The organism is Pseudomonas sp. Root569 (genome assembly GCF_001427465.1).
Classification (GTDB): domain Bacteria; phylum Pseudomonadota; class Gammaproteobacteria; order Pseudomonadales; family Pseudomonadaceae; genus Aquipseudomonas; species Aquipseudomonas synxantha.
The window spans coordinates 1-115,343 of sequence record NZ_LMGQ01000026.1; the positions used below are offsets into that span (position 1 = coordinate 1).

At 60.7% G+C, this 115,343-nt stretch carries 96 protein-coding genes and 3 pseudogenes (1 of these 99 running past the window's edge); 52 read left to right on the forward strand and 47 right to left on the reverse strand.

From position 1 onward, the window contains the following. Positions 1–158: 158 nt before the first annotated feature. Both rpmG and rpmB read right to left on the reverse strand, forming a co-directional pair. On the reverse strand, positions 159–314 hold the full coding sequence (gene rpmG, locus ASD70_RS22230; protein ID WP_003176906.1) for a 50S ribosomal protein L33: 156 nt from the start codon (positions 312–314) through the stop codon (positions 159–161). Between the two features lie 11 nt (positions 315–325). Beyond that, positions 326–559 carry a 50S ribosomal protein L28 gene (gene rpmB / locus ASD70_RS22235; RefSeq protein WP_003176907.1) on the reverse strand — a complete coding sequence of 78 codons (234 nt, stop codon included), beginning with the start codon at positions 557–559 and terminating at the stop codon, positions 326–328. Positions 560–1,017: 458 nt separating this feature from the next. Between rpmB and ASD70_RS22240 the strand changes: the two genes are divergently transcribed. Further along, complete coding sequence (locus ASD70_RS22240) at positions 1,018–2,610, forward strand: ABC transporter substrate-binding protein (protein ID WP_056847470.1); 1,593 nt, start codon at positions 1,018–1,020, stop codon at positions 2,608–2,610. Positions 2,611–2,739: 129 nt separating this feature from the next. On the opposite strand, the gene radC is transcribed toward ASD70_RS22240, so the two are convergent. Next, positions 2,740–3,414 carry a RadC family protein gene (gene radC / locus ASD70_RS22245; protein WP_046070087.1) on the reverse strand — a complete coding sequence of 225 codons (675 nt, stop codon included), beginning with the start codon at positions 3,412–3,414 and terminating at the stop codon, positions 2,740–2,742. Between the two features lie 143 nt (positions 3,415–3,557). Here radC and coaBC point away from each other — a divergent pair, with 143 nt between their 5' ends. From coaBC to argB, 4 genes and pseudogenes are all read left to right on the forward strand, one after another. Next, positions 3,558–4,766, forward strand: a complete 1,209-nt coding sequence (gene coaBC, locus ASD70_RS22250; RefSeq protein ID WP_056847471.1) for a bifunctional phosphopantothenoylcysteine decarboxylase/phosphopantothenate--cysteine ligase CoaBC — start codon at positions 3,558–3,560, stop codon at positions 4,764–4,766. Positions 4,767–4,771: 5 nt separating this feature from the next. Next, entirely contained in the window at positions 4,772–5,227 is a 456-nt protein-coding gene (gene dut / locus ASD70_RS22255) for a dUTP diphosphatase (RefSeq protein WP_046070088.1), read from the forward strand. Between the two features lie 254 nt (positions 5,228–5,481). Then, positions 5,482–6,888: pseudogene (locus tag ASD70_RS22260) on the forward strand (phosphomannomutase/phosphoglucomutase); the annotation flags it as partial. A gap of 20 nt (positions 6,889–6,908) precedes the next feature. Further along, positions 6,909–7,814, forward strand: a complete 906-nt coding sequence (gene argB, locus ASD70_RS22265; protein ID WP_043048062.1) for an acetylglutamate kinase — start codon at positions 6,909–6,911, stop codon at positions 7,812–7,814. Positions 7,815–7,929: 115 nt separating this feature from the next. On the opposite strand, the gene pyrE is transcribed toward argB, so the two are convergent. Continuing rightward, positions 7,930–8,574: an orotate phosphoribosyltransferase gene (gene pyrE / locus ASD70_RS22270; protein WP_003195489.1), complete on the reverse strand. Its 645-nt coding sequence runs from the start codon at positions 8,572–8,574 to the stop codon at positions 7,930–7,932. A gap of 82 nt (positions 8,575–8,656) precedes the next feature. Here pyrE and ASD70_RS22275 point away from each other — a divergent pair, with 82 nt between their 5' ends. Then, entirely contained in the window at positions 8,657–9,436 is a 780-nt protein-coding gene (locus ASD70_RS22275) for an exodeoxyribonuclease III (RefSeq protein WP_003195493.1), read from the forward strand. Between the two features lie 59 nt (positions 9,437–9,495). Here the strand turns inward: ASD70_RS22275 and ASD70_RS22280 are convergent, their stop codons facing one another. Beyond that, positions 9,496–9,864 (reverse strand): DUF4870 domain-containing protein, encoded by a 369-nt coding sequence (locus ASD70_RS22280; protein ID WP_043048064.1) that lies wholly within the window; start codon positions 9,862–9,864, stop codon positions 9,496–9,498. 22 nt (positions 9,865–9,886) lie between these two features. Further along, complete coding sequence (gene rph, locus ASD70_RS22285) at positions 9,887–10,609, reverse strand: ribonuclease PH (protein WP_043048066.1); 723 nt, start codon at positions 10,607–10,609, stop codon at positions 9,887–9,889. 286 nt (positions 10,610–10,895) lie between these two features. Between rph and ASD70_RS22290 the strand changes: the two genes are divergently transcribed. From ASD70_RS22290 to ASD70_RS22315, 6 genes are all read left to right on the forward strand, one after another. Beyond that, positions 10,896–11,759 (forward strand): YicC/YloC family endoribonuclease, encoded by an 864-nt coding sequence (locus ASD70_RS22290; RefSeq protein WP_056847473.1) that lies wholly within the window; start codon positions 10,896–10,898, stop codon positions 11,757–11,759. A 10-nt stretch (positions 11,760–11,769) separates the two neighbouring features. Then, a complete protein-coding gene (gene gmk, locus ASD70_RS22295; RefSeq protein WP_046070092.1) occupies positions 11,770–12,390 on the forward strand; it encodes a guanylate kinase in 621 nt (206 codons plus the stop codon). 167 nt (positions 12,391–12,557) lie between these two features. Next, a complete protein-coding gene (gene rpoZ, locus ASD70_RS22300; protein ID WP_003195508.1) occupies positions 12,558–12,821 on the forward strand; it encodes a DNA-directed RNA polymerase subunit omega in 264 nt (87 codons plus the stop codon). A 60-nt stretch (positions 12,822–12,881) separates the two neighbouring features. Continuing rightward, complete coding sequence (gene spoT, locus ASD70_RS22305; RefSeq protein ID WP_015886535.1) at positions 12,882–14,987, forward strand: bifunctional GTP diphosphokinase/guanosine-3',5'-bis pyrophosphate 3'-pyrophosphohydrolase; 2,106 nt, start codon at positions 12,882–12,884, stop codon at positions 14,985–14,987. A 24-nt stretch (positions 14,988–15,011) separates the two neighbouring features. Continuing rightward, positions 15,012–15,392, forward strand: a complete 381-nt coding sequence (locus ASD70_RS22310) for a RidA family protein (RefSeq protein WP_003176922.1) — start codon at positions 15,012–15,014, stop codon at positions 15,390–15,392. 55 nt (positions 15,393–15,447) lie between these two features. Continuing rightward, entirely contained in the window at positions 15,448–16,188 is a 741-nt protein-coding gene (locus ASD70_RS22315) for a hypothetical protein (RefSeq protein ID WP_046070093.1), read from the forward strand. Positions 16,189–16,314: 126 nt separating this feature from the next. Here the strand turns inward: ASD70_RS22315 and ASD70_RS22320 are convergent, their stop codons facing one another. Beyond that, positions 16,315–17,166, reverse strand: coding sequence for an SDR family oxidoreductase (locus ASD70_RS22320; RefSeq protein WP_046070094.1), 852 nt, complete (start codon positions 17,164–17,166; stop codon positions 16,315–16,317). 187 nt (positions 17,167–17,353) lie between these two features. Here ASD70_RS22320 and exbB point away from each other — a divergent pair, with 187 nt between their 5' ends. The 6 genes from exbB (at position 17,354) to ASD70_RS22350 (ending at position 24,164) form a co-directional block, all read left to right on the forward strand. Then, on the forward strand, positions 17,354–18,340 hold the full coding sequence (gene exbB, locus ASD70_RS22325) for a tonB-system energizer ExbB (RefSeq protein WP_056847474.1): 987 nt from the start codon (positions 17,354–17,356) through the stop codon (positions 18,338–18,340). Positions 18,341–18,346: 6 nt separating this feature from the next. Continuing rightward, positions 18,347–18,772 carry a TonB system transport protein ExbD gene (gene exbD / locus ASD70_RS22330; RefSeq protein WP_003176926.1) on the forward strand — a complete coding sequence of 142 codons (426 nt, stop codon included), beginning with the start codon at positions 18,347–18,349 and terminating at the stop codon, positions 18,770–18,772. After that, positions 18,769–19,518, forward strand: coding sequence for an energy transducer TonB family protein (locus tag ASD70_RS22335; protein ID WP_043048079.1), 750 nt, complete (start codon positions 18,769–18,771; stop codon positions 19,516–19,518). Before exbD ends, ASD70_RS22335 begins: the two co-directional genes overlap by 4 nt. A gap of 163 nt (positions 19,519–19,681) precedes the next feature. After that, positions 19,682–20,602: a hydrogen peroxide-inducible genes activator gene (locus ASD70_RS22340; RefSeq protein ID WP_046070096.1), complete on the forward strand. Its 921-nt coding sequence runs from the start codon at positions 19,682–19,684 to the stop codon at positions 20,600–20,602. A gap of 8 nt (positions 20,603–20,610) precedes the next feature. After that, complete coding sequence (gene recG, locus ASD70_RS22345; RefSeq protein WP_046072605.1) at positions 20,611–22,686, forward strand: ATP-dependent DNA helicase RecG; 2,076 nt, start codon at positions 20,611–20,613, stop codon at positions 22,684–22,686. Positions 22,687–22,763: 77 nt separating this feature from the next. Then, positions 22,764–24,164 carry an aminoacyl-tRNA deacylase and HDOD domain-containing protein gene (locus tag ASD70_RS22350; RefSeq protein WP_046070097.1) on the forward strand — a complete coding sequence of 467 codons (1,401 nt, stop codon included), beginning with the start codon at positions 22,764–22,766 and terminating at the stop codon, positions 24,162–24,164. 131 nt (positions 24,165–24,295) lie between these two features. Here ASD70_RS22350 and ASD70_RS22355 read toward each other — a convergent pair. The 4 genes and pseudogenes from ASD70_RS22355 to ASD70_RS22370 form a co-directional block, all read right to left on the reverse strand. Beyond that, positions 24,296–24,505 (reverse strand): annotated as a pseudogene (locus tag ASD70_RS22355) (helicase); the annotation flags it as partial. 63 nt (positions 24,506–24,568) lie between these two features. After that, on the reverse strand, positions 24,569–25,045 hold the full coding sequence (locus tag ASD70_RS22360; protein ID WP_046070099.1) for a DUF6392 family protein: 477 nt from the start codon (positions 25,043–25,045) through the stop codon (positions 24,569–24,571). Beyond that, on the reverse strand, positions 25,045–26,511 hold the full coding sequence (locus ASD70_RS22365; protein WP_046070100.1) for an S-type pyocin domain-containing protein: 1,467 nt from the start codon (positions 26,509–26,511) through the stop codon (positions 25,045–25,047). The genes ASD70_RS22360 and ASD70_RS22365 overlap by 1 nt, the downstream gene beginning before the upstream one ends. Beyond that, positions 26,508–26,801: a PAAR domain-containing protein gene (locus tag ASD70_RS22370; RefSeq protein ID WP_082561462.1), complete on the reverse strand. Its 294-nt coding sequence runs from the start codon at positions 26,799–26,801 to the stop codon at positions 26,508–26,510. The genes ASD70_RS22365 and ASD70_RS22370 overlap by 4 nt, the downstream gene beginning before the upstream one ends. 524 nt (positions 26,802–27,325) lie before the next feature. Here ASD70_RS22370 and ASD70_RS22375 point away from each other — a divergent pair. After that, positions 27,326–27,568, forward strand: coding sequence for a DUF6124 family protein (locus tag ASD70_RS22375; RefSeq protein WP_046070102.1), 243 nt, complete (start codon positions 27,326–27,328; stop codon positions 27,566–27,568). Between the two features lie 124 nt (positions 27,569–27,692). Here ASD70_RS22375 and ASD70_RS22380 read toward each other — a convergent pair. The 13 genes and pseudogenes from ASD70_RS22380 to tagH form a co-directional block, all read right to left on the reverse strand. After that, positions 27,693–27,958 (reverse strand): annotated as a pseudogene (locus tag ASD70_RS22380) (helicase). Between the two features lie 124 nt (positions 27,959–28,082). Continuing rightward, complete coding sequence (tagQ, locus tag ASD70_RS22385) at positions 28,083–29,009, reverse strand: type VI secretion system-associated lipoprotein TagQ (protein ID WP_046070104.1); 927 nt, start codon at positions 29,007–29,009, stop codon at positions 28,083–28,085. 84 nt (positions 29,010–29,093) lie between these two features. Continuing rightward, on the reverse strand, positions 29,094–30,806 hold the full coding sequence (locus tag ASD70_RS22390; protein ID WP_046070105.1) for a formylglycine-generating enzyme family protein: 1,713 nt from the start codon (positions 30,804–30,806) through the stop codon (positions 29,094–29,096). Next, positions 30,799–31,983: an FtsX-like permease family protein gene (locus ASD70_RS22395; protein WP_056847476.1), complete on the reverse strand. Its 1,185-nt coding sequence runs from the start codon at positions 31,981–31,983 to the stop codon at positions 30,799–30,801. The genes ASD70_RS22390 and ASD70_RS22395 overlap by 8 nt, the downstream gene beginning before the upstream one ends. After that, positions 31,983–32,687, reverse strand: coding sequence for an ABC transporter ATP-binding protein (locus tag ASD70_RS22400; RefSeq protein ID WP_046070107.1), 705 nt, complete (start codon positions 32,685–32,687; stop codon positions 31,983–31,985). Before ASD70_RS22400 ends, ASD70_RS22395 begins: the two co-directional genes overlap by 1 nt. Beyond that, positions 32,687–35,665: a serine/threonine-protein kinase gene (locus ASD70_RS22405; RefSeq protein WP_056847477.1), complete on the reverse strand. Its 2,979-nt coding sequence runs from the start codon at positions 35,663–35,665 to the stop codon at positions 32,687–32,689. Before ASD70_RS22405 ends, ASD70_RS22400 begins: the two co-directional genes overlap by 1 nt. Continuing rightward, positions 35,662–36,381 (reverse strand): PP2C family protein-serine/threonine phosphatase, encoded by a 720-nt coding sequence (locus ASD70_RS22410; protein WP_046070109.1) that lies wholly within the window; start codon positions 36,379–36,381, stop codon positions 35,662–35,664. Before ASD70_RS22410 ends, ASD70_RS22405 begins: the two co-directional genes overlap by 4 nt. Next, positions 36,382–37,035 (reverse strand): type VI secretion system-associated protein TagF, encoded by a 654-nt coding sequence (gene tagF / locus ASD70_RS22415; RefSeq protein WP_046070110.1) that lies wholly within the window; start codon positions 37,033–37,035, stop codon positions 36,382–36,384. It lies immediately after the preceding gene. Next, a complete protein-coding gene (gene tssM, locus ASD70_RS22420) occupies positions 37,032–40,532 on the reverse strand; it encodes a type VI secretion system membrane subunit TssM (RefSeq protein WP_046070111.1) in 3,501 nt (1,166 codons plus the stop codon). Before tssM ends, tagF begins: the two co-directional genes overlap by 4 nt. Then, positions 40,529–41,818, reverse strand: coding sequence for a DotU family type VI secretion system protein (locus ASD70_RS22425; protein WP_046070112.1), 1,290 nt, complete (start codon positions 41,816–41,818; stop codon positions 40,529–40,531). Before ASD70_RS22425 ends, tssM begins: the two co-directional genes overlap by 4 nt. A 6-nt stretch (positions 41,819–41,824) precedes the next feature. Continuing rightward, a complete protein-coding gene (gene tssK / locus ASD70_RS22430; protein ID WP_046070113.1) occupies positions 41,825–43,159 on the reverse strand; it encodes a type VI secretion system baseplate subunit TssK in 1,335 nt (444 codons plus the stop codon). 18 nt (positions 43,160–43,177) lie between these two features. Next, positions 43,178–43,687 (reverse strand): type VI secretion system lipoprotein TssJ, encoded by a 510-nt coding sequence (tssJ, locus tag ASD70_RS22435; RefSeq protein WP_046070114.1) that lies wholly within the window; start codon positions 43,685–43,687, stop codon positions 43,178–43,180. 57 nt (positions 43,688–43,744) lie between these two features. Continuing rightward, the gene (tagH, locus tag ASD70_RS22440; protein ID WP_056847478.1) at positions 43,745–45,079 is read right to left on the reverse strand and encodes a type VI secretion system-associated FHA domain protein TagH; all 1,335 of its coding nucleotides are present in this window, start codon (positions 45,077–45,079) and stop codon (positions 43,745–43,747) included. Positions 45,080–45,476: 397 nt separating this feature from the next. Here tagH and tssA point away from each other — a divergent pair, with 397 nt between their 5' ends. From tssA to ASD70_RS22500, 12 genes are all read left to right on the forward strand, one after another. Continuing rightward, positions 45,477–46,496, forward strand: coding sequence for a type VI secretion system protein TssA (gene tssA / locus ASD70_RS22445; protein ID WP_056847479.1), 1,020 nt, complete (start codon positions 45,477–45,479; stop codon positions 46,494–46,496). Positions 46,497–46,550: 54 nt separating this feature from the next. Then, a complete protein-coding gene (gene tssB / locus ASD70_RS22450; RefSeq protein ID WP_016969965.1) occupies positions 46,551–47,057 on the forward strand; it encodes a type VI secretion system contractile sheath small subunit in 507 nt (168 codons plus the stop codon). Positions 47,058–47,059: 2 nt separating this feature from the next. Next, positions 47,060–48,556: a type VI secretion system contractile sheath large subunit gene (tssC, locus tag ASD70_RS22455; protein WP_043048103.1), complete on the forward strand. Its 1,497-nt coding sequence runs from the start codon at positions 47,060–47,062 to the stop codon at positions 48,554–48,556. A 174-nt stretch (positions 48,557–48,730) separates the two neighbouring features. Further along, positions 48,731–49,219 carry an Hcp family type VI secretion system effector gene (locus ASD70_RS22460; RefSeq protein ID WP_005792512.1) on the forward strand — a complete coding sequence of 163 codons (489 nt, stop codon included), beginning with the start codon at positions 48,731–48,733 and terminating at the stop codon, positions 49,217–49,219. Between the two features lie 78 nt (positions 49,220–49,297). Next, on the forward strand, positions 49,298–49,813 hold the full coding sequence (tssE, locus tag ASD70_RS22465) for a type VI secretion system baseplate subunit TssE (protein ID WP_005792513.1): 516 nt from the start codon (positions 49,298–49,300) through the stop codon (positions 49,811–49,813). After that, complete coding sequence (tssF, locus tag ASD70_RS22470) at positions 49,810–51,669, forward strand: type VI secretion system baseplate subunit TssF (RefSeq protein WP_056847480.1); 1,860 nt, start codon at positions 49,810–49,812, stop codon at positions 51,667–51,669. Before tssE ends, tssF begins: the two co-directional genes overlap by 4 nt. Further along, positions 51,633–52,676: a type VI secretion system baseplate subunit TssG gene (gene tssG / locus ASD70_RS22475; RefSeq protein WP_046070118.1), complete on the forward strand. Its 1,044-nt coding sequence runs from the start codon at positions 51,633–51,635 to the stop codon at positions 52,674–52,676. Before tssF ends, tssG begins: the two co-directional genes overlap by 37 nt. Then, the gene (gene tssH / locus ASD70_RS22480; RefSeq protein ID WP_046070119.1) at positions 52,669–55,326 is read left to right on the forward strand and encodes a type VI secretion system ATPase TssH; all 2,658 of its coding nucleotides are present in this window, start codon (positions 52,669–52,671) and stop codon (positions 55,324–55,326) included. Before tssG ends, tssH begins: the two co-directional genes overlap by 8 nt. A 156-nt stretch (positions 55,327–55,482) precedes the next feature. After that, positions 55,483–57,429: a type VI secretion system Vgr family protein gene (locus ASD70_RS22485; protein WP_046070120.1), complete on the forward strand. Its 1,947-nt coding sequence runs from the start codon at positions 55,483–55,485 to the stop codon at positions 57,427–57,429. 15 nt (positions 57,430–57,444) lie between these two features. After that, a complete protein-coding gene (locus tag ASD70_RS22490) occupies positions 57,445–57,879 on the forward strand; it encodes a DcrB-related protein (RefSeq protein WP_046070121.1) in 435 nt (144 codons plus the stop codon). 14 nt (positions 57,880–57,893) lie between these two features. After that, the gene (locus ASD70_RS22495) at positions 57,894–62,276 is read left to right on the forward strand and encodes an RHS repeat-associated core domain-containing protein (RefSeq protein WP_056847481.1); all 4,383 of its coding nucleotides are present in this window, start codon (positions 57,894–57,896) and stop codon (positions 62,274–62,276) included. Then, on the forward strand, positions 62,273–63,034 hold the full coding sequence (locus tag ASD70_RS22500) for a pentapeptide repeat-containing protein (protein ID WP_173664465.1): 762 nt from the start codon (positions 62,273–62,275) through the stop codon (positions 63,032–63,034). The genes ASD70_RS22495 and ASD70_RS22500 overlap by 4 nt, the downstream gene beginning before the upstream one ends. A gap of 229 nt (positions 63,035–63,263) precedes the next feature. Here ASD70_RS22500 and ASD70_RS29620 read toward each other — a convergent pair whose 3' ends face one another. The 4 genes from ASD70_RS29620 to ASD70_RS22520 all read right to left on the reverse strand — a co-directional run bounded on the left by ASD70_RS29620 (position 63,264) and on the right by ASD70_RS22520 (position 66,492). Further along, complete coding sequence (locus ASD70_RS29620; protein ID WP_082561463.1) at positions 63,264–64,397, reverse strand: hypothetical protein; 1,134 nt, start codon at positions 64,395–64,397, stop codon at positions 63,264–63,266. A gap of 277 nt (positions 64,398–64,674) precedes the next feature. Then, positions 64,675–64,950, reverse strand: a complete 276-nt coding sequence (locus ASD70_RS22510; RefSeq protein WP_003195589.1) for an HU family DNA-binding protein — start codon at positions 64,948–64,950, stop codon at positions 64,675–64,677. 189 nt (positions 64,951–65,139) lie between these two features. Further along, positions 65,140–66,288 carry an NAD(P)/FAD-dependent oxidoreductase gene (locus ASD70_RS22515; RefSeq protein ID WP_056847483.1) on the reverse strand — a complete coding sequence of 383 codons (1,149 nt, stop codon included), beginning with the start codon at positions 66,286–66,288 and terminating at the stop codon, positions 65,140–65,142. Between the two features lie 36 nt (positions 66,289–66,324). Continuing rightward, entirely contained in the window at positions 66,325–66,492 is a 168-nt protein-coding gene (locus ASD70_RS22520) for a rubredoxin (RefSeq protein WP_003213373.1), read from the reverse strand. Positions 66,493–66,687: 195 nt separating this feature from the next. Here ASD70_RS22520 and ASD70_RS22525 point away from each other — a divergent pair, with 195 nt between their 5' ends. Continuing rightward, positions 66,688–67,251 carry a chorismate--pyruvate lyase family protein gene (locus ASD70_RS22525; RefSeq protein ID WP_046070126.1) on the forward strand — a complete coding sequence of 188 codons (564 nt, stop codon included), beginning with the start codon at positions 66,688–66,690 and terminating at the stop codon, positions 67,249–67,251. Further along, positions 67,251–68,141 (forward strand): 4-hydroxybenzoate octaprenyltransferase, encoded by an 891-nt coding sequence (gene ubiA / locus ASD70_RS22530; RefSeq protein ID WP_046070127.1) that lies wholly within the window; start codon positions 67,251–67,253, stop codon positions 68,139–68,141. The genes ASD70_RS22525 and ubiA overlap by 1 nt, the downstream gene beginning before the upstream one ends. Before the next feature lie 108 nt (positions 68,142–68,249). Here ubiA and ASD70_RS22535 read toward each other — a convergent pair whose 3' ends face one another. After that, positions 68,250–68,627 carry a COG4315 family predicted lipoprotein gene (locus tag ASD70_RS22535; protein WP_046070128.1) on the reverse strand — a complete coding sequence of 126 codons (378 nt, stop codon included), beginning with the start codon at positions 68,625–68,627 and terminating at the stop codon, positions 68,250–68,252. Between the two features lie 154 nt (positions 68,628–68,781). Here ASD70_RS22535 and phoB point away from each other — a divergent pair, with 154 nt between their 5' ends. From phoB to ASD70_RS22550, 3 genes are all read left to right on the forward strand, one after another. After that, positions 68,782–69,471, forward strand: a complete 690-nt coding sequence (gene phoB / locus ASD70_RS22540; protein WP_003176964.1) for a phosphate regulon transcriptional regulator PhoB — start codon at positions 68,782–68,784, stop codon at positions 69,469–69,471. A gap of 82 nt (positions 69,472–69,553) precedes the next feature. Then, a complete protein-coding gene (gene phoR, locus ASD70_RS22545) occupies positions 69,554–70,840 on the forward strand; it encodes a phosphate regulon sensor histidine kinase PhoR (protein WP_233518737.1) in 1,287 nt (428 codons plus the stop codon). 180 nt (positions 70,841–71,020) lie between these two features. Continuing rightward, positions 71,021–72,361, forward strand: a complete 1,341-nt coding sequence (locus tag ASD70_RS22550; RefSeq protein WP_043048122.1) for a hemolysin family protein — start codon at positions 71,021–71,023, stop codon at positions 72,359–72,361. Positions 72,362–72,424: 63 nt separating this feature from the next. Here the strand turns inward: ASD70_RS22550 and ASD70_RS22555 are convergent, their stop codons facing one another. From ASD70_RS22555 to ASD70_RS22595, 9 genes are all read right to left on the reverse strand, one after another. Then, entirely contained in the window at positions 72,425–72,724 is a 300-nt protein-coding gene (locus ASD70_RS22555) for a helix-turn-helix domain-containing protein (RefSeq protein ID WP_056847484.1), read from the reverse strand. A 4-nt stretch (positions 72,725–72,728) separates the two neighbouring features. Continuing rightward, entirely contained in the window at positions 72,729–73,052 is a 324-nt protein-coding gene (locus tag ASD70_RS22560; protein WP_056847485.1) for a type II toxin-antitoxin system RelE/ParE family toxin, read from the reverse strand. 187 nt (positions 73,053–73,239) lie between these two features. Beyond that, complete coding sequence (locus ASD70_RS22565; protein ID WP_046070131.1) at positions 73,240–74,142, reverse strand: response regulator; 903 nt, start codon at positions 74,140–74,142, stop codon at positions 73,240–73,242. A 181-nt stretch (positions 74,143–74,323) separates the two neighbouring features. Next, entirely contained in the window at positions 74,324–75,085 is a 762-nt protein-coding gene (gene phoU, locus ASD70_RS22570; protein WP_046070132.1) for a phosphate signaling complex protein PhoU, read from the reverse strand. A gap of 73 nt (positions 75,086–75,158) precedes the next feature. Continuing rightward, positions 75,159–75,992: a phosphate ABC transporter ATP-binding protein PstB gene (gene pstB, locus ASD70_RS22575; protein ID WP_034116465.1), complete on the reverse strand. Its 834-nt coding sequence runs from the start codon at positions 75,990–75,992 to the stop codon at positions 75,159–75,161. 128 nt (positions 75,993–76,120) lie between these two features. Further along, complete coding sequence (pstA, locus tag ASD70_RS22580; protein ID WP_046070133.1) at positions 76,121–77,791, reverse strand: phosphate ABC transporter permease PstA; 1,671 nt, start codon at positions 77,789–77,791, stop codon at positions 76,121–76,123. 15 nt (positions 77,792–77,806) lie between these two features. Then, positions 77,807–79,840, reverse strand: coding sequence for an ABC transporter permease subunit (locus tag ASD70_RS22585; protein ID WP_177342331.1), 2,034 nt, complete (start codon positions 79,838–79,840; stop codon positions 77,807–77,809). Between the two features lie 383 nt (positions 79,841–80,223). Then, positions 80,224–81,210, reverse strand: coding sequence for a phosphate ABC transporter substrate-binding protein PstS (locus tag ASD70_RS22590; RefSeq protein WP_043048135.1), 987 nt, complete (start codon positions 81,208–81,210; stop codon positions 80,224–80,226). A gap of 172 nt (positions 81,211–81,382) precedes the next feature. Further along, positions 81,383–82,672, reverse strand: a complete 1,290-nt coding sequence (locus ASD70_RS22595) for an MFS transporter (RefSeq protein WP_005792537.1) — start codon at positions 82,670–82,672, stop codon at positions 81,383–81,385. 447 nt (positions 82,673–83,119) lie between these two features. On the opposite strand from ASD70_RS22595, the gene ASD70_RS22600 reads away from it, so the two are divergent. After that, entirely contained in the window at positions 83,120–83,524 is a 405-nt protein-coding gene (locus ASD70_RS22600) for an acyl-CoA thioesterase (RefSeq protein ID WP_003176975.1), read from the forward strand. 58 nt (positions 83,525–83,582) lie between these two features. Then, positions 83,583–84,482: a D-hexose-6-phosphate mutarotase gene (locus tag ASD70_RS22605; protein ID WP_056847487.1), complete on the forward strand. Its 900-nt coding sequence runs from the start codon at positions 83,583–83,585 to the stop codon at positions 84,480–84,482. A gap of 119 nt (positions 84,483–84,601) precedes the next feature. On the opposite strand, the gene ASD70_RS22610 is transcribed toward ASD70_RS22605, so the two are convergent. The 5 genes from ASD70_RS22610 to ASD70_RS22630 all read right to left on the reverse strand — a co-directional run bounded on the left by ASD70_RS22610 (position 84,602) and on the right by ASD70_RS22630 (position 88,317). Next, positions 84,602–85,138 carry a DUF3299 domain-containing protein gene (locus ASD70_RS22610; protein WP_056847488.1) on the reverse strand — a complete coding sequence of 179 codons (537 nt, stop codon included), beginning with the start codon at positions 85,136–85,138 and terminating at the stop codon, positions 84,602–84,604. A gap of 77 nt (positions 85,139–85,215) precedes the next feature. Further along, on the reverse strand, positions 85,216–85,461 hold the full coding sequence (locus tag ASD70_RS22615) for a GlsB/YeaQ/YmgE family stress response membrane protein (protein ID WP_005792540.1): 246 nt from the start codon (positions 85,459–85,461) through the stop codon (positions 85,216–85,218). A 106-nt stretch (positions 85,462–85,567) separates the two neighbouring features. Continuing rightward, a complete protein-coding gene (locus tag ASD70_RS22620) occupies positions 85,568–86,653 on the reverse strand; it encodes a 5-(carboxyamino)imidazole ribonucleotide synthase (RefSeq protein ID WP_056847489.1) in 1,086 nt (361 codons plus the stop codon). Positions 86,654–86,664: 11 nt separating this feature from the next. Further along, complete coding sequence (gene purE / locus ASD70_RS22625; protein WP_003195648.1) at positions 86,665–87,156, reverse strand: 5-(carboxyamino)imidazole ribonucleotide mutase; 492 nt, start codon at positions 87,154–87,156, stop codon at positions 86,665–86,667. A 252-nt stretch (positions 87,157–87,408) separates the two neighbouring features. Further along, on the reverse strand, positions 87,409–88,317 hold the full coding sequence (locus ASD70_RS22630; protein WP_046070139.1) for a LysR substrate-binding domain-containing protein: 909 nt from the start codon (positions 88,315–88,317) through the stop codon (positions 87,409–87,411). 182 nt (positions 88,318–88,499) lie between these two features. Between ASD70_RS22630 and aspA the strand changes: the two genes are divergently transcribed. The 8 genes from aspA to ASD70_RS22670 all read left to right on the forward strand — a co-directional run bounded on the left by aspA (position 88,500) and on the right by ASD70_RS22670 (position 105,560). After that, the gene (gene aspA, locus ASD70_RS22635) at positions 88,500–89,924 is read left to right on the forward strand and encodes an aspartate ammonia-lyase (protein WP_046070140.1); all 1,425 of its coding nucleotides are present in this window, start codon (positions 88,500–88,502) and stop codon (positions 89,922–89,924) included. Positions 89,925–90,316: 392 nt separating this feature from the next. Then, complete coding sequence (locus ASD70_RS22640) at positions 90,317–91,768, forward strand: alanine/glycine:cation symporter family protein (protein ID WP_046072607.1); 1,452 nt, start codon at positions 90,317–90,319, stop codon at positions 91,766–91,768. Positions 91,769–91,845: 77 nt separating this feature from the next. After that, complete coding sequence (locus ASD70_RS22645) at positions 91,846–92,829, forward strand: asparaginase (protein WP_046070144.1); 984 nt, start codon at positions 91,846–91,848, stop codon at positions 92,827–92,829. Positions 92,830–92,922: 93 nt separating this feature from the next. Then, positions 92,923–97,515: a hypothetical protein gene (locus ASD70_RS22650; RefSeq protein ID WP_056847490.1), complete on the forward strand. Its 4,593-nt coding sequence runs from the start codon at positions 92,923–92,925 to the stop codon at positions 97,513–97,515. A 54-nt stretch (positions 97,516–97,569) separates the two neighbouring features. Beyond that, positions 97,570–98,562 carry an AraC family transcriptional regulator gene (locus ASD70_RS22655; protein WP_056847491.1) on the forward strand — a complete coding sequence of 331 codons (993 nt, stop codon included), beginning with the start codon at positions 97,570–97,572 and terminating at the stop codon, positions 98,560–98,562. A gap of 129 nt (positions 98,563–98,691) precedes the next feature. Continuing rightward, a complete protein-coding gene (locus ASD70_RS22660; RefSeq protein ID WP_056847492.1) occupies positions 98,692–99,726 on the forward strand; it encodes a histone deacetylase family protein in 1,035 nt (344 codons plus the stop codon). Further along, complete coding sequence (locus ASD70_RS22665; protein ID WP_056847493.1) at positions 99,723–100,814, forward strand: polyamine ABC transporter substrate-binding protein; 1,092 nt, start codon at positions 99,723–99,725, stop codon at positions 100,812–100,814. The genes ASD70_RS22660 and ASD70_RS22665 overlap by 4 nt, the downstream gene beginning before the upstream one ends. A gap of 126 nt (positions 100,815–100,940) precedes the next feature. After that, positions 100,941–105,560: a dermonecrotic toxin domain-containing protein gene (locus ASD70_RS22670; RefSeq protein WP_056847494.1), complete on the forward strand. Its 4,620-nt coding sequence runs from the start codon at positions 100,941–100,943 to the stop codon at positions 105,558–105,560. A 2-nt stretch (positions 105,561–105,562) separates the two neighbouring features. Here the strand turns inward: ASD70_RS22670 and pdxR are convergent, their stop codons facing one another. Continuing rightward, positions 105,563–107,101 carry a MocR-like pyridoxine biosynthesis transcription factor PdxR gene (gene pdxR / locus ASD70_RS22675; RefSeq protein ID WP_056847495.1) on the reverse strand — a complete coding sequence of 513 codons (1,539 nt, stop codon included), beginning with the start codon at positions 107,099–107,101 and terminating at the stop codon, positions 105,563–105,565. 87 nt (positions 107,102–107,188) lie between these two features. Between pdxR and ASD70_RS22680 the strand changes: the two genes are divergently transcribed. From ASD70_RS22680 to ASD70_RS22690, 3 genes are read left to right on the forward strand one after another with little or no spacing between them, the layout of a single operon-like run. Then, entirely contained in the window at positions 107,189–107,827 is a 639-nt protein-coding gene (locus ASD70_RS22680) for an FMN-binding negative transcriptional regulator (protein WP_056847496.1), read from the forward strand. Then, positions 107,824–108,270: a GNAT family N-acetyltransferase gene (locus ASD70_RS22685; protein ID WP_056847497.1), complete on the forward strand. Its 447-nt coding sequence runs from the start codon at positions 107,824–107,826 to the stop codon at positions 108,268–108,270. Before ASD70_RS22680 ends, ASD70_RS22685 begins: the two co-directional genes overlap by 4 nt. 10 nt (positions 108,271–108,280) lie before the next feature. Beyond that, positions 108,281–108,952 (forward strand): GNAT family N-acetyltransferase, encoded by a 672-nt coding sequence (locus ASD70_RS22690; RefSeq protein WP_056847498.1) that lies wholly within the window; start codon positions 108,281–108,283, stop codon positions 108,950–108,952. Between the two features lie 68 nt (positions 108,953–109,020). On the opposite strand, the gene ASD70_RS22695 is transcribed toward ASD70_RS22690, so the two are convergent. Then, positions 109,021–109,923 carry a homocysteine S-methyltransferase family protein gene (locus tag ASD70_RS22695; RefSeq protein WP_046070154.1) on the reverse strand — a complete coding sequence of 301 codons (903 nt, stop codon included), beginning with the start codon at positions 109,921–109,923 and terminating at the stop codon, positions 109,021–109,023. A gap of 114 nt (positions 109,924–110,037) precedes the next feature. Between ASD70_RS22695 and ASD70_RS22700 the strand changes: the two genes are divergently transcribed. From ASD70_RS22700 to ASD70_RS22710, 3 genes are all read left to right on the forward strand, one after another. Further along, entirely contained in the window at positions 110,038–110,859 is an 822-nt protein-coding gene (locus ASD70_RS22700) for an ABC transporter substrate-binding protein (RefSeq protein ID WP_056847499.1), read from the forward strand. After that, positions 110,856–111,626 (forward strand): amino acid ABC transporter permease, encoded by a 771-nt coding sequence (locus tag ASD70_RS22705; RefSeq protein ID WP_046070156.1) that lies wholly within the window; start codon positions 110,856–110,858, stop codon positions 111,624–111,626. Before ASD70_RS22700 ends, ASD70_RS22705 begins: the two co-directional genes overlap by 4 nt. Positions 111,627–111,818: 192 nt before the next feature. Further along, positions 111,819–113,108, forward strand: a complete 1,290-nt coding sequence (locus ASD70_RS22710; protein WP_056847500.1) for an autotransporter outer membrane beta-barrel domain-containing protein — start codon at positions 111,819–111,821, stop codon at positions 113,106–113,108. 83 nt (positions 113,109–113,191) lie between these two features. On the opposite strand, the gene oadA is transcribed toward ASD70_RS22710, so the two are convergent. After that, on the reverse strand, positions 113,192–115,000 hold the full coding sequence (gene oadA / locus ASD70_RS22715; protein WP_046070158.1) for a sodium-extruding oxaloacetate decarboxylase subunit alpha: 1,809 nt from the start codon (positions 114,998–115,000) through the stop codon (positions 113,192–113,194). 11 nt (positions 115,001–115,011) lie between these two features. Continuing rightward, a protein-coding gene (locus tag ASD70_RS22720) for an acetyl-CoA carboxylase biotin carboxylase subunit (protein WP_003195732.1) crosses the window boundary here: on the reverse strand, positions 115,012–115,343 show its end. Its footprint extends 1,084 nt past the window's final position; the window shows 332 of its 1,416 coding nt (coding positions 1,085–1,416); its start codon lies beyond the right edge, outside the window — the gene reads right to left on this strand; it ends in the stop codon at positions 115,012–115,014.

Sequence of the window (115,343 nt, forward strand, 5' to 3'; positions counted from 1 at the left end):
CCTAGCGTGTAGTCACGCTGGCTCCGCCTTTTGCCCGAATCCATTGACTCCTCCTGAAGATAGGTCAGAAGGCGTAAACCTTATTCAGGACGGGACAACAGACAAAAAAAAGCCCGCATCGTGAGATACGGGCTTTTTTTCACAAGGAAGAAAATCAATTACTTGATTTTGCCTTCTTTGTAGATCACGTGCTTGCGAACGCGCGGGTCGAACATTTTCTTTTCGAGCTTGTCCGGGGTAGTACGCTTGTTCTTGTCGGTAGTGTAGAAGTGACCAGTACCGGCGCTAGAGATCATTCGAATCAATTCACGCATGATAGAGCTCCTTAGATCTTGCCAGCGGCGCGGATTTCGGCCAGCACGACAGTGATGCCGCGCTTGTCGATGATACGCATGCCTTTGGCAGATACACGCAGGCGAACAAAACGTTTCTCTTCTTCAACCCAGAAGCGGTGATGCTGCAGGTTCGGCAGGAAACGACGACGGGTTTTGTTATTTGCGTGGGAAATGTTATTCCCAGTCACCGGACCCTTACCGGTAACTTGACAGACTCTCGACATGCCTCAGCCCTCTAAAACCACATGCCCAACCCGGCATGGGTTGGCCGCTTAATCTCTCAGTCATTTGGCGCCAGGCGCCGCGTTTCTTTAGGGTCTTACCGGCTACACCTACAAGCGAAGGAACCGGGCCCCTAGAAAAGAGCGCTGCTTTATACCAGAAAGACCCCAGTGCAACAACAGCCCGTGTGTTTTTACCACCGTAAATCTTAGTGGCAGACGCCTGAACCACTGCCAGGAGGGGCCGCTGTGACAGCCGACCGCTCGTCGCACAGAATGATTTACAGCGCCCACAGGCACGGGGAAGTACACGGCGAAACGCGCTGAGGCGCCATCAAAACAGCATTTGGGCCAAAAGCACAGGCAAAAATGGGCTAGTCATTTATCAATCAGACCTCTACGGTAGGCTTTTTCCAGACTGCACTCGCAGATGGGCCTTCGATCTGCACAGGAAACCGAATATGCGCCTCGCTGCCCTACCGCTATTGCTTGCTCCTCTCTTTATCGCGCCGACGGCTATCGCGGCCACCAACCTGAGCGTCTGCACCGAGGCCAGCCCCGAGGGGTTCGATGTGGTGCAGTACAACTCGCTGACTACCACCAATGCCTCAGCAGACGTGCTGATGAACCGCCTGGTGGACTTCGACGCAGCCAGCGGCAAACTGGTACCGAGCCTGGCGGACAGTTGGGAAGTCTCATCCGATGGCCTGACCTACACCTTCAAGCTGCACCCGGGCGTGAAATTCCACCGCACAAACTATTTCAACCCCAGCCGTACGTTGACCGCCGAAGACGTACGTTTCAGCTTCGAGCGCATGCTTGATCCGGCCAACCCGTGGCACAAGATCGCCCAGAGCGGCTTCCCCCACGCCCAATCCCTGCAGTTGCCGGCACTGGTCAAGAAGATTGACGCCGTTGACCCGTTGACCGTGCGTTTCACCCTCGACCACGCCGACTCCACCTTCCTTGCGTCGCTGAGCATGGGCTTTGCCTCGATCTACCCGGCTGAATATGCCGACAAACTGCTCAAGGCCGGCACTCCCGAGAAGCTCAACAGCCAGCCAATCGGCACCGGCCCGTTCGTTTTTGTGCGTTTTCAGAAAGATGCCGTGGTGCGCTACAAGGCCAACCCGGACTACTTCGCCGGCAAGCCGGCGGTGGATAACTTGATCTTCGCCATTACTCCGGATGCCAACGTACGCCTGCAGAAGCTGCACCGCGATGAATGCCAGATCGCACTTTCGCCCAAGCCATTGGATGTGGGCGAGGCCGAAAAAGACCCAGCCTTGAAGGTGGAAAAAACCGCCGCGTTCATGACCGCATTCGTCGCCATCAACAGCCAGCACCCACCGTTGGACAAGCCCGAGGTGCGCCAGGCGATCAACTTGGCCTTTGACAAGAACAGCTACCTCAAGGCCGTATTCGAAGGCACTGGCGAAGCAGCCAATGGTGTCTACCCGCCGAACACCTGGAGCTATGCCCAGGATTTGCCGGGCTATCCACAAGATCTCGCCAAAGCCAAGGCGCTGCTCGACCGTGCCGGGCTCAAGGACGGCTTCAAGACCACGATATGGACTCGCCCTACCGGTAGCCTGCTGAACCCCAACCCGAATCTTGGCGCACAGCTGTTGCAGGCCGACCTGGCCAAGGTCGGCATCCAGGCCGAAATCCGTGTGATCGAATGGGGCGAGTTGATTCGCCGCGCCAAGGCCGGCGAGCATGACCTGCTGTTCATGGGCTGGGCTGGCGACAACGGCGACCCGGATAACTTCCTGACCCCGCAGTTCTCCTGCGCCGCAGTGAAGTCCGGCACCAACTTCGCCCGCTATTGCGACCCCGCGCTGGATAAGTTGATCCGCGCCGGCAAGACCACCAGCGAGCAAGGCGTGCGTACCAAGCTGTATCAACAGGCCCAGGCGCAGATCCAGCAGCAGGCCCTGTGGCTGCCGCTGGCACATCCGACAGCGTTTGCCCTGGCCCGCAAGAATGTCGAGGGCTATCAGGTGAGCCCGTTCGGGCGTCAGGATTATTCGAAAGTCAGCGTCAAGCCGTAAGGCGCAACACCTTGCACTGTAAGAGCGAGTTTGCTCGCGAAGATCGTTAACGATAATGCGAAAACCCTGATGCCCCGCGAGATCATCAGGTTTTCGCGAGCAAGCTCGCTCCTACAGATACGGGTGTCGTTATATCCACCCGTATTCAGCCATCGACAGCGGGTCACCATCTCCAACAATGATGTGATCCAGCACGCGCACATCCACCGCCTCCAACGCCTTTTGCAGCAACTTGGTCAATTTTCGATCAGCTGCACTGGGCTCTACACTCCCGGACGGATGGTTGTGACACAGGATCAACGCCGCCGCGTTGTACGCCAGCGCACGCTTTACCACTTGTCGCGGATAAACAATCGCGGTGTCGATGGTGCCCTGAAACATTGCCTCAAACCCCAACACCCGGTGTCTTGAATCAAGGAACAGGCAGCCAAAAATCTCATGGGGTTCATGGCGCAGTAGTGCCTTGAGGTACTCGCGCACGGCCAGCGGGCTCTCCAGCACCGAATCAGCGCGTAAGCGCTCGGCCATGTGGCGCCGGGACATTTCCAGCACCGCCTGCAGCTGGGCAAACTTTGCCGGCCCCAGCCCCAGATGCTGGCTGAACAGCGTCTGGCTGGCCTCCAGCAGTGGGCGCAAGCCACCGAATTGCGCCAATAGATGGCGCGCCAGATCGACCGCACTTCTACCGGAAACCCCTGTACGCAGGAAGATCGCCAACAACTCGGCATCGGACAGGCTCGCCGCGCCGCCTTCCAACAACTTCTCCCGCGGGCGCTCCGCCACGGGCCAATCACGAATACTCATCCTACCTCCGTGTGTACCTGCTCCGCTGTTGCCCAGCGGGCGCTGTGTTATCGTAGGCGCTCTTTTTTGCATGCGATTTCACCTGGGGAGGGGTCATCGCAGGCGTCACTGAACTGGCATCACTGAACTGGAAAGGCAAACCAATGCAGCGTCTGTATCGGAAACGCATCGTTCTCGGCGTCGGCGGCGGCATTGCCGCCTACAAGAGCGCAGAGCTGGTTCGCAGGCTCCTGGACCAGGGCGCCGAAGTGCGCGTGGTCATGACCCGTGGCGGCAGTGAGTTCATCACCCCGCTGACTATGCAGGCCCTGTCCGGCCACCCGGTTCATCTGGACCTGCTCGACCCGGCGGCCGAAGCCGCCATGGGCCATATCGAGCTGGCCAAATGGGCCGACCTGGTACTGATCGCCCCGGCCACCGCCGATCTGATCGCCCGCCTGGCCCAGGGCATTGCCGATGACCTGCTGACCACGCTGGTACTGGCCACCGACGCCACCGTCGCCATCGCCCCGGCCATGAACCAGGCCATGTGGCGCGACCCGGCTACCCAGGCCAATACCCAGCTCCTGCAAAGCCGCGGCGTCAAGGTGTTCGGCCCCGCTTCCGGCAGCCAAGCCTGCGGCGATGTCGGCATGGGCCGCATGCTCGAAGCCACCGACCTGGCACAGTGCGCCGCCGAGTGCTTCCAGCACCTGGCCCTGACCGGCAAGCACGTGCTGATCACCGCCGGCCCGACCCAGGAAAACATCGACCCGGTGCGCTACATCACCAACCATAGCTCAGGAAAAATGGGCTTCGCGTTGGCAGAAGCAGCGGTCGAGGCAGGCGCACGGGTCACCCTGATCACTGGCCCGGTGCATCTGCCCACCCCTGACCGCGTCACGCGAATCGACGTAGTCAGCGCCCGGGACATGCTGGCAGCCTGTGAAGCGGCCATTCCCTGCGACCTGTTCATCGCCTCGGCAGCGGTTGCGGATTACCGCCCGGAAGTCGTCGCCCCGCAAAAGCTCAAGAAAGACCCCACAAGCGGTGACGGCCTGCTCCTGCAAATGGTGCGCAACCCGGACATCCTGGCCACCATCGCCACTCGTCCGGATCGCCCGTTCAGTGTAGGTTTTGCTGCCGAAACCGAACACCTGCTGGACTACGCCGCACGCAAACTGAAAGACAAAAACCTCGACCTGATCGTTGCCAATGATGTCGCCAACCCGAGCATCGGCTTCAACAGCGAGGAAAATGCCTGCAGCGTGATCGACCGCGAGCTGCACGCCACCCTTTTCGCCCAGACCAGCAAGGGCAAGATTGCCCGCCAACTGATCTCTTTTATCGCCCAACGGCTGAACCAGGTTTAATTTCCATGCACGCTTTGCAAGCCAAGATCCTCGATCCCCGCATCGGCAACGAATTCCCTCTGCCGGCCTACGCCACTCCAGGCTCCGCCGGCCTGGACCTGCGCGCCATGCTCAAGCAAGACACCGTCCTTGAACCGGGCCAGACCATCCTGATCCCCACCGGCTTGTCGATTTATGTTGGCGACCCTGGCCTGGCGGCGCTGATCCTGCCGCGCTCCGGCCTGGGCCATAAACACGGGATCGTGCTGGGCAACCTGGTCGGCCTGATCGACTCCGACTACCAGGGCGAGCTGATGGTGTCGTGCTGGAACCGTGGCCAGACCGCGTTCAACATCGCAATCGGCGAACGCATCGCCCAGCTGGTGTTGGTGCCCGTGGTACAAGCGCACTTCGAACTGGTAGAAGAGTTCGACGAAACCCAGCGCGGCGCAGGCGGTTTTGGGCATTCCGGCAGTCACTGACTAAGCTGAATCAGGTCGGACACCCTGGTCCGGCCCGATGCCACCGCCCGGCGTTTCAGGATGAAGAATGCGCGGAGCTCAAGAACGAGATTTATCCAGCAAAATCAATGCATTACTTGACCGTACGGGCAAGCCAAAAGCCCCGATGGCACTTTTACACCACGAACTCTCTGCCGAAAACGCCGTCATACCCTTCAGTTTGAGCCTGCCGGCCAGCCCCATTCAGGCCAGCCCCGCCCCTTTCAGATGGAGTTTCCCCCGCGATGAGTACTGCAGCCCGCGTAGCCCCGACCTTCCCCGACAGCATTTTTCGCGCCTATGACATTCGGGGCGTGGTACCCAAGACCCTGACCGCCGAAACCGCCTACTGGATTGGCCGCGCCATCGGCTCCCAGAGCCTGGCCCAGGACGAACCCAACGTATCAGTGGGGCGTGACGGCCGCTTGTCCGGCCCGGAGCTGGTCGAGCAACTGATCCAGGGCCTGGCCGACAGCGGCTGCCACGTCAGCGACGTCGGCCTGGTGCCAACACCCGCGCTGTATTACGCCGCCAATGTCCTGGCCGGCAAATCCGGGGTAATGCTCACCGGCAGTCACAACCCCTCGGACTACAACGGCTTCAAGATCGTCATCGCGGGCGACACCCTGGCCAACGAACAGATCCAGGCCCTGCACAAGCGCCTCAAAACCAACGACCTGACCAGTGGCCAGGGCACCGTCACCAAAGTCGACATCCTGCAGCGCTACTCTGACGAAATCACCCGCGACGTCAAACTCGCGCGCCGCCTCAAAGTGGTGGTCGATTGCGGCAACGGTGCGGCCGGCGTGATCGCCCCGCAGCTGCTCGAAGCCCTGAACTGCGAGGTGATCCCGCTGTTCTGCGACGTCGACGGCAACTTCCCCAACCATCACCCAGACCCAGGCAAGCCAGAAAACCTGGTAGACCTGATTGCCAAGGTCAAGGAAGTGGGTGCCGACGTAGGCCTGGCCTTCGATGGCGACGGCGACCGCGTGGGCGTGGTGACTGAAACCGGCGAGATTGTGTTTCCGGACCGCCTGCTGATGCTGTTTGCCCGTGACGTGGTAGCGCGCAATGCCAACGCCGAGATCATTTTCGACGTGAAGTGCACCCGCCGCCTGACGCCACTGATCAAGGAATATGGCGGCCGCCCGCTAATGTGGAAGACTGGCCACTCGTTGATCAAAAAGAAAATGAAGGAAACTGGCGCGCTGTTGGCCGGTGAAATGAGCGGCCATGTATTCTTCAAGGAACGCTGGTTCGGGTTTGACGACGGCATTTACAGTGCCGCTCGCCTGCTGGAGATCCTCAGCAAGGAGAAATCCACGGCCGAAGAGCTGTTTCAGACCTTCCCGAATGATATTTCTACGCCAGAGATCAATATCCATGTGACCGAGGAGAGCAAATTCAGCATCATTGACGCATTGCACGATGCGCAATGGGGTGAAGGCGCCGACCTGACTACCATTGATGGTGTGCGAGTCGATTACGCCAAAGGCTGGGGCCTGGTTCGCGCGTCCAACACCACACCGGTGCTGGTCCTGCGTTTCGAGGCGGATACCGAGGCTGAGCTGCAGCGCATCAAGGACGTGTTCCATGCCCAGCTGAAACGTGTTGCCCCTGATCTCCAATTACCGTTCTGATTTATTGCCCGGAGCCCTGAATGACCCTCGAACGCGAAGCCGCTGCCAACACCGCCAAGGTCCTGTCCGAAGCGTTACCTTACATTCGACGCTACGTCGGCAAGACGCTGGTGATCAAGTACGGTGGCAATGCCATGGAAAGCGACGAGCTGAAAACCGGCTTTGCCCGCGACATCGTGCTGATGAAGGCCGTAGGGATCAACCCGGTGGTGGTGCACGGCGGCGGCCCGCAGATCGGCGACCTGCTCAAGCGCCTGTCGATCGAGAGTCACTTCATCGATGGCATGCGCGTCACTGACGCGCAGACCATGGACGTGGTGGAAATGGTCCTCGGCGGCCAGGTCAACAAAGACATTGTCAACCTGATCAACCGCCACGGCGGCAGCGCCATCGGCCTGACCGGCAAGGATGCGGAGCTGATCCGTGCGAAGAAACTCACGGTTACCCGCAAGACTCCTGAGATGACCCAGCCGGAAATCATCGATATCGGCCAGGTCGGCGAAGTGATCGGCATCAACACCGATCTGCTGAACCTGCTGGTCAAGAGCGACTTCATCCCAGTGATCGCACCTATCGGTGTGGGAGCCAATGGCGAGTCCTACAACATCAATGCTGACCTGGTAGCGGGCAAGGTGGCTGAAGCACTGCAGGCTGAAAAGCTGATGCTGCTGACCAACATTGCCGGCCTGATGGACAAGGAAGGCAAGGTACTGACTGGCCTGTCCACCCAGCAAGTGGACGAGTTGATCGCCGACGGCACCATCTACGGCGGCATGCTGCCCAAGATCGGTTGCGCACTGGGCGCGGTACAGGGCGGCGTGGGTAGCGCGCTGATCCTGGATGGCCGTGTACCGAATGCGGTGCTGTTGGAGATCTTCACGGATACCGGCATGGGTACGCTGATCAGCAACCGCAAGCGTCCTTAAAACGCTGCAAATAAAAGGCCCCGCTCAATCCGATTGAGCGGGGCCTTTTTGTATAGAGCGAGAGGACAATGGAGATCCCCCTCCCACACAAACCCATTTCAACAAAAAGTCGGTATCAGACGCCAAACTGCTCGCGATACGCCCGCACTGCCGGCAAATGCTGCTTGAGCTGCGGATCATCTTCCAGGAACTGCAACACCTGGTTCAACGACACGATACTCACCACCGGAATGCCGAAATCACGCTCAACTTCCTGGATAGCCGACAACTCACCGTTGCCGCGCTCCTGGCGGTTCAAGGCGATCAGCACACCGGCGGCCTTGGCGCCGTCCTGTGACGCGATGATCTGCATCACTTCACGGATCGCGGTGCCGGCGGTGATCACGTCATCGATGATCAGCACATCGCCGGTCAGCGGAGCGCCGACCAGGCTACCGCCTTCACCATGGGCCTTGGCTTCCTTGCGGTTGAAACACCATGGCAGATCCTGCCCATGATGCTCCGCCAGGGCCACCGCTGTAGCCGCAGCCAGGGGAATACCCTTGTAGGCCGGGCCAAAGAGCACGTCGAAGGAAATACCGCTTTCAACAATGGCTGCCGCGTAGAAACGACCCAGCTGAGCCAGGGCCGAACCCGAGTTGAACAGGCCCGCATTGAAGAAGTACGGGCTGGTGCGCCCGGACTTGAGAGTGAACTCACCGAAGCGTAGAACGCCGCGATCGATGGCAAAACGAATGAAATCGCGTTGATACGCCTGCATGAAAAAAGCCTCAGATACCACGGATTTAGCTAATTAGGTGGACGGCGTGTATCATACACGCACGCGATTTTTGGGGCCATTTATGCGGATCATCAGTGTGAACGTTAATGGTATTCAGGCTGCAGTCGAGCGTGGTTTGCTCAGTTGGCTGCAAGCACAGAATGCCGACGTCATCTGCCTGCAGGACACCCGCGCCTCCGCCTTTGAACTGGACGACCCAGCCTTCCAACTGGATGGCTACTTCCTTTATGCCTGCGATGCCGAAGTGCCCACCCAAGGTGGCGTGGCTTTGTACTCGCGGTTGCAACCCAAGGCGGTCATCAGCGGCCTCGGCTTCGAGACAGCCGACCGCTACGGGCGCTACCTGCAAGCCGATTTCGACAAGGTCAGCATCGCGACCTTGCTGCTTCCTTCGGGGCAGAACGGCGATGAAGACTTGAACCAGAAGTTCAAGCTAATGGACGACTTCGCCCGTTATCTGGATAAACAGCGACGCAAACGTCGCGAGTACATTTATTGTGGCTCGCTGTACGTGGCGCAACAGAAGCTGGATATCAAGAACTGGCGCGACAGCCAGCAGTCCCCGGGCTTTCTGGCGCCGGAACGGGCCTGGATGGACGAGATTGTCGGCAACATGGGCTATGTCGATGCCCTGCGTGAAGTCAGCCGTGAAGGCGACCAGTACAGCTGGTGGCCGGACAACGAACAGGCCGAGATGCTCAACCTGGGTTGGCGCTTCGACTACCAGTTGCTGACCCCAGGTCTGCGTCGGTTCGTGCGCAGTGCACGCTTGCCGCGCCAGCCGCGCTTTTCGCAGCACGCGCCATTGATTGTGGACTACGACTGGACATTGACCATCTGAGGTCGATCTCCAGGCACAAAAAAACCGACAGCGATGTCGGTTTTTTTGTGGCCGGTCGGTTACTTGACCAGGCGCCAGGTCCACGGATAGCGGTAAGCAACGCCTTTGTTGGCCTGGATCCCGGCGATGATCGTCAGTATCAGCGCCCCGATCACCAGCACGGTCATCAGCAAAAAGCCGATGACGACAAAGCCCAGCACCAGGCACACCAGCCAGGCGATCGCCACGGTAATCTGGAAATTCAGCGCTTCCTTGCCCTGATCATCGATAAGCGGGTCCACGTCCTTCTTGAACTGCCACAGGATCAGCGGCCCCAACAAGCTGCCGAAGGGAAATACCAACCCCGCAAACGCCGCGAAGTGACACAACATTGCCAACTGGCGTACTTCCTTGGACGGTGCCGGAACCGGCAACTGGCTGTCACTCATGGCGTTTCTCCTTGGCACCGGCTCAGTCGGCCAGCGCGGCGTTCTGCAGTTGGAAAATTTCGGTCATGCCTTTCTGGGCCAAGGCCAGCATCGCGTTCAGCTCAGCCGGCTGGAATGGCGCGCCTTCAGCGGTGCCCTGCACTTCGATGAAACCACCGGTGCTGGTCATGACCACGTTCAGGTCAGTCTCGGCGGCCGAATCCTCCAGGTAGTCCAGGTCCAGCACAGGCTCACCCTGGTACATGCCGACCGATACCGCGGCGATCATCTGCTTGAGCGGGTCACCGGCCTTGAGGCCGCCGCGCTTCTTGATCACTTTCAGCGCGTCGACCAGGGCCACCATGGCACCGGTGATGGAGGCAGTACGGGTACCGCCATCAGCCTGGATCACGTCGCAGTCGACGTACAGGGTCACGTCGCCCAGCTTGGACATGTCCAGGGCGGCGCGCAGGGAACGGCCGATCAGGCGCTGGATCTCCAGGGTGCGCCCGCCTTGCTTGCCACGGCTGGCTTCACGCTGGTTACGCTCGCCAGTGGCGCGCGGCAGCATGCCGTATTCAGCGGTCAACCAACCCTGGCCCTGGCCCTTGAGGAAACGCGGCACGCCGTTTTCGACGCTGACGGTGCAGATCACCTTGGTATCGCCAAACTCGACCAGTACGGATCCCTCGGCGTGTTTGGTGTAGTTGCGGGTGATGCGGATCGAGCGGAGCTGATCGGCAGCGCGACCACTTGGACGTTTCATAGGGGATACCTGTACGAAGGACGAAAAACTGCCGAGCATTATAGAGCCGCCAGCCGATTCGGGGCACTTCTAAAAATTCGGTTACGAATGCGCATGTTTGGGCGCCTCCTGCGCACTGCGCTACAATCCTGCGCCTCTCGACTGTAGGAGCGAGCTTGCTCGCGAAAAACACTAACGATAACGGGGGTCTCCTGATTCAGCGCGACGCCCTTGCGTTCTTCGCGAGCAAGCTCGCTCCTACAGGTCGGCCTGGCCAATCTCTATTTATCCAACACGAGGTACCTCCATGGTGCACAGCATGACCGCCTTCGCCCGTGTCGAAAAAGCCGGGGCCCAAGGCACCCTCAGCTGGGAATTGCGCTCGGTCAACAGCCGTTACCTGGAGCCGCACCTGCGCCTGCCGGAGTCGTTCCGCGACCTCGAAGGCGCGGTCCGTGAAGCACTGCGCCAGGGCATCTCCCGTGGCAAGCTGGAATGCACCCTGCGCTTTACCGAAGAAACTACCGGCAAGCCACTACAGGTCGACCGCGACCGCGCCGCGCAACTGGTGGCCGCCGCCGAAACCATTGCCGGCCTGATCAAGCAACCGGCCGCACTGAACCCTTTGGAAGTGCTGGCCTGGCCCGGCGTGTTGGTGGCCGACGCAACTGACCCGCAAGCCTTGAATGCAGAAGCCCTAGCCCTCTTCAACCAGGGCCTGAAGGAACTCAAGGCCGGTCGCGAGCGCGAAGGCGCCGAACTGGCGCGCCTGATCAACGAGCGTCTGACCTCGATCGAAGCAGATGTAGTCACGCTGCGCGAAATGGTGCCGCAGATGCTCGCCACCCAACGCCAGAAGGTTCTCGACCGCTTCACCGACATGAAGGCCGACCTTGACCCGACTCGCCTGGAACAGGAAATGGTCCTGCTCGCACAGAAGAGCGATGTGGCCGAAGAGCTCGACCGCCTGAGTACCCACATCCTTGAAGTGCGCCGCGTCCTCAAGTCTGGCGGTGCCGCCGGTCGGCGCCTGGACTTCCTGATGCAGGAACTCAACCGCGAAGCCAATACACTGGGCTCCAAGGCGTTCGATCCGCGCAGTACCACGGCCGCGGTCAACCTCAAAGTGTTGATCGAGCAGATGCGCGAACAAGTACAGAATATTGAGTAAGGCAACCTCCATGACCCACAGCACCGGCACCCTTTACATCATTTCCGCCCCTTCGGGCGCGGGCAAGAGCAGCCTGGTCAAGGCCTTGACCGACGCTGACGAGCAGATCCGCATCTCGGTGTCCCACACCACCCGCGCCATGCGCCCGGGCGAGGTCAATGGCGTGCACTATCACTTCGTCGAGCGTACCGAGTTCGTCAAGATGATCGAACATGGCGATTTCCTCGAACGTGCCGAAGTCTTCGGCAACCTCTACGGCACCTCCCAAAGTCACTTGCAACAAACTCTGGACGAAGGCCACGACCTGATCCTGGAAATCGATTGGCAGGGCGCCGAACAAGTGCGCCAGCTGATGCCCAAGGCTCGCTCGATCTTCATCCTGCCGCCGTCGCTGGAAGCCTTGCACCAACGCCTGACCAACCGCGGCCAGGACAGCGATGCGATCATCGAAGGCCGCATGCGCGAGGCCGTCAGCGAAATGAGTCACTACGTCGACTACGACTACCTGATCATCAATGACGATTTCGCCCAGGCCCTGGACGATTTGAAGGCGATTTTCCGCGCCAACCAGCTCCAGCAAAAGCGTCAACAGCAACGTTTTGGCAAATTACTTGCCGAACTGCTCGGCTGATTGGCTCTTCCCAAAACTGCTGCAAGGGCCTTACATTGGCACTTGCAGCGGTTTTGCGAGGGTCTGCGAAAAATCAGCGCTTCCCTAAACGCTGGTGTTTTTTTAAACTGCTCAGTCCGCTCGCCCAACCGGGCAGCGCGCATCTTGCATTCGCTCCGAGGAATACCATGGCCCGCGTAACCGTTGAAGACTGCCTAGAACACGTGGATAACCGCTTTGAGCTGGTCATGCTCTCTACCAAGCGTGCCCGTCAACTGGCCACTGGCGGCAAAGAGCCCTTGGTCCAGTGGGAAAACGACAAGCCTACCGTTGTAGCCCTGCGTGAAATCGCTGAGGGCCTGATGAGCTATGAGTTCATCGCCAACGCCGAAATCGTTGAAGACGAACCGCTGTTTGCAGCGTTCGAAGGCGAGTCCAACGAGGACGTCTAAGCCTATGCCTGGTCGACGTAGCACGGCGCGGGGTCACAGCCATCGGCAGGAGTTCACACTTTGCCGAGCATAGACGCCCTCGCCGATCGCTTATCGACCTACCTCGGCCCAGACCAGGTCAACCTGGTCCGCCGAGCGTATTTCTACGCCGAACAAGCCCACGACGGCCAACGCCGCCGCAGTGGCGAGGCGTATGTCACCCATCCTCTTGCGGTGGCAAATATTCTTGCCGACATGCACATGGACCATCAGAGCCTGATGGCTGCGATGCTGCATGACGTGATCGAAGACACCGGCATCGCCAAGGAAGCGCTCAGTGCGCAGTTTGGCGAAACCGTGGCCGAACTGGTCGACGGGGTCAGCAAACTGACCCAGATGAACTTCGAGACCAAGGCCGAAGCCCAGGCGGAAAACTTCCAGAAGATGGCCATGGCCATGGCCCGGGATATCCGGGTGATCCTGGTCAAGCTGGCCGACCGGCTGCACAACATGCGCACGCTGGAAGTGCTGTCCGGTGAAAAACGCCGGCGCATCGCCAAGGAAACCCTGGAAATCTACGCGCCCATCGCCAACCGGCTGGGCATGCACGCCATTCGCATCGAATTCGAAGACCTCGGCTTCAAGGCCATGCACCCGATGCGTTCGGCGCGCATCTACCAGGCGGTCAAGCGCGCCCGGGGCAACCGCAAGGAAATCGTCAACAAGATCGAAGAGTCCCTGAGCCATTGCCTGGCGATCGACGAAATCGAGGGCGAGGTCAGCGGCCGGCAGAAGCACATCTACGGCATTTACAAGAAGATGCGTGGCAAGCGCCGGGCCTTCAACGAGATCATGGACGTGTATGCGTTCCGGATCATCGTCGACAAGGTCGATACCTGCTACCGCGTGCTGGGCGCTGTACATAATTTGTACAAACCCCTGCCGGGGCGATTCAAGGACTACATCGCCATTCCCAAGGCCAACGGCTACCAGTCCCTGCACACCACGCTGTTCGGCATGCATGGCGTGCCCATCGAAATCCAGATCCGTACCCGCGAAATGGAAGAGATGGCCAACAACGGCATCGCCGCCCATTGGCTGTACAAGTCCAGCGGCGACGAGCAGCCCAAAGGCACCCATGCCCGCGCCCGCCAATGGGTCAAGGGCGTGCTGGAAATGCAGCAACGTGCCGGCAACTCCCTGGAATTCATCGAAAGCGTGAAGATCGACCTGTTCCCGGACGAGGTCTACGTGTTCACGCCCAAGGGCCGGATCATGGAGCTGCCAAAAGGCTCCACGGCGGTCGACTTCGCCTATGCGGTGCACACCGACGTCGGCAACAGCTGCATCGCCTGCCGCATCAATCGTCGTCTCGCACCGCTGTCCGAACCGCTGCAAAGCGGCTCCACGGTCGAGATCGTCAGTGCACCAGGCGCACGCCCGAACCCGGCGTGGCTCAACTTCGTGGTCACCGGCAAGGCACGTACGCATATTCGTCATGCCCTGAAACTGCAGCGTCGTTCCGAGTCCATCAGCCTGGGCGAACGCCTGCTGAACAAGGTGCTCAATGGCTTCGACAGCGCCCTGGACAAGATTCCGCAGGAGCGCGTGCAAGCGATGCTCCACGAATACCGCCAGGAAACCATCGAAGACCTGCTGGAAGATATCGGCCTGGGTAACCGCATGGCCTACGTGGTCGCCCGCCGCCTGCTGGGCGAAGGCGAACAGTTGCCAAGCCCTGAAGGCCCCCTGGCGATTCGTGGTACCGAGGGCCTGGTGCTCAGCTACGCCAAATGCTGCACGCCGATCCCTGGCGACCCGATTGTCGGGCACTTGTCTGCGGGAAAAGGCATGGTGGTGCACCTGGACAACTGCCGCAACATCACCGAAATCCGCCACAACCCGGAAAAATGCATCCAGCTCTCGTGGGCCAAGGATGTCACCGGCGAATTCAACGTCGAGCTGCGGGTGGAGCTGGAACACCAGCGCGGACTGATCGCCCTGCTGGCCAGCAGCGTCAACGCCGCCGACGGCAATATCGAGAAAATCAGCATGGACGAACGTGATGGTCGCATCAGCGTGGTCCAACTGGTGGTCAGTGTGCACGACCGCGTGCACCTGGCCCGCGTGATCAAGAAACTGCGCGCCTTGACCGGTGTGATCCGCATCACCCGTATGCGTGCATAACCGATCCATTACAAGGAGTCATTCATGACCAAGACAGTTATCACCAGCGATAAAGCCCCAGCCGCTATCGGCACCTACTCCCAGGCGATCAAGGCGGGCAATACCGTCTACATGTCCGGCCAGATTCCGCTGGACCCAAAGACCATGGAACTGGTTGAAGGCTTCGAAGCCCAGACCGTACAAGTCTTCGAAAACCTCAAGTCCGTGGCTGAAGCTGCCGGTGGTTCGTTCAAGGACATCGTCAAGCTGAACATCTTCCTCACCGACCTGAGCCATTTTGCCAAGGTCAACGAGATCATGGGCAAGTACTTCGAACAACCCTACCCAGCTCGCGCCGCCATCGGCGTTGCCGCCCTGCCAAAGGGCGCACAGGTTGAGATGGACGCCATTCTGGTCATCGAGTAAAACACCCGGCGCAGCCCCAAAGGCTGCGCCGGCTTCGTTTCATAAGGATTTCGTAATGCGCAAAGCGCTTGTAGCCTCTTCGTTGCTCGCACTGTTGCTGGGCGGCTGTGCCAGCAACCCGGCCGACCTGGACGTAAGCGGTACCTGGATCAACCAGGCCGCCATCGACGCGGCAGCCAAGGGCGGCCCTTTGCGTGAAGCCCTGCAATCCTATGGCCCCAACCTTGAGTGGGAGGTCAACACCAAGGCGTTGCAGGCGCGCTACTACAACGGTTTTGAAGTAGCGGAAGGCAAGTTGTCGGGTGAAAAACCCGGCGCGTGGAGCGTGGACTTCTACGGCAGCTCCGCCACCGAACTCAAGCGCAAAGGCAAACAACTGCTGCAAGTGGCCAACGACAATGAGCCAGAGCAGCTGTTCGCCCGCGCCAAAGACCCGGCCCCCGAAGGCGCACCACTGGGTGCCAACTTCGAGCGGGCGCTGTACGCGGCCTACATGGGTGGCGACTGGAAGATCACCGACGGCACAGGCAGCGGCGCCACGGTGCAGTTCCAGGCTGACGGCAAGGTCGCCGGCCTGCCCGGTGTTGACCGCTACTCGCTGTGCCTGGCGGGTGATTGCGCCTCCATGAGCGGCGGCTACGACAGCATCTGGCTGCAACTGAACGGCCAGGGCACCCCATGGATCTTCACGCGCAAGGGTGAACAACTGGAAATCTTCCAGGCGATCAATACCGCGCAGGCGGATGAAGTGCCTCAGTTCACCCCAGGCCCACGCCAGTGGCTGCTTGAAAAGTAATAACAGCATCACCTGAATCTAAATGTGGGAGGGGGCTTGCCCCCGATAGCATCACACCAGTCAATATTTCCTTGGCTGACTCACCGCTATCGGGAGCAAGCCCCCTCCCACATTTTTGACCGGGTTTCATCCTTTCAGGATGGAGGTATAGCCTTCCCGGTAAGTCGGGTATGTTGGCGCCCAGCCCAGCGCCTTGATGCGCGCATTGCTACATTGCTTACTGCCCGCACGCCGCACACTGGCGTCATCAGCCCATTCGGTCACACCCAGGTACTCGCGCAACCAGCCCACCACCTCGGCCAATGGCGCCGGCGCATCGTCGACACCGATGTAGACTTTGTCCAATGTACCGCCCTGCTCTACGTGCCGCAGTAAAAACGCCAGCAGCCCGGCCGCATCATCAGCGTGAATCCGGTTGCCATATAAAGGCGGGTCAATCGCTACCCGATAGCCTTGGCGCACCTGGGTCAACAGCCATTCGCGCCCCGGACCGTAAATTCCGGTCAGCCGCACGACACTGGCGGGGATGCCGCTGTCGAGCGCCACTTGCTCTGCCTCCAGCATCACCTGCCCGGAGTAACCCTTCGCTTGCGTCTCTGACGTTTCGTCGACCCATTCGCCGTTCTGCTGCCCATACACGCTGCTGCTGGATACGAACAACAGATGTTTCGGCTCCTGGCCGTAGTCCTTCAACCACTCCAGCACATGTTGCAGCCCCTGCACGTAAGCGGCGCGATAGCCGGCTTCGTCATGGTCGGTGGCAGCGGCGCAATACACCAGGTAATCCACCCCGCCGATAGGCCAGGTGTCAGGGCAATCCTTGTCGAACAGGTCGCCGGCGATGCCAATCACCCCGTCGGGCAGGCGCGAAATATCGCGGCGCAAGCCATGAACCTCCCATTCCGAGGCCAGCAATTGGCTAGCCAGCCGACTACCCACATCGCCGCAACCGGCAATCACAACAGAAGGCACAGACATCACAAAACTCCGTTCTTAAAGGTGCAGATTAGCCGCCAGGCATGACCAGCGGCCAGAAAAAGCACAAATAAAGTTACTGTATTACTTCTGTTAACAAGAATTACTTGCAATAATAACCACCCATTTGTCCTCGACCCCCTGGGTCTGGAAGGACAATCACCCATTTTTTCTCTCAGGTCCGGCCAGCATGACACGTAATACAAACCCCGCTTCGCCAACCAAGCCTCACAGCCCATCCCGCGCCTGGCGTGCGATTGCTGCGATGCTGTTCAGCGTACTGCTGGCACCGACCGCCGCATTCGCTGATGCCACCGCCCCCGCCGCTCCGGCTGCCACTGAGCAAAATGCTGCTACCCCGGCGGCCGTTCCAGCTCCGGCGCCAGCCGCTACCGATCCGGCCCAGGCTGCGGGCGACGCTGCACCTGCCGACGAAACCGGCGTAGTGCTGGAAGAAGACAACACCCTGGGCATGGCCCACGACCTGTCGCCATGGGGCATGTACCAGAACGCCGACGTGGTGGTGAAGGCCGTGATGATCGGCCTGGCCATCGCCTCGATCATCACCTGGACCATCTGGATTGCCAAAGGCTTCGAGCTGCTGGGCGCCAAGCGTCGTCTGCGTGCTGAAATCGTCCACCTGAAAAAAGCCACCACCCTCAAGGAAGCGAGCGAAACCGCGACCAGGAAGGGCACTCTGGCCAACACCCTGGTGCACGACGCCCTGGAAGAAATGCGCCTGTCGGCCAATACCCGCGAAAAAGAAGGTATCAAGGAGCGCGTGGCTTTCCGTCTCGAGCGCCTGGTTGCGGCCTGCGGCCGCAACATGAGCAGCGGCACCGGCGTACTCGCCACTATCGGCTCCACCGCACCGTTCGTCGGCCTTTTCGGCACCGTATGGGGCATCATGAACAGCTTCATCGGCATCGCCAAGACCCAGACCACCAACCTCGCCGTTGTTGCCCCCGGCATCGCCGAAGCCCTTCTGGCTACCGCCCTGGGCCTGGTTGCCGCGATTCCTGCGGTGGTGATCTACAACGTCTTCGCCCGTTCGATTGCCGGCTACAAGGCCCAGGTTTCGGATGCATCGGCAGAAGTCCTGTTGCTGGTCAGCCGTGACCTCGATCACCTGCCTACCGAGCGCAGCTCGCAACCGCACATGGTGAAAGTGGGGTAATCGGCCATGGGCCTGCATTTGAATCAAGGCGACGACGAGCTCGTCGAGAACCACGAAATCAACGTCACACCGTTTATCGACGTGATGCTGGTGCTGCTGATCATCTTCATGGTGGCGGCACCGCTGGCCACCGTGGACATCAAGGTGGACCTGCCAGCATCCAGCGCCAAGCCGGCGCCGCGGCCGGAGAAACCGATCTTCCTCAGTGTCAAGGCAGACCAACGCCTGTTCCTGGGCGAAGAAGAAGTCAAGACTGAAAGCCTGGGCCCGGTGCTCGATGCCAAGACCCAGGGTAAGAAAGACACGACGATCTTCTTCCAGGCCGACAAAGGCGTGGACTACGGCGACCTGATGAGCGTGATGGATGCCCTGCGGGCAGCCGGCTACCTCAAGGTGGGCCTGGTCGGACTTGAGACGGCAGCCAAGAAATGATCACGACGCGCCACAAACTGACGCGTTATGGCACCAGCCTCGCCGTCGTGCTGGGCGTGCATGCCGTCGCGATCATCATCGCGCTCCAATGGTCCGCGCCGCAGGTGATCCAGTTACCACCCGCCGCCATGGTCATCGACCTGGCGCCGATGCCAGCGCCGCCGCCTCCGGCACCGCCCAAGGTGGTGACGCCGCCGCAGCCACCTGCCCCGGTGGAAGAGCTGCCTCTGCCAAAAATGGCCGAGGCGCCCAAGCCAACGATCCAGGTACCCAAGCCGGTCAAGCCCAAGCCTAAACCGAAACCGCCCAAGCCCGTGGAGAAGAAGCCCGAGCCACCCAAGGAAAAACCTTCCGAGGAGCCACCGAGCGAAACTCCACCGACCAATACACCGGCGGAAAAATCGGCCCAGCCCGCACCAGGCCCATCGGCACAGCAGATAGCGGCCCAGGCGTCCTGGCAAAGCACCCTGCTGGCGCACCTGCAGAAGTACAAGAAGTACCCACCCGCCGCCCAACAGCGCGGCAAGGAAGGTATGAACCGCTTGCGCTTCGTGGTCGATGCCGAAGGCAACGTATTGTCCTACGAGTTGGAAGGCCGCTCCGGCAATGCCGACCTGGACCGTGCGACCCTGGAGATGATCCGCAAGGCCCAGCCGCTGCCCAAGCCACCAGCCGACCTGCTGAAAAATGGCAGCGTCGAACTCGTTGCGCCGTTCGTCTACAACATCGACAAACGTCGCCGCTAGATCCATCTACACAGCTATGCGGGAGATATTTTCTCCCGCATGCGCTGGCGCCACATCAGCAAAATTTCCGACATTCCTCACTTAATCCCCAGCAAAGTTCTGATAACGTGCGTCTATCGATTGCAGCCGGTATGCTTGGCCTGCAACCTCATGGACGCCCGCTATGACTCTTACAGAATTACGCTACATCGTGACCCTCGCCCAGGAACAGCACTTCGGCCACGCGGCCGAGCGTTGCCATGTCAGCCAGCCGACGCTGTCGGTGGGCGTGAAAAAGCTTGAAGATGAACTCGGTGTGCTGATTTTCGAGCGCAGCAAGAGCGCCGTGCGCCTCACTCCGGTAGGCGAAGGCATCGTGGCCCAGGCCCAGAAGGTCCTGGAACAAGCGCAAAGCATTCGCGAACTGGCCCAGGCCGGCAAAAACCAGCTCACCGCACCGCTCAAGGTCGGCGCGATCTACACCGTTGGCCCTTACCTGTTCCCGCACCTGATCCCGCAACTGCACCGCGTCGCACCGCAGATGCCGCTGTATATCGAAGAAAACTTCACCCATGTGCTGCGCGACAAACTGCGCAACGGCGAGTTGGACGCGATCATTATCGCCCTGCCGTTCAACGAGGCGGACGTACTCACGCTACCGCTCTACGACGAGCCGTTCTACGTGTTGATGCCGGCGTCCCACCCGTGGACCAAGAAGGACACCATCGACGCCGCCCTGCTCAACGACAAGAGCCTGCTGCTGCTCGGCGAAGGCCACTGCTTCCGCGACCAGGTATTGGAAGCCTGCCCGACCCTGACCAAGGGCAGCGACGGCGCCAAGCACACCACGGTGGAATCCAGCTCACTGGAAACCATTCGCCATATGGTCGCTTCCGGCCTGGGCATCTCGATCCTGCCGCTGTCAGCCGTAGACAGCCATCACTACGCCCAGGGCGTGATCGAAGTGCGCCCACTCACCCCTCCGGTGCCGTTCCGTACCGTGGCGATCGCCTGGCGCGCCAGCTTCCCACGCCCCAAAGCGATTGAGATCCTCGCCGATTCGATCCGCCTGTGCTCGGTGGCCAAGCCGCCCGTCGCGAGCTAAGCAACCGTATGACTGAGCTGTCGCAGGTGCCGGTGACGGCACTCAAGGGTGTCGGTGAGGCCATGGCCGAGAAGCTGGCCAAGGTCGGCCTGGAAAACCTCCAGGACGTGCTGTTCCATTTGCCCCTGCGCTACCAGGATCGCACCCGCGTGGTGCCCATCGGCCACTTGCGCCCCGGGCAGGACGCGGTGATCGAAGGCACCGTCAGCGGCGCCGACGTGGTGATGGGCAAGCGCCGCAGCCTAGTGGTGCGCCTGCAGGATGGCACCGGCGGCTTGAGTTTGCGCTTCTACCATTTCAGCAACGCGCAGAAAGAGGGCCTAAAGCGTGGTACCCGCGTGCGCTGCTACGGCGAGGCGCGCCCTGGCGCTTCGGGCCTGGAAATCTACCACCCGGAATACCGCGCCATTACCGGCGACGAGCCCCCACCGGTAGATACCACGCTCACACCGATCTACCCGCTGACCGAAGGCCTGACCCAGCAACGCCTGCGCCAGCTGTGCATGCAGACCCTGACCATGCTCGGCCCGCAAAGCCTGCCCGACTGGCTGCCCCTGGAGCTGGCCCGCGACTATCAACTGGCGCCCCTGGCTGATGCGATCCGCTACCTGCACCACCCACCCGCCGACGCCGATGTGGACGAACTGGCCCTGGGGCATCACTGGGCCCAGCATCGCCTGGCCTTCGAAGAACTGCTGACCCATCAGCTGTCCCAGCAGCGCCTGCGCGAGAGCATGCGCTCCTTGCGTGCGCCAGCGTTGCCCAAGGCCACGCGACTGCCCGCGCAATACCTGGCCAACCTCGGCTTTGCGCCGACCGGAGCGCAACAGCGCGTAGGTAATGAAATTGCCTACGACTTGAGCCAGCAGGAACCCATGCTGCGCCTGATCCAAGGCGATGTGGGCGCGGGCAAGACCGTGGTCGCCGCCCTCGCCGCCCTGCAGGCGCTGGAAGCCGGTTACCAAGTGGCGCTGATGGCGCCGACGGAAATCCTCGCCGAACAACATTTCATTACTTTCAAACGTTGGCTAGAGCCCTTGGGCCTGGAAGTCGCGTGGCTGGCAGGCAAGCTCAAGGGCAAGAACCGCGCCAGCGCCCTGGAGCAAATCGCCGCCGGCGCACCGATGGTGGTGGGTACCCATGCATTGTTCCAGGACGAAGTTCAGTTCAAGAACCTTGCCTTGGTCATCATTGACGAACAGCACCGCTTCGGCGTGCAACAGCGCCTGGCCCTGCGCCAGAAAGGCGTGGGCGGGCGCATGAACCCGCACCAGTTGATCATGACCGCCACCCCGATTCCGCGCACCCTGGCCATGAGCGCCTACGCCGACCTCGACACCTCGATCCTCGACGAACTGCCGCCCGGGCGTACCCCGGTCAATACCGTGCTGGTCACCGACACCCGGCGCGTCGAAGTGATAGAGCGCGTGCGCGGCGCCTGTGCCGAAGGCCGTCAGGCGTACTGGGTGTGCACCTTGATCGAAGAGTCTGAAGAGCTGACCTGCCAGGCCGCCGAGACCACCTACGAAGACCTCACCAGCGCCTTGGGCGAGCTCAAGGTCGGGCTGATCCATGGGCGCATGAAACCTGCGGAAAAAGCCGCGGTGATGGCCGAGTTCAAGGCCGGCAACCTGCAATTGCTGGTGGCGACCACGGTGATCGAAGTGGGCGTGGACGTGCCCAACGCCAGCCTGATGATCATCGAAAACCCTGAGCGCCTGGGACTGGCGCAACTGCACCAACTGCGCGGCCGGGTCGGCCGGGGCAGTGCTGCCAGCCACTGCGTGTTGCTGTATCACCCGCCGCTGTCGCAGATCGGTCGTCAGCGCCTGGGTATCATGCGCGAAACCAATGACGGTTTTGTCATCGCCGAAAAAGACCTCGAACTGCGCGGTCCGGGTGAAATGCTCGGCACGCGCCAGACCGGCCTGCTGCAATTCAAGGTTGCCGACCTGATGCGCGACGCCGATCTGTTGCCTGCAGTGCGCGACGCCGCCCAGGCCCTGCTCGAACGCTGGCCCGATCACGTCAGCCCGTTGCTGGATCGCTGGCTGCGGCACGGGCAGCAATACGGCCAAGTGTGACGCCTGACGCACTTATCCGACCAACACCTGTATCAAGCTGGTTATACTCCAATGAATGTAAGAAATTGGATCAGGCCATGTCAGAAGTTGCCCTCGCCACAGCCCCACTGACCGCCCCGCCGGTCATTCGGGCGCTGCTCGCCAAGCTCGCCATCCCCTACACGGAAGTCATCGAACAACCTGGCATGAACCCTGCTAAAAAGGTCCAGGCGGTGTTGCTTGAAGATGCGGTTGGCGCACTCATGGTGCTGTTCCCCCAAAGCCAGTTGCTTGACCTCAACCGCCTCGCCGAACTCACGGGTCGCCGCCTCACGGCCGTTGCCCCTGAGCGCGTTGAACGCATGCTCGGCAAGCATGCCCTGAGTCTGCTGCCGGGCCTGCCGGCACTCACCAGTTCACCGTGCCTGTATGAAGGCAGCCTGCTCAACGAGCCGAGCCTGCTGGTGCATTCGGGCGAAGCCGGTCTGTTGCTGGAAATCTCCGGCGACGCGTTCAAGGGCATGCTGACCAAGGCCAGCGCCGCGCAGTTCGGTGAACCGCTGAGCAATATCCGCCCAAACCTCGACCGCCCCAATGATGACCGCGAGGAAATCACCCAGGCGATGCAGGCGTTCACCGCCCGCCGTATCCAGCAACGTCTTGAGGCGACCATCGAGATTCCACCGCTGGCCGACACGGCGCAAAAGATCATCAAGCTGCGCGTCGACCCCAACGCCACCATCGATGACATCACCGGAGTGGTGGAAACCGACCCGGCCCTCGCCGCCCAGGTGGTGAGTTGGGCCGCGTCGCCCTACTACGCATCACCGGGCAAGATCCGTTCAGTCGAAGATGCCATCGTGCGCGTACTGGGCTTTGATCTGGTGATCAACCTGGCCCTCGGCCTGGCCCTGGGCAAAACCCTAAGCCTGCCCAAGGACCGCCCGCATCAGTCCACGCCGTACTGGCACCAGTCGATCTACACCGCTGCCGTGATCGAAGGCCTGACCCGTGCCATGCCCCGCGCCCAGCGTCCGGAAGCCGGCCTGACCTACCTGGCCGGCCTGCTTCACAACTTCGGCTACCTGCTGCTGGCCCACGTATTCCCACCGCACTTTTCGCTGATCTGCCGACACCTGGAGGTCAACCCCCACCTGTGCCACAGCTATGTCGAGCAGCACTTGCTAGGTATCACCCGCGAGCAGATCGGTGCCTGGCTGATGCGCTATTGGGACATGCCCGACGAACTGTCCACCGCCCTGCGCTTCCAGCATGACCCGACCTATGATGGGCAATACGCTGAGTATCCGAACCTGGTGTGTTTGGCCGTGCGCTTGTTGCGTAGCCGGGGGATTGGCTCCGGGCCGGATGAAACCATCCCGGACGAGCTGCTTGAGCGCTTGGGTTTGACGCGTGACAAGGCTGAGGAAGTCGTTGGCAAGGTGCTGGATGCCGAGGTGCTGTTGCGTGAGCTGGCTTCCCAGTTCAGCCAGGGCTGAATAGACAGGCGGTGAGGCCGCTATCGGGAGCAAGCCCCCTCCCACATTTGACCGAGTTCCAACTTTGGAATGCGACAAATGTGGGAGGGGGCTTGCTCCCGATGAATCCAACTCGGTTTTACTGAAAAACCTCAGCTCTTCTTTTTCTTCGGTTTCAAATACTTGGTCAACCCCTGGAACCAGATCACCAACGCCGGGTTGCCCTTGATCTGGATCGACTTGTCCTGAATCCCCGTCATGAACGCCAGTTGCTTGTTCTTCGCCTGCATGGTGGCGAAGCCATAGGCGGCTTTGACAATGAAGTGACGGGCAACCTTGCCGTCGAGGGTCTGCAGCTGGAAGGCGGGATTAATCGTTCCCACGCAGAGCGAGGGAACGAGTACTAATTGAGAACGGAGCGCAGATCAGACGTGGCTCTTATCGATTAATGTAAATACCAACGCTTTCACCTGAAAAGTTGAGGAGTACTTGCAAACCAGCTTGATATTGGGATGTGTGCTTGGATCAAGATGATAGGCATCCCATCCTCCAGTCATGCCTCCGGGCTGTGGCATTTTTACAGGAGCACCTGACTCTATAGGGACGCCGAAATGCGACCGAATGTCGGATTTTGTCATCGTAGAAGCGAGCGGTCTGGGCAGCTCGCCCTTATATTCAACCGTTGAGGGAGTACTTTTAAGCAGAGTGATGAATAGCGTTTCCAATCGCTTGGTTTCTGCCCAAAAACTCAAGGAAAGACCTAATGCTGGTTCCAAGTAAAGGCGATCCCGCCCTTCATAAAGTTCCTGTAATGGCTGGTTCGGGATCAACCCTTCGGCAATCAAAACGTCGTAGCGCCTGCCAAGACTCCTGATCCAGCCCTCGATAGTTTTCGCATTCATCAATACCACCCCTGTTCTTTAGCGAGCCTATGCAGCTGCTCTCGAGCCACTTCAATGTCCGCATCGGTGAAGCCTTCTTCAAGAAGGCCGCGTTTAATCGCATTGAAATTGCTGTCCACTGCTGCCCTAAGGTCGGAGGCATCCTGCACCTGCTTTGCTTTGGTACTACGTCCCCCGTAGGTCTCACTGTATTGTTGATGGACTCGGGCAGGAATAGCGATGCTTGGGGCTCGTCGAAGATAATCCCTTATTTCCCGTGGATCCATTTCTCCGTCAAGTTTTAATAAAACGGCTTCAAGCACTTTACGAGCCGGAAGATGATCGATGTCATAACCATCTTTGATGCTGCGACTGCTCAAGTCGTCATATGCCCCAACTTCCAGTGGAGTAACCATTGGCTTGGTAAACACCAAATACAACGGCGGCAGACCCGAATCAGCAGGAAACGAAATGATCGTATCCTGCCAGGTGGCGTTCTCAGCTTCCCGACCTGGGTAGTGACTAATCGCCGAATCTTGCCCCACTGCAACCGGATGAACGAACAAATTATCCAAGCGTTCCGGTGTACCCGGATACGGGCTCGGCACGTTGACCACCGGCCCATGGTTCGGTGTCCACATGATGCTGATGCCATCGAGCACCGCCACCATCGCGCTGTTATCCGTATTCCATCTGGCTTGCGCAACGGGTACACGATCAGCCCCACTCTCAGGCTTGGTATGTATACCGTAAACACGCAGCTCACCTGACTCGTCCTGGCGAAACTGAAAACGCACCCGCGTACTGGCCGAGCGCATACCTGCCAACTGTGCGGGGCTGTACAGCGTTGAGTCACCGATATCTCGCGGCCAAAAAGCCAGAAGTACAACATTGAGTGTTGAACTGGCTGCGGCCAGCCCGCGCACGGCCCAGGCACCAAGGTCGCTGCCGAGTGTTCCAGCGACCCTGCCGACAGCACCTGCAGTACCGGTCGACGCCATAACGGCGGTGGTGCCGAAGTTCTTAGCCTGTTCAGGGCCAGTTCCTGCCGCCGTAGAACCGGCTGGCACCGAAACGCATGATTTGGCGAATACGCATGCATCAGCACCACGATTCACTGCGCCGGGGACGGCGAAGTTGGAAACGGGAGGGTTGGGTGTGTTTAGGCCTGTCCAAGTGAAGGTGTCACGTTGAGGTTGTGTTTCGAACACCTGAGATTTGGACCACTGGCACGCGATCAGCTCCGGTGGCGGATCGCATTTGCATATACACAAATCACCCTCAAGCGCAGCTTGTTTGCCGCCCCATTCTTCGTGCAGATGAGGTCCGGTGAGCGCAATGAAACCTTCAGTGCCGCATGCCGGACAAGCGACCCGGTCACCCTCCCTGGCGATCATTTGGCCGCTAAAGCTGGTACGCGCCATACCGCTGATCACTTCACCACCGGCCGTGGTCTTTGCGCCAGTGGTGATGTTGTAGCGCTTCACATTTGGCTCTCCAGGCGATATCCAGGCTGTAGAAGGCCGGGAATGCCATCGTCGTCCGCGTACTCCACCACCTGAGCCAGATTTTGCAGGCCACCCGTCACGGTGTCGCCGTTGTCGGTAGCACTGCCGACAATTGCGATTGGCAGGCCTTTGTAGGTCGCCGCGAAACCTGCTCCTGAGACAATTTCGCTCTCTTTGCCATCGGGATACCGCACCCGGTCGCCGACGCAAGCGACCCGCAAGTCATGAATTTCAAGGCTGGTGCTTGCAGTAATGACTTCGCCGCCCATGCGCGTTTTGGAGCCAAGTGTCGCATAGTCATAGAGGCTTTGACTGGGCGAGATTGTTGGATTTCAGTATCGGTGTCCTTCATGTCCTTTCCTTTTTTAGGGCGTGCGCGGGGCTCAAACACCGTCGTGGCGTTGAGTCGTGCAAAGGGGATCGCGCCGCTGTGACGCGCAGGAAGATGTTGCTGACTGATGGAAAGCCAGACAACTGACCGTTCGGCTAGGTATTGGTAAAAACCGAAACGTCCGACAAGGTTTTGGGGTTGCCCCTAGGAAATCCGCTCTCTAGTCTCCGTACACCGCTGCGAACTCAGCGGTCGGGCGTCGCGGCCCGGATTGATTAAGTACTGCCTCCTTTCAGTTGACGCTTTTTTATCGTCTACTGTGCTGCGTTATGGTGGCTGTGCGCGGGATACCCTCGGGTATGCCGGTTTCCTTAATCTCCGGTCCGCGAACCTGCGCACAGCTGCCACCCCATCGCATCGCGGCGATCAGTGGCAGCTCCACTTAGATTAAGGGATTTCATAATGATCAAACCCACCCCCAACCCTCCCATCCGCCTGTTCACCGTTGCCGACGGTATCAGCACCGAAGACCTGTTGATCAACCTCAGCGAAACACTTGCTTCGGCCAATGCGCTGAGCTGCGACCTGGCCTTTAACTTAGAAGGTTCACCACGAGAGGAACTGCTGGGCGTTGCGCAACTGATTGAGCTGGCACAGTTGTTGGCTGATCGAGTACTCACTGTCTCAGGACAGGTAAGCCCGTGAGATGACGGACTGACCCCTTTTGCGAGCAAGTCACTTCCCATATTTGACCGAATTCCAGCTATGGAATGCATTCCAAGTGTGGGGCTTGCTCCCGATGAATCCAACTCGGTTTTACTGAAAAACCTCAGCTCTTCTTTTTCTTCGGCTTCAAATACTTGGTAAGCCCCTGAAACCAGATCACCAGCGCCGGGTTGCCCTTGATCTGGATCGACTTGTCCTGAATCCCCGTCATGAACGCCAGTTGCTTGTTCTTCGCCTGCATGGTGGCGAAGCCATAGGCGGCTGGAAGGCCAGGTCTTTGTCACCCAGTTGCTGCTGGAACGCGGGGTTGGTGCGGCTGGCTTTGCCCATCATCAGGCCCAGCACCCACAGGAGAAGACGAAATTTCATGCACACGGCCTCGGTGTATTTATTGGAGTGGCCGCAGCAGTGTAACGATTTGCAAAAAGAACGCCACCGATCTCGCGCTTTAGACGCAGATCGGCGGGCGTTTAACGCTTATAGCAACAAGTGCTTAGACGTTAGGGCAAGGCACTGGTGCCCAGTCGACCAGGTTCGGGTTAGTGCAGTTGAGCTTGAGTTGCGAATCACCCGCGTTGGCCACCTGCTTGCTTTCAGCTTGCTTGGCCTGGGCCGTTTGCAAGGTCTTCTCGGTGGTGACCGCTTCTTTCGGCACGGTTGGCAGCACTGGCTTTTTCGGTGGCTTGGTACCCGTGCCTTTTTTCTTGGTCGGTGTCACAACAGGTGCCGCATCGGCCTGGGCCACGGTGACCACGTCGGCACGCTGTACGCCGACTTGTTGCAGGTCTTTTTCGTAGGCCTGGGTGTAGTTGTTCAGATCTTCGCTGGCTTTGCCGTTGACCGCAACGATCAGGTCATTGGATTCCTTGAGGCCCGCAACGATTTCCGCCAGGCGCTTGCGGCCTTCGGTGTCGTTGACAGTCTTGGCTTTGCGGTCGGCCACCAGCTTGGTGAACGCGCTCTGGTAGCACTGTTGCGAAGCCTTGGCGTAGGCGGTGCTGCGGTCGATGTCGGAGACGCTTTTGTTCACGTCAGCGGCATAGGAGGCAATGCGCTGGTTGTCATCGGCAATCTGCTTCTGACGCTCGGTGTAGTAACCCGCCGCGCCGCCGGCCAGGGCGCCGCCCGCAGCACCGATGGCGGCGTTACGGCCACGCTTTTCCTTGTCGCCGGTCAGGGCGCCCAACAACGCACCGCCGGCCGCGCCGATGGCGGCACCGGTCACCACCGACTTGGTCATGTTCGAATCGGTAGCGCGCAGGTGCTGCACCGGCTCGTAGCAGTTGGGGTAGTACTCGACCTTGGTGCTCGACGCGACCTTGGAGGCTGGCGACGTAGCGCAACCAGTCAACACGGTGCTGAAACCGGCTGCGATCAGCAGCAGGTGACGCTTGGAAACCGCCTTACGGGAAAAAAGCATAGGTGTGATCTCTATTAAGTTTGACTTGCCCAGCACGGCCCACCGCCGCCTGAGTCCTTTCCAAGCTCGCTAGACAGCCAACGATCAAGACCGCTGACCGCTCGCTGCGAGCAATTCCTTCAAGATCGTTGCCGGGTCGGCCCGCTGTTGCTTGCGGTAGTTGCCGACATGGCGAACGAACAGTGTCGCGCGCGTCACCAGGCTCTTGCCGAGCACTGGCTTGCGATCCAACTCTTCCTTGATTCGTTGAAACTGCGCCTGGATCACCGCATCGGTATAGCGCGTGCCGGTGGCCAGGTTGTCGATATAGATCGCCACCGCGCCGTCGAGGGCGCTGCGTCCATTGGTAATGGCCGTGGCGAACAGCTGCGCGCTGGCCTCGTCCTTGCTGTCCAAGGCCTGCTGGCGACTCTTTTGCAGGTTGGCCAGGCGAATGTTGTAGTTGCTGATGGTCTCGGCCACCAACGCCGCCGACTGGATCAGGTTGCCCGCCGCTTCTTCACGTTGCTGGGCAATCAGCGAAACGTTGCGCTTGAGCTCTTCGTTGACCAGGCCCAGCTCGGCTTGCAGCTTGGGGTCGACGCTGGCGGCGATGATGCTGTCCAGGCGCTTGGTCGGGTCCTGGGCGTCGTCGATGGCGTCAGTCAATGAGGCCAGGCGCCCTTCCTTCTGCCATTGGGCAAACAATTCCTTGTAACGCGAACGCGGCGCCGACAGTGCGCCAATCGCCACGCGAAAGCCGGTGGTCTCGTTGCTTTGCTCGGTGCCATCGGCAGCAAACAGCGGATACTCTCGGCGCATGCCGGTAAACAGCGTGCCCTCGCCTTCCAGGTAGTTGCCGCCCTTGACTACAAAGCCGCCATAGGTGCCCTGGCGCCGGCCGGCGTGGACCAACTGGAAGGATTCCTGGACCATTTCCGCAGCGTTGCCGATCACGTCAAACAGACCGATGGGGTTGGGCAACTTGGTGCCGATGGGCATCAGCCGTGCTGCCTGACCAGTGCCGCCGGCCACTTGGTTGAACACCGCGTAGTCGGCCAACGGGCCATCGCTTTCGCTGCCCTCGGCGCGGCGTGGGTACAGGCGCCCTTCCAGGTCCTGGCGGCTGACCGCCTGGCCACCGCGTGCGGCGTATTCCCACTCCACTTCGGTGGGCAGGCGCACAAAGCCCAGGCCGCCGTCTTCGGCTGACGAACCGCGCCCGCTCACCGGCAACAACTCACGGTGGTATTTCATCAGCCAAGCGCTGTACACCGCCGAAAACCGCTCGGCTTCAAAGCGCGACAGTTTCACCTTGGGCAAACGCCCGGCCATGCCGGCAGGCGCGTCACAGGCCGGGGCCGGCTCGCCGCTGGCCAGGGACTGCGCCTGGGCCATCACCTGGGCATACTGGCGCGCGGTCACTTCGTACTTGCCGATGAAGTACAGCATGGGCTTGAGAGGGGTCTTGGCGTCGGTCTTCGGCATCAGCGGCGCGATGACCTTGTTCCAGTCCTTGGGCAAGTCCTTGAGGGTGAACTGGCCATTGATGAAGTCGCGGCGATAGCCGGAAATAAACGACTGCTGGTAACCGGCCTCGCCTTCGGCGAAGGGGTAGCCGAGGCTGATTTCGCGGTCATCCAGGGTGCCCTGGGCCAACACATAGGCGTAGCGGAACACCATGTTGCCGTCGCAGGGCAGCGGTAGGCTGACGTCATCCGGCAACGGCTTGGGGTTGTCGAGCTTATCGCTTGCCTCATCCGCCCAGGCCAGCGAGGCCAGGCTCAGCGCCACACAGGCGCCCAATAACTTATACATCTCTGATTCCCTCAGAAGCCTGGATACGCGCCACCCGCCAACCACCACCGGCAGCCGCCACGGCGCTGACGCCGAACACAGCAGCCAGGGCCAGACCGTAGTGACGCGCCAACAGGTGGCTGGCGTATTCGCCCGGCACCTGCACAAAAAGCTTATTCAGCGCGGCCTCGGCCAGGCCATACAGCCCACCACTGAGCACGGCGGCAAGGCCTGCGCTGTACAGCGCCTGCAGCAGTACAAACAACAAAAGCGCTCCGGTGGAAAACCCCAGCAGACGCAACACCGATAATTCCCGGCGCTTGCGCGCCACCGCCGCCAGGGTTGCGGCGAAGATCGCCGCGAACGCCCCGGCCAGGGCCAACCCGGCGATGATCCAGAACACAATCGACAGGTTGCGACTCAACGACTGCACCTGGGCGATGGTGTTCGCCTGGGTCGACACCAGCAGATTCTGCCCGGCGAAGAACACCCGCAAAGGCTCTACATCGGCGAGGCTGCGCGCATACAAGCGAAACGCCGGGTACACCCGCTGCTCGCTCACCGCCACCGCATCACCTGCCCACCCCAACGCCGCTACTGCACGACCATCGCGGTAATCTTCCGCCGCTTCCAACAAGCCCAGGCCTGCAAACAAACCGTCACGGGCGAACGCTTCGAACGGCAACACGGCCAGCACCTGCAATCGCGTGTGCTGGGCTTGGACCTGCCCGGCCACCTGCCGCGCAAAACTGGTTTCCAACCAGTCGCCAGGCCTGGCCGCGAGCTTTTCAGCAGCGGTATGACTCAGCACGATCTGATCAAGGCCTTGGGGTATCGGCAAACCGGCCAACAACGGATCACCCACGGCGGTCGGCAGCATTTCCAGGGTCAGCGCGCCCACCTGGGCGGTTGCCGCAATCTGCCGTGTACGCGGCAAGGCAAACGCCACATCGCTGCGCTGCCCCAGCTGCTCGATAAACGCCGCACTGAATCGACCACCCCCCAACGGGATGATTTCACGGGTGGCGGGGTCAGTCTCCAAGCGTTCGGTCAAACTGCTGACCAGTCCAAATTTCAGGCCGAATAACACCAGCAACGGCGCGATGACCGCCACCAGCGCCAGCACCGAACAGGCCGACAGCCAGCGATCGTTGCGGTAGTCCTGCCAGGCGAGCGATGTGATCAGGCCGATGCGCATCAGCACACCTCCCCGAGGGTCGCAGTGACGCCGCCGTCAGCATCGCGACGGCAACTGATACGCCGCACCTGCAAGCCACTGGCACGGGCCAGAGGCTCGTCATGGGTGGCGATCACACAGGCAGTGCGGTGCTCGCGGGCCTGGGCCAGCAAAGCCTGCATCACACGCTCGGCGTTGAGCGGGTCGAGGGACGCAGTCGGTTCATCCGCCAGCACCAGTTGCGGCCCATGGGCCAAGGCCCGGGCACAGCTCACACGCTGGCGCTGGCCTACCGACAAGGCCGCCGGCTGCTTGGCCAGTTGGTCGCTGATCTGCAACTGCTCGGCCAGGCGCGCCACGCTGCCGTCGTCTTTCAAGCCCAGCAATTGCCGGGACAAGGCGATATTGCCGCGCACATCGAGAAACCCCAACAAACCACCGGTTTGCGGTACATAGCCCAGGTGCTGGCTGCGCAATGCAGCCAGGTCGGATTGCCGGTCGGCACGCCACAGCGCGCCGATGTCCTGCTGATTGAAGTCAAACTGCTCGGCCTGATCCGGCGCCAAGACCAGCGCCAGCAGGTCCAGCAAGGTACTTTTGCCGCAACCGCTGGGCCCGACAATCGCCAGTTGTTCACCTGCACCAAGACGCAGCGCCGCAATCACCAGGCTATAGCGCTGGCTACCGACACCCCGGCTCTTGTGCACCGCGTTCAGGTTCAGCATTACGGCAGCGTCGACAGTGGCACGCGGTACAACGCATCGCCCGGTTCGGCATCGCCGAAACGGACCCAGTTGGCCACGTCGTTATGGAAGGTTTCATACAGGCGGATCTTCGAATCCAGCTCGTCGATAAAGTCTTCCTGCTCGGCCACGCTCAACGACAACCACAAATCCTGGGTCATGTTCAGCGACTTGCTGCGATACGGCAGGCCCTCCAGATATTCGCCGAGCAAGCCGCCGTCGGACAGGTTGCCGCCCTTGCGCAGGGCTTGCGGGTCGCGGCTCATATAGGCCGAGGCGCTGGCGATTTCCTGGAAGAAATCCTTGGGTGAGCTTTGGGTCTTGCGCGCCGCATCCACGACCAACTTCAGCGACTGCTGCAAGTCGTTGAGTTGCAGCTTGGTCAGCATCACGCACACCTGGAATGCCGGCAGCGCCGGGTTGGTGAGATCGCGGTCGGCGGTCCAGGCGCTGACCAGTTGCGGCGCCTGGCTGGCGGTTTTGCGCCCGAGGAAGTCCATATGCATGGCATAGCCGACTGCGGCGGACTTGTCCGCCAGGCTTGGCGCCGAACCGAGCAGCGGCACCGGTTGTGGCGTGTTACTGCGCACCTGATGCACCAGGTTGGCGAATACCGTGCCGATCTCATCCACACGCTCACCCAGTTTGCGCACATCACCACCCGGCACCGGCGTATAGAGGTCGCCGATCTGCGGGTTGGCGTCGGCGGTAAGGATGCGGTATTGGCTCTCGGCGCCAGCATGGGTTTTCTTGCCGGCGTCGGTGCGCAGGTGCAGCGCATAGATCTTGATCTGCTTGCCCAGCGCCGCCTGGCGAACCTCGGCTTCATTCATCTGGGTGGCGGCGAACGGGTCGTTCTTGCGCAACGCGCCTGCGTCGGTGACCAGCAGGATGATGCGACCTCCGTAGCCCGACCAATCCATGCCGTCCACCGCCTGCATCACCCCGGCAAACGCATCTTCGTTGAAGGAATGGCTGGACACCGTAGAAGCCTTGACCTGGCGCGCCATGTCGAGGAAGCGTTGCGGGTCGCGGCCTTGGTCGAGGCTGATCAGGGTCTTGGCGACATATTCCAGGCCCGGGGTTTTCTTGATGCTGCTGCGGAAACCCACCAGGCCGAAGCTCACACTGTCCAGCTCGCCACGTTCGGCAATGCGGGTTTGCAGTTCGTGAACCACATCGCGCACCTGATCGATATACGGCTGCATCGACACGGTGGTGTCCACCACCAGCACCACGGCGGTGCGGAAGGCGTCGGCGTTGGCGCTGATCACCGGCGTAGCTTGCTTGGCCTGCGCGCTGCTGCCCGGGTCGATGGAGGCGATATTGAGCAACTGCACCGGCTGGCCGTTCTCGTCGAAGCTCTCTTTGGAATCGAAGATTGGCAGCAGGTAGAACTGGTCCTGCGGCACCGCGCTGGCGGTGGGTTCCAGGGCCAGGACTTGCTGGTTGTCTTCACGGTTGTTCTGCGCCTTGGCCAACACGCTTTTCGCGGCGGCGGGATCGGCCAGCAGTTTTTCCACTTCGGCCGATTGGCGCAGGAACATCACTGGCGCGCGGCCCGAGCGTTCGGTGAACTTGAGCACCAGGCTTTGTTTCCAGTCGCTGACCTGGGAGGCCGGCAACCAACCGTCGCTGCGACCATCGGTGGCAGCGCCGACGCGTACCCAAGGGCTGCCATCGACATCCTTGCGTTGGTACACATAGAGCACGGAGAACGCCGGCAAGGCTTTACCGGGCGCACTGCCCGCATCGGTGGACAGCTTGGCGCCGGGCTTGCTCAGCACGCGCTGGAATAGAGTTTTCTTGCCCGCCATCAGCAAGGGTCGCTGGCCGCCGTCCACTTCAGCGGCGGCCACGGGTGGTGTCACCTTCGGCACGACGGCAGCCGGCGGCTGGGCCGGTTCATCGCTGCCACTCAACCACCAGTAGCTGGCTCCCCCAATGGCCAAGGCAACCGCCACCGCAACAGCAGCCAGTGCCAACACCGGTCCACGGCGCTGCTCGGACGGCGCGTTGTGCTGCGTCGGCGTCACCACCGGCTGGCGCACTATCGGCTGCGGCTGTGGTTTATCGGTCGGGATATCGATGGTGACGGGCGTCATGCCCGCCAGGTCGAAACTCAATGGAATCGGCAGCGGCCGCACCAAGGTGGCTTCTGCCGAGTCCGCCGGCAGTTGCTCCAGTGCCTCCAGCAACGCCGCCGCATTCGGGAAGCGCTCCGCCGGGTCCTTGGCCAGCAACTTGCGCAGCACGCCCTGATAACGCCCGTGGTGCACCGGCAGCTCCGGCAACGGCTCGGTCAGGTGCGCCAGTGCGGTAGAGAGCGCATCAGTGCCGCTGTAGGGCAGCTTGCCGACGAGGATTTCGTACAACACCACGCCGAGCGCGTAGAGGTCGGCACGACCATCGATCTCCTGGCCTCGCGCCTGCTCCGGGCTCATGTAGCTTGGCGTGCCCACGGCAAACCCGGCCTGGGTGAATTGGGTGCGGTCGTCCAGTGACTTGGCGATGCCAAAGTCCGAGAGCACTGCGGTGCCGTCAGCACGGAACAGGATGTTCGCCGGCTTGACGTCGCGGTGCACCAGGCCTTGGGCATGGGCATAACCCAGCGCCGAGGCAATCTGGCGGATCAGCGTCACGCCCTGCTCCGGCGTCAGGCCGGCGGCAATGCGCTCCTTGAGCGTGCCGTTGGGCAGGTATTCCATGGCCATGTAATACAGTTCACCGACGTTGCCGATGTCATGGATGGTCACCGTGTGCGGATGCGACAAGCGCGCCAGGGTTTTGCCCTCGCGCAGGAAGCGTTCGCAGAACGTCGGGTCGGCCGCCAGCGCTGCCGCCATCACCTTCAACGCCACCTTGCGCTCCAGCGAACGCTGGGTTGCCAGGTACACGCTGGCCATGGCGCCTTCGCCGATCTCGCCTTCGATGTCATAACCCGGGATGACGATGTTCATGACGAGACCTTCACGACAATGGCGGTGATGTTGTCCGGTGCGCCGCGATTGAGCCCCAGGTGCACCAGGCTGCGCACGATTTCATCCGGCGCGTCATGGCTGAGCACCTCGCGGATTTCATGGTCTTCGACGGTCTTGTTCAGTCCATCGCTGCACAACAGGTAGCTGTCGCCGGGGGCGATCAACAGGTCCACCGAGGCGACATCCAACTGGGCTTCCACGCCAACAGCGCGGGTGACGATATTGGCGCGTGGATGTGTGCGGGCGTCGGCTTCACTGAGCAAGCCGCTGTCTTGCAAATCCTGGACGTAGCTGTGGTCACGGGAAATGCTTTCCAACACACCGTCGCGCAAGCGATACAAACGACTGTCGCCGGCCCACAGGCACACCCCGCGCAAGCCGCGTGCAGCGAACACCACCACGGTGCTGCCCATCATGGTCACGCCACGGTTGGCGGTTTCTTCGCGCACAGTGGTGTTGATGCGCAGCAGATCATTGCGCAGCGCGGCCGAGTATTCATCGAGGGAACGGCCCAGCGGGACACTGCGCAGGCTGTCGACGATCAGGCTGCTGACATAGTCCCCAGCCGCATGCCCGCCCATGCCATCGGCCACTACCCACAGGCGATTTTCCGGCAGGTCCAGGCAGGCATCTTCGTTGACTTGGCGAACCATGCCCACATGGCTTTTGCTCGCGGATTTGTACGTTGCCCCCATCTACACCACACCTTCTTGTCCGAGCAAAAACTGCGCAAAATCGTCGGCAGCAGGCAAACCCTGGCACCGTAATAAACCTGGGGAAATACGCTGCGAACCCCGGCCCCACCACAGGCTCGCGCCCTCGCACGCTTGTTCGGCCAGTGCGGTCATGCGCTGATGGGGCTCGCTGGCTGCCACCCGTTGCAGGCCGGCGAAACGGCTGTCCACTGCACGCGGCTCAGTCGCCGGCACGCCCAGGGTGTCGAGGCCAGCGTTGAAGCTTTCGAAGGTGGCGCCGCTGTCCAAGGTGGCGAGCAATAGCGCTTCGGCCTGCTCGAACCAAGTGTCCGGGCCGCCCACCAGAGAGGCGGGGTTGGTGTCGTGATCCAGCAAGCTGACCACCGTCAACGGAAAATACCGCCCGACCCGGTCAATGCTCGGCATCACCACCCCCGCCGCCGCATCCGGCCCGCACACGCCCGGTGCCAGGACAAAACGCCACAACGGGCTGACCAGGTATACCTTGAGCCAGTCGCCACCCAGGCTGTTCTGGCTGGCGAGCAAACCCGCCGCCAGCCAGCTGTCCCAAGGGCCGATAAAACTCTGGGGCAAGGCGCGGCTGACAAAGTCCCCGCGGCTGGCCACCTTGCCGTAGAAACCCAGGCTGGTCATAGCCGCTCCGGCAGGTTGAAGCCACTGAGTACCCGGCTCTTGAACGGGTTAAAGGCACTGTTGGCGCGCAATTCGTAGGCGATGCTGGCGCCGTCGACCCGCAACCGCAGGTTGAAGCGATCCGGTGAGTTGCCGGCGGTAAGGTCCGATTGCTCCAGCAGGCGGAACCAGGCCCATGGGCCGTCCAGGGTGATGCCGGAGCGACCACTGGCCGACGGTGGCATGATGGAGATGCGCACTACGCCAATACTGCCGGGGTTAGGCCATTGCATCGCCACCGGGCGGCTAGGGCCGTGGTCGTAGCTCAATTGCTGGCCGTCCAGATCGAGCAGGAACTGGGTGATGGTCGGGTCCATCGACACCGGCTTGAGCTCGAAACGCACGATCGGCTGGGTGCCCCCGGATCTGAAAAACGCATCACGGATAGTCGCCGCACGCTGGAAGGTTTGCAGCACGCCCGGGGCAATCCCCAGCTTCTGCGCCGCGCCGGGCTGCCAGCGCCAGGTCTGTGCCGATGTATCCACATAGGGCTGCAGGTATTTGCGGAAGTAGTTATCCATCACTCCGCCCACGCCGAAGAACTGGCCGAAGTCATCCAGGGTGGCGTCCCGCGCACTGCCCGGCGACATCGGATAGCGACCGGCCAACGACTGGCGATACACGTTGACCACCTCGCTGACCCAGGCCGCGTTCAACTGGTTGCGCACCCCGCCCATCATGCTGTTGGTGGTGGAATTGACCACCGACTTGACCATGCCCTGCACCAGCGGCGGCTGGCGCTCGGCATTCAGGCTGACCCGCGTGGCCGCAGCCGCTGCCTGGTTCTTGGCCTCACCGAGCAGCGCATCGCCGCTGGCGCCGACCATGGCGCTGACTTGCACATACAGCGCATTCATGTCCGAGAGCAGGCCGTCGATGGCCGCCGGCTCACCTTCGTTTTTACTGACGATGCTGTTGAGTTCGGCAAAGTGCGCGGTCACTGGATCGTCCGCAGTCACCGGGGCATTGGCGGTGGGTTGTTCTTGACCAAGCAAGCTGCCGAGGCGCTCCTTGAGTTTGTCGACGCCGCCTTCCACCGGCACACCTTTGGCGGCCAATTGGCGTTCTTCGGCTTGCAGGTCGGTTTCCTTGGCCACCGCCACCAACAGCTTTTTCAACGGCGAAGTCGGGCCGGAAATCACCCGTAGCACGTCGGCAGCCTGGGCCACGCTGGTGATCGGCACGAAGTCGATGTCGGCGAGCAGCGCATCCCACTGGCGCTGGTAATCCTGGAAATACAGGCGGCGCACATCGGCGGCCAGGCTCACCACGTTCTGCTGATCGGCCTGTTCTTGGCCCAACACCCACTGTTCCTCAGCCAGGGTGCCGGTTTGGTTCAGGCTGCTCAGCAGGAATGCCTGGCGATAGCCCTTGGCGGTGAAGAAACCACTCAAAGGCTCGCCCAAGGGCTTGCCGCTTTTGCGGCTGAACACCAACGCCGCGTCACGCCCGGCAGCTTCGTTGAGGCGAAAGTCAGGGATGCCTTCGGGCAGCTTCTGGCGCTTGACCCGGTCATACACGCGCTGGGCCACCGGCAGTTGCTGCAACTGGCGACGCAGGTCATCGATCAGGCGTGGGTCAAGGCGGGCGCTCGGCGGGTGCCGCTCGAACAGTGCCTGCAAGTGCCCGGCCAGTGCCTGGCGTTGGTCGGCCGGCAGGTCGCGGGGCAGGTTGCGGTCCCAGTCCAGGGCAATCCAGGCCTTGATAAAGTCCGCGTCATAGTGCTCGGTGTCGGCGAGCATCAGGTAAGCCTTGAGGCCCTCATAGAGGAAGTCAGAGTTACCGCCGCCGTGCAGTTGCTCTTCGATACGCGTCACCAGACGCGGCGCGAAGACGGCGATCAACAGCTTGCGATAGACGCTGGCGGACTCGGCTTCGAGCATATCGCCTTGATACAGCCCAAGCCCTTCGGACCAGCTTGGCGAGTCCCCCGCCAGGTTCTTGACCGCATTGAGCAACGGCAGCACGGCAAGCACTTCCCGTTGTGCCGGGCTCAGGTTCTGCACAGTCTGGCCCAGGGGCGCGACCTTCTGGTCGACCTGGGCGATATACGCTTGGTTGGCGCGATAACTCACCCACCACAAACTGCTGACCACCACGACCAAAGCGACGGTGGCGGCCAGTACGCCACGGGCGATCCACTTGCGGCGCCGTTCGACTTTCGGGTTCACCCCCACCAAGCCACGCTCGGCGAAAGCCACTGCGGTGAAGAGTTTTTCGATGAAGTAACTGCGCCCGGTGCCGCTCTGGCGCGCCAGGTGCTGGCGGTCCAGGTTCATGCTCTGGGCCATGGCGCCGATCAAGCGGTCAATCGGGCTGCCTTCCTGGGTGCCGCTGGTGAAATACACGCCGCGCAGCAACACGCGCTCTTCAAAGGCGTTGGGTTTGAAAACGCCTTCGAGGAAGCTTTGCAGGCAGTCCTTCAACGCGCCGAACTGCTGTGGGAAACCGTAGATCAGATCGCGCCGCGCCGGGTCGCGTTCCTGTTGCAGGCGCTCGACCAAGCGTTCATTGAGGCGCTGTTCCAGCCCGGCGAATTCGCTTTGCAGGTGCGCCAACGGACTGTCGCTGTGCTTGCCGTCATCAAGGGCAAAGGTCATGCCCCATACCTGGGCGCGCTCTTCCTTGCTCAGGTTATCGAAGAACTCCATGAAGCCCGGCACCAGGTCGAGCTTGGTGAGCATCAGGTAGATCGGGAAACGCACGCCCAGTTGGCTGTACAGCTCCTGGATGCGCAGGCGTATCGCGGCGGCATGGGCAGCGCGCTCGGCGTCTGTACCCAATAGCAGATCCGACAGGCTGATGGCGATAAACGCACCGTCAATGGGCCGGCGCGAGCGCTGCTTTTTCAGCAGGTCGAGAAAGCCCAGCCACGCGGCTTTGTCCACCGTGGAGTTGCTGTCTTGGGTGGTGTAGCGACCGGCAGTGTCGAGCAATACCGCTTGATCGGTGAACCACCAGTCACAGTTGCGCGTCCCGCCGACACCGCGCACCGCACCGGCACCCAATTGTGCCGCCAGCGGGAAATGCAGCCCGGAATTGACCAGCGCGGTGGTCTTGCCCGAACCCGGCGGGCCGATGATCACGTACCACGGCAGCTCGTAGAGGTTGCGACGTTCGTCGCCGCCGAGCTTGGCTTTTTTCAGCAGCGTCAGGGCTTCGTCCATACGCTGGCGCAGGGTCGACAATTCTTCGGCAGTGGCGACGCTGTTAGGGTCGGCCGGGGTTTCGGCGGCCAGGCTGCGCATCACTTCGGCGGCCTGGCGGCGGGCCTGGATGATGCGGAACACGCGGTAGGCGATCCACAGCGCAAACACCAGGATGATCAGCGCCCAACGTCGCCCCTCGGGCATCAGCACATCGAGCAACGGCCCGACAAACCAGATGATCAGGCTCAGGGCAATCAGGCCCAGCACGGGGATCACCCAGCGAATCATGAAACTGAAAAACGCCTTCACTCGACGCCCTCCGCCAATACGGTGATTTCAACCCGACGATTGCGGGCACGGCCTTCGGCAGTACTGTTGGTCGCCAACGGCTCGGTGTCGCTGCGGCCTTCGGCGCTGAAGCGATCACCCTGGCCGGTCTTGGCCGCGAGGATCTCCAGCACCGACTTGGCCCGGGCTTCGGACAGCGCCCAGTTCGACGGAAAGCGCAGCGTGGCAATCGGGCGGTTGTCGCTGTGGCCGGTGACGCGTACCTGACCCTTGACCTTGCGAATGGCGTCAGCGATACGCAGCATCAGCGGCTGGTAGTCATCGACGATGCTGGAGCTGGCGGACGCGAACAGTTCATCGCCACGGATGGTCACCACCGAGCGGTCCACCTTGTCTTCCACAGCCACGCGACCGGCCTTGATGTCTTCGGCCAGGAAGCCGGCCAGGCGTGGCCGCTCAATGACTTTTGGCTGCGCCACCGGACGGTCGATGGCCTGCACCGGAATCTCACCCAGGGCATGGATGTTCTTGAATACCGGCTCGGCATCCGAGGCCAGCTTCATGCGCAGGCCGAACAGCAACGCCAGCAATAACGCCAGGCCAATCGCCACAGCAATCCACGGCGGCAGGAATTGCGCCAGGCGATCACGGGCCACGGTCACGCCGCGCCAGTGCGGCGACAGCTCACGCTCGTGTTCGCCACGGGCACTGCGAATCGCTGCGGCGGTGCGCTCGCGCAAGGCCTCCAACTGGCTGCGCCCATCGGTCATCACGCGGTAGCGGCCTTCGAAACCCAGGCACATGCACAGGTACAGCAGCTCCAGCAGGTACAGGCGTTCCCGTGGGCTTTGCAGGCAGTGGTCGAGCAACTGGAAGACCTTTTCACCGCCCCAGGCTTCGTTGTGCACAGTGATCAGCAGGCTTTGTTTACCCCAGTCACTGGTGCTGCCCCACGGCGTACTCAGTACCGCCTCGTCCAATGCAGTGCACAGCGCGTAACGGGCCAGCAGCACTTCATTGCGCGCTACGCCGGCGGCCTCGGCGCGCTCTTCGAACTGGCGCAGGTAGGCCAGCAACTGCGCACGCAGGCTGGCTGGCGCCGGGTGGGCGATGGTGTTGCGCAGCCGCGTCAGCAGTGCCAACAGCGGGCCGGCGGCGCTTTCCAGTGGGTTCAGGCCGTGGCTCTTGCCAGTGAGGATCGGCGCGGCCGGCATCGACAAAGGTGCCGGCTCTGCACGTGCAGGTTCTGGCGCACGGCCCCCGGGGCGCGGCATGAACTGGGTGCGGTCATCATCATTGGGATGCATCGCGTATTATCCTCGGATCGCCCAGAAGGCCAGGTTCAAGCCCGGGAACTGCCCGGCGATATGGAAGGCAAAACCGCCGGAATTGCTCAACTGCTGCCAGTGCTCGCTGCCCCGGTCCAGTTCGTAATAGGTGCTACCGGCGTGGTACGGCAGTTGGCGCGGCGCCACCGGTAACGGCAGCAGGCCAATGCCCGGCAGTTGCAGGTTGACCATGTCGCGGATGTGCTCCACCGAACCGACTTTGCTTTGCTGGCCGAAGCGCGCACGCAGGGTTTCGCCAGGCACATCGGCACGCACCACGAGGATGAAACTGGCGTTGTCGAGCAAGGTCTTGTCGGCCAACATGGCAACGTGGATGCCGTAAGCTTTCTCGACAATCGGGATTGGCGTGGCCTTGCTGTCGATCAGCATCGACAGCGCCTCACGCAAGGCGGCCATGACCGGCGTGAAGCTCAAGGCCAAGTCGTCATGCTGGTATTGCGGGTATTCCTGGGGGCGCCGACCCGAGGTTGAAAAGGTGGAAAACTCACCGGCCAGGCTCACCAATTCACTGAAGAAGCGTTCCGGGTGCAGCGGGCTCAACTGGTTGAAATGCTGGATCAGCGGCTGCGCGCGATTGACCAGTTGCAACAGCATGAAGTCGGCAATCTCCGAGGCCCCGCCAGCGCCGGAGGCCACAACGCGGCCGGCCAAAGCTTCGCCACGCTGGTGCAACAGGCCGAGCAGTTCGCTGCGAAAGGCGGTCAACGGTTTGCTTGCGGCCACATCCAGCACCGGCGGGATATAGGTGTCATCCAGCACCAACGCGCGGTCGGCGCGTTTTTCCTTGATGCGTACCAGGCCGATGGCGGCGTAGTCGCTGATACCGTCCTGCGCCGTCAGCAGGCGTAACGCTCGCGAACCCACGGCCACTGGCGCGCGGTTTTCGAAAGGCGCGTTGTCGTCGCGCACTTCGCGCACCTGGCTCACATAACGTGCGGCTTCCAGGGCTTCGCCCTCATCGACGGTGTCGCGGGCACCCGCACGCTTGAGCGGCAGGGCCAGGTACACCAGGCCGTCGCGCAGATTGTCGTCGATATTCAACGGGCTCGGCGCCAGGTCATCCTGGGGGATATTGAACGGCGTGCCGTCCGGCAACAGGCCACGGGCCGACACAATCGCCAGCTTGCCCTGGGCCAGCAGACCCTGGTCGATCAGCAATTCGGAAAAGCCCCAGGCGCCTGCCGACAACGGGCGGCTGCGGGCGTCGATCAGGTTTTCCAGGTAACGGTCATGCTGCTGGAAGTGCTGCGTTCCGATGAACATGCCTTCCGACCAGACCACGCGATTGTTCCAGGACATGGGGGCTCCGATTGCTTGTTATTGGGCAGGGCTGGATGGGGGAGCCACGACATCGGCGCGCACGGCACGCACATCGAGGCTGATCTGGTATTCACTGGATTGGCGCGGCGGCACGTTGATGACGGTGCGCCATTGCGCACGGTCCAACTCGCGATAGCCCACCAGCACGCCGATCTGGCGCGTGGCCGGGTCAAGGTCGCGCTGGATGCTCAGTTGCTGGCCGGGTTGCACCATCACTTCATCCTGGTCCAGCAGGTCGAGGCCGAGGGTCGATTGCGCACGGTCCGCCAGGGCGAAGTAATCGGAGCGGGAAAAGGTCGCGGCGTTTTTCAATTCGAAAATGCGCACCCGCACCGGCGCGGCTTGGCCATTTGCACCGGGGTTAAGCCCGGCAATGGCGTGAAAGTGCAGCTCGACGGCGGTGGTGTTGGCTTGCGCGTCGGCAACCGCTTCGGGTTTGACCGCGTCGTTGGCACACGCCGTCAGCAGCAGCGCGGTTGCAGCTGCGAGTAAAAACCTGGGAATCATCCTGCGTCCTCAATGACGTACTTAGCTATCCGTTTTATCCATTCGTACAACGCGCTTTTAGCGTCGCTGTCGTGCGCTGTGTTCTTCGTAGGCCCGGCTGAATTCGCGGCCGAACAGGTCTTGGAAATCCTCCTGGGCCTCGCGGGAAATATTGCTGTAGAGCTCGGTGAATTGCTGCCAGTACTGGGCCTGGCGCGAGCCGTTGAAAATACTCGAAAGGCCACCGGGCTTGCCCATGCGCTCTTCCAGCTGCGCCGGTTCAAAGCGCATGAGCAGGTGCTTTATCGCTGCTTCCACCCCAGCCATCACCGCCAATTGGTGGGCGCGCAAGTCGTCGAAGCTGTCACGCACCGCAACATCCGGCGCCATAAACGCCTGGTTGCCGTGACGAAGCAACAGCAGTAAGGCTTCGTCGGCATTCGGGGCGAATTTCAACGGGTTGTTTTCGGCGGGGCGGATCATCGTCTGCTGCATGCGGAACTCGCCCTTGAGGCTGGCCCGGGCGCGCAATACGTCAATCAGGCCCTCGACCATCAGCCGGTAGCTGCGGCCAATGCTTTCCATCTGGGCGCAGGCGTCGGCTTTATCCAGGCGTAGCTGGTCGAGGCCGGCACCGCGCAGGAAGGCTTGCAACAGGTCGGGTTGTGGCTCGGCGCCGGCCACGGGGAGCGCAACAGGCTCGACCACAGGTGGCGGCGGGGCAATAGGGGCAGCAGGCGGCGCAGTATTGACGACCGGCGCGGGAGCGTCGCCAAACAGGTCCCAGTCTTCGGGAATGACCGAGCCTTGCACCTGCGGTTTCTCAGGTATGGGCGCAGGCACAGCGACCGGTGCCGGCGGGCGGAAATCGTGCTGCTCGGACGGTACATGGTCGGCCACGGTGGGCGGCGGCACGGCGGTGGGGCTGAGGAAATCGAACAGATCGGGCAAGGTTTCCATCGACGAGGCGCCGTGGAACTGCGGTGCGATCATCGGCGTTGGCGCAGGCGGGTTAGTCACGGCGCCCATCAGCGCTTCAAAGCTGTTCGGCGAATCACCGGCAAACGGCTGGCTGCCGACGGCCTGCACGTTGAAGTCGATACGCGCCTGGATTTCATAATCGCCAATGCGGATCAGCTCGCCATCTTGCAGCAGCTCGCTATTACCCCTGCGCAAACGAATACCGGCGTTAACCAGTTCAACCCCGTTGGTACTGTTATCAGTTAAGTAATAACGTCCATCTTTGTATTGAATAACGCAATGTTGGGAGGAGACGAGACGTTCAGGGTCAGGCAATACCCAGTCATTCTCTGAACTGCGGCCGATAGCCATCACGCCCTGGTCCATGGACTTCTCGGGGCACTGCCCAGGGGTGATCTTGTGATAACTAGTGATAGTCAAACACAGCGCCATCTTGCCTCCTTGCTGATACATCGCGCGCGGTCTATCCAAAGGGACACGCTTCCCTGAAGACTTGCCCACGGTCGCGCAAAAAAACGACCGCCAAAATCAGCCGTTACCAGCATGATCGCTGATATTAACTGGCTTGCATGACAAAAATCCTCTACGGACACGCCTTTCGACCCGTCAGTCGCGCAGGTTGTTAAACACCGCACATCTGTCACAGAGGGCGAATAGCTTACCTTGACAAGGCATAAGTACTACACCAAAAATGCACAACTTCTTGAACATCAGTGATAGCCCAATAGTGGCACCCTGATGTTATGACCAGGAAAACATGCAAAGTTCATCGCGTAACTCGAGCATGCGTTGCCCGCCGTTCAGCGGGCTGATAAGGAGATCGAATTCAGTGGATGTGCCGTTGCTGCTCACCGCCGTTTCTGCGACTTCGCCTTGTGGCGAAGACATGGAGTATGACGCGCAATTCTTGCAACTGGAGCGTGATGCCAAGGGCCAGCCCGAGCGCAGCATGGGCGACTCGATCCTGCCCGCTGAACCGCCGGAATGGCGCAGCATCCAGCAGCAAAGCCTCGACTTGTTGCAGCGCAGCAAAGACCTGCGCATCACCCACTTCCTGCTGCAAAGCTCCCTCGCCCTCCAGGGTGTGGCCGGGCTGGCCGAAGTCCTTACGCTGATCAACGCCCTGCTGCGCGAATACTGGGCCGACCTGCATCCGCGCCTGGATGCCGACGACGATAACGACCCCACCGTGCGCATCAATGCCCTGTCCGGCTTGACCAGCGACACGACGATTCGCCTGCTGCGCGAGAGTATTCTCACGCGCTCGCGCACCTTCGGCCCCGTGAGTTTGCGCGCCGCGCTTAACGCCAGCGGCCTGCTGAGCTTCCCCGATGAGCAACTGGGCAGCCAGCAGCTCAATGCCGCGTTCCTCGACAGCGACCCCGAACTCCTGCAAGCCACTCGCGACGCCTTGAGCGCAGCGCGCGCGGCGTGCGAAGCCATCGAACAACAGGTCAACGAGCAGGTCGGTTCCGCCCAGGGCGTGGATCTCAGCGCCTTGAAGCAACCGCTCAAGCAGGCCCTGCAAATTCTCAATCAAGCGGTGCCCGGCACCGACAGCGGCAGCGATCCCGAGGCCGTCAGTGACGACAACGCCCCCTCGGTCGATTACGCCACTGCGCCCGCAGCCCCGCGCCCGACGGGCGACATCGCCACGCGGGATGACGTGCTGCGCAGCCTCGACAAAATCCTTGCGTATTACACCCGGCACGAGCCTTCGAGCCCGCTGCCGGTGTTGTTGAACCGAGCGAAGAATCTGGTACACGCCGACTTCGCGGCCATCGTGCGCAATCTGATTCCCGACGGCATGTCCCAATTTGAAAACCTGCGCGGCCCGGACAGCGAGTAAGCCGCCGGACCGTGCAGTAACAACACCGTCGCTCAAGCGACCAGGAGCAGCAACGTGGCGAAGCAAAGTTCTCAGAAATTCATCGCGCGCAACCGTGCGCCTCGAGTGCAGATCGAGTACGACGTCGAGCTTTACGGCGCCGAGAAAAAGGTTCAGCTGCCCTTCGTGATGGGTGTGATGGCCGACCTCGCCGGCAAGCCCGCCGAGCCGCTGGCAGCCGTGGCCGATCGCAAGTTCCTTGAAGTGGACGTCGATAACTTCGACTCGCGCCTCAAGGCCATGCAGCCACGCGTGGCGTTCCACGTACCCAACGAGTTGACCGGCGAAGGCAACCTGAGCCTGGACATCACCTTCGAAAGCATGGACGACTTCAGCCCGGCCGCCGTGGCGCGCAAGGTCGATTCCCTGAACCAGCTGCTCGAAGCCCGCACCCAGTTGGCCAACCTGCTGACCTACATGGACGGCAAGACCGGCGCTGAAGAAATCATCATGAAGGCGATCAAGGACCCGGCACTGCTTCAGGCACTTGCCAGCGCGCCCAAGCCTGCAGGGGAGCAGTAAGCATGACTGACAATACCGTACGCGAAGGCGCATCCAGCCTGGGCGCCACCGAAGAAACCAGCGAGTTCGCCTCGCTGTTGATGCAAGAGTTCAAGCCCAAGACCGAGCGTGCCCGCGAAGCCGTGGAAACCGCGGTGCGCACCCTGGCCGAACAGGCCCTGGCGCAAACCGACCTGGTGTCCAACGACGCAATCAAGTCGATCGAATCGATCATCGCCGCCATCGACGCCAAGCTCACCGCCCAGGTCAACCAGATCATCCACCACCAGGATTTCCAGCAGCTGGAAAGCGCCTGGCGTGGCCTGCACTACCTGGTCAACAACACCGAGAGCGATGAGCAGCTGAAGATTCGCGTGCTCAACATCTCCAAGCCGGACCTGCACAAGACCTTGAAGAAATTCAAGGGCACCGCGTGGGACCAGAGCCCGATCTTCAAGAAGATGTACGAAGAAGAATACGGCCAGTTCGGCGGCGAACCTTATGGTTGCCTGGTAGGCGATTACTACTTCGACCAGTCGCCACCCGATGTGGAACTGCTGGGCGAACTGTCGAAAGTCTGCGCCGCCATGCACTCGCCTTTCATCGCTGCCGCGTCGCCAACCGTGATGGGCATGGGCTCCTGGCAGGAGCTGTCGAACCCGCGTGACCTGACCAAGATCTTCACCACCCCGGAATACGCCGGCTGGCGCTCGCTGCGTGAATCGGAAGACTCGCGCTACATCGGCCTGACCATGCCACGCTTCCTGGCGCGCCTGCCGTATGGCGCCAAGACCGATCCGGTGGAAGCCTTTGCCTTCGAAGAAAACACCGACGGCGCCGACAGCTCCAAGTACACCTGGGCCAACGCCGCGTACGCGATGGCGGTGAACATCAACCGTTCGTTCAAGCACTACGGCTGGTGCTCGCGCATCCGTGGCATCGAGTCCGGCGGTGAAGTGGAAAACCTGCCGGCCCACACCTTCCCGACCGATGACGGCGGCGTGGACATGAAGTGCCCGACCGAAATCGCCATCAGCGACCGCCGTGAAGCGGAACTGGCGAAGAACGGTTTCATGCCGCTGCTGCACAAGAAAAACACCGACTTCGCCGCGTTCATCGGTGCGCAGTCGTTGCAGAAACCGGCCGAATACGACGACCCGGACGCCACCGCCAACGCCAACCTGGCCGCACGCCTGCCGTACCTGTTCGCCACCTGCCGTTTCGCCCACTACCTGAAGTGCATCGTGCGCGACAAGATCGGTTCCTTCAAAGAGAAGGACGAGATGCAGCGCTGGTTGCAGGACTGGATCCTCAACTACGTCGACGGCGACCCGGCACACTCCACCGAAACCACCAAGGCCCAGCACCCGTTGGCGGCTGCCGAAGTGATCGTGGAAGAAGTCGAAGGCAACCCGGGGTACTACAACTCCAAGTTCTACCTGCGCCCGCACTACCAGCTGGAAGGGCTGACAGTGTCGTTGCGTTTGGTATCGAAGCTGCCTTCGGCGAAAAGCGCGTAAAAATCGGGACTGGCTCGCTCCCCGTAGGAGCGAGCTTGCTCGCGAAAAACTTCAAGGCACCGCGTTCATTCAGGATGCCAGCGTCATCGTTAACGACCTTCGCGAGCAAGCTCGCTCCTACAGGGGTCGGTGGCGTTAATACATTCGGTGGCAGAGTCCACACAGGGAGAAAACATGGCTGTTGATATTTTCATCAAGATCGGCGACATCAAGGGCGAGTCCATGGACAAGGCCCACAAGGACGAAATCGACGTATTGAACTGGAGCTGGGGCATGGCCCAGTCCGGCAACATGCACGTCGGCGGTGGCGGCGGTGCGGGCAAGGTGAATATCCAGGACCTGTCGCTGACCAAGTACGTCGACAAGGCTTCGCCCAACCTGATGATGCACTGCGCCAGCGGCAAGCACATCGACAAGGTCAAGCTGACCGTGCGCAAGGCCGGTGGCGAAAGCCAGGTCGAGTACATGGTGATCAACCTGGAAGAAGTGCTGGTCACGTCCCTGAGCACCGGCGGCTCGGGCACCGATGATCGCCTGACCGAGAACGTCACCCTGAACTTCGCCCAAGTAATGGTCGACTACCAGCCGCAGAAAGCCGACGGCACCAAAGATGGCGGCGCGATCAAGTTTGGCTGGAACATCCGCTCCAATACCAAGCGCTGATAGCCCCTGTGGCTGTGGCCTCGCGCCACGGCCACAGATACCTTGTCCCTCTCGCAACCCGTCCGTGGAGCTGCTTTGGTGGTAACTGAAATCGCTTCCCGCGACCGTCTGCAACCGTCCCTGCTGGACCGGTTGACTGATGACGACCCGACCAACCCCAAGGAAAGCGCCGACAAGCGTGTGCTGTCCCTGACCCAATTGAAAGCCTCGGTGCTGCGTGACCTGGCGTGGCTGCTCAACACCACGTCGTTGCTCGATGCCGATGCCACGCTGCACACCCCAGCCGGTACCTCGGTGGTCAATTACGGCCTGCCGGCGCTGGCGGGCAACAGTGTTTCCAGCGTCGATATCAAGGCACTGGAAGCCCTGATCTACCAAGCCATCGCCACCTTCGAGCCGCGCATCCTGCGTCACACCTTGCGGGTCAAAGCCCGAGTCGGCCATGGCGAAATGAACCACAACGCCCTGAGCTTCGAGATCGAAGGCGACCTGTGGGCACAGCCAGTGCCTTTGCGTCTGTTGCTGCAAACCGACCTGGACCTGGAGTCGGGCCATGTACGCGTGGTCAACGCCGACCAGCGGAGGCGCCCATGAACCCGCGCCTGCTGGAGCTGTACAACCAGGAACTGCACCACGTGCGCGAAAGCGCCGCCGAGTTCGCCAAGGAATACCCGAAGATCGCCAGTCGGCTGACCCTGTCCGGCATGGACTGCGCCGACCCCTACGTCGAACGCTTGCTCGAAGGTTTCGCCTACCTGACGGCCCGGGTGCAGCTCAAGCTCGACGCCGAGTACCCGACCTTTACCCACAACCTGCTGGAAATCGCCTACCCGCACTACCTGGCGCCGACGCCGTCGATGACCGTGGTGCAGCTGCAGACCGACCCGGATGAAGGCTCCCTGGCCAGCGGTTTCCCGCTGCCCCGCGACACCGTATTACGTGCTGCCCTGGGCCGCGAAACCCAGACTTGCTGCGAGTACCGCACCGCCCACCCGGTGACGTTGTGGCCGTTGCAGGTCAGCGCCGCCGAATACTTCGGCAACCCCGCCGCCGTGCTCGGGCGCCTGGCCGCCAGCGAGCCGAAAGCCAAGGCGGGTTTGCGCCTGACCTTGCGCACCGGCGCCGAATTGCCATTCAACAGCCTTGAGCTGGATAACCTGCCGCTGTATCTCAGTGGCGCCGATGAGCAACCGTTCCGCCTCTACGAACAGCTGCTGGGCAACGCCTGCGCGGTGTTTGCACGCAAGCCTGGTGGCGATTGGGTCGAGCGCCTGCCCCAGGGCGCGTTGCGCTCGCGGGGTTTCGACGATGCCGACGCAGCCATGCCGGTGGTGGCGCGGGCATTCCAGGGCTATCGCTTGTTGCAGGAATACTTCGCCCTGCCCCATCGCTTCCTGTTCGTCGAGTTCGCCGAACTGAGCCGTGCAGTCAAGCGTTGCGACGGCCAGGAGCTGGAGCTGATCGTGCTGTTTGACCGTCATGAGCCGAGCCTGGAGGGCAGCGTCGGTGCGGCACAGTTCCTGCCGTTCTGCACCCCGGCGATCAACCTGTTTCCCAAGCGCGTGGACCGCATCCACTTGTCCGACCGGGTCAACGAACACCATGTGATCGCCGACCGCACGCGGCCAATGGATTTCGAGATTCACTCATTGAGCGGCATCACTGGCCATGGCACTGGGCCGGAGCAGCCGTTCTTGCCGTTCTACGCGGTGCGTGACCCGTCGCGCTATGGCCGTGACCTGGCTTACTACACCGTGCGCCGCGAGCCACGGGTGTTATCCAGCGACCAGCGCCGCAACGGCCCGCGCTCCACCTATGTGGGCAGCGAAACCTTCGTCAGCCTGGTGGACAGCCGCCAGGCGCCCTACGGCCATGACCTGCGCCAGTTGGGTGTCACCGCGTTGTGCACCAACCGCGACTTGCCGCTGTTCATGAGCGTGGGTAACGGCAAGACCGACTTCACCCTGGCCGACAGCGCCCCGGTGCTGTCTGTGCGCTGCGTCGCCGGGCCAAGCCGGCCGCGCGCCAGCCATGCCCATGACGCAAAGGCCTGGCGCCTGATCAGCCAGTTGTCGCTCAATTATCTGTCGTTGAGCGAACAGGGCCAGGGGGCCGGGGCTTTGCGTGAACTGCTGCGCCTGTACGGCGACAGCAACGATGCCGCCCTGCAATTGCAGATCGAGGGCCTGCGCGAAGTCAGCAGCAAGGCCGTGACCCGACGCCTGCCGATGCCTGGTCCGATTGTGTTTGGCCGTGGCTTGGAAATCACCTTGGAGTTCGATGAAAACGCGTTTCGCGGCACCGGCGTGTTCCTGCTCGGCGCGGTGCTGGAGCGCTTCCTGGCACGTTATGTGTCGATCAACAGTTTTACCGAGACGGTGATCCGTACCACCGAACGCGGCGAGATCATGCGATGGAAAGCCAAGCCCGGACGGCGTCCGACCCTGTGAGTACCCTGGATGCGATGCACCAGGAGCCCTGGGAATATGACTTCTTCCAGGCGCTGCGGCGTATCGAGTGCGAATCGCCGGACCTGCCGCGCCTGGGCCATTCCCTGCGCCTGGCGGATGACCCGTTGCGCCTGGGGCAGCAAGCCGATTGCACCTTCGCCCCGGCCACGCTGGCGTCGGTCGACCCCGGTGGCGACGGCAAGCCGGCGCGGCTCGAGCAATTCTTCTTCGGCCTCGGCGGCCCCAACGGTCCGCTGCCTTTGCACATCACCGAATACGTACGCGAACGCCAGCGCAACAACGCCGACAGCACCAGCAAGCAGTTCCTGGATGTGTTCCACCACCGCTTGCTGAGCCTGTTCTACCGGGCCTGGGCCGAGGCGCGGCCAACGGTCAGCCACGACCGCCCGGATGATGACTACTGGTCTGCACGCCTCGCCGCCTTGAGTGGCCGCGGCATGCCAAGCCTGCAGAATCAGGGGCTTATCCCGGATACCGCCAAGCTGCACTACAGCGGCCACCTGTCGGCGCAGACCCGCTACCCGGACGGCTTGAAAGCCATTCTCAGCGAATACTTCGGCCTGCCGGTGGAGATCGAAGAGTACGTCGGCCAATGGCTGGAGCTGCCCGAACGTAGCCGCGTGGGCGTGAGCGCCAATAGGCTGGGCGTGGACTTTTGCCTGGGCCGCTTTGTGTGGGACCGCCAGCACAAATTCCGTATTCGCCTCGGCCCGCTGAAACTCAATGACTACATGGGCATGCTGCCCGGCCGCCAGCCGTTCAACGAGCTGGTGGCGTGGGTGGCCGAGTACCTGGGCCATGAATTGGACTGGGACTTGAACCTGGTTTTGCAACAACCCGAAGTACCGGCGCTGCACCTCAACGGCCAGTTCCGCCTGGGCTTCAACACCTGGCTCGGCCGCCCTGCGCATGACGCCAACGACCTAATCCTGGCCCGGCATTACGCCGATCACGCCACCACCTCAAGGAATCCAGAGCATGGGTGAAATCAGTCGCGCCGCACTGTTCGGCAAACTCAACAGCGTGGCCTACAAGGCCATCGAAGCCGCCACCGTGTTCTGCAAATTGCGGGGTAATCCGTATGTGGAACTGGCCCACTGGTTTCACCAGTTGCTGCAACTGCAGGACTCGGACTTGCACCGCATCATCCGCCAGTTCAACGTCGAACCGGCGCGCCTGGCCCGAGACCTGACCGAAGCCCTGGACCGCCTGCCACGCGGTTCCACCTCGATCACCGACCTGTCCTCCCATGTGGAAGAAGCCGTGGAGCGCGGCTGGGTGTATGGCAGCCTGATGTTCGGTGAAAGCCAGGTGCGCACCGGCTATCTGGTGCTGGGTATTCTCAAGACGCCGAGCCTGCGCCATGCGCTGCTGGGGTTGTCGGCCGAGTTCGACAAGATCAAGGCCGAAGCCTTGAGCGAGCGCTTTGACGAATATGTCGGTGACTCGCCGGAAAACGCACTGACTGCCAGCGACGGTTTCAATGCCGGCGCCGTGCCGGGCGAAGCCAGTGGCGCGATGGCGCCAAGTGCGATGGGCAAGCAGGAAGCCCTCAAGCGCTTCACTGTCGACCTGACCGAACAGGCCCGCAGCGGCAAGCTCGACCCTATCGTCGGCCGTGACGAAGAGATCCGCCAACTGGTGGATATCCTCATGCGTCGGCGCCAGAACAACCCGATCCTCACCGGTGAAGCCGGGGTAGGCAAGACTGCCGTGGTCGAGGGTTTCGCCCTGCGCATTGTCGCCGGTGACGTACCACCGGCCCTGAAGGATGTAGAACTGCGCAGCCTCGACGTGGGCCTGCTGCAAGCCGGCGCCAGCATGAAAGGCGAGTTCGAACAGCGCCTGCGCCAAGTCATCGAAGACGTGCAGGCGTCGCCCAAGCCGATCATCCTGTTTATCGACGAAGCCCATACCCTGGTGGGTGCCGGTGGTGCTGCCGGTACAGGTGACGCCGCCAACCTGCTCAAGCCCGCCCTCGCCCGTGGCACCTTGCGTACCGTGGCCGCCACCACCTGGGCCGAGTACAAGAAGCACATCGAGAAAGACCCCGCCCTGACCCGCCGCTTCCAGGTGGTGCAGGTTGCCGAGCCGTCGGAAGACAAGGCGCTGCTGATGATGCGCGGCGTGGCCTCGACCATGGAAAAACACCACCAGGTGCAGATCCTCGATGAAGCCCTGGAAGCCTCCGTGAAGCTGTCGCACCGCTACATCCCGGCGCGCCAGTTGCCTGACAAATCCGTGAGCCTGCTGGATACCGCCTGCGCCCGCGTCGCTATCAGCCTGCACGCGGTGCCAGCGGAAGTGGACGACAGCCGTCGCCGTATCGAGGCCCTGGAAACCGAGCTGCAAATCATCGCCCGAGAGCATGCGATCGGCATTGCCATTGGTGCGCGTCAAACCAATAGCGAAGCGCTGCTGAGCGCCGAGCGTGAGCGCCTGTCCACGCTGGAAAGCCGTTGGGGTGAAGAAAAAGCCTTGGTAGATGAATTGCTGGCTACCCGTGCAACCCTGCGCGAAAAAGCCGGCGTGGTGGACAGCGGCAACGATGAATTGCGTGCGCAACTGGTCGATCTGCAACAGCGCCTCACCACCCTGCAAGGTGAAACCCCACTGATCCTGCCGACCGTGGATTACCAGGCGGTGGCCTCGGTGGTCGCCGACTGGACCGGCATCCCGGTGGGCCGCATGGCCCGCAACGAACTGGAGACCGTGCTTAACCTCGACCAGCACCTGAAAAAGCGCATCATCGGCCAGGACCACGCCCTGCAGATGATCGCCAAGCGCATCCAGACTTCCCGCGCCGGCCTCGACAACCCGAGCAAGCCGATTGGCGTGTTCATGCTGGCCGGCACCTCGGGTGTGGGCAAGACCGAAACCGCCCTGGCCCTGGCTGAAGCCATGTACGGCGGCGAGCAGAACGTGATCACCATTAACATGAGCGAATTCCAGGAAGCCCACACCGTGTCCACCCTCAAGGGCGCGCCACCGGGCTATATCGGCTACGGCGAAGGCGGCGTGCTGACCGAAGCGGTACGGCGCAAGCCCTACAGCGTGGTGCTGTTGGACGAGGTGGAAAAAGCCCACCCGGACGTGCACGAGATTTTCTTCCAGGTGTTCGACAAGGGCGTGATGGAAGACGGCGAAGGCCGGGTGATCGACTTCAAGAACACCCTGATCCTGCTGACCACCAACGCCGGGACCGAGCTGATCTCCCAGGTGTGCAAAGACCCGGCGAACATCCCCGAGCCGGAAGAGATCGCCAAGGCCCTGCGCCAGCCGCTGTTGGAGATTTTCCCGCCGGCACTGCTGGGACGTTTGGTGACCATTCCCTACTACCCGCTGAGCGACGAGATGCTCAAGGCGATCACGCGCCTGCAACTGAACCGCATCAAGAAGCGCGTGGAGAGCACCCACAAAGTCGCGTTCGACTACGACGACGCAGTGGTCGACCTGATTGTTTCGCGCTGCACCGAAACCGAAAGCGGTGGGCGCATGATCGACACCATCCTCACCAACAGCCTGCTGCCGGACATGAGCCGCGAGTTCCTCACGCGCATGCTCGAAGGCAAGGCGCTGGCGGGGGTGCGGATCAGCAGTCGGGATAATGAATTGCACTACGACTTCAGCGATTGACCTGACGGAATTCGATAAAAATTGTGGGAGGGGCTTGCTCCCGATAGCGGTGAATCAGTCACCCAATGCATAACTGACACACTGCTATCGGGAGCAAGCCCCCTCCCACATTTGGACTCGGTTTCTTCAGTTATTTAGTCATTTACGGGTTAACCGATGCTATTCAACCAAGCCTCACGCCTGGCCAAGATCACCAGCCCCCTCGGGCCGGATGTGCTGTTGCTCAATGAAATGGGCGGCGGTGAAGAGCTCGGCCGGCTGTTCAACTACGAGCTGCAACTGACGTCCCTGGACGCCAACATCGACCTCAACCAGTTGCTCGGCAAACCCATGAGCGTGGGCCTGCAACTGGCCGACGGCGGCGAGCGGCATTTCCACGGAATCGTCGCCCGTTGCAGCCAGAACATCGACCAGGGCCAGTTCGCCAGTTACCAGGTGACCCTACGCCCATGGCTGTGGTTGCTCAGCCGCACCTCCGACTGCCGGATTTTCCAGAACCTGAGCATCCCGCAGATCATCAAGCAGGTATTCCGCGACCTGGGCTTTTCCGACTTCGAAGATGCCCTGAGCCGACCGTATCGCGAGTGGGAATACTGCGTGCAGTACCGCGAGACCAGTTTCGATTTCGTCAGCCGTCTGATGGAACAGGAAGGCATCTACTACTTCTTCCGCCATGAACAGGACCGCCATGTGCTGGTGCTGGCCGACGCTTACGGCGCCCACACCACCGTACCAGGCTACGCGTCGATCCCTTACTACCCCAAGGACGAGCAGCAGCGCGAACGCGACCATATGCACAACTGGCACCTGGCGCAGGAGGTGCAGCCCGGGTCGCTGGAGCTCAACGACTACGACTTCCAGCGCCCCAGCGCCAGCATCGACGTGCGCTCGGCCATGCCACGCCCGCACACCGCCGGCGACTACCCGCTGTACGACTACCCGGGCACCTATGTGCAAAGCGCAGACGGCGAACACTACGCCCGCACCCGCATCGAAGCGCTGCAAACCCTGCATGAACAGATCGAGTTCGCCGGCAATGCGCGGGGCCTGGGCTCCGGCCATCTGTTCAGCCTCACCGGCTTCAGCCGCCAGGACCAGAACCGCGAATACCTGATCGTCGGCTGCCGCTACTACATCGTCCAGGAAAGCCTGGAAAGCGGCGGTGGCTCGGGCTCGGCGCAGTTCGAAAGCAGCCTGACCTGCATCGACGCCCAACAGAGTTTCCGCCCGCTGGCCAACACCCACCGCCCCATCGTCAAAGGCCCGCAGACCGCCCTGGTGGTCGGCCCCAAGGGCGAAGAAATCTGGACCGACCAATACGGCCGCGTAAAGGTGCACTTCTACTGGGACCGTCACGACCAGTCCAACGAGAACAGCTCCTGCTGGATCCGTGTGTCGCAATCCTGGGCCGGCAAGAACTGGGGTTCGATGCAGATTCCACGGATCGGCCAGGAAGTGATCGTCAGCTTCCTTGAAGGCGACCCCGACCGTCCGATCATCACCGGCCGCGTCTACAACGCCGAGCAGACCGTGCCCTACGATCTGCCGGAAAACGCGACCCAGAGCGGCATGAAAAGCCGCTCGAGCAAAGGCGGCACACCGGCCAACTTCAATGAAATCCGCATGGAGGACAAGAAGGGGCTGGAGCAGTTGTACATCCATGCCGAACGCAACCAGGACATCGTGGTGGAGGTGGATGAAAGCCACTCGGTGGGGCATGACCGCAATAAGAGCATTGGCCACAACGAGACGGTGACCATCGGGAGTAACCGCCTGCGGGTGGTGCGCAACAACGATACCGTGATTGTGGGTGGGGCCAAGTCGGACAGCGCCGCCACCCACTACACCATCGAAGCCGGAGAGTGTCTTCGCCTGGTGTGCGGGGACAGTGTGATCGAGCTCAAGGCAGGCGGGGACATCAACCTGACCTGTGGCTCGTTCAACCTGTTTTCCACCGGCAGCAGCAAGATCCAGACGAAGGGCAAGCTGGATATCAACCTGGGCAGCGACAAGGGCACATCGCCCGGCGCCCAAGGCGTGCAAGACACGATCAAGTCCGCCGTCGAATCAAAATTCCCCGGCAAGCCCGGCGCTGGTCAATAACGAGATTTCTTCACCATGAATTACCTGATCAACGAAGCACAGTTCACCTTGCCGGACACTGAGGTACAAGACACCTCGATCAATATCCTCAAGTTCGCCAAGTTGGGTACTACCCTGGTAGTGAGCCGCAGCCCGTTGGCGGACGGCGAGAGCCTGCAAAGCAATTTCGAAGGCCAGCTGAAAAAACTCGAACAGCAGGTCAAGGACCTTCGCTATTCCCCGGCCCAGGCGGTTAAGGTCGGGCCGGCGCAGGACATCGACGCCTTTGAAGTGCAGAACCGTTTCAACAAGGGCAGCGACAATATTTACCAATATCAATTGGCAATGCAGATACCCGGCACACGCAACCTGGTCGCCCTGAGTTACGTCAAGACCCAGCCCCTGGGGCCTGCCGAGGCGGCGCATTGGGCAACGCTGAAAAACACGCTCACCTTTTGCGCTACGCCTTGAGTCGAGCCTGAGCAATGAGTGATGACCTCTGGGCTGCCCGAGAAGGCGACGCACTGCTGCACACCTCGGTGATGGCCGATATTCTCGGAGGTGTGCTGGAAGTGGCCGCCTATGCGGCGATCACCTACGTGGGCTGTCTTGCCGTCGCGGCGGCGGTTGCCATCACGACCGGCGCAACCATCGCCACCGGCGGCGTTGCCCTGGTGCTGGTGGTCGGTGCTGTCGTCGGTATCACCGCAGGACTCACGGGCGCCGACCTGAAAATATCCAGTTGGTGCGAGTCCGCCGCCAACTGGGTATTTCCGCCAGTGATCGACGCCTTCATCACCAGCGGCTCGGAAAACGTCTTCATCAATGGTAAAAAGGCTGCCCGCGCAGCTGGCAAGATGACCGCTGTTTCAGTTCCGCCCAGCGAACCCTCGGCCCCCAGCTTCCTGGACATGGCCGGCGAGTTTTTCTCGCAGTTGTGGCGCCCGACCGTCGCCTCCCCCGCCCCCGGCACCAAGCCTTGCCCACTGGACACCGTGGCGTGCAACAAGCACCCGCCCATGCCGCTGCAATTCATTGCCGAAGGTTCCAGCTCGGTATTCATCAATGGCCAGCCTGCTGCGCGCAGCGGTGATCGCAGTACCTGCGATGCCAAGATTGGGACGGCCGAGGGCCTGATTTCTCCGGATGTGCGCATTGGTGGCGAGACCATTGTGGTGCAGGAGATTCGGAGTGGGAAAACACCGGGGGTGGGCCTGGCGATTACTGCTTTATTGATGCTGCGCGGCAACGTGAGATGTTTCTGGAGCAAACTACCCTGCCTGTTCGGCAGTGTGCTGGTAGGGGCAGGCGTCTCCTATGGGACCAGCAAGATAACCTCTGCCCTCAAAAACGCCATGAACGGCTCGCCTAACCCGGTGCACAGCGCGACCGGTGCCAAGATTCTAGGCGATGAGGATGAACTGGATTTTGTGCTTGCGGGCCTGCTCCCAATGGATTGGCAGCGTTTCTACAGCAGTCTCGACACACGGAACGACGGACTCTTTGGTGCGGGATGGAGCGTCGCCTATGAGGTATCCGTCGAGATCGATATAGACGAAAAACTGTTTTACATCGATGAGCAGGGACGCCGCCTGGATATCGGTTACGTCCCCCTGTCAGGCGGGGCGTTCGACCCAGTCGAGGGTCTTGTGGTCAGGCGCAGCGGCGACGGCGCGGTCTTGATCGAGAGTATCGACGGCCTGTATCGGCTGTTCGAGCCCGACCCGCTGAACGGCTTTCGGATGCGCCTGCAGTTGCTGGGTGATCGCAACGAAGGGCGAATCTTTCTCGACTATGACACTCAGGGGCGGCTGTATCGCCTGCGCGATACCCACGACTTGATGCACGTCGAACTGAACTATTCGGCCCAACACCCACGACGCGTGAGCCATATCGAACGACGTTACTTGCGCCAAGAGCATTTTGACGCGCGCAGCGACGTGCTGGTCAGCTATCGCTATGACCACAACGGCGACTTGGCCGAGGTCATGGATGCACAAGGCGTGACCCAAAGGCGCTTTGCCTACGACAGCGCGCGGCGCATGATCGAACACCAGCGTTCAAGTGGTTTGCGCTGCTTCTACCAATGGGCTGAGGTGCTTGGACCGCAAGGCCCGGAATGGCGCGTCAGTCGCCACTGGAGCGATGCAGGTGATCAATACACGTTCGACTACGATCTGGACGCTGGTATCACCCACGTCACTGACGGGCTTATGCGGGTCGGCACCCGGCATTGGAACCCGCAGTACCAGATCACTCGCTACGTCGATAACCTGGGCCATACCTGGCAATTCGATTGGAACGAAGAACGCCAATTGGTGGGTGCCATTGACCCGCAAGACGGCCAGTGGCACTTCAACTACGACGCGTCAGGCAACTTGAGTGCAGTCATCGACCCACTGGCCAGAACCAGCGGCACGCAGTGGCTGGAACACTGGGCATTGCCCCAAGTGGAAACCGACCCGGCGGGTAACAGTTGGCACTATCGCTATGATCAGCGTGGCAACTGCATCGAAGAAATCGACCCCCTCGGACACTGCACCCGCTACGTGTATGACGGTTTCGGGCAGCCAGTGCGCATCATTGATGCGACGCAGAAAACCAGGACACTACATTGGAACGAGTGGGGTCAACTGGTCGAAGAGGTAGATTGTTCGGGTTATCCAACGCGCTATCAGTACGACGCCTTCGGCAATCTGCTAATGCAGACCAATGCCGAAGGTGAATCAGTGCGTTACCGGTACGGTCTTCAGGGGCTGCTTCTGGAGTGTCAGCTACCGGACGGCCGCGTCGAACAGTTTCAACGTAGCGCCAGCGGTTCTCTGATTGTTCACGTTGACCCTGCCGGCAGCACCACACGCTATGCCTATGACGTTCGCGGCCTGGTCAAACAACGCTGGGACGCGCATAACCGTTCGGTCAAATTCGATCATGATGCCTACGGACGACTGTGCAAGCTGACCAATGAGAATGGCGAAAGCTATCGCTTTGAGTGGGACGCAGCTGACCGTATGGTGCAGCAGCAGGATTTGGATCAAACCCGGCGCTGCTACACCTACGACTCACTGGACAACGTTGTCGCCGTGGACTATCTACCGGGGGCTGAGGGCGAGCCGGTAACGCCGCTGTCGCACCAGTTCGAGCGCGATCCTGGTGGACGCCTGGTCAGTAAAACCACCGCGGACGGCACCACCGTTTATGAGCACGACCTGAACGACCAACTGGTCGGTGTCACCTTCACCGCCCCTGACGGTCGCCAACAGGTACTCGGTTTCAACTATGACGCGCTGGGGCAACTGCTTGAAGAGCAAAGCTCGGCAGGGCCTGTGCAGCATCGTTACGATGAACTGGGAAACCTGATCCAGACCGGCTTACCCGACGGTCGATGGTTGAACAGGCTCTACTATGGCAGCGGTCACCTGCATCAGTTGAATATCGATGGCAAAGTCATCAGCGACTTCGAACGTGACCGCTTGCATCGCCAAGTGCAGCGTACTCAGGGCCAAATCAAGACAAGTACCGCCTACGATCGAAGTGGCAGGGTTCGCTCACGCCAGCGCCGCAGCATCGATCAGCCTTGGCAACTGCCGCCTTTGGTCGAGACCGATTACAGCTACGACCCTAGTGATAATCTGATCGGCCGACGTCGCGTTGACCGCCAGCACGATCGCCAAGAGCACCTGGGTTACGACAGTACCGATCGGATTCTTTTAAGCCATCAGGCTGGCCGCACCGAAACCTATGCCTATGACGCCGCAGCCAATCTGCTGGACAGCCCAAATCATGGTGGTCTCGTACGGCATAATCGCCTACTTACCTATCAAGACAAACGTTATGCATACGATGCTTTAGGTCGGATGATCGAGAAGCGCAGCGCTGCTCATGGCTTGCAGTGTTTTGCCTACGATGCTGAAAGTCGGCTGGTTGAAGTGCGAAATGACAACGGCAACGTGGTCAGAATGACTTATGACCCACTCGGACGGCGCATCAAGAAAACTGAGCACGATTACAATGACCATTTGTTGAGCCAGACGGATTTCATCTGGGATGGTTTACGCCTTTTACAGGAGTACAAACACAGCCAGACCAGTCTTTATATATACGAAGGGGACGGCTATGAACCTCTGGCCCGAATCGACGGCAGCGGGTCATTGCAAAAAATCCGTTACTACCACAATGATTTGAACGGACTCCCGGAGCAACTGACCGAGGCCGATGGACAAGTTACCTGGCAGGCGTGTTATGAGGTGTGGGGCCGCACATTGGCGGAGGTTCGGGAACCCCATTACATTGAAGAGCAAAACCTACGGTTTCAAGGGCAGTACCTAGACCGGGAAACGGGACTGCATTTCAATACATTTCGGTTCTATGATCCCGATGTGGGCCGTTTTACAACGCCAGACCCTGTCGGGCTGGCAGGAGGTTTTAACCTTTATCAGTATTCTCCTAACCCTTACGGATGGATCGATCCGCTGGGATGGGCCCCGTGCGGCTCAACCACTGCTAAGCTTCAGGCACACGCCAATGCGGCTAGAAAGGCTATCTACAGTAACCCACAAAGATCGTTGACCCCGAGACAGAGAGCGGCAGTTAAACGGGCCTATGACAGAGGTGATCTCGGACAGGCACGTTCTCGCTATCGTCGGTATGTAGGGCAGCGAATTGATGCAAACTTCAAAACCAGGGTGAAAAATGACCCATCACTGGGTCACTTGGAGGTATCGAAGTCAGGACAGCGTCTTCCCGATGTGTATGAAACTAAAACTAAAACCTGGTGGGACCTTACGACGAAGGCTGATTGGAAAAGAGGCACGCATCAGCGGCGTTATGGGGACTGGGGCAATGGTTATGAAGGGATATTATGGTGAGTAACAAAATGCCATCAACGGTGTTGTCCGGCGTACAGCAGGACGGGCTCGTATTACCTAAAAAAACGCTCTTTGAAAAAGAGAGCATCATCGACTGTAAATTAAAAGATGCGAAACTCTCCGATCCGATTTTTGATCAATGCGTGTTGGAGAGCTGTATGTTTGAGAAGAGTGATTTCTCCGGCTCAAGATTTTTCAATAAAACCCTGCTGACCAATTGCTCATTCAAGACTGTCGACTTTCAGGGATCGGGCTTCAGCAACAGCCAATTCAAGGATTGCACGTTCATAAAATGCAACTTCAAAGAGGCGTCTCTGAAAGACTGCGAGTTCAGCAACTGCACATTTACCCAGTGCAAAATCATTGACAACACGTTCAGCGCCAGCAAAATAACTTCCATTAAGTTTTCGGGAAAGCTACAAGAAGTAGCTTTCATAGCCGATCAACCCAACACCCCTCTTCTTGCTGACTTTAAACTGTGCAAGCTGGATTGGGTAACATTTGAGAACTGTGATCTTTTACAGATTACCCCCCCCGCGGACACCCAGCACATTTTTTTAAAAGATGTATCTGTTCGCGCGCGCAAAGCGCTCGCCTCGATAGCGTCCGAGCCAGACAATCAAACCAATAAACTATTGATGCGCCGACTTCAAAAACTTACCACGCAACGAGGTGCCCTTTTCAATATCAAAAATCTTGAGGCGTATGAAGGGCCGGAATTTACCAAACAATTCATTGCACTACTTCAAGATTTTTAAAAAAGTCATAACCCGGGCTTAACACGGTTCCCTTTAACACTTTTGAAGCTCATGTCAACCTGGGCTTTCGCCACCTTCTGGGCGAAACAAGCGAGAGGGAAAAATTTATTCAGACCTCTTGGCCGAGGTATCTGAACGCGGACAGATTTATCTAAAAAACCACCCCGATAAATCTGTACGCTGTTCTCAACCTCACGCCCATCTCACTTCAAGTTAACGCTTATGCTTATTATGCGTTTGACTCCATCACGGCCCGCGCTGCCTTGAGTTTTTTCAAAATGTACGTGTAGCGTCTTTCAATATTGTCCATACGAGCCTCTTCAGTCGGTGGCTCGGATGAGTCAGCAGGCACATAAGGATCGTACTCGAATTTATAACGTTTGGTTAAGTCCGGCAAATGCTCTTCCATTATGTCCATCCTTTCCTCAAGGTTGTCCATACGTTCCTCTGGAGTAGCATCTGGCGCGTCGTCGACATCCTCGAAAGCACTGCCGTCTTTACCTTCGCTGAGAAAAGACATCATGACGGTGGCAAACTCAAGTGAGTTTTTAGCACCTTTTAGCCGAGCATCCATTATTTGTTCCTGCGTCGCTAAAGGATCTACAGTGCCAATCGTACCGTCCTCGTTCTGCACTGTTGCTCCAGGCATTTCAGCCTGCGCCGCCTCTTTTTTACTGAAGTAGTCAGACGTGATCTGCGCTCCTACATTAAAGAATGAGCTGACGCCGTTGTTTGTAACTGACGTTATCAAGGCATTCTTAAAAGTACCTGCCGCTGAAGAAGGTGAAGGGGGGGGTGGCGGCAGATTGATATTATCTTGCAAATTATTGATTGTATTGATGTTACTATTTGGCTTACTCGCTGTATTTCCAGATCCGACGGGCTTAATTGTTTGCGGTTTAGCGCTTGTAGGCTTAGGCTTAGGCTTAGGCTTTGTAGTTGTAACCGTCGGATTTTTACCCGATGTAGTTGTTCCCGACGTAGTTGTTCCCGACGTAGTTGTGCCCGTTTTAGTTGTGCCCGTTTTAGTTGTGCCCGTTTTAGTTGTACCCGCCTTAGTTTTGACCGGAATTTTAACTTTCCCGGCTCTTCCATCGCTTCCAGAGCTCAGTGCAGTGGCCTCCTCAGAAGTGAGGCTATCAGCAACAGCCTTATCCGCACGTCTGTTTTTAGCATTTATCTCTTCAGGCGTTGCAGCAGGGTATTTAAAGGCCTTCTCGTTAGTCACACTTGATTCAGATTCAACTTTGGAGCGGTCTGGGGTTACCTCAGCTTGCCCCGAAGCCGGGGAACCGCTTTCTTGCGTCTTTTTCTGTTCGGGTAGCAGGTAAGAAGACGGAACTAAAGCCTGATCAACTTTCATATATACACCTCTAAAAAATACGTTTAGAGAGCGCATTCCTTGCTATCTCGCGCTATATGTGTCAATCGTCAGAATTTGGTTCCAAATCAATCGAATAATTTTAAAAAAACCGATGCCGTTCGGCCTGATACAACCTCGACCGCGATTTCTCGCAACAATGCAATAAGCCTTCTACTTTTGTGCCCGCGAATTTCTCTGCCAAAAAAAAATGGGCACGCCGACCCAGTCGGCGTACCCATTTTTTACCGCCCGCCTCCCTTCGAGACGGCCTCACTAGTTACGGGTTGACGCTATCTTTGAGCGACTTGCCCGGCTTGAACGCAACGGTGTTGCTGGCCTTGATCTTCACTGGCTCACCGGTTTGCGGGTTCTTGCCGGTGCGGGCGCCACGGTGGCGTTGCAGGAAGGTGCCAAAGCCAACCAGGGTAACGCTGTCCTTGCGGTGCAGGGCGCCGGTAATTTCTTCGAGAACGGCGTTGAGTACGCGGTTGGCCTGCTCTTTAGTGAGGTCTGCTTTTTCAGCGATGGCGGCTGCGAGATCTGGTTTACGCATATGAAGCCTCTTTGACGGTTTTTTGTTGTTATGTCCGTGCTGCTCTCTGTTGGAGCAGCGCCCAAGGCGCCGCAGGCTCTACTCTGCGGCAGACGGGAGTGAGGATGGCATGCCCTCGGGCGCCGCGCCAGTCTCGCGGCGACCTTTCTCGGGGCTTGAACGTGCTGATTCCGACAGAACGACCGGTATTTACGCCAGCAACGGTGGAAGTTCTTTGTTCAGGGCCAGTTTTTCCATGACAGCACTGCCGGTCAGCGCGTAACCCAGCAGGCGACCGCTGGCGTCGCGACACAGGGCCTTGATATCGCCGCCCAGCCCTTCGACGCTCCACACGCCTTCGGTCCCCCGTGGCGCAGGTGATACCACCAGTGGGCAGATCGGGGTTTTCACCGTGATCGGCATTGGCCCGTAGCTCACGGCGGTGGCGTTACCGGCCAGGGTTTGCGCCAGGGCGCGGGCGCAGCTCATGAGCGGCATCACGTACAGCAGGTTCAGGCCATCGACCTCTGCGCAGTCGCCCAGGGCGTAGATATTGGCATGGGAGGTCTTGAGGTGGCGGTCCACCATAATCCCGCGATTGATTTGCAGGCCGGCGGCCGCAGCCAGGTCTACGCGAGGGCGCAGGCCGATGGCAGAGACCACCAGGTCGCACTGGATCACTTCACCGTCCGACAGGTGCGCTTCAAGGCCGTCAGTGGTGCGTTGCAGGCGATTGAGCACCGGGCCCAGGTGGAAACGCGCACCAATGCCCTCCAATCCAGCCTGCACTGCTGCGGCTGCCGCCGGGTGCAGCAGGGTCGGCATGACTTGCTCGCATGGCGCGACCAGGTCGATTTCATAACCACCAACGATCAGGTCGTTGGCGAATTCGCAGCCGATCAGGCCGGCGCCGAGCAGCAGCACGCGGCGTTTACCCGCAGCGGCGGCGCGAAAGCGCGCGTAGTCTTCGAGATCATTGATCGGGAAAATCAGTTCAGCCGCGTCGCCTTCGACCGGTACGCGTACGGTTTCTGCACCCCAGGCCAGGATCAGGTCGCGGTAGGCCACCGCTTCCTCGCCGATCCACAGGCGCTTGTGGCCCGGGTCGATGCCGCTGACACGTGTGTGGGTGCGCACTTCGGCCTTGAGCTGCTCGGCCATGGCGCCGGGTTCAGCCATGCTCAGGCCGTCGGCTTCCTTGTTTTTGCCAAAACCGGTGGAGAGCATGGGCTTGGAGTAAGAGCGCCCGTCATCCGCGGTGATCAGCAGCAAGGGGGTCTCGCTGTCGAGCTTGCGAAACTCCCGGGCTACGTTGTAACCGGCCAATCCTGTGCCGATGATCACGACAGGTGCGTTCATTCCTTTCTCCTTGTAGTACGTTTCTTAAACTAAAAATCAGCCGATTTCGATCATTTCGAAATCCATTTTGCCCACGCCGCAGTCAGGGCATAGCCAGTCTTCCGGAACGTCCTGCCAGAGGGTGCCCGGTGCGATCCCATCATCCGGCCAACCGTCCTTTTCGTCATAGATCAGGCCGCAGACTACACATTGCCACTTCTTCATTACTTACTTCCTCAGGTCCAGGCATCTTGGCCGGCGGTCGGTGGATCCAGCGTTGCCGCACGGCTCAGGGCGTTTTGTACTGATCGGGGCCGGCAGATGCAAGCACGATCGGCGCAAACGGCCGGTTTGGCGCGGCAAAAGATCAGGGTGCCATGGTAAGCTCGCCGCCTCTTTTGCTGCCAATACTGACTCACTGTGCCGCACTCAATCGCCCTTCCCGATGCTGGCCAATGGCTGACCCAGAGCCTTCTGAGCCCCTTGCCCACGCCCCTGACCCTCAATTGGCTGTTTGACGAAGGCTCGCTGACACGACGGCTGACGTGGCTGTCCAACGACGGTTTCAGCGTGACGCCGCTGTTCGAAGGCTGGCAGCCGTTGCGCGATGATGAATGCGCCGCCCTGGGCCTGGCCCAGGCCAGTGTCGGCTGGGTGCGCGAGGTGTACCTGCGTGGGCATGGCCAGCCGTGGGTGTTTGCCCGCAGTGTGGCAGCGCGGGGCGCCTTGCAGGGCGACGGCCTGCACATGGACGAGCTGGGTAGCCGTTCGCTGGGCGAGCTGCTGTTCTGCGACCACGCCTTTACCCGCCAGGCCATTGAGGTGTGTCACTACCCTCGCCCATGGCTGCCGACAGCGGACCAGACCGACGGTTTATGGGCGCGCCGTTCGCGCTTCGACCGCGGGTCGCTGAGCGTGCTGGTGGCGGAAGTCTTCCTGCCGGGTTTCTGGCACGCGCTGCATGATCATCCGGAGAATTGCTGATGTATCAACGTCTGCTCAAGTCCCTGAACCGCCTGAATCCCAGGGCCTGGGATTTCATTCAGTTGACGCGCATGGACAAGCCCATCGGCATCTACCTGCTGCTGTGGCCGACACTCTGGGCACTGTGGATCGCCGGCAAGGGCTCACCGTCTCTGCTCAATATTGTGATTTTTGTACTCGGCGTGGTGCTGACCCGCGCCGGCGGCTGTGTGATCAATGATTGGGCCGACCGCAAGGTTGACGGCCATGTGAAACGCACCGAGCAACGCCCACTGGTGAGCGGCAAGATCAGTTCAAAAGAAGCACTGGTGTTTTTTGCCGTGCTGATGGGCATCAGTTTCCTGCTGGTGCTGCTGACGAACGCCACTACTATCCTGCTGTCCCTGGGCGGCTTGGCGCTGGCAGCGAGTTACCCATTCATGAAGCGCTACACCTATTACCCGCAGGTGGTATTGGGGGCAGCGTTTTCCTGGGGCATGCCGATGGCATTTACCGCGGAAACCGGCCACCTGCCCGCGACGGCGTGGTTGCTGTATATCGCCAACCTATTGTGGACGGTGGGCTACGACACTTATTACGCGATGACCGACCGCGATGACGACTTGAAGATCGGAGTGAAATCCACCGCCATTCTGTTTGGCGATGCTGATCGTGTGATCATCCTCACGCTGCAGGGGCTGTCACTGGTTTGCCTGTTGCTGGCCGGTGCGCGGTTCGAGCTGGGCGGGTGGTTCCAACTGGGGTTGCTGGCCGCGGCGGGCTGTTTTGCCTGGGAGTTCTGGTACACCCGAGACAGGGATCGCCTGAAATGCTTCAAGGCGTTTTTGCACAACCATTGGGCCGGGTTGGCAATTTTTGTCGGGATTGTGCTGGATTACGCGTTTCGGTAGTGCAGGACTGACGCCATCGGGGGCAAGCCCCCTCCCACATTTTGGTGTGTGAATACATTCATATGTGGGAGGGGGCTTGCCCCCGATGGATTCAGCAGCGCCGTAGACTTAAGGCTTGATGATGTGCCAGGCGCCACCCTTGCCATCTCCGGTCTTGTCACCGGTCTTCTTGTCGTCCTTGTAGGTGTAAACCGGCTTGCCTTTGTAAGCCCATTGGCTGGTCTGGTCGTCACGGGTGATGACCTTCCAGTTGCCCGTCGCAGTGTCGGTGGACTCGGCCTTCAACGGCGGCCAATTGGTCGCGCACTGGTCCTTGCACACTGACTTGCCGTCGGCATCCTTATCGAAGGTGTAGAGCGTCATGCCCTTGTGATCCACCAGCATCCCGTCTTTCGTCATCGCCGGCTCCGCCGCAAATGCCAGGCCCGGTAGGGTCAACACCGCCGTAACCAGCAGGGCTTTCCAGGAAACAGTGCTGTAAGTCATCGGAACCTTCCTTTTGTGGTTGTCAGGATTCGGACCCAAAGGGTAGTCCAGAGTGCCGTAAATTGCCCAGGCGACTAAATTACTGTCACACGACTGCAATAATTCCGTTATCTAATGCGGCGCAAGACAGTTAAATGACAAGAGGATTTTAGGCATGGTTGGCAGGAGCATTCTGATTGTTGACGACGAAGCGCCCATTCGCGAGATGATCGCCGTTGCGTTGGAAATGGCCGGCTATGACTGCCTGGAGGCGGAGAACTCCCAGCAGGCCCATGCCATTATCGTCGACCGCAAGCCGGACCTGATCCTCCTCGACTGGATGCTGCCCGGCACCTCGGGCATCGAGTTGGCCCGCCGTCTCAAGCGTGACGAGCTGACCGGTGATATCCCGATCATCATGCTCACCGCCAAGGGCGAGGAGGACAACAAGATCCAGGGCCTGGAAGTCGGTGCCGATGACTACATCACCAAGCCGTTTTCCCCACGGGAACTGGTCGCACGCCTCAAAGCCGTGTTGCGCCGCGCCGGCCCGACCGATGGCGAGGCGCCAATCGAAGTCGGTGGCCTGCTGCTGGACCCGATCAGCCACCGCGTGACCATCGATGGCAAGCCCGCCGAGATGGGCCCGACCGAATACCGCCTGCTGCAATTCTTCATGACCCATCAGGAGCGCGCCTACACCCGTGGCCAATTGCTGGACCAGGTGTGGGGCGGCAACGTCTATGTGGAGGAACGCACCGTTGATGTGCATATCCGTCGCCTGCGCAAAGCCTTGGGCGATGCGTACGAGAATCTGGTACAAACCGTGCGCGGCACCGGCTATCGGTTTTCTACCAAAGGCTGATCCAGTCCCTTTCCTCCCTTAACAGCTGACAAGGACGCATGTTTAAGTGAACCAGAACTGGCACGGCACCCTGATCCGCCACATGCTTCTGTTGATCACTGCCTGCCTGCTGGTCGGGCTGATCAGTGGCTATTACGGCTGGAGCCTGGCCGTCGGCATCGCGTTGTACCTGGGCTGGACCCTCAAACAATTGCTGCGCCTGCATGAATGGCTGCGCCAGCACAAACCCGACGAAGCACCGCCCGATGGCTATGGCCTGTGGGGCGAAGTGTTTGACAGCATCTATCACCTGCAGCGCCGCGACCAACGGGTACGCGGGCGCCTGCAAGCGGTGATCGACCGGGTGCAGGAATCCACCGCCGCACTCAAGGACGCGGTGATCATGCTCGACAGCGACGGCAACCTTGAATGGTGGAACCGCGCGGCCGAGACCCTGCTGGGCCTCAAGACGCCCCAGGACAGCGGCCAGCCGGTGACCAACCTGGTACGCCACCCGCGCTTCAAGGAATACTTCGAGCAGGACAACTACGAAGAGGCCCTGGAAATCCCCTCGCCCACCAATGACCGCGTCCGCATCCAGCTGTACCTGACGCGCTATGGCAACAATGAGCACTTGATGCTGGTGCGTGATGTGACCCGCATCCATCAGCTTGAACAGATGCGCAAGGACTTCGTCGCCAACGTCTCCCACGAGCTTCGCACACCGCTGACGGTGATCTGCGGCTACCTGGAGACGCTGCTGGACAACGTCGACGAGATCAACCCGCGCTGGAGCCGCGCCCTGCAGCAGATGCAGCAGCAAGGCTCGCGGATGCAGACCCTGCTCAATGACTTGCTGCTTTTGGCCAAGCTTGAAGCCACCGATTACCCCTCGGATAACCACCCGGTGGCAGTGCAAAGCCTGCTGCACACCATCAAGAATGACGCCCAGGCGCTCTCCGGTGAACGCGGCCAGCAGATCACCCTGGAAGCCGACCCAACGGTGCTGCTCAAGGGCAGTGAGGGCGAGTTACGCAGCGCGTTCTCCAATTTGGTGTTCAACGCGGTGAAGTACACCCAGGACAAGGGCAATATTCGTATTCGCTGGTGGGCCGACGAACAGGGCGCGCACCTGAGCGTGCAGGACTCGGGCATCGGCATCGACGCCAAGCACCTGCCGCGCCTCACCGAACGCTTCTACCGCGTTGACTCCAGCCGCAACTCCAACACCGGCGGCACGGGGCTCGGCCTGGCCATCGTCAAGCATGTGTTGTTGCGCCATCGGGCACGCCTGGAAATCAGCAGCGTGCTGGGGCATGGCAGTACGTTTACCTGCCATTTTCCAACAACGCAGGTGACGCGTTCGCCAGTGATCGACAATGATGAATAACTCAAATACAGCCCCCTCCCACATTGGATTTGTATGCTTTTGGAGAACAGCTTCCAGGCCCCACCTGGCAGCAGGCACTAGGCAAGCGCCCCGTCAGCCGCTACATTGGCCGACTTGCGCCTGCCTTTCAGGCCCACCTTTCATCCCCTATTGAACATACGGAACCTGCAAAACCCCATCATGGACCCTTCCCCTGGTATTACCCTCGCTACACTCTTCGCCGATTTCGGCATGATTCTTTTTGCACTGGTCCTGGTACTGCTCAACGGTTTCTTCGTTGCGGCGGAATTTGCCATGGTCAAGCTGCGCGCCACCCGGGTCGAGGCCATCGCCCACAAGAACGGCTGGCGCGGGCAGATCCTGCGCACCGTTCACAGCCAGCTCGACGCCTACCTGTCGGCCTGCCAGCTGGGTATCACCCTGGCTTCCCTGGGCCTGGGCTGGGTCGGTGAGCCGGCCTTTGCGCACATCCTCGAGCCTATGCTCGGCGCCATCGGCGTGCAGTCGCCGGAAGTGATCAAGGGCGTGTCGTTCTTTGCCGCCTTCTTCGTGATTTCCTACCTGCACATCGTGGTCGGTGAGCTGGCGCCCAAGTCCTGGGCGATTCGCAAGCCCGAGCTGCTGTCGCTATGGACGGCGGTGCCGCTGTACCTGTTCTACTGGGCGATGTACCCGGCCATCTACCTGCTCAACGCCAGCGCCAACGCCATCCTGCGCATCGCCGGCCAAGGCGAGCCTGGTCCGCACCATGAGCACCATTACAGCCGCGAAGAACTCAAGCTGATCCTGCACTCCAGCCGTGGCCAGGACCCGAGCGACCAAGGTATGCGCGTACTGGCTTCGGCGGTGGAAATGGGCGAGCTGGAAGTGGTCGACTGGGCCAACTCCCGGGAAGACCTGGTAACCCTGGACTTCAACGCCCCGCTCAAGGAAATCCTCGCGCTGTTCCGTCGTCATAAATTCAGCCGTTACCCGGTGTATGACGCGGTACGCAATGAGTTCGTCGGCCTGTTGCATATCAAGGATTTGCTGCTGGAACTGGCCGCCCTGGACCACATCCCCGAATCGTTCAACCTGGCCGAACTGACCCGCCCGCTGGAGCGCGTCTCGCGGCATATGCCGTTGTCGCAACTGCTGGAGCAGTTCCGCAAAGGCGGCGCGCACTTCGCCCTGGTGGAGGAAGCCGACGGCAAGATCATCGGCTACCTGACCATGGAAGACGTGCTGGAAGTGCTGGTGGGCGATATCCAGGACGAACACCGCAAGGCCGAGCGGGGCATCCTCGCCTACCAGCCTGGCAAACTGCTGGTGCGTGGTGACACGCCGTTGTTCAAGGTGGAACGCCTGTTGGGCGTCGACCTGGACCACATCGAAGCCGAAACCCTGGCCGGGCTGATCTACGACACCCTCAAGCGCGTGCCGGAAGAGGAAGAAGTGCTGGAAGTTGAAGGCCTGCGGATCATCATCAAGAAGATGAAAGGGCCGAAGATCGTGTTGGCCAAGGTGTTGCTGCTGGACTGACCTTCGATTGCCCAATGCAAAATTGGGCAATGTCCCGAGCGTCGTGACGCCCTTGAATGATCGTCAAGCAGGCAGCGCGTTAAAACAGATGTCCACATTTATCTGGGCGGCAGCCGAAAGATTGACTAACGCATCCAGAGAACACTTATTGATCTTACCGTTGAGCACATCGTTCAGGCGGGGTTGGCTGATACCCAGTCTTTGCGCCGCATCCTTCTGGGAAAGCTCCCAGCTGCGAATGGTGTTGCACAATTCCAACAGCAACTTTGAGCGCAGGCGCATATTGGCAGCTTGCACGGGCGTGTCTTCCAGAGCATCCCACACACAGTTGAAACGCTCGGTATGTAACTTTTGATTTGTCATGGGCTTAACCTAACTCCTGCAATCTGGCGCGAGCCAGCTCGATATCCCGCCCTTCGGTTTTCTGTGTGGTCTTGCGCAACGCGTGCAGCACGTAGACAGCTTCCGGCCGATTGACCACATAGAACACTCGAAACGCTCCCGATTCCTCAGTGATCCGGATCTCCTTGACGCCCATTCCGATCGTTTTCACCGGTTTGCAATCAAAGGGCTGTTCACCCTGTTGCAATAGATCCAACTGAAAACCAGCTGCCCTTCGGGCGTCGAGAGGAAAATTCTTGAGATCCTTGAGCGAGCTTCCTAGAAACACCACATCCTTGTGCCTTGGCATTAGCTTCTCCTTTCCTGGAAAGAAAAAGCGTAATCGACGATTCAGCCAAAAGCAGTGGAGGTTTGTTTCAAGGCATAGCAGAGGCTCAAGTCCACTGGGGTCTTACCGAGAGACTATATCGAAACAGATATAAATCAAGCCTACTGACGGGAATCAGATACTCGGTCAATTTCCGCTATTAAGGCGATCAAGCACCCGGCACAAAATGCTTCTGCGCCGTACCGCGCGCAATCAGGCGCGAGATGTAATCCAGCTTCTGCGCATCCTGGTCGATAAAACGGAAGGTCAGCTGCAGCCAATCACTATCCGGCCTGGGTTCGAAGGCGACAATGGCGTGCAGGTAGCCATTGAGGCGTGCGACTTCGGCGTTGTCACCCTGCTCAAGGTCGAGCACGGCGCTTTCCAGGACCTGAGGCAAGACTTCGCCGCGCCGCACCACCAGCAACGCTTCCTTGATGCTCAGGGCCTTGATTACGCATTGCTGGGTGCCACTGGACAGGCGCAACTGCCCCTGACCGCGACCGCCAGCCGGCGACGCTGCCGCTGGCGCTTGTACCGGTGGGTTGTTGAGCAGGCCTTTGTTGGGTGTCGCCGCGACGGGAGCCGACTTGACCGCTTCGGGCTTGCCGCCGGTCAGGGCGCTCAGGGAGTCGTTGCCGAAGGCCGAGTTCATCTTGGTCGGCGCGCTGGCGATCAGTGCATCGAGGCGGCCGATCTTGTGCAGGGCCTGCTTGACCTTGTTCAGCAACTGTTCGTTGGTGAATGGCTTGCTCACATAACCGGAAACGCCGGCCTGGATCGCCTGCACCACGTTTTCCTTGTCGCCACGGCTGGTCACCATCACGAACGGCATGGCCTTCAGGTGGGCTTGCCCGCGGCACCAGGTCAAGAGCTCAAGACCGGACATCTCCGGCATTTCCCAGTCACACAGCACCAGATCGAAGGTCTCGCGCATCAGGATGGATTGCGCCTTTTTGCCGTTCACCGCATCTTCGATCTTGATCCCGGGGAAGTAATTGCGCAGGCACTTCTTCACCAGGTCGCGAATGAACGAGGCGTCATCCACCACCAACACACTGACTTTGCTCATCGACCCTTTATCCTATAAAAACTTCGGCACGCAAAACGCCTGACTGATGGCATTTTGCCAAAACTCGCCAGTCACAGCGGGGCTTTTTTCACTATCGCGCTCAAATTCAGCCCGCGCAAAAAATTCGGTGCCACAAACGAAAACGCCCGGCCAAAGGCCGGGCGTTAATTTCTCGGGCAACTTACTTATCGTCAGTTTCACCCGGAACATTAGGGATTAGATCAGCGGTGCCTTCAACTTCGGCTTTCATGCGCTTGAGGCCCATGTGCCGTACGTCGGTGCCGCGCACCAGATAAATCACCAATTCCGAGATATTGCGCGCATGGTCGCCGATACGCTCCAGGGAACGCAGCACCCAGATGATGTTCAACACCCGCGAGATCGAGCGCGGATCTTCCATCATGTAGGTGGCCAGTTCGCGCAACGCCGTCTTGTATTCGCGGTCGATGATCTTATCGTACTGGGCCACCGACAACGCCAGCTCGGCGTCAAAACGGGCGAAGGCGTCGAGGGCATCACGCACCATGTTGCGCACCTGGTCGCCGATGTGGCGCACTTCCACGTAGCCGCGGGGCGCTTCACCTTCTTCGCACAGCTGGATGGCGCGGCGGGCGATCTTGGTGGCTTCGTCGCCGATACGCTCCAGATCGATTACGGACTTGGAGATGCTGATGATCAAACGCAGGTCAGAGGCCGCCGGCTGGCGACGGGCGAGAATGCGCAGGCACTCCTCGTCGATGTTGCGTTCCATCTGGTTGATCTGGTCATCGATCTCGCGCACCTGCTGGGCCAGGCCCGAGTCGGCCTCGATCAGCGCGGTGACCGCATCGTTGACTTGCTTCTCCACCAGCCCGCCCATCGCCAGGAGGTGGCTGCGCACTTCCTCGAGCTCGGCGTTGAACTGCGCGGAGATGTGATGGGTAAGGCCTTCTTTGCTAATCATGTTGGCGTCCTTGGAGCGTCCGGTAAGGTGCGGAGAACCGCAGCGTCAGTGCAATGAGAAGAACCACGGCATCCTAGCCGTAGCGACCGGTGATGTAGTCTTCGGTCTGTTTCTTCGCCGGATTGGTGAACAGGGTATCGGTATCGCCGAATTCCACCAGCTTGCCCATGTACATGAACGCGGTGTAGTCGGAAACCCGTGCCGCCTGTTGCATGTTGTGGGTCACGATAACGATGGTGAACTTGGACTTGAGTTCATAGATCAGCTCTTCGACTTTCAGGGTCGAGATCGGGTCGAGGGCCGAGCAGGGTTCGTCGAGCAGCAGCACTTCCGGCTCCACGGCGATGGTGCGGGCGATCACCAGGCGTTGCTGCTGGCCACCGGACAGACCGAGGGCCGATTCGTGCAGGCGGTCCTTGACCTCGTCCCACAGGGCCGCGCCCTTGAGAGCCCATTCAACCGCTTCGTCGAGAATGCGCTTCTTGTTGATACCCTGGATGCGCAGGCCGTAGACCACGTTTTCGTAGATGGTCTTGGGGAACGGGTTGGGCTTCTGGAACACCATGCCCACGCGGCGGCGCAGCTCGGCCACGTCTTCGCCCTTGCGGTAGATGTTAGTGCCGTAGAGGTTGATGGCACCCTCCACGCGGCAACCGTCGACCAGGTCGTTCATGCGGTTGAAAGTACGCAGCAACGTCGACTTGCCGCAGCCGGACGGGCCAATAAAGGCAGTCACGCGCTGCTTGGGGATGTTCATGCTGACGTCGAACAGTGCCTGCTTGTCGCCGTAGTAGAGGCTCAGGCCCGGTACTTCGATGGCCACGGTTTCCTGAGCCAGGCTCAAGCTCTGCTTGTCGCGCCCCAGGGCAGACATGTTGATGCCGTGGGAATGGTTTTCGTGTTGCATGGGATGCTCCCTGTGCTACCAATTTGTTGTGTGGGAGGGGGCTTGCTCCCGATAGCAGTGCATCAGGAACATGTGTGCTGGCTGGCACACCGCAATCGGGAGCAAGCCCCCTCCCACATTGAATGGTGTTAGCTGTCCAGCGCCTTGTATTTTTCGCGCAGGTGGTTACGGATCCACACCGCCGACAGGTTGAGCGTGGCGATCACCAGTACCAGCAGCAAGGCGGTGGCGTACACCAGCGGCCGTGCGGCTTCGACGTTGGGGCTCTGGAAGCCGACGTCATAAATATGGAAGCCCAGGTGCATGATCTTCTGGTCCAGGTGCAGGTACGGGTAGTTGCCGTCCAATGGCAGCGACGGCGCCAGTTTCACCACACCCACCAGCATCAGCGGCGCCACTTCACCGGCGGCGCGGGCCACGGCTAGGATCATGCCGGTCATCATCGCCGGGCTGGCCATCGGCAGCACGATCTTCCACAGCGTTTCCGCCTTGGTCGCGCCCAACGCCAGGGAGCCTTCGCGCACGGTGCGAGGAATGCGCGCCAGGCCTTCTTCGGTGGCCACGATCACCACCGGCACCGCCAGCAGCGCCAGGGTCAGCGAGGCCCATAGCAGGCCCGGGGTACCGAAGGTCGGTGCCGGCAGGGCTTCGGCGAAGAACAGACGGTCAACCGAGCCACCCAATACATAGACGAAGAAGCCCAGGCCGAATACGCCGTAGACGATGGCCGGTACGCCCGCCAGGTTGTTCACGGCGATACGGATGATCCGCGTCAGGGTGTTCTGCTTGGCGTACTCACGCAGGTACACGGCCGCCAGCACGCCAAACGGGGTCACGATCATCGCCATGATCAGGGTCATCATCACGGTGCCGAAGATGGCCGGGAAAATCCCGCCTTCGGTGTTGGCTTCCCGTGGGTCATCGCTGAGGAATTCCCAGACTTTGCTGAAGTAGAAGCCGATCTTGGTCAGGGTGCCCATGGCGTTAGGCTGGTAGGCGTGCACTACCTTGCCGATGCCGATCTCCACTTCCTTGCCGTTGCCGTCGCGGGCGGTCAGGGCGTCGCGGTTGAACTGGGCGTGCAGGTCAGCCAGGCGCGCCTCGATGTCCTGATAGCGGGCATTCAGTTCGGCGCGGTCGGCATCCATATCGGCCTGGGCGGCGGCGTTGAGCTTGCCCTCCAGTTCCAGTTTGCGGCCGTGCAGGCGGATGCGTTCGAGGCCGGCGTTGATCGCGCCGATATCGGATTTTTCCAGGGTCTTGAGCTGGGCGGCGAGCTGATTGACGCGCGCGACCCGGGCTTGCAGCTCCGGCCACGCGGCTTCGCCTTCAGCAATGACCTTGCCGTCCTGCTTGACGTTGACCAGGGTGCCGTAGAAATTGCCCCATTCGCGACGCTCGATGGCCATCAGGTTGGTCGGCTTGGTCTGATCCTTCAACCACTCGCCGACAATCCAGGTGAAGTCGTTGCCGTTAAGGTCGCGGTTGCCGACCTTGATCAGCTCGCGGGTCATGAACTCAGGGCCTTCGTCCGGCACCGGCAGGCCGGCGCTTTTCAGGCGCTCACGCGGCACTTCTTCTTTCTGTACCACTTCGCCGATGACGATGTGGTTGGCCTGGCCCGGCACGTTGTAGTTGGCCTGGATCAGGTCGGCCGGCCAGAAATGGCCCAAGCCACGCACCGCAATCACAGCCAGCAGACCAATGGTCATGATGACCGCGATGGACACCGCGCCACCGCTGATCCAGACGCCGGGAGCGCCGCTCTTGAACCATCCATTCAGGGAGTTCTGTTTCACAGACTTCTACCTTTCTTAAAGCGACGAGTATTTCTTGCGCAGACGCTGACGAATCAGCTCCGCGAGGGTGTTCATAATGAAGGTGAACAACAGCAGCACCAGCGCCGAGAGGAACAACACGCGGTAGTGACTGCCGCCGACTTCCGACTCGGGCATTTCCACCGCGACGTTGGCCGCCAGCGTGCGCAGGCCCTCGAACAGGTTCATCTCCATCACCGGGGTGTTACCGGTGGCCATCAGCACGATCATGGTCTCGCCCACAGCACGGCCCATGCCGATCATCAGTGCCGAGAAGATGCCCGGGCTGGCGGTGAGGATGACCACGCGGGTCATGGTCTGCCAGGGCGTGGCGCCCAGGGCCAGGGAGCCCAGGGTCAGGCCGCGCGGCACGCTGAACACCGCGTCTTCGGCGATGGAGTAGATGTTCGGGATCACCGCAAAGCCCATGGCGAGGCCGACCACCAGGGCGTTACGCTGATCGTAGGTGATGCCCAGGTCGTGGGAGATCCACATGCGCATGTCGCCGCCGAAGAACCAGGTTTCCAGGTACGGGCTCATGTACAGCGAGAGCCAACCCACAAACAGGATCACCGGGATCAGGATCGCGCTTTCCCAGCCATCCGGCACCCTTAGGCGAATGGACTCGGGCAAGCGGCTAAAGACAAAACCGGCGACCAGGATGCCAATTGGCAACAGCATCAACAGGCTGAAAATCCCCGGCAGATGCCCTTCCACATAAGGCGCCAGGAACAGGCCGGCGAAGAAGCCGAGGATCACCGTCGGCATGGCTTCCATCAGCTCGATCACTGGCTTGACCTTGCGGCGCAGGCTCGGGGCCATGAAGTAAGCGGTGTAGATCGCGGCGGCAACCGCCAGCGGCGCCGCCAGCAGCATGGCATAGAACGCGGCCTTCAAGGTTCCGAAGGTCAGCGGCGCCAGGCTCATCTTGGGTTCGAAGTCGGTGTTGGCGGCAGTGGACTGCCAGACGTATTTAGGCTCGTCGTAGTTTTCGTACCAGACCTTGCTCCACAACGCGCTCCACGAGACTTCCGGGTGCGGATTGTCGAGCAGCAAGGGTTGCAGCTTGCCGCCGGCCTCGACGATCACACGGTTGGCCCGAGGCGACATGCCGAACATACCCTGGCCGTCGACCACCGGGTCGACCAGCAGGGTACGGTGTGCGGTGCTGTGGAACACGCCGAACTGGCCGGACGCGTCAAGGGCGGTGAAGCCTTTGCGGCGCTCTTCAGCGCTGATTTCGACGATGGGCGCAGTGCCCATCTGGAAGGTACGGATCTGCTTGAGGCGTTGCTCGCCATCCGGGTCGCGGGCCATGAACCACTGGGCCAGACCGCCTTTGGAGTCACCCATGATCAGCGAGATGCCGCCCACTAGTTGAGCGCTGGCAGTGATTTCGGCATCGCCGTTTTCCAATAACTTGTAGCGACCGTTTAGGCTCTTGTCGCGCAGGCTGAACACGTCGGCCAGGGCGCGACCGTTGATCACATACAGCCACTGCTGGCGCGGGTCGATGAAGATCGCCTTCACCGGTTCAGTCATCTGTGGCAGTTCGACACGCTTCTGCTCACTGGTGACTTCACCGGTCATCATGTTTTCTTCGCGGCTCAGGGTCAGCACGTTCAGGTGCGAACCCGCTGAACCTGCGACCACCAGCGAGGTGTCGGTGGCGTTGAGGGCAACGTGTTCCAGTGGGCGACCGGCGTCATCCAGCACGATCGGCGTTTCGCCGTAGGGGTATTCGATCGCCGGGCTGATGGTTTTCTTGCCGTCCGGGTACGACACTTTATAGGTGTGGCGAAACACCAGGGACTGGCCATTGGATAAGCCGAGGATCACCAACGGGCTGCCCGGCTGGTCTTCACCAATGGAGGCCACGCTGGTACCGGCCGGAAGCGGCAGGTCGACACGCTTGAGTTCAGCACCGGTGTCCACTTCAAAGAACAATGCCTGGCCCTTGTCGGAAACCCGCATGGCAACTTGGTTCTGTTCTTCGAGGGAGATCATCAACGGCTTACCGGCGTCCTGCATCCAGGCGGGCGTCAGCGCGTCTTCCTTGGTCAGCGAGGCGCCCTGGAACAGCGGCGCGACGACATAGGCGAGGAAGAAGAAGATCAGGGTAATGGCCGCCAGCACGGCGAGGCCGCCGATCAGCACATACCAGCGGGTAAAGCGATCCTTGAGCGCGCGCATGCGGCGCTTGCGTTGCAGCTCAGGCGTATTGAAATCAATGCGCTTGGGGGGAGAAGTTGTCGTCATGGTGGAATTGGCCAGATCATTCATGCGCACACCCTAGCGATCCTGTATGACAGAAAGATGACAGTGCAGTGACGCAACAAATCCGCCGCGAAGCAAGCTGGCAGCGGACTAGAAAATTCGGATGCGGAGCCGGTAGGCCGGCCCCGCAGAGGCAATCAGTTGCCTTCTTTCAGGCCCAGGTCAGCCAGTGCCTTGGCGGCCACTTTGGCTGGCAGTGGGATGTAGCCGTCTTTCACCACGACTTCCTGGCCCTGCTTGGACAGCACCAGTTTCACGAACTCGGCTTCCAGCGGAGCCAGAGGCTTGTTCGGGGCTTTGTTGACGTATACGTAGAGGAAGCGCGACAGCGGGTATTTGCCGTTCAGGGCGTTTTCTTCGCTGTCTTCGATGAACTCGGTGGTGCCTTTCTTGGCCAGAGGCACGGTCTTCACGCTGGCGGTCTTGTAACCGATGCCCGAGTAACCAATGCCGTTCAGCGAGGAGCTGATCGACTGCACGACCGAAGCCGAGCCAGGTTGTTCGTTCACGTTAGGCTTGTAGTCGCCTTTGCACAGGGCTTCTTCCTTGAAGTAGCCGTAAGTGCCGGATACCGAGTTACGGCCGAACAACTGCACTGGCTTGTTGGCCAGGTCGCCGGTCACACCCAGGTCGCCCCAGGTTTTCACGTCGGCTTTGGCACCGCACAGGCGAGTCGAAGAGAAGATCGCGTCGACTTGCTCCATGGTCAGATGCTGGATCGGGTTGTCCTTGTGCACGAACACCGCCAGGGCGTCCACGGCAACCGGGATAGCAGTTGGCTTGTAGCCGTACTTCTGCTCGAAGGCCGCCAGTTCCGTATCCTTCATCTTGCGACTCATCGGGCCCAGGTTGGAGGTGCCTTCGGTCAGCGCAGGTGGCGCGGTGGCGGAGCCGGCAGCTTGAATCTGGATGTTGACGTTCGGGTATTCCTTCTTGTAACCCTCGGCCCACAGGGTCATCAGGTTGGCCAGGGTATCGGAACCGACGCTGGACAGGTTGCCCGACACACCAGTGGTCTTGACGTAAGCCGGAATTGCCGGATCAACACCAGCGGCCACCGCGTTGGCGGTCGCAACGCCAGCAGCGACAAAAGTCATTGCCGCCATCAAACGTTTCAGTTTCATGCCTTGCTCCTAGCAGATAGGGATAATTGGATCGGGGCCAAGTATCGGGAGGCCGTGTGAACACTCTATGTCTTAAATATGACAATTAGATGAAAGGCCACTATCGAGAAACAAAGGCTGATGAGGAGCGAGACGTTGAATGAACGCCTCGCCACATTGGATCAAATTGGTTTCAGCGGCCGCGTTTCCACAGATACCCACCCACCAACATCCCCATCACACACAGGACGGCCACATAGTAAGCCGGGCCCATCGGGCTCTCCTTCATCAACAGCGATACCGCCAATGGCGTTAGCCCACCGAACACGGCATAGGCGACGTTATAGGAGAACGACAGGCCACTGAAACGCACCACTGGCGGGAAGGCCTTTACCATCACGTAGGGCACCACACCGATGGTACCTACGAACAAACCGGTCAATGCGTACAACGGGAACAGCCAGTCCGGGTGAGCCATCAGGCTGTGGTAAAGCGTCCAGGAGGTTGCCAACAGCAGCGCGCAACCGGTGACCAATACGCGGCCGGCGCCAAAACGGTCGGCCAGGGCGCCCGAGGCGATGCAACCCAGGCTCAACGTTACAATGGCCAGGCTGTTGGCTTGCAGCGCAACCGTAGGGCTGAAGTGATAGACGGTTTGCAGCACGGTCGGCGTCATGAGGATGACTACTACGACGCCGGCCGACAACAGCCAGGTCAGCAGCATCGACAACACGATGGCACCACGATGGTCGCGCAGCACCGCGCGCAACGGCAGCTCGGCAGCCAGGGTCTTGCGTTGCTGCATCTCGGCGAAGATCGGTGTTTCATGCAGCCAGCGGCGCAGATACACCGACAGCAGGCCGAATACACCGCCGAGCAGGAACGGGATCCGCCAGGCGTAATCGGAGACCTGCTCCGGGGTATAGGCCGTATTGATGGCAGTGGCCACCAGCGAGCCCAGCAAGATACCGGCGGTGAGGCCGCTGGTCAGGGTGCCGCAGGCGTAGCCGATGTGGCGCGGCGGCACGTGCTCTGAGACGAACACCCAGGCGCCGGGTACCTCGCCGCCAATCGCCGCGCCCTGGATGACGCGCATCAGCAGCAGCAGGAGCGGCGCCCACAGGCCGATCTGCGCGTAAGTCGGCAGCAGGCCCATGATCAGGGTCGGCACGGCCATCATGAAAATGCTCAAGGTGAACATCTTCTTGCGCCCCAGCAGGTCACCGAAGTGCGCCATGATGATGCCGCCCAGGGGGCGCGCCAGGTAACCGGCGGCGAAGATGCCGAAGGTCTGCATCATGCGCAGCCATTCGGGCATGTCGACGGGGAAGAACAGTTTCCCGACCACGGTGGCGAAAAACACGAAGATGATGAAGTCGTAGAACTCCAGCGCACCGCCCAAGGCAGACAGCGACAGGGTTTTGTAGTCGTTGCGGGTCAGCGGGCGCGAGGGTTGCGCACTGCTTGCGGGCACGGAGGACATGGCAAGGTTTCTCTTATAGTAGTCAGAACGGCAAGCCCGGGACTTGCGGCAGGCTTGGCAAGATAGCAAATCGCTCCAAAAAGCACAGCGTCGAGCTTTTAACAGGCAATCTTACCGACGCAGGGCAACACTCAACTCGGCCAGAAGCACAGTTGCAGGAAAAAGCCCCGATACAGCGCCTATTTACCGACCAAATGAGCCTTGGGAGGTCGTCGCGGCGCCAGCGTCTCGATATACTCGGCCCTTGCAAGCGCAGAACCCCGGTCTTGAGGGGTGCTGTGCCAAACGCCGTTGGGGCCGCCCAGCCGGTTTGGCAGAGTTTCCCTTTAGCACGCCTTACGAGAAACGCGTCGAACGCGTATGTTTGTGCTGAAACGTTTTTCCAATAGTCGGCTATCCACGTTGCACCACTTATAAGAAGCGTCACGGGTCAGAGGCACCCCCGGCATGATCGAACTCGAACAAGAAGATCCTATCCCGCAAGGCGATCTCGCCCTGCAAATCACTGCACTCCCTCGTGAAACCAACGGTTTTGGCGATATCTTCGGCGGCTGGCTGGTCGCGCAGATGGACCTCGCCGGCACGGCAATGGCCAGCAAGGTTGCCGGTGGGCGAGTGGCGACTGTGGCTATTGACCGCATGGCCTTCCTGGTACCGGTGGCGGTGGGCGCGCAGCTTTCCTTCTATACCCAGGCCCTGGAAATTGGCCGCAGCTCGATCCAGATGATGGTCGAGGTGTGGAGCGATGACCCGCTGTCCAGCGAATGGCGCAAGGTGACCGAGGCGGTATTTGTGTTCGTCGCCATCGATGGCAGCGGTCGCACGCGGTCGGTACCTTCACGGGCGCGTTAAACATCGCCGGGTTTTGACGGTCAATTGCCCCATTGCCTGCCATTGAGAGAGCTTTGTTATGCCTACGCCCCACGTTGAAACGGTGAAAGTCGACGAGCTGGACTGCTGGCGCATTCGCCACAACGGCGCCGAACTGATGGTGGCCCGGCAGGGCGCGCACATCTTCAGTTACCAGCGCCAGGGCGAGCAGCCGCTGATCTGGCCCAACCCCAAGGCGGTATTCAAGCAGGGCAAAGGCATTCGTACCGGCGTACCGGTGTGCTGGCCGTGGTTTGGTGTATTCGACCGTAACCCGCAAAGCGTTAAGGCGATGCGCCAGAGCGAGCAACCTGCTGGCTCACATGGCTTTGCGCGCACCGCCCTCTGGGAATTGGCCGAGACTGCAATCGAAGGTGAAGCCCTGCGTATCGAACTGGCGCTGCCGGTTCCTCCGAACGGCTTTCCCGGCTGGCCTCACCAAGTTGACTTGACGCTGAGCCTGCTGCTGGACGACCAATTGCATATTCGCCTCACCAGCCACAACCGTGGCACCGACACCGTGACCCTCAGCCAGGCGCTGCACACCTACTTTGCTGTGAGCGATGTGCGCAACGTGCAGGTCGAGGGCCTGGATGGCTTGGCATACATCGATACCGCCGACGGCTGGACCGAGAAGCGACAAGCCGGCCTGCTGCACTTCACCGCCGAGACGGATCGCATCTACCTGGACACGCCGGCGCAGTTGAGCATTGTCGATAAGGACTGGCAGCGCCGCGTCAAACTCACCAGCCAGGGCTCGAACTCGACGGTAGTCTGGAACCCCTGGACCGAACGGGCCAAGGCGCTCGATGACATGGCTGACGATGGCTGGCAGGGCATGTTGTGCATCGAGACGGCGAATGTGCTGGATGATGTGGTGAGCCTGGCGGCCGGTGAAAGCCACACCTTGGGCGTGAGCATCACCAGTATCACCTTGTAAACCCGATCAAATGTGGGAGGGGGCTTGCTCCCGATAGCTTTGGTTCAGTCAATATCTTAAGTGACTGAAGCACCGCTATCGGGAGCAAGCCCCCTCCCACATTGGTTATGTGTAGGGTTTTAGAGATCGGATTCCTTTACCACCCTGACCTTCCCCGCCTCCAGCGCATATGCCGCGTCCGCCAGATCGTTATTGACCTTCTCCACCTTCAACGTGCCCGTCACCCACAACGGCGTGTAGATATCGTCAAGCTTCAATCCCTTGGGATACCGCACCAGCACCAGTTGGTTAGGCGGCGGTGGTGGCACGTGGATGCAGGCGCCAGGGTAAGGCACCAGGAAGAACAGCGTACTACGGCCTTTGGCATCGGTTTCCAACGGTACCGGGTAGCCGCCAATGCGGATGCTTTTGCCGTTCATGGCCGGCACGGTCTTGGTGGAATACATCACCGCCGGCAAGCCTTTGCTCTGTTTCAAGCCACCTTTTTCGGTAAAGGTGCCTTGGGCTTCGGGGGAGTTGTGGTCGATCTCGGGCATGGCTTCGAGGGCTTTCTGGTCCGAAAGCGGCATTAGCTCAAGCCAGTCAGTTTCCGGCAGTTCGCCAGCATGGGTCAGGCCAGGGGCCAGCAGCAGAAGGGTCAATAGAAGACGGCGCATGGAGAGGCTCGGCAAATACAAGTGCCGAGCATTCTAGCCCTCTGCGCCTGCGTAGCGCAGAGGACTTTGTCGGCTGATTACTTCTTTTTGATCAGGCCGTAGATCACCAGCAACACGATGGCACCTACCAGTGCACCGATGAAGCCCGCACCCTGGCCTGCCTGGTAGATCCCCAGTGCCTGGCCGCCGTAGGTCGCGGCCAGGGAGCCGGCGATACCCAGCAGGATGGTCATGATCCAGCCCATGCTGTCGTCGCCAGGCTTGAGGAAACGCGCCAGCAGGCCAACGATCAAGCCGATAAAGATGGTTCCAATGATACCCATGGCATTTCCCTCTGATTGAATATGAGTCATGACAAAGCCTAGTCAGGCTTTGTCATCCTGCAATCAGAGAGACGACGGCCACCAATGGTTCCCACCGAACCTCGGGTTATTGCTCGGCGATCAGCGCCTCGACCTTGAGGATCTGTGCCTGCAGGGTCGCACGGTCCTTGCAACGCAGGTTGGCATGGCCGACCTTGCGCCCGGCCTTGAACGCCTTGCCGTAGTGGTGCAGGTGGCAGTCGTCGATGGCAATCACCCGCTCAACCGGCGGTACCACGCCAATGAAGTTGAGCATGGCGCTCTCGCCGACCTTGGCCGTGGAGCCCAACGGCAAGCCCGCTACCGCGCGCAGGTGGTTTTCGAACTGGCTGCACTCGGCGCCTTCGGTGGTCCAATGCCCGGAGTTGTGCACGCGGGGCGCGATCTCGTTGGCCTTGAGGCCGCCGTCGACCTCAAAGAACTCGAACGCCATCACGCCGACGTAATCCAGCTGCTTGAGCACACGGCTGGAGTAGTCCTCGGCGAGGGCCTGCAGCGGGTGATCGGTGCTCGCCACAGACAGTTTGAGAATGCCGTTGACGTGGGTGTTGTGCACCAAGGGGTAGAAACGGATCTCGCCATCGCGGGCCCGCACGGCAATCAGCGAGACTTCGCCGGTGAACGGCACGAAGCCCTCCAACAGGCAAGGAACGCTGCCCAGTTCGGCGAAAGTACCCACCACGTCGGCTTCGCTGCGCAGGACTTTCTGGCCCTTGCCGTCGTAACCCAAAGTGCGGGTTTTCAACACGGCCGGCAGGCCGATGTTGGCGACAGCGGCGTCCAGGTCTGCCTGGGACTGGATGTCGGCGAAGGCCGGGGTAGGGATGCCCAGGTCCTTGAACATGCTCTTCTCGAACCAGCGGTCCCGGGCAATGCGCAAGGCTTCGGCGCTCGGGTAAACCGGCACGAACTGCGACAGGAAGGCCACGGTTTCGGCCGGGACGCTTTCGAACTCGAAGGTCACCAGGTCGACTTCGTCGGCCAGTTGGCGCAGGTGATCCGGATCGCTGTAGTCAGCGCGCAGGTGTTCACCCAGGGCGGCGGCGCAGGCGTCTGGCGCCGGGTCCAGGAAAGCGAAGTTCATCCCCAGCGGAGTGCCCGCCAGGGCCAGCATGCGGCCCAGTTGGCCGCCACCGATTACACCGATTTTCATCGTCAACAACCTCAGGCGATACGTGGGTCTGGATTGTCCAGCACGCTGTCTGTCTGCTCGGCACGGAATTTTTTCAGCACCGCGTGGAACTGCGGGTGCTTGGCGCCCAGGATGCTGGCGGACAGCAATGCGGCGTTGATCGCGCCGGCCTTGCCGATCGCCAGGGTTGCCACCGGGATACCGGCTGGCATCTGCACGATGGACAACAGCGAATCCACGCCCGAGAGCATCGACGACTGCACCGGCACGCCAAGCACCGGCAGGTGGGTCTTGGCTGCACACATGCCTGGCAGGTGCGCCGCGCCGCCGGCACCGGCGATGATCACCTCGATGCCACGGGATTCTGCTTCATCGGCATACTGGAACAGCAAATCCGGGGTGCGGTGGGCGGAGACCACCTTCACTTCATACGGAATGCCGAGTTTTTCCAGCATATCGGCGGTGTGGCTAAGGGTGGACCAATCGGACTTGGAGCCCATGATCACGCCAACCAATGCACTCATCGTCGTGCCTCTTCTCTCTGGGCGCCCGCAGGCGCGTCAAAAAACAACAAGCCACGCAGGAAATCCGGCGTGGCTTGGTGTACGAATTAAGGCCGGTTGGACCGGCCGAAGGCCGCGCAGTATACCGTAATAATCCAGATAAACAGCCCCTTGGATGACCATCTGTCTAGCCGCCCAAACCCGCGGTTTTATTGACTCTTGAGTCAGTCCCCTACACCGCAAGCCCCCTCCCACATTGGATCTGTTTCAGGCTTAGGTATTTTGCGCCGCACCACCTTCCAGTTTGCGCCACAACAAGCGCACATTCGCCTTGCGCACCAGCGCGCAGCGATACAGGCGAATCTCCAACGGCACATGCCATTGCGGCCCGCCACACACCACCAGTTCGCCTCGGGCCAGTTCGGCACGTACGCTTAACTGCGGCACCCAGGCGATACCCAAGCCTTCAAGAGCCATGCTCTTGAGGCTGTCAGCCATGGCGGTTTCGTAAATGGTGGTGAACCGCAGGGCCCGCTGGCGCAGCAGCAAATTCACCGAGCGGCCGAGGAACGCCCCGGCACTGTAGGCCAGCAACGGCACACTGCCCTCGCTTTCCAGGTCGAACAGCGGCTTGCCATCGGCATCGGCGGCGCACACCGGGAGCATTTCGGTGTTGCCCAGGTGCAGCGATGGGAATATCTCGGCGTCCATCTGCATGGCGGCATCCGGGTCGTAAAACGCCAGCATCAGGTCGCAACCGCCTTCGCGCAGGGCGTGCACAGCGTCGCCGACGTTAGTGGCAACCAATCGCGTGGCGATGTTCAGCCCCTCGTTGCGCAGCTGTGCGATCCAACGTGGAAAGAACCCCAGTGCCAGCGAGTGCGCGGCCGCCACCTGCATGACCTCGCCCTGCCCGCCTTCCAGGTGATGCAAATGGCGCAGCACTTCACCGAGTTGTTCGACCACCGTGCGCGCGGTCACCAGGAACAGTTGCCCCGCCGCCGTCAATTCCACCGGCGTGCGCGAACGGTTGACCAGGGTCAGGCCCAACGCGGCCTCAAGGCTGCGAATACGACGGCTGAATGCCGGCTGGGTGACAAAGCGCCGTTCCGCGGCCTGGGAAAAACTGCGGGTGGCCGCCAGGGCGCTGAAGTCTTCCAGCCATTTGCTCTCAAGGTTCATCACTTCCTCCCAAGGGTATGCACCATTTTGGCACACACGCCCGCCATCATAGCTGGGTCACATCCACATTATGCCGTTTGTGCATAGGCCAGTGCTTAACAGCATTGGCCCAAAAAGTTCTACAAGCCTAGCATTCGCAGCGTTCCGGCCAGTTCCGGGTCCATATCGAGATGATTTCCGTCATGTCCTCCGCTGCATCATTCCGCACAGAAAAAGACCTGCTTGGCGTACTTGAAGTACCGGCTCAAGCGTATTACGGCATCCAGACCCTGCGAGCGGTGAATAACTTCCGCCTCTCGGGCGTTCCGATTTCGCATTACCCGAAATTGGTGGTCGGCCTGGCAATGGTCAAGCAAGCCGCAGCTGACGCCAACCGTGAGTTGGGCCAGCTCAGCGATGCCAAGCACGCTGCCATCAGCGAAGCTTGTGCCCGTCTGATCCGCGGCGATTTCCACGAAGAATTCGTGGTGGACATGATTCAAGGCGGCGCCGGCACTTCAACCAACATGAATGCCAACGAAGTCATCGCCAACATCGCGTTGGAGGCCATGGGCCACAACAAGGGCGAGTACCAGTACCTGCATCCCAACAACGACGTGAACATGGCGCAGTCGACCAACGACGCCTACCCCACTGCGATCCGCCTGGGTCTGCTGTTGGGCCACGACGCACTCCTGGCCAGCCTCGACAGCCTGATCCAGGCGTTCGCGGCCAAAGGTGCCGAGTTCAGCCACGTACTGAAAATGGGCCGCACCCAATTGCAAGACGCTGTGCCGATGACGCTCGGCCAGGAATTCCGCGCCTTCGCCACCACCCTGGGTGAAGACCTGGCCCGCCTGAAAACCCTGGCGCCGGAGCTGCTCACCGAAGTCAACCTGGGCGGCACCGCCATCGGTACTGGCATCAACGCTGACCCGCGTTACCAGGCCCTGGCCGTACAACGCCTGGCGACCATCAGCGGCCAGCCGCTGGTGCCGGCAGCCGACCTGATCGAAGCCACCTCCGACATGGGCGCCTTCGTGCTGTTCTCCGGCATGCTCAAGCGTACCGCGGTGAAGCTGTCGAAGATCTGCAACGACCTGCGCCTGCTGTCCAGCGGCCCACGTACCGGCATCAACGAGATCAACCTGCCGGCGCGCCAGCCAGGCAGCTCGATCATGCCCGGCAAGGTCAACCCGGTGATCCCGGAGGCGGTCAACCAAGTGGCGTTCCAAGTCATCGGCAACGACCTGGCCCTGACCATGGCAGCCGAAGGCGGCCAATTGCAGCTGAACGTGATGGAGCCGCTGATCGCCTTCAAGATCTTCGACTCGATCCGCCTGCTGCAACGCGCCATGGACATGCTGCGCGAGCACTGCATCGTCGGCATCACCGCCAACGAAGCCCGCTGCCGCGAACTGGTGGAGCACTCCATCGGCCTGGTCACCGCGCTGAACCCCTACATCGGCTATGAAAACGCCACCCGCATTGCGCGTATCGCCCTTGAAAGCGGCCGCGGCGTGCTGGAACTGGTGCGTGAAGAAGGCTTGCTCGACGACGCCATGCTCGACGACATCCTGCGCCCTGAAAACATGATCGCTCCACGCCTGGTCCCGTTGAAGGCCTAAGCGTTTGTTGCACCGCTCACCAGGTTGAGGGACTAGACACCTCTCACCTTTTGAGGGCCTGAAGGCTCGTTCTTCAGGCCCTTTTTTTTGCCTCAAGGTTGTGAAATGAAGCCCATAAAAACTCCAATATCGCCCTGCAAACCCACCTTGCTTGCCACCGCGTGGCTGAAACCTTTAATCAGCCCGTGCAGACGGATCAGTCTCGCCTAGGTATAGTGCCGCCCCTCTCGCGTCTGCGGCCATCGGTAACGAGGCCCGGGTACCACGCGACACCGCATGAATAACAACACCCGCAAAAGGATGGGGATCGAAGCGTCGTGCACTGCCTGGTGCCGAGCGATGCGTCGGACCGTCCAGCGTTTGCCATCAGAAAAATCAGCGAGGAACACTCCATGCTCGAAGTCATCAACGACTTCCTCTCAGGGAAAGTACTGATCGTGCTCATAGTCGGGCTCGGCGGTTATTTCACGATCCGCTCGCGTTTCGTTCAACTGCGTCACTTTTTCCATATGTTCTCGGTGTTTAAAGACAGCCTGAAGAGCAGCGCCGGCCAACTCAGCTCGTTCCAGGCGCTGATGCTCAGCCTGGCGGGCCGCGTAGGTGCCGGTAACATCGCCGGCGTCGGTATTGCCGTGACCCTGGGTGGCCCGGGCGCCGTGTTCTGGATGTGGGTCACTGCACTGGTGGGCATGTCTTCGAGCTTTATCGAGTGCTCCCTTGGCCAGCTGTACAAGCGCACCGACGCCGAAGGCACCTACCGTGGCGGCCCGGCGTATTACATCCAGCATGGCCTGCACAAACGCTGGCTGGGCATGGTCATGGCGTTCCTGCTGCTGGTGACCTTCGGTTTTGCCTTCAACGGCCTGCAAGCGCACGCTGTGACCCATTCGCTGAACAATGCCTTCGGCCTCGACACCACTTACACTGGCCTCGCGCTGGCGGTGTTGCTGGGCCTGGTGTTCATTGGCGGGATCAAGCGTATTGCTTCGATTGCCGACCTGCTGGTGCCGGTCAAGACCCTGGTCTACATTGCCGTGACCCTGTACGTGATCGTGCTGCAATTCGACCACGTGCCCGCCATGCTCGCGACCATCGTCAAGAGCGCGTTCGGCCTCGACCAAGCCTTCGGAGGCCTGGTCGGCAGCGCGATCATCATGGGTGTGAAGCGCGGCGTGTTCGCCAACGAAGCAGGTTTAGGCAGTGCGCCTAACGTAGCGGCAGTCGCTTCGGTTGAACACCCGATTGCCCAAGGCGTGGTGCAGGCGTTCAGTGTGTTCCTCGACACGTTCATCATCTGTACCTGCACCGCGTTGCTGATCCTGCTTTCCGGTTTCTACACCCCAGGCTTTGAAGGCGACGGCATTGCCCTGACCCAGAACTCCCTGGCGGCGGTGGTCGGTGACTGGGGCCGCATGTTTATCTCCGTGGCCCTGGCGTTGTTCGTGTTCACCTCGATCATGTACAACTACTACCTGGGCGAGAGTAACCTGCGCTTCCTGGTCGGCAATAACCGCAAGGTGCTGATGGGCTACCGCGCATTGGTATTGGTGCTGATCTTCTGGGGTTCCATCGAGAACCTGAGCACCGTGTTCGCCTTCGCCGACATCACCATGACCATGCTGGCCTTCGTCAACCTGTTCGCCCTGGCGTTCCTGTTCAAGATCGCCATGCGCATCCTGAACGACTACGACAACCAGCGTGCGGCAGGCATCAAGACCCCGGTGTTCGACTCCAGCCAGTTCCCTGACCTGGACCTGGACCGCAAGGCCTGGCCGGCCAGCCCGGTAAAACCGGAGCCTGCCGTGCAAGCCACTGCTGAATCGATCGCCCAAGCGCAACGCTAAGCGTAGATAGATGACACGCCGCCCGGCCTTGGGCATGCTCTGGGCCCGGCGGCGTTTTTCGTTCAGGAGATTCTTCAATGCAACCAGCTAATAACGTCATGGTGCTCTACACCGGTGGCACCATCGGCATGCAGGCCAGCGCCAACGGCTTGGCCCCGGCATCGGGTTTTGAAGCGCGCATGCGCGACCAGCTTGCCAATCAATCGATACCCGCCTGGCGCTTTCGCGAAATGTCACCGCTGATCGACAGCGCCAACATGACCCCGGCCTACTGGCAGCACCTGCGCAGCGCCGTGGTCGAGGCGGTGGACGAGGGCTGCGATGCCGTACTGATCCTGCACGGCACCGACACCCTGGCCTACAGTGCGGCAGCCATGAGTTTCCAACTACTGGGCCTGCCCGCACCGGTGCTGTTTACCGGTTCAATGTTGCCCGCCGGCGTGCCGGACAGCGATGCCTGGGAAAACGTCAGCGGTGCCTTGGCCGCGCTGGGCGAAGGCTTGGCATCCGGGGTGCAGCTGTATTTCCACGGCCAACTGCTACCGCCGACCCGTTGCGCCAAGGTGCGCAGCTTCGGCCGCCATCCGTTTGCAGCCTTGCAGCGCCTGGACAACCAGCCCCGCGCCGAATCGCTGCCGGCCGCGCTGGATTATCGCCAGCCCAAGACCATCGCGGATATCGGCGTAGTACCGTTGGTGCCGGGCATGCGTGCCGCGCTGGTGGACAGCCTGGTCGACAGCGGCGTACAGGCGCTGATCCTGGAGTGCTATGGCAGCGGCACCGGGCCCAGCGACAACCCCGAGTTCCTCGCCAGCCTCAAGCGCGCACAGGTCCGGGATGTAGTGGTGGTCGCCATTACCCAATGCCATGAAGGTGGCGTGGAACTGGATGTCTACGAAGCCGGTAGCCGCTTGCGCGATGCCGGTGTGCTGTCGGGTGCGGGCATGACCCGTGAAGCGGCATTCGGCAAGCTCCACGCCCTACTCGGAGCGGGCCTGGCCTGCGACGAGATCCGCCGCCTGGTAGAACTGGACCTGGGCACCGAGGCCCACCCTAGATAACTACCCCCTGCCCTGTCTTGCGCTTTTCTAGCATGGAAACCCCGGGCCTGAACCTCGGGTTGTTCCCATCCATCGGCAAGACAGGGATGTACCATGACCACTTCAAGCGCCACCGCGCAGGCTGCCAAACCCGAAGACCTACCTCTTAAATTGATTACCCAGCTGTGCGTCGGACCCTCGATCACCGAGGTGGCCGGCCAACTGCTGCGCGAATCCCTGGCAGAAAAATACCCCGACCTGCACATCAATCCGGACACCACCCTGCTGGGCACGCCGGTGTGGGAGCTGGTCGACGACAAGATTATCTCCAGCCCCCCGCAGTATCGAACCCTCAGCACCCTGCTGGCCAGGCAGGCCGTGTTGAAGGAGCCCACCTTGTGCATCGAAGGCGAGCATTTTCTTACTCCGCTGCCACTCACCGAACCGGTCGTGCATTTGCCGGTGCGCATCGTCGAAATCGCTAACGTCATCAACGTCCTGGCACCTGTGGTATTCGAGGCGTTCAAGGAACAGCTGGTGGATTACTGGAACACCAGCGGCGGCAATGGCCCGCATTGGCACGAACTGTCCAACACGTTGCGCAATACCTGGAATGTGCAGCAGGTGGACGGCTGGACCGACGACGACTGTGCGCTGGCGCGCCGCTTGTACCACGCGCCCGACCCGGCGAACCGCAGCTCCGGCAGCAAGCTCCAGGCCTGCCTGGTCGACATCGACCTGGTGAGCGACGGCAAGGCCAGCCACACCCCGCAAGTATTTATTGCCGTACTGCTGGGGCAATCCGAGGGCCAAGACGTAATCCTCTGCCAGTCCTTCGACGGCTACAGAAAATTCACCACCCAGGACCAATTGGGCGAGTACTTGACGACGCTGGTGTATCAGCCAATTAACTACGAGCGTTTGCAGTGGCGGCTGTATGAACCCGTCGGCAACTTTTTCGAGCAGTTGGCCTTCTCCCTGATCACCCTGCAAATCGACGCCTTCACCACCGTCTCCATCGACACATCGGCCACATCGAGAACAGCCCCCCTGAGTGTACTGACGGGAACCACCGGGCAGGTCACCGCAAAGGGCCCGGACCTTGACTGGTATCGACACGTGTTGCCGGACTGGCTCGCCCAGGCCTCTGCCTCAGACCGGGCGTTTTATTCGCGGCACCTCAAGGACCTGGCTGCGCTGCACAGCCAGAACGAGGGCAAGACGTACCAAGACGATATCCCCCCTCTCACGCAATACGCCCGCGACACGCTCAGGGCGTTGATCATCAAGGAGCATCCTGAAGCCGCGCACCTGGCCCTGGACACCCTGACTATCCAGGTGCAGAGCCAGGTGGTTTGGGGCGCGTTCACGGTACCGGGGCAGGTCGAGACCAGCACCTTCAGCCTGGCCGAACTGGCCCTGCAAAACCTGATCGCGCTGCCGTTGGGTAACCAGAGCCTGCGCATGCAGACGCGCAAGGCCTTGCCCCAGTGGCTGACTATCGGCTACGTGAAATCCCTCATCACCACGGCCGATATCGGCCGTGCCTACCCGGCGCTGATACGCAGCAAATTGATCGACGACACCACCGAGTCGACGCGGCGAAAAGCCTTGTACACCCAGCACCTGCGCATCCAGCTGCCGCTACTGGCCTTGCAGTACAAGATACGCCAGGAGGGCGGGATCGATGAGCGCGGCTATCGCTACGTGGCAGCAGTGATGCAGGCAGAAAGTGCCGACCGCTATGTCGATGGGCAAGCGATTGTCATCCGGCACCTGGCCTTCGTGCCCAAGCGCAGGCAGAGCAATGGCCAGGATGTGGTAAGCAACATGTACGTCATCGGCCCGCAACATGCCGAAGCCGGTCCATGCCTGTTATACCGCCCGCTATTCGAACCGGTACTGCTGCAATTCCCGTCACCGGCGAACCTGTTGTATGCCATCGCACAATCGCCGACGCTGCGTGACTCGGTGGTCGCCTGGCTGCCGGACACGGTGCGCACTGACTACACCAACTACGTCTTTCCTGGTGACTTGCCTTCACCCTGGGCGGTGGCCGATTTCCTGGTGGAGCCGGACAAACTCTGGACCTACAGCGGCCCCATGAGCCTGGGCCAGCAGGCTCTCAACGGTGACCTGTTTACCACCCTGTTCGATGCCAATGCTAAGGCGCTGGTGACGCTGGCGGACCGCCAATCGGTGTCCAACGCTGAAAACCGCTGGGCCACGTTCAAGCAGGCCGGTTGGCTGATCTTCAATGCCGCATTGCCCTTCATGGGCCGTATTGCGAATACCGGCGCCTGGATCTGGCAGATCCTCGACCAAGTGCAAACTTTCGTCGAGGCGCACAAACAGGGCGAGCAACAGGCGCAATGGTCAGCGTTCACTGATGTGCTGCTCAACCTGGGCATGGCCATGACCCTGCATGTGGCTACCCACGCCCGTCCTGGCACCAGCGCTGCCAAGGTCGAGCCGGAGATTCCCGGCGTCAGCGCTGAAACCGCGATCAGAGTTGAACAGCTACCCACCCGCACCCAGGAACAGCCGCCTGCCGATCATGACCTGCCGCTCAACACCCAGGGCGCACTCACTCGCCCCCCCGCCAGCAGCCTGGCGACGGTACTGGACAGTTTCAAAGTCGAAAAACCCAAGGGCCTGGCAAACGCCGTCAGCGAAGAAGGGGCGTACCAACATCTTTATCTGCTTGCACAACATTACTACGCACCGGTGGGCGAACGCTGGTTTGAGGTGAAGCTGTTCGGTGACGAAACCGTGGCCATTGTCGACCCGAAAGCGCCTGGCCGCACGGGCCCGCCGTTGATTCACAACGCCCAGGGCAAGTGGTTTATCGACCCCCGGCTACGCCTGGCGGGTGGCGGTCGCAAAAGCAAGCAGAAAAAGGCAGCAGACGAAGCAAGGGCAAAGTCCGAAAAGCTGAGCGCGAGCCTGATGGCCTTTGAAAAAACCAAGAAAGCGGCGCAGCGAGACCTGCAACAGGCATTCCAGGCCATGCGCGACGCCCCTGGCAGTTCGACCCAGGCCAAACGCCAGGCCTACCTGAACAAACTCGACAGCCACAGCCTGGAATACGAAGAGGTACGCCAACAACTGATGACCTTGAACGTCTTCACCCAGGTGCCTGATTTCCAGCAAAAAGCCCTCGGATATGTGAAGGCGCAACTGGATCTCAACGAGGCTGGCATCCGAGAACTGCAAACCCGGTTCACGCCGCAACTCAAGACGGTACTGGACCAAATCGAAACCCCTTCGACGTCGACCCAGGCAAGCCGCATCACCGACGCGCAGTTGATGACAGATCTGTGCGACGACATGGTCAAGCGCCTGGATTACACCCACACGCGCTTCACCGAACTGGGCGAACTTGCCCGCGCAGGCACGCAGCTGATTCAAACCGCCAAGGCCAAACTGCCGCTCTACACCAGCGACCATCTACGGGCCCTGCAAGTGACGCTGGCGCGAAACCTGTGCCTGGAACCGCAATCGATCAGCACTGCACCTGAAGCCTGGAGCCTGATCGGCAAGATTGTCGACAAGGCCGATATCGCCGTAGAGACCCTGCAAGACGCCCTCAAAGAGCGCAGCAAAGCGCGCCTGGACGAACGCATTGAAACCCTGGCCAGCCTGGTGGAGCAGTTCCAGCTGATTGACGAACAACTGCAGGACTTCTGCGAGGATTTCCCCGAAAAGACCCTCGACAAGCCCATTGAAAACCTGCGAAACATGCTGAGCACTTTTGCCAATCGGGCCAAGGCCGCACTGGCGCCCTTGCACCTTGAGCAGACGGACGCCCGAATCCGACCTACGCCGCCGCCCACACCGCCAAGGCCGGCGAAAAAATTCATCCATACCCGCTTCAACGGCATGCTGATTGGCGAGCCCCGCCTGACCTCTGTGGGGCTCGAGACCGACCTTGTCGACATCAAGTCTCCGTTGACCCATAAACTCATCGCGACCTTCCATGAGAAAGCCCCGGGTGTCTGGGTCGAGCACCTTTCGCCCAGTACAACCCAGCCGGCACCTGCCGCCCCCACGGTCGAAGCCAGCGTCGCCCATGGCCAGTCGCTGATCGACCAACTGCCAACATTCCAGTCCCGCGCCACGGCGCAAATCGGCAAGCCGTCCCGCACCCCGATCGGCATCGAACGTATGTTTCATCAACATGCGCAGCTGCTGGAGCAGGCCGCAGAGGCTATCGAAGAAGCGCTGACCCAGGTCAATGCCACCGAAAGCGAGCAGCCCGCCGCCGCCGCATTGCGCAAGAAACTCAATGATGCTGTGCAAGCCCTTTACGGGCAGGCCAACGAGCAGGTGCAGACGCTGATCAAGCAACAGCCACCCACGCTCACACGGGTTGAATGGCTTATCAGCCGCCATCTGATCAGCGTCAAGAAGCCCGTTAAACGACGCCGACTCAAAAGCGCTACCAAGGATTATCTGGACGAATACACCCTGACCGATGAGTCCACGCAAACCGTGCTTTGGTATGCCCACTTCCATTACTCGACCTCCGATGCCCCGCTCGACCGGTTTCTGCGCGCTCGCTTGAAGACCCCGCAAGAGCAAGCGCAAGGCCAGGCGGCCGATGACGTTCAAGGGCTCAACGCACAGCAACAGGTCGATTTCTATCGCAGCACCATCAACCTGGCCCAGGCCAAGCGCGTTTTCTTCCCACCCGAGCGCAATTGACCGACCACGGCACATAACTTGCTCCAGCCTGTCAAACCCAGGCTGGAACCCACCATGCTGCATTCACACCTGACTACCCTCAATGCGGTCTCGCGGGTGCTGGACACCTTCAAGGCCGAAGGCGTTAGCTATGACACGCTGCTGGCCGGCAGCGGTATTCGCGAAGCCGACCTGGCACGCGCCGACACTCATATCACCACCCAGCAAGAAATGCGCGTGTGTGCCAATGCCGTTGCCTTGCGCCAGGACGTCGGCCTGGAATTGGGGCAGCGCATGCACGTGTCGTCCTACGGCATGCTCGGTTACGCCTTGCTCACCAGTGCCACCTTCGGTGACGCCTTGCAACTGGCCCTACGCTACCCGGCGCTATTGGGAACACTTTTTGAGCTGAGCCTGGAGCCGGACGGCCAACGCATCTGGTTGACCGCTGGCGGTTACCGCGAGGATCCGGCCCTGACCCAATTCAACGTGGAGTTCTGCCTGGTTTCGCTGAAGGTCATCTGCGCCGACCTACTCGGCCAGCCCCTGCCGTTGCTCGGTGCCCGCTTTGCCTACCCCAGCCCCGCCTACCAGGCACGCTATGCCGAGCATTTCGCCTGCTCATTGGAGTTTTCAGCCCAGGCCAACGCCTTTGCGTTCGACCGGCGCTGGCTCGAACAACCCTTACCGCTGGCCGATGTCATTACCCATCGCGCCATCGCCGAACGTTGCCGTAAACAGAACACCGAGTTCACCGGGCGCCAGGCCTGGCTGGGCCGGGTTCGCCATCTGCTCGGCGCACAGTTGGACGCAGCGCCTGGAGTTGATGGGTTGGCGGCGCAGTTGAACTGTTCTTCGCGCACCTTGCGCCGGCATCTGCATGAGCTGGGTTGCAGCTATCAGGAGCTGTTGGACGAACTGCGCTTCGAGCGTGCCAAGCAGCTGTTGGGCGCCGATGAACTGCCGATCTACCGAATTGCCGAGCAACTGGGCTTCAGTGAAACCGCGAGTTTCCGGCATGCCTTTGTGCGCTGGAGCGGCGTGGCGCCCAGTCAGTTCAGGCCATGATCAGAGGGGCGAATAACGGACACGAACATTGGCCCTGTGGATCCCCTTTTGGCCGCTCCTGCCGTTCTCCGACGCCCCGCGCGCCGCAACACTACAACGCACCCCACCCAGCCTGCGGAGCCCAACACTATGCTGACGATCTACTCGCACGACCACCATCTGCACCATGGCCGTTGTGAATTGATGGACGGGCAGCTGATGCCTTGCTTCGAAATGCCATCGCGGGCCGACCACGTACTGCAGCGGGTCAAGGACCGCGAACTGGGCCCGGTGCAGGCGCCGCAGGACTTCGGCCTGGCGCCGCTGCAACGCATTCACAGCCCCGAGTACCTGGATTTCTTCAAGGACGCCTGGCAGCGCTGGACCGAATTCGGCCAGGACGGCGACCTGCTGCCCTACACCTGGCCCGCGCGCACCTTGCGCCGGGTGCTGCCCACCAGCCTGCACGGCCAGCTGGGTTACTACAGTTTCGACGGCGGCGCGCCGATTACCGCCGGTACCTGGCAAGCCGCGTACAGCGCCGCCCAGGTCGCGTTGACGGCGCAAGAGGCGATCCAGCAAGGCGCGCGTTCGGCCTTTGCCCTGTGTCGGCCACCAGGTCATCACGCTGCCAGCGACTTGATGGGTGGCTATTGCTACCTCAACAATGCGGCGATTGCCGCTCAGGCGTTCCTCGACCAGGGCCATACGAAGGTCGCGATCCTCGATGTGGATTACCACCACGGCAACGGCACCCAATCGATTTTCTACACCCGCAGCGACGTGCTGTTCACCTCGATCCATGGGCACCCGGAGGCGGAGTTTCCCTTCTTCCTCGGCTATGCCGACGAGTTGGGGGAAGGCGCCGGGGCCGGCTTCAACTTCAACTATCCGCTGCCGGCCGGTTCAGGCTGGGAGCGCTGGAGCCAGGCGCTGGAGCAAGCCTGCCAGGAGATCGAACGCTACGGCGCCGATGTGATCGTGGTGTCCCTGGGCGTGGACACGTTCAAGCACGATCCCATTTCACAATTCAAGCTCGACAGCCCGGACTACCTGGCCATGGGCGCACGCATCGCGCGCCTGGGCAAACCCACGCTGTTCGTCATGGAAGGCGGTTACGCCGTAGAAGAAATCGGCATCAATGCCGTCAATGTGCTCGAAGGTTTTGAGGAGTGTGTGCAATGAACCTGTTCAAGGTATTCGCCCTTTGTATGGCCGTACTCGGCGGCGCGGCCCACGCCGAAGAAAAAACCCTGAAGGTCTACAACTGGTTCGACTACATCACCCCTAAGGCACTTGAAGACTTCAAGGCGCAGAACCCACAGATCAAGCTGGTGTACGACATCTTCGACACCAACGAGGCGCTGGAAGCCAAGCTGCTCACCGGCAACTCCGGATATGACGTGGTAGTGCCCTCCAATGTGTTCCTGGCCAAGCAGATCGAAGCCGGCGTGTTCCAGCCCCTGGACCGCAACCAACTGCCCAACTGGAAGCACCTGGACCCCAAGCTGATGAAGCTGATCGAGGCCAACGACCCTGGGAACAAGTTTGCCGTGCCCTACATGTACGGCACCATCCTTATCGGCTTCAACCCGGCCAAGGTCAAGGCAGCGCTGGGTGACGGCGCGCCAGTGGACAGCTGGGACCTGATCTTCAACGAAGCCAACCTCAGCAAGCTCAAGCAGTGCGGCGTGGCCTTGCTGGACTCGCCCTCGGAGATCCTGCCCCTGGCCCTGCAGCACCTGGGCCTGGATCCCAACAGCAACAACCCCAAGGACTACGCCAAGGCCGAAGCGCTGATGATGAAAATTCGCCCCTACATCACCTATTTCCACTCATCCAAATACATGGCCGATATCGCCAATGGTGACATCTGCGTGGCCGTCGGTTATTCCGGCAGTTTTTCCCAGGCCGCCAACCGCGCCAAAGAGGCGAAAAACGGCGTGACCGTGGCCATGCGCCTGCCCAAGGAAGGCGCACCGATCTGGTTCGACATGCTCGCCGTTCCCAAGGGCGCCCAGAACCCAAAGGACGCCTACACCTTCATCAACTACCTGCTGCAGCCGGACGTCATTGCGCCGATCAGTGATTTTGTCGGCTACCCCAACCCCAACAAGGACGCCACCGAACAGGTGGACCCGGCGATCCGCAACAATCCCAACCTCTACCCCACCGAAGCGGCCATGGCCACGCTCTACACCCTCAAGCCCCTGGGCCGTGAGGCCGAACGCGCCAGGACGCGGGCCTGGACCAAGATCAAGTCCGGCACCTGACCTTCGAGGGGGCGAGCCTGCTCGTCCCCTATTTATCTACCGTTTCCGCCGCTCCTGGAATCATTACCTTGCGCCTTTCAAGGTCCGTCGCAGCCGCCCGGGCCAACGCTTGCCAAGGAGCTGCAGATGCCCGACACCCCCCTCGCCACGGACACTTCGCAAACCAACCGACCGCCCACCGTGGATGAATTGCTCATCCAACTGACCACCGGCCCCACCAGCCGGGAAGTCGCGGCCAGCACCTTGCGCACCGCGCTGCGCGAGCAATACCCAACGCTGGACATCGACCCGGACCTGGCCATGGTCTGCCGCCCGCGTTGGCGCGTCATCGACGACCTGATCGTCTCGTCCAGAGGACCCGCCGAATCACTCACCTCCGTCATGGCACACCAGGCCATGTGGCCGAGGCCGGTGGTCTATATCGACGGCGAGCACTACCTCTCGCTACAGCCCGACGCCTGGGAGGCCGTGCACTTGCCGGTGAAAATCGATGCCGTCGGGCGCTTGATCAATGAGCTGGCGCCGCTGCTGTTCACCGCCTTTCAGGAACAGCAGCTCGACTACTGGAACCAGTCCAGCAGCGGCAACGGCCCGCGCTGGCAAGTGCTCGCCAATTCGCTGCGCAAAGTATGGAATGTGACCACTGTGGAAGGCTGGGACGCTGACGACTGCGCCATGGCCAGAACGCTGTATCACTTTGCGCAGAAAGAAACCCGCAGTGCCAAGGACCCGTACAAGAGCCGGGCCTACCTGATCGATATAGACTTGCTGCACGATGGCCAGGTTCGTCATATCGGCGTGATGGACAAGACGCTATTGATCGGCGAGCACGAGAAAGAAACCAGGATTCTTGCCTACTCCCTGGTCGACGGCTACGAAAAATTCACCTCGCTGGAGCAGGTCGGCACAAGCCTTCCGTCCAAATTGAGCCAGGTGCCCCATGGCACGGTATTGCAATGGCGCCTGATTGAACCGGCCGACAACTTTTTCGACAGCCTGGCCTGCGCCTTGATTTCCATGCAAATCGAGGCCATCGGCATGCTCGAAGACCCCCAGGGCCGCGCCGCCCTCGGCCAACCCGGCGTACCTTCGACCATAACCCGTGCCCTGCCCGCCCTCGAAGACCTGAGCGGACAGTCCTTGTCGCGCGTTCATCAAGTCAACCAGCAAATGCCCGACTGGCTGGCCGACGCCAGTGATGCCGATGCAGCCGCCTATGGCCGTTACCTCATTGACTTGGCCCAGGTGCACACCTCCAACCATGGCCGCTTGTTCCAGGACGGTATTGCACCGATACGCGACTATGCCCGCGCGCAATTGCAAAGCCGGTTCAAGGCCAACAAACAGAGCACCACGCTGAACCCGGACAAGGTCGAAGTCATCATCCAGAGCCCGGTCATCTGGGGCACCTTTGCTGTGCCTGGACAGATCGACGTCACTCGCCGCAACTTGATCGACCTGGCCCTGGAAAATCTCACCGGGCTGCCCACCGGCGAGACCAGCGTGGCGTATAACGGCGGTCCCGCACCTGAATGGCTGACGTACAGCTACCTCAAGGACTTGATTACCCAACTGGATATCGGCGAGCACTATCCGGCGCTGATCAAGCGCACACTGCTCGAAGACCCGGAGCAATCCCAGGCACGGCAGCAGCTCTACACCAGCCACCTGCGTGTGCAGCTGCCGATGCTGGCCCTGCAATGGAAAATCCAGGGGCGCTATGGCCTGGATGAGCTGGGTTACCGCTACGTTGCCGCCGTAATGCAACCTGACGTCCATGACCGCCAATTCGATGGGCAGGAAATCGTCATCCGTCAGTTGGCCTTTATTCCCACCTTGCGCCCCGGGCACGACCAGGATGCGGTGACCAATATGTTCGTGATCGAGCCCCGGTCCGCCGACAAAGGCCCGTGCGTACTGTACCGCCCGCTGCTTGAGCCGATGCTGCGTCAATTCCCCTCGCGGCAAAACCTGCTGTATGCGATCAAACATGATCGGCATCTGCGCGAATCGGTGCTGGCCTGGTTACCCGAAGCATCGCGTTTCAACTACGCACAGTACGTGTTCCCCGGTGCCGTGCCGTCGCCCTGGACACTTGCCCGCGTGCTGATCGAGCCCGCCACCGTGGTGTACATGAGCGGCGCCATTGCCTTGAGTGACGAAGTGCTGGGCAATGACGTACTGGGTACACTCTTCAAGGCCAACGCCAATGCCATGGTGGAGCTGGCGACTCGTCAATCGGTGTCCAACGTGCAAAAACGCTGGGCGACCTTTCGCCGTGCCGGCTGGCAGATTTTCAATGCGACCTTGCCGTTCCTTGGCCCTACGGTGGGAATCGCGGCCTGGATGTGGCAGATCATGGATGACCTGGAAGAGGTCGAGCAGGCAGTCAATGCCGCCGACAAAGCCACGCCCTGGACCTCACTGGTGGACCTGTGGCTCAACCTGGGAATGGCCCTGGCGCTGCATGTGGCCCTGCGTCATCCGTCCGCCCCGGCGACAGACAAAACGCTCAAGCCCAAGGTGCCCGAGGAGCCGCTGTCGAACACCAACACAGAGCAACCGGCGCTGCCTGCGCCCTCTATCACCGCGGTGCAGCTGCCGGACTTGCCCAGCACTGAACTGTTCGCCTCGCATCAGGGCTCCCTGCACGTCAGCGGCGCACTCAGCCGCACCCCCACGAGCCTGGGCACGTGGCTGGAGAGCTTCAATGTCGAGCGGCCCGCCGAATTGGGCGAGCAGAACAAGCAAGCCGGTACCCACCACCACCTGTATCCCGCCGCCAACAAATGGTTCGTACCCGTTGGCAAGCGCTGGTTCGAGGTCAAGGTAGACGCCAACGACAACGTGGTTGTTATCGACCCGGCCATCCCAAACCGCACCGGCCCATTGCTGATCAGTAACAGGGCTGGGCAGTGGTTCGTCGATCCCCGCCTGCGCCTGCGTGGCGGCGGTTTTCGCAACCGTCGGCGCACGGCCAGGCAGCAGAAACCGCCGCGCATTGAAGAACTGCGTAAAAATATTGACCGTTTCCAGATCAACGACCGGGATCGACAACAACAGCTTTCCAATACCCTCGCGGCCATCGGCACAGAGCCTGGGCCCTCCACTGACTTACGCCGTGAAAACTTCATCAGGGATGCGAATCAACGCCTGCTGGAATACGAAGAGCCCATTCGCCAACTCAGGTCCCTTGGCCACATCGACGACGTGCCTGAATACCAGAGCATGATGATTGGCTTCCTGAAAAACCAGTTGGCGCTGACGCGAGCCGCCATTGATGAACAATTGCCCGCTTATCGCGATGCCTTGTCGGGCTCCCTCAATGCGCTCGAATTACCCGCCTCGCTGGAGAGGCGAACCGCCGAGACTATCGCGACCCAGACCCTGGAAATGATCATGCGCCTGGAATACGTGGCTGGCCGCTTCAAGGAACTGGAAAACCTTGGTGTCGAGGGTGCAGAAGCCATCCAATCGACGATGCGTGCCTTGCCCAATATCACGCTCCCCGACCTGAAGGCGCTGCACATCACCCTGATGCGCTATCTGTGTGTCAACGCCGGTAACAGCACAGTGTTGACCCGTGTCCGCGCACAGTTGAGCGATATCATCGACGCCGCTGACCTGCATGTGCAGAGCTTGATTGACATTCTCGGCGAGCCCGAAGACAGCAGCCTGGATGAGCGCATCGAAACGCTCAACAGCCTGGCCGAGCAATTCGACATCGTTGACCATCGCCTGCTGGACCTGCACGCCGATTATCCAGAGCACCTGCAGCGCGACCCCGTGGAAGTATTGCGCCAGCGTATCGAAGAATTTCATCAGCGCACCTTGCACGAACTGGCGCAGCTGTTGCGCCAGCGCAAAGCCCTTGAGCCAAAGCCGGGACCGTCGAAACCGCCAGAGCCGCCTCGACGCAAAATCATCAAGACCCGCTTCAAGGGCATCGTGGTAGGCGAGCCAAGGGAGAGCGAAGCCACGCTGGTGGATGTGAAGGCAACGCTGACCGGCAAGGTGATTGCCACCTTCCACGAAAAAGCCCCAGGAGTCTGGGTCGAGCACAAAAGGGGCCCCTCTGCCCCGTCAAGGCCAAAGCCCGCCAACCTTGGGAAAAGCCTCAACGCCGGGCAGCAATTGCTGGATGATGAGCCGGCCACCACCCGCCGCCTGTTGGCTCACTCGCGTAAACGCGGGCGTATCCCGGTGGAGATCGAAGAGATGTTCCACCAGCATGCGGCCGAGCTGGAGGATGCCGTGCTGACAGTGGAATCCGCCCTGACCCGGCTCAACCTCACCGAAAGCGACCGGCCTTCGGCGGCCAACCTCAACCGCCAGCTCAATGACCGCGCCAAACGCCTCTACGAACTGGGCACCCAGACTCGAATCACTCTGACCAAGCGACAACCTCCCACGGCAGCTCGTGTGAAGTGGTTGCATGATCAAGGGCTGGTGAAGATCGTCAAGACGACCAATCGCCGTCCTTTGAAGGGCCCAGGCAAGAACTACCTGGATGAGTACGAAATCCGCGATAGCCAAAGCAATGCCGCCCTGTGGTATGCACACTTTCACTACGCGTCAACCCAAGCCGAGCTCGAGCACTTTACCGCCGGGCACCTCAAGACTCGCGACCAGCGCAGGCTCGGCGGCAGATTGCAGCGTACGGGCAGCAGCGACCAGGACCAGATCGAAATTTACCGCAGTGAAATCAGTCCGCAGTTGGCCCAGTCACTGTTCTTTGCAAATTGATCTCAGCCCTGCCATGCCACCCGCAATCGCGCCAGCGCTTGGGTAATCGCCGCCTCTGGCACAGCGGCGAACCCCAGTACCAACCCGGCGCGCTGGTCGAGGGGAGTGATCGAGTCTGCCAGCCAATAGTTGCTCAGGCCATTGACCTCGACCCCAGCGGCCAACGCCTGGGCCAGCAATTGCTGCTCACGGGCCAGGCTGTCCAGCCTCACCGTGAGGTGCAACCCTGCCGCCACGTTGGGCAGCGGGCCTAGGCCAGGCAGGTCGCCAGGCCAGCCGGCGAGCAAAGCGTTGCGTCGGCTCAAAGCCGCACGACGCATGCGTCGGATATGCCGCTGGAAATGCCCGGCGGCCATGAACTCGGCCATCACCGCCTGGGTGCTGACCTCCGAATGACGCATGTCCACCGCGCGACGCTGGGCGAAGGCGTCCACCAACGCCGCAGGCAATACCAGGTAACCCAGGCGCAAGGCCGGGAACGCCACCTTGCCGAAGGTGCCGACGTACAGCACGCGCCCGCTGCGATCCAGGGCTGCCAGTGGCGAAAGCGGCGCACCGCTGTAGCGGTACTCTCCGTCGTAATCATCTTCAACCACCCAACCGCCCGTGCGTTGCGCCCAGGCCAGCAGCTCAAGGCGACGCGCCAGGCTCATCACCACGCCCAACGGGTACTGGTGGGAAGGCGTGACATACGCCACCCGGCAATCGCCCAGGGTATTGAGCGCCTGGCAGTCGATACCTTCGTCGTCCACCGGCACGCCGTGCAGTCGCCCGCCGGCCAAAGCGAACGCGTGGCCCGCTGCGCGATAGCCCGGGTTTTCCACTGCAACGCTGTCCCCCGGCTCCACCAGCAGCTGTGCACAAAGGCTGATCGCCTGCTGAGCGCCACTGGTGATCACTATTTGCTCAGCACTGCATTGCATGCCCCGCGAGCTGCGCAAGTACGCGGCGATCAACCCGCGCAGACGGCCATCCCCCGCCGGGTCGCCATAGCACAGGTGTTGCAGGTCAGGTTTGCGCCAGAACCCCGCACTCAGCTTGGCCCACACCTCGAACGGAAACAGATCGAAGGCCGGCACTCCCACGCGAAATGCTCGGGGTGGTCCTGACGGCGGCTGGGGCAGGTGGTGATTTTTTACCCGGTCCAAACCCGCGCTGTGGATAACTTCATCTTCCAGATTCCCGGGCAAATTCGTCCATTTTGTGGATAAAGTTGGGGATAAGCCTGTTGATAACCTTGTGGATACTTTTGTGGATAGTTTTTTTGGCGTAGGTAATAGAGCGACGTAAGTGCCATCTCCGACTCGGCTCTCGATAAAGCCCTCGGCATACAGTTGGTCATAGGCACGTATTACGCTGTTGCGCGAAATCGCCAACGCCGCGGCCAAGTCCCGGGTAGCGGGCAACCGCGTGCCACTCACCAGCCGCCCGTCCAGCACCCGCTGGCTCAAGGCTTCATAGAGTTGGCGCGTCAAGCCCAGGCGGCGATCCAGCTCAATGCCGGCGGGGTTGAATGACAGCGGCGGTGTAGTGGGCGACATATTGGACCTATGAAATGGGCGCTAGATGGCTCTTACAACGAACCATTAGCCTGCCTAGGATGCAGGCATTCGCCAAGGAAAATTTCCATGTACACACCTCGCGCCTTTGCCCTCGACGATTTGCCTGAAATCCACCAACTGATCCAGCACACCCGCCTGGCGCAATTGGTAACCTTTGGTGAGCAAGGCCTGCAGGCCAGCCACCTGCCGCTGCTGCTCAACCCCGATGAAGGCCCCCATGGCACCCTCTACGGGCACTTGGCCAAGGCCAACCCGCAGTGCAAAGACCTGCAAGACGGCAGCGAAGCGTTGGTGATCTTTGCCGGCGTCGACGCCTACATCAGCCCCTCGTTCTACCCGGCCAAGGCCGAGCACGGCAAAGTAGTGCCCACCTGGAACTACATCGCCGTGCATGCCTATGGCAAGCCCGAAGCGTTTACCGACGCCGAGCGCTTGTTGGCCGTGGTTACTGCATTGACTGATCGCCATGAAGGCAAGCGTGCACAGCCGTGGAAAGTCAGCGACGCCCCGGCCAACTACATTGACAGCATGCTCAAGGCCATCGTCGGCTTTGCCCTGCCGATCGAACGTGTGGTGGGCAAGCGCAAACTCGGCCAGAACCGCAGTCAGGCTGACATGAACGGCATTCGCGAGGGCTTGGCCACCAGCCTCGACGTGCGCGACCAGACCCTCGCACGCTTTATGCCCCAAGGAGTTTCAGAATGAGCCCGATCGACATCCGCCCCGTCACCGCCACTGATCACGCCGCCTGGTTGGCGCTGTGGCAAGCGTATTTGCAGTTCTACAACACTGAACTGCCGGACGCCGTCAGCCTCAGCACCTGGCAGCGCTTGATCGACGCCAGCGAGCCGACCCACTCGGCCCTGGCCTGGCAAGACGGCAAGGCCGTGGGCATGGTCAACTTCATCTACCACCGCTCCAACTGGAGCATCGAGAACTCCTGTTACCTGCAGGATTTGCTGGTAGCACCGGCCCAGCGCGGCAGCGGCGTGGGTCGCCAGTTGATCGAGTACGTCTACGCCACCGCCAAGGCCGATGGTTGCTGCAAGGTGCATTGGCTGACCCACGAGACCAACGCCACCGCTATCCAACTCTACGAACGCATCGCCGAACGCCCAGGTTTTATCCAATTTCGCCAAGGTCTTTAAGGAGCGCAATATGTCCACTTCCCTCGCCGACTGGAAAGGCGTACCGGCCCCCACGGTTCAACTGCTCGAAGGGCGCTTTATCCGCCTGGAAAAACTCGACCCGGCGCGCCATGGCGATGACCTGTTCAACGCCCTGCAAGGCCCGGGCGCCGACCCAAAGCTATGGGACTATTTACCCTACGGCCCCTTCCCTGAGCGCAACGCGTTCGATGCCTGGCTGAATAATCACGCGGCCCATAGCGACCCGTATTTTTTCAGCGTGATTGATCGCACAACTGGCCAGGTCCAGGGCATCCTCAGCTTGATGTCGATCGTGCCCGAGCAAGGCCGCATCGAGATCGGCCATGTCACCTTCGGTGCTCCGATGCAACGCTCGCCCAAAAGCACCGAGGCGGTGTACCTGTTGGCCAAGTACGCCTTCGAGCAGGGCAATCGCCGCCTGGAATGGAAGTGCAACAACGCCAACGCCCGCTCCAAGTATGCGGCCGAGCGCTTGGGCTTCAGCTTTGAAGGCGTGTTCCGCCAGCATACGGTGGTCAAGGGCAAGAACCGGGATACCGCGTGGTATTCGATCATCGATTCGGAATGGCCAAAGGTAGGCGCAGGGTTTGAGGCATGGCTATCGGAGGCGAACCAGAGCGGCTCGGGCCAGCTGAAAACCCTGGCCGAATGCCGGACCTAGGCCTCATAACCAATACAAAACCAAATGTGGGAGGGGCTTGCCCCTCCCACACTTTGAAGTGCGGTAAATCAGTTGGTCAGGCGCTGCGCCAGCACCGCAATATGCTCCGGCCCGATACCACAGCACCCACCCAAATGGCTGGCGCCACGCGCCTGCCAATCAGCAGCCCAATGCAGGTAACCTGGCGGGTCGAGATCGTCGCGTAACGGGTCCAGGCCGTCGTTGGCCGTGGCTTCCTTGGGTTGCGGCGGGAAGGCATTGGCGTAGGCGCCGATCTGGGTCGCTACACCCAATCGCTTAAAGGTTTCACGCGCCGCATCAATGGCCGCGCCGATCACTTCCGGCTGGCTGCAATTGAACAGCAACACCTGCACACCCAACTGCGCGGCGGCCTCGGCCGCCTCGGTCACTGGCTCGCCGGAGCGCAGGCGTGGTACGTCGTCGGTGTCTTCGTCTTTCAAGGTGAACGACAGCCAGAACGGTTTGCCGTCCTGCGGCAGGCCCGCATGGATGGCTCGCGCCTCAACGATTGAGCTCTGGGTTTCCGCCAGCCACAGGTCGACGTGAGGCGCCAGGCCTTGCACCAGTGGTGTCAGCAACTCACTGACCCGTTCGGCCTGGAACAAGTCGGGGCGATAGGAGCCAAACAGCGGTGGTAATGAACCGGCGACCTGTACCGCCTTACCGGATGCCTGCACCGCCCGTCGCGCCAACTCACCGGCCAGTGCGGCCAGCGCCTGGCCTTCTTGCGCGAACCGCGCTTCGCCGATATGAAACGGCACCACTGCATAGCTATTGCTGGTAATCACATTGGCACCGCTGTCGATATAGGCCGCATGCACGGCCTCCACCGCTTGCGGCGCTTCGCTCAAGGCCAGGGCCGACCATTCCGGCTGGCGGAACGGCGCGCCACGGCGTTGCAGTTCACGGCCCATGCCGCCATCGAGAATTACTGTGTTAGCTGCGCCCATATGCTTTTTACTCATATGCTTATGAAAATAACTCACTATGAGAGTCGTTCTTATAACTATTTAATGCGTACCATTCGGTTAATAACAACCACTTTTTTATTCAGGTGCTCGATTTTGAAACTCAGACTGCTGCAGGCCCTCGGCCTGACGATGTTGGCCGCTTCCACCCAAGCCTTTGGCGGCGTCACCCTGGACCGGATCGAGCAGAAAAAAGAGTTGGTCGGCGTGCTGATGGAAAGCTATCCGCCGTTTTCATTTCTAAACGAGCAGAACCAGCTCGACGGTTTCGACGTGGACGTGGCCAAGGCCGTGGCACAAAAACTGGGGGTGAAGCTGCGCCTGGAAACGCCGTCGTGGGACGTGATCGCCGCCGGCCGCTGGAGCGGGCGCTACGACATTTGTATCTGCTCCATGACCCCGAGCAAGGCGCGTGCCGAGGTGTTCGACTTCCCGGTGCAATACTATGCCTCGCCCGCCGTGATTGTGGTCAACGCCAAGGATGATCGTATCCACGAAGCCAAAGACCTGAGCGGCAAGAAAGTCGGCCTCACCAGTGCCTCCAGCTACGAAAGTTATTTGAACAAGAACCTGGTGATCGAGGGCGCCGAAGATACCCAGCTGCAGTACCCGTTCGAAGATGTGCAGATCGCCCCGTACGACACCGACAACGTAGCGTTCCAGGACCTCGGCCTGGGTGCGGGCGTGCGCCTGGATGCGATCCTTACCAACCTGGTGACCGCGCAGCCGCGCCTGACGCAAGATAAACGCTTCAAGCTCGCCGGCACGCCGTTGTATTCGGAGCCCAACTCGGTAGCCATCGAGAAAGGCGACGCGCAATGGGACAGCAAAGTGCGTGAGGTCTTCGCCCAGCTCAAACAGGACGGCACCTTGAGCAAGCTGTCGCAAAAATGGATCGGCGCCGACATCAGCCAATGAGCTTTCGTTTACGGCTTTACCTGACCTGGGCGGTACTGTTTGCCCTGTTTGCCAGTTTCTTCCTGAGCTTTGACCTGAAGTTCTCGATCATCCTCGACAAGCTGCCCAACCTGGTCGGTCTGCACCTGGCACCCAATGGCTTTCTGCAAGGTGCGGCGCTGACACTGTTCCTGTGCCTGTGCGCCATAGTTGCCTCATCGGTGCTGGGCTTTATCACAGCGCTGGGGCGTCTGTCGAAAAGCGCAGTGGCGTTTGGCATTGCCAGTTTCTACGCCTCGTTCTTTCGTGGCACGCCGCTGCTGATCCAGATCCTGCTGATTTACCTGGGCCTGCCGCAGCTGGGCCTGGTGCCAGGCGCCATCGTCGCCGGGATCATTGCGTTGTCGCTGAACTATGGCGCCTACCTGAGCGAGATTTTCCGCGCCGGCATCCTCGGCGTCCCCCATGGTCAACGCGAAGCCGCGCTGGCCCTGGGCATGCGCGACAGGGAGATCTTCTGGCACGTCACCTTGCCCCAGGCGATGCGCACCATCATCCCGCCAGCCACCAACCAGTTCATCTCGATGCTCAAGGATTCGTCGTTGATTTCGGTAATGGGGGTATGGGAAGTGATGTTCCTGGCGCAGTCCTATGGTCGCTCCAGCTACCGCTATATCGAGATGCTCACCACGGCGGCGATTATTTACTGGGTGATGTCACTGGCCCTGGAGCTGATCCAGGCGCGCATGGAACGGCATTTCGGCAAGGGTTATGTGCGCCGCGGTTGAAGCTCAGAACCTATGGCGCTCTGCCTTGGCTACGTTCAGCGATTTTACGGTTTGATATTGCTGTCGAGCCCATGAGTTTTTAATCGCATCTCACCGAAGACAACTCCCGCAAGCCAGCGGTCACTGGCCTGACATTTATCGTCCCGCGCCCCCGCTAAATTCCCGGCCTCATTCATCAGAGGTTGGGAATTCATGCCCTTTACACCCCAAAGAATCGCGATAGTCATCAGCCTTGCGGCAACCGCCAGTTTTCAACCCGTGCACGCGCGCGGCGATATCGAATATCGGTCGCCCTACGACGCGGCTCCCGCTCAGTGGGAGTTCATGTCCGGGTTCGGGGCCCCGCCCATTCCGCCGCCTTTCGACGGTTTCCTTACGCAGCAGGCCACCTCGCACAACGGTCTACAGGTCGCCAAGGTGCTGGAACCGGCCTTGATTCGACTGGTTGCATCCGGCCAGATGAGCGCCGAAGAGCTCAAGGACATGCAGAAGAAACTCGACCAACTGAGCAAACAGCCCGGAGGCATCGGTGCAGCCCTTGAGCAATTGGCCGCCAGCCAAAACGCCAACCTGGCCGCCGCGACCCAGCGCACCACGCAACACCTGAGCAGCCAATTGCTCTCCACTTTGCGCACACTGCCCACTGAAGACGACGGCCACTTCTGGGTGCAGGGCCTGGGTAACGGTGGCAGCCTTGATTCACAGCACGGCAGTGCTGGCCTGAAACACGATACCCAGGGCCTGCTGCTGGGCGCCGACTGGGCAGTCGACTCAGCCTGGCGAGTGGGCGTCATGGGCGCCAAAACCTCCGGCCGCTTCGATGCTGCGCGTTTTGCCGCTGATCTGGACAGCTGGCACCTGGGCGGCTATGCCGTGCGCCAGGATGGCCCTTTGGCCTTGCGCATGGGGGCGATCTACAGCAAGCATGCCGGCCAGAACAAACGCAACGTCAGCCTTCTGAATCACACGGAGTCGCTCAAGAGCAGCTACAACGCCCACAGTCAAACGCTGTTCTCCGAACTTGGCTATCAACTGGGCAGTGGCGATTCCAGTGTCGAACCTTTCGTCGGCCTGGGCTACCAGCGCTACCAACGCGAACGCTTCAAAGAGAGCGGCGGCCGAACCGCGTTGAATGTCGGCCCACAGACCCAGCGAAACCTGAACAGCACCCTCGGCCTGCGCGTAGCGACGGTGTATCGGTTCGACAACAAGATGAGCCTCACACCCCACCTGAGCACCAGTTGGAAACACCTCTATGGCGACGTCAGCAGCCAGGTCAACCAGTCTTCGCGCCATGCGCCAGCCCTGATCGATGCATTCACCATCACTGGCACCGCCCTGGATCGCGACAGCCTGGACCTGCAAGCGGGTCTGGACCTGGCCTTCTCGACCCAACACAGTATCGGCCTGACCTATACCAGCCAAAGCGGCAACCACGGTCGCGACCAAGGTTTGATGGGGCAGTGGAAGGTGAGCTTCTAACGCTGCCGAACGCTGAATAACGGGCGAAAAAAAGGGGAGCACCTGCCCCCCCGAGGATTAAACGTTAGTCTCGAAGGCTGTAATCAGCCTTCGATCTCGATCAGGATTTCGCCAGGGTTGACCCGGTCGCCCTTGGCCACATGAACGGCGGTCACCTTGCCGGCAATCGCTGCCTGCACTTCGGTTTCCATCTTCATGGCTTCGGTAATCAGTACCGCCTGGCCAGCCTTGACCACATCGCCTTCCTTGACCAGCACGTCGACGATATTGCCCGGCATCGCCGTGCTCACATGGCCCGGCTCGGTGGCGTGCTTGCGTTTGCTGCCGCCGCTGCTGACAAACTCGTTGAGCGGTTCGAACACCACTTCTTCCGGCATGCCGTCGATGGACAGGTAGAAGTGGCGCTTGCCTTCGGCCTTCACCCCCACGCCGGTAATGTCGACGCGGTAGCTTTCGCCATGGACATCGATGACGAATTCGGTCGGCACACCTTCGCCACCGGCACGGGCCACGCCACCGGCTTCCGGAATCGGCAGCAGCACTTCCGGTGCCAGGGTGCCGGCGTCGCGCTCTTCAAGGAATTTACGCCCAATGTCCGGGAACATGGCGTAGGTCAGCACGTCTTCCTCAGACTTGGCCAACGCGCCGATTTCGCCGCGCAGTTTGGTCATTTCCGGCTTGAGCAAATCGGCCGGACGCACGTCGATCACTTCTTCGCTGCCGATGGCCTGGCGACGCAGTTTCTCGTTCACGGTGCCGGGCGCCTTGCCATAGCCGCCTTGTAGATAGAGCTTCACTTCGTTGGTGATGGTCTTGTAACGCTCGCCGGCCAGCACGTTGAAGAACGCTTGGGTGCCGACGATCTGCGAGGTCGGGGTGACCAGCGGGGGGAAGCCCAGGTCTTCACGCACACGGGGGATTTCGGCCAGCACTTCACTCATGCGATTGAGGGCGCCCTGCTCTTTCAACTGGTTGGCCAGGTTGGAAATCATCCCGCCCGGCACCTGGTTGACTTGCACGCGGGTGTCGACGGCGGTGAATTCGCTTTCGAACTGGTGGTACTTTTTGCGCACGGCGTAGAAGTACAGGCCGATCTCCTGCAGCAGCTCCAGATCCAGGCCCGTGTCGAATTCGCTGCCTTTAAGCGCCGCGACCATCGACTCGGTACCCGGGTGGCTGGTGCCCCAGGCGAAGCTGGAAATGGCGGTGTCGATATGATCGGCACCGTTTTCGATGGCCTTGAGTTGGCACATCGCAGCCAAACCGGCGGTGTCGTGGGAATGGATAAAAATCGGCAGGTTCTGTTCGGCTTTCAGCGCCTTGACCAGTTCGCCGGTGGCGTACGGGGTCAGCAGGCCGGCCATGTCCTTGATCGCGATCGAGTCGCAACCCATGGATTCCAACTGCTTGGCCTGGGCCACGAAGGCCTCGACGGTGTGCACCGGGCTAGTGGTGTAGGCGATGGTGCCCTGGGCATGTTTACCAGCGGCTTTGACAGCTTCGATGGCCACGCGCAGGTTACGCACGTCATTCATGGCGTCGAAGATACGGAACACGTCGATACCGTTAACCGCCGCCTTGGCCACGAAAGCCCTTACCACGTCATCGCTGTAGTGGCGGTAACCCAGCAGGTTCTGGCCGCGCAGCAGCATTTGCAGGCGCGTGTTGGGCAACGCGGCGCGCAGTTGGCGCAGGCGCTCCCACGGGTCTTCCTTGAGGAAGCGCACGCAGGCATCGAAGGTCGCGCCGCCCCAGACTTCCAGGGACCAGTAGCCGACTTTGTCGAGCTTGTCGCAGATCGGCAGCATGTCGTCGGTGCGCATGCGGGTGGCCAGCAACGATTGGTGGGCGTCGCGCAGGATGGTGTCGGTTACGAAGATTTTTTTAGTCATTGGAATGTTCCTCACAGGCCTGCGTGGGCGGCGATGGCGGCGGCGATGGCCAGGGCCAGCTCTTCGGGTTTGCGCTTGATCGAGTAGTTGGTCAGCTCAGGATGGCTTTCCACGAAACTGGTGTTGAACTGGCCACTGCGAAATTCCGGGTTGCGCAGGATTTCCTGGTAGTAGGCGGCGGTGGTCTTCACGCCTTGCAGGCGCATGTCGTCCAGGGCTCGCAGGCCGCGGTCCATGGCCTCTTCCCAGGTCAACGCCCACACCACCAGTTTCAGGCACATGGAGTCGTAGAACGGCGGGATGGTGTAGCCGGTGTAGATCGCCGTGTCGGTGCGTACGCCGG

Bases quoted from the DNA above. Each gene is read 5' to 3' on its own strand.
- rpmG (WP_003176906.1), bottom strand. From the start codon at position 314: ATGCGTGAATTGATTCGAATGATCTCTAGCGCCGGTACTGGTCACTTC.
- rpmB (WP_003176907.1), bottom strand. From the start codon at position 559: ATGTCGAGAGTCTGTCAAGTTACCGGTAAGGGTCCGGTGACTGGGAAT.
- ASD70_RS22240 (WP_056847470.1), top strand. From the start codon at position 1,018: ATGCGCCTCGCTGCCCTACCGCTATTGCTTGCTCCTCTCTTTATCGCG.
- radC (WP_046070087.1), bottom strand. From the start codon at position 3,414: ATGAGTATTCGTGATTGGCCCGTGGCGGAGCGCCCGCGGGAGAAGTTG.
- coaBC (WP_056847471.1), top strand. From the start codon at position 3,558: ATGCAGCGTCTGTATCGGAAACGCATCGTTCTCGGCGTCGGCGGCGGC.
- dut (WP_046070088.1), top strand. From the start codon at position 4,772: ATGCACGCTTTGCAAGCCAAGATCCTCGATCCCCGCATCGGCAACGAA.
- argB (WP_043048062.1), top strand. From the start codon at position 6,909: ATGACCCTCGAACGCGAAGCCGCTGCCAACACCGCCAAGGTCCTGTCC.
- pyrE (WP_003195489.1), bottom strand. From the start codon at position 8,574: ATGCAGGCGTATCAACGCGATTTCATTCGTTTTGCCATCGATCGCGGC.
- ASD70_RS22275 (WP_003195493.1), top strand. From the start codon at position 8,657: ATGCGGATCATCAGTGTGAACGTTAATGGTATTCAGGCTGCAGTCGAG.
- ASD70_RS22280 (WP_043048064.1), bottom strand. From the start codon at position 9,864: ATGAGTGACAGCCAGTTGCCGGTTCCGGCACCGTCCAAGGAAGTACGC.
- rph (WP_043048066.1), bottom strand. From the start codon at position 10,609: ATGAAACGTCCAAGTGGTCGCGCTGCCGATCAGCTCCGCTCGATCCGC.
- ASD70_RS22290 (WP_056847473.1), top strand. From the start codon at position 10,896: ATGGTGCACAGCATGACCGCCTTCGCCCGTGTCGAAAAAGCCGGGGCC.
- gmk (WP_046070092.1), top strand. From the start codon at position 11,770: ATGACCCACAGCACCGGCACCCTTTACATCATTTCCGCCCCTTCGGGC.
- rpoZ (WP_003195508.1), top strand. From the start codon at position 12,558: ATGGCCCGCGTAACCGTTGAAGACTGCCTAGAACACGTGGATAACCGC.
- ASD70_RS22310 (WP_003176922.1), top strand. From the start codon at position 15,012: ATGACCAAGACAGTTATCACCAGCGATAAAGCCCCAGCCGCTATCGGC.
- ASD70_RS22315 (WP_046070093.1), top strand. From the start codon at position 15,448: ATGCGCAAAGCGCTTGTAGCCTCTTCGTTGCTCGCACTGTTGCTGGGC.
- ASD70_RS22320 (WP_046070094.1), bottom strand. From the start codon at position 17,166: ATGTCTGTGCCTTCTGTTGTGATTGCCGGTTGCGGCGATGTGGGTAGT.
- exbB (WP_056847474.1), top strand. From the start codon at position 17,354: ATGACACGTAATACAAACCCCGCTTCGCCAACCAAGCCTCACAGCCCA.
- exbD (WP_003176926.1), top strand. From the start codon at position 18,347: ATGGGCCTGCATTTGAATCAAGGCGACGACGAGCTCGTCGAGAACCAC.
- ASD70_RS22335 (WP_043048079.1), top strand. From the start codon at position 18,769: ATGATCACGACGCGCCACAAACTGACGCGTTATGGCACCAGCCTCGCC.
- ASD70_RS22340 (WP_046070096.1), top strand. From the start codon at position 19,682: ATGACTCTTACAGAATTACGCTACATCGTGACCCTCGCCCAGGAACAG.
- recG (WP_046072605.1), top strand. From the start codon at position 20,611: ATGACTGAGCTGTCGCAGGTGCCGGTGACGGCACTCAAGGGTGTCGGT.
- ASD70_RS22350 (WP_046070097.1), top strand. From the start codon at position 22,764: ATGTCAGAAGTTGCCCTCGCCACAGCCCCACTGACCGCCCCGCCGGTC.
- ASD70_RS22360 (WP_046070099.1), bottom strand. From the start codon at position 25,045: ATGAATGCGAAAACTATCGAGGGCTGGATCAGGAGTCTTGGCAGGCGC.
- ASD70_RS22370 (WP_082561462.1), bottom strand. From the start codon at position 26,801: ATGGGCGGCGAAGTCATTACTGCAAGCACCAGCCTTGAAATTCATGAC.
- ASD70_RS22375 (WP_046070102.1), top strand. From the start codon at position 27,326: ATGATCAAACCCACCCCCAACCCTCCCATCCGCCTGTTCACCGTTGCC.
- tagQ (WP_046070104.1), bottom strand. From the start codon at position 29,009: ATGCTTTTTTCCCGTAAGGCGGTTTCCAAGCGTCACCTGCTGCTGATC.
- ASD70_RS22390 (WP_046070105.1), bottom strand. From the start codon at position 30,806: ATGTATAAGTTATTGGGCGCCTGTGTGGCGCTGAGCCTGGCCTCGCTG.
- ASD70_RS22395 (WP_056847476.1), bottom strand. From the start codon at position 31,983: ATGCGCATCGGCCTGATCACATCGCTCGCCTGGCAGGACTACCGCAAC.
- ASD70_RS22400 (WP_046070107.1), bottom strand. From the start codon at position 32,687: ATGCTGAACCTGAACGCGGTGCACAAGAGCCGGGGTGTCGGTAGCCAG.
- ASD70_RS22405 (WP_056847477.1), bottom strand. From the start codon at position 35,665: ATGAACATCGTCATCCCGGGTTATGACATCGAAGGCGAGATCGGCGAA.
- ASD70_RS22410 (WP_046070109.1), bottom strand. From the start codon at position 36,381: ATGGGGGCAACGTACAAATCCGCGAGCAAAAGCCATGTGGGCATGGTT.
- tagF (WP_046070110.1), bottom strand. From the start codon at position 37,035: ATGACCAGCCTGGGTTTCTACGGCAAGGTGGCCAGCCGCGGGGACTTT.
- ASD70_RS22425 (WP_046070112.1), bottom strand. From the start codon at position 41,818: ATGCATCCCAATGATGATGACCGCACCCAGTTCATGCCGCGCCCCGGG.
- tssK (WP_046070113.1), bottom strand. From the start codon at position 43,159: ATGTCCTGGAACAATCGCGTGGTCTGGTCGGAAGGCATGTTCATCGGA.
- tssJ (WP_046070114.1), bottom strand. From the start codon at position 43,687: ATGATTCCCAGGTTTTTACTCGCAGCTGCAACCGCGCTGCTGCTGACG.
- tagH (WP_056847478.1), bottom strand. From the start codon at position 45,079: ATGGCGCTGTGTTTGACTATCACTAGTTATCACAAGATCACCCCTGGG.
- tssC (WP_043048103.1), top strand. From the start codon at position 47,060: ATGACTGACAATACCGTACGCGAAGGCGCATCCAGCCTGGGCGCCACC.
- ASD70_RS22460 (WP_005792512.1), top strand. From the start codon at position 48,731: ATGGCTGTTGATATTTTCATCAAGATCGGCGACATCAAGGGCGAGTCC.
- tssF (WP_056847480.1), top strand. From the start codon at position 49,810: ATGAACCCGCGCCTGCTGGAGCTGTACAACCAGGAACTGCACCACGTG.
- tssG (WP_046070118.1), top strand. From the start codon at position 51,633: ATGGAAAGCCAAGCCCGGACGGCGTCCGACCCTGTGAGTACCCTGGAT.
- tssH (WP_046070119.1), top strand. From the start codon at position 52,669: ATGGGTGAAATCAGTCGCGCCGCACTGTTCGGCAAACTCAACAGCGTG.
- ASD70_RS22485 (WP_046070120.1), top strand. From the start codon at position 55,483: ATGCTATTCAACCAAGCCTCACGCCTGGCCAAGATCACCAGCCCCCTC.
- ASD70_RS22490 (WP_046070121.1), top strand. From the start codon at position 57,445: ATGAATTACCTGATCAACGAAGCACAGTTCACCTTGCCGGACACTGAG.
- ASD70_RS22495 (WP_056847481.1), top strand. From the start codon at position 57,894: ATGAGTGATGACCTCTGGGCTGCCCGAGAAGGCGACGCACTGCTGCAC.
- ASD70_RS29620 (WP_082561463.1), bottom strand. From the start codon at position 64,397: ATGAAAGTTGATCAGGCTTTAGTTCCGTCTTCTTACCTGCTACCCGAA.
- ASD70_RS22510 (WP_003195589.1), bottom strand. From the start codon at position 64,950: ATGCGTAAACCAGATCTCGCAGCCGCCATCGCTGAAAAAGCAGACCTC.
- ASD70_RS22515 (WP_056847483.1), bottom strand. From the start codon at position 66,288: ATGAACGCACCTGTCGTGATCATCGGCACAGGATTGGCCGGTTACAAC.
- ASD70_RS22520 (WP_003213373.1), bottom strand. From the start codon at position 66,492: ATGAAGAAGTGGCAATGTGTAGTCTGCGGCCTGATCTATGACGAAAAG.
- ubiA (WP_046070127.1), top strand. From the start codon at position 67,251: ATGTATCAACGTCTGCTCAAGTCCCTGAACCGCCTGAATCCCAGGGCC.
- ASD70_RS22535 (WP_046070128.1), bottom strand. From the start codon at position 68,627: ATGACTTACAGCACTGTTTCCTGGAAAGCCCTGCTGGTTACGGCGGTG.
- phoB (WP_003176964.1), top strand. From the start codon at position 68,782: ATGGTTGGCAGGAGCATTCTGATTGTTGACGACGAAGCGCCCATTCGC.
- phoR (WP_233518737.1), top strand. From the start codon at position 69,554: ATGCTTCTGTTGATCACTGCCTGCCTGCTGGTCGGGCTGATCAGTGGC.
- ASD70_RS22550 (WP_043048122.1), top strand. From the start codon at position 71,021: ATGGACCCTTCCCCTGGTATTACCCTCGCTACACTCTTCGCCGATTTC.
- ASD70_RS22555 (WP_056847484.1), bottom strand. From the start codon at position 72,724: ATGACAAATCAAAAGTTACATACCGAGCGTTTCAACTGTGTGTGGGAT.
- ASD70_RS22560 (WP_056847485.1), bottom strand. From the start codon at position 73,052: ATGCCAAGGCACAAGGATGTGGTGTTTCTAGGAAGCTCGCTCAAGGAT.
- ASD70_RS22565 (WP_046070131.1), bottom strand. From the start codon at position 74,142: ATGAGCAAAGTCAGTGTGTTGGTGGTGGATGACGCCTCGTTCATTCGC.
- phoU (WP_046070132.1), bottom strand. From the start codon at position 75,085: ATGATTAGCAAAGAAGGCCTTACCCATCACATCTCCGCGCAGTTCAAC.
- pstB (WP_034116465.1), bottom strand. From the start codon at position 75,992: ATGCAACACGAAAACCATTCCCACGGCATCAACATGTCTGCCCTGGGG.
- ASD70_RS22585 (WP_177342331.1), bottom strand. From the start codon at position 79,840: ATGCAGGACGCCGGTAAGCCGTTGATGATCTCCCTCGAAGAACAGAAC.
- ASD70_RS22590 (WP_043048135.1), bottom strand. From the start codon at position 81,210: ATGAAACTGAAACGTTTGATGGCGGCAATGACTTTTGTCGCTGCTGGC.
- ASD70_RS22595 (WP_005792537.1), bottom strand. From the start codon at position 82,672: ATGTCCTCCGTGCCCGCAAGCAGTGCGCAACCCTCGCGCCCGCTGACC.
- ASD70_RS22600 (WP_003176975.1), top strand. From the start codon at position 83,120: ATGATCGAACTCGAACAAGAAGATCCTATCCCGCAAGGCGATCTCGCC.
- ASD70_RS22605 (WP_056847487.1), top strand. From the start codon at position 83,583: ATGCCTACGCCCCACGTTGAAACGGTGAAAGTCGACGAGCTGGACTGC.
- ASD70_RS22610 (WP_056847488.1), bottom strand. From the start codon at position 85,138: ATGCGCCGTCTTCTATTGACCCTTCTGCTGCTGGCCCCTGGCCTGACC.
- ASD70_RS22615 (WP_005792540.1), bottom strand. From the start codon at position 85,461: ATGGGTATCATTGGAACCATCTTTATCGGCTTGATCGTTGGCCTGCTG.
- ASD70_RS22620 (WP_056847489.1), bottom strand. From the start codon at position 86,653: ATGAAAATCGGTGTAATCGGTGGCGGCCAACTGGGCCGCATGCTGGCC.
- purE (WP_003195648.1), bottom strand. From the start codon at position 87,156: ATGAGTGCATTGGTTGGCGTGATCATGGGCTCCAAGTCCGATTGGTCC.
- ASD70_RS22630 (WP_046070139.1), bottom strand. From the start codon at position 88,317: ATGAACCTTGAGAGCAAATGGCTGGAAGACTTCAGCGCCCTGGCGGCC.
- aspA (WP_046070140.1), top strand. From the start codon at position 88,500: ATGTCCTCCGCTGCATCATTCCGCACAGAAAAAGACCTGCTTGGCGTA.
- ASD70_RS22640 (WP_046072607.1), top strand. From the start codon at position 90,317: ATGCTCGAAGTCATCAACGACTTCCTCTCAGGGAAAGTACTGATCGTG.
- ASD70_RS22645 (WP_046070144.1), top strand. From the start codon at position 91,846: ATGCAACCAGCTAATAACGTCATGGTGCTCTACACCGGTGGCACCATC.
- ASD70_RS22650 (WP_056847490.1), top strand. From the start codon at position 92,923: ATGACCACTTCAAGCGCCACCGCGCAGGCTGCCAAACCCGAAGACCTA.
- ASD70_RS22655 (WP_056847491.1), top strand. From the start codon at position 97,570: ATGCTGCATTCACACCTGACTACCCTCAATGCGGTCTCGCGGGTGCTG.
- ASD70_RS22660 (WP_056847492.1), top strand. From the start codon at position 98,692: ATGCTGACGATCTACTCGCACGACCACCATCTGCACCATGGCCGTTGT.
- ASD70_RS22665 (WP_056847493.1), top strand. From the start codon at position 99,723: ATGAACCTGTTCAAGGTATTCGCCCTTTGTATGGCCGTACTCGGCGGC.
- ASD70_RS22670 (WP_056847494.1), top strand. From the start codon at position 100,941: ATGCCCGACACCCCCCTCGCCACGGACACTTCGCAAACCAACCGACCG.
- pdxR (WP_056847495.1), bottom strand. From the start codon at position 107,101: ATGTCGCCCACTACACCGCCGCTGTCATTCAACCCCGCCGGCATTGAG.
- ASD70_RS22680 (WP_056847496.1), top strand. From the start codon at position 107,189: ATGTACACACCTCGCGCCTTTGCCCTCGACGATTTGCCTGAAATCCAC.
- ASD70_RS22685 (WP_056847497.1), top strand. From the start codon at position 107,824: ATGAGCCCGATCGACATCCGCCCCGTCACCGCCACTGATCACGCCGCC.
- ASD70_RS22690 (WP_056847498.1), top strand. From the start codon at position 108,281: ATGTCCACTTCCCTCGCCGACTGGAAAGGCGTACCGGCCCCCACGGTT.
- ASD70_RS22695 (WP_046070154.1), bottom strand. From the start codon at position 109,923: ATGGGCGCAGCTAACACAGTAATTCTCGATGGCGGCATGGGCCGTGAA.
- ASD70_RS22705 (WP_046070156.1), top strand. From the start codon at position 110,856: ATGAGCTTTCGTTTACGGCTTTACCTGACCTGGGCGGTACTGTTTGCC.
- ASD70_RS22710 (WP_056847500.1), top strand. From the start codon at position 111,819: ATGCCCTTTACACCCCAAAGAATCGCGATAGTCATCAGCCTTGCGGCA.
- oadA (WP_046070158.1), bottom strand. From the start codon at position 115,000: ATGACTAAAAAAATCTTCGTAACCGACACCATCCTGCGCGACGCCCAC.